The 115065-nt window shown below is 51.4% G+C and carries 112 protein-coding genes and 1 tRNA gene (1 of these 113 running past the window's edge); 81 read left to right on the forward strand and 32 right to left on the reverse strand.

What is annotated here, in order from left to right; genetic code table 11:
* The 5 genes from ccoG to NG653_RS08890 all read left to right on the forward strand — a co-directional run.
* On the forward strand, positions 1-487 hold the end of the coding sequence (gene ccoG, locus NG653_RS08870; protein ID WP_252741342.1) for a cytochrome c oxidase accessory protein CcoG. 929 nt of this gene lie to the left of the window's left edge; 487 of the gene's 1416 nt are visible here — the last part of the coding sequence; its start codon lies off the left edge, out of view; the stop codon is at positions 485-487.
* 6 nt (positions 488-493) lie between these two features.
* A complete protein-coding gene (locus NG653_RS08875; RefSeq protein WP_252741343.1) occupies positions 494-940 on the forward strand; it encodes a FixH family protein in 447 nt (148 codons plus the stop codon).
* A gap of 87 nt (positions 941-1027) precedes the next feature.
* The gene (locus NG653_RS08880) at positions 1028-1741 is read left to right on the forward strand and encodes a sulfite exporter TauE/SafE family protein (RefSeq protein ID WP_256470452.1); all 714 of its coding nucleotides are present in this window, start codon (positions 1028-1030) and stop codon (positions 1739-1741) included.
* Between the two features lie 41 nt (positions 1742-1782).
* Positions 1783-3258, forward strand: a complete 1476-nt coding sequence (locus NG653_RS08885; RefSeq protein WP_252741344.1) for a vanadium-dependent haloperoxidase — start codon at positions 1783-1785, stop codon at positions 3256-3258.
* A 49-nt stretch (positions 3259-3307) separates the two neighbouring features.
* The gene (locus tag NG653_RS08890; protein ID WP_252741345.1) at positions 3308-4573 is read left to right on the forward strand and encodes an acetyl-CoA hydrolase/transferase family protein; all 1266 of its coding nucleotides are present in this window, start codon (positions 3308-3310) and stop codon (positions 4571-4573) included.
* A gap of 85 nt (positions 4574-4658) precedes the next feature.
* Here NG653_RS08890 and NG653_RS08895 read toward each other — a convergent pair whose 3' ends face one another.
* From NG653_RS08895 to NG653_RS08905, 3 genes are all read right to left on the reverse strand, one after another.
* Entirely contained in the window at positions 4659-5480 is an 822-nt protein-coding gene (locus NG653_RS08895; RefSeq protein ID WP_252741346.1) for a universal stress protein, read from the reverse strand.
* A gap of 14 nt (positions 5481-5494) precedes the next feature.
* Complete coding sequence (hemN, locus tag NG653_RS08900) at positions 5495-6853, reverse strand: oxygen-independent coproporphyrinogen III oxidase (protein ID WP_252741347.1); 1359 nt, start codon at positions 6851-6853, stop codon at positions 5495-5497.
* Between the two features lie 112 nt (positions 6854-6965).
* Positions 6966-8324, reverse strand: a complete 1359-nt coding sequence (locus NG653_RS08905) for a Gfo/Idh/MocA family protein (RefSeq protein WP_252741348.1) — start codon at positions 8322-8324, stop codon at positions 6966-6968.
* Between the two features lie 107 nt (positions 8325-8431).
* Between NG653_RS08905 and NG653_RS08910 the strand changes: the two genes are divergently transcribed.
* Together NG653_RS08910 and NG653_RS08915 are read left to right on the forward strand one after the other, a co-directional pair.
* Positions 8432-9322 carry a nucleotidyltransferase family protein gene (locus tag NG653_RS08910; RefSeq protein ID WP_252741349.1) on the forward strand — a complete coding sequence of 297 codons (891 nt, stop codon included), beginning with the start codon at positions 8432-8434 and terminating at the stop codon, positions 9320-9322.
* Between the two features lie 12 nt (positions 9323-9334).
* Complete coding sequence (locus tag NG653_RS08915) at positions 9335-10390, forward strand: phosphotransferase enzyme family protein (protein ID WP_252741350.1); 1056 nt, start codon at positions 9335-9337, stop codon at positions 10388-10390.
* A 3-nt stretch (positions 10391-10393) separates the two neighbouring features.
* On the opposite strand, the gene NG653_RS08920 is transcribed toward NG653_RS08915, so the two are convergent.
* Positions 10394-11572, reverse strand: coding sequence for an acyl-CoA dehydrogenase family protein (locus NG653_RS08920; RefSeq protein WP_252741351.1), 1179 nt, complete (start codon positions 11570-11572; stop codon positions 10394-10396).
* A gap of 110 nt (positions 11573-11682) precedes the next feature.
* Positions 11683-12789 (reverse strand): aromatic ring-hydroxylating oxygenase subunit alpha, encoded by a 1107-nt coding sequence (locus tag NG653_RS08925; protein WP_252741352.1) that lies wholly within the window; start codon positions 12787-12789, stop codon positions 11683-11685.
* A 96-nt stretch (positions 12790-12885) separates the two neighbouring features.
* Here NG653_RS08925 and NG653_RS08930 point away from each other — a divergent pair, with 96 nt between their 5' ends.
* Together NG653_RS08930 and NG653_RS08935 are read left to right on the forward strand one after the other, a co-directional pair.
* Positions 12886-14166: an amino acid permease gene (locus tag NG653_RS08930; RefSeq protein WP_252741353.1), complete on the forward strand. Its 1281-nt coding sequence runs from the start codon at positions 12886-12888 to the stop codon at positions 14164-14166.
* Positions 14163-15062: a dimethylarginine dimethylaminohydrolase family protein gene (locus tag NG653_RS08935; protein ID WP_252741354.1), complete on the forward strand. Its 900-nt coding sequence runs from the start codon at positions 14163-14165 to the stop codon at positions 15060-15062. Before NG653_RS08930 ends, NG653_RS08935 begins: the two co-directional genes overlap by 4 nt.
* Here the strand turns inward: NG653_RS08935 and NG653_RS08940 are convergent.
* From NG653_RS08940 to NG653_RS08950, 3 genes are read right to left on the reverse strand one after another with little or no spacing between them, the layout of a single operon-like run.
* Positions 15052-15765: a tRNA1(Val) (adenine(37)-N6)-methyltransferase gene (locus NG653_RS08940; protein WP_252741503.1), complete on the reverse strand. Its 714-nt coding sequence runs from the start codon at positions 15763-15765 to the stop codon at positions 15052-15054. The two genes, NG653_RS08935 and NG653_RS08940, sit on opposite strands and share 11 nt — an antisense overlap.
* Before the next feature lie 33 nt (positions 15766-15798).
* Positions 15799-16329 (reverse strand): ribosome maturation factor RimM, encoded by a 531-nt coding sequence (gene rimM / locus NG653_RS08945; RefSeq protein ID WP_252741355.1) that lies wholly within the window; start codon positions 16327-16329, stop codon positions 15799-15801.
* A gap of 12 nt (positions 16330-16341) precedes the next feature.
* Complete coding sequence (locus NG653_RS08950; RefSeq protein WP_252741356.1) at positions 16342-16947, reverse strand: 30S ribosomal protein S16; 606 nt, start codon at positions 16945-16947, stop codon at positions 16342-16344.
* A 272-nt stretch (positions 16948-17219) separates the two neighbouring features.
* Here NG653_RS08950 and dnaE point away from each other — a divergent pair, with 272 nt between their 5' ends.
* The 40 genes from dnaE to NG653_RS09145 all read left to right on the forward strand — a co-directional run bounded on the left by dnaE (position 17220) and on the right by NG653_RS09145 (position 59348).
* A complete protein-coding gene (gene dnaE / locus NG653_RS08955) occupies positions 17220-21581 on the forward strand; it encodes a DNA polymerase III subunit alpha (RefSeq protein WP_252741357.1) in 4362 nt (1453 codons plus the stop codon).
* A 136-nt stretch (positions 21582-21717) separates the two neighbouring features.
* Entirely contained in the window at positions 21718-22035 is a 318-nt protein-coding gene (gene trxA / locus NG653_RS08960) for a thioredoxin (RefSeq protein WP_252741358.1), read from the forward strand.
* Between the two features lie 84 nt (positions 22036-22119).
* Entirely contained in the window at positions 22120-23049 is a 930-nt protein-coding gene (locus NG653_RS08965) for a DUF58 domain-containing protein (RefSeq protein ID WP_252741359.1), read from the forward strand.
* A gap of 133 nt (positions 23050-23182) precedes the next feature.
* Positions 23183-23256 (forward strand) — tRNA-Asp (locus tag NG653_RS08970).
* A gap of 250 nt (positions 23257-23506) precedes the next feature.
* Entirely contained in the window at positions 23507-24742 is a 1236-nt protein-coding gene (locus tag NG653_RS08975; protein ID WP_252741360.1) for a site-specific integrase, read from the forward strand.
* 633 nt (positions 24743-25375) lie between these two features.
* Positions 25376-25567, forward strand: coding sequence for an IS110 family transposase (locus tag NG653_RS08980; RefSeq protein WP_252741361.1), 192 nt, complete (start codon positions 25376-25378; stop codon positions 25565-25567).
* 3 nt (positions 25568-25570) lie between these two features.
* Complete coding sequence (locus tag NG653_RS08985; RefSeq protein ID WP_252741362.1) at positions 25571-25774, forward strand: hypothetical protein; 204 nt, start codon at positions 25571-25573, stop codon at positions 25772-25774.
* A 36-nt stretch (positions 25775-25810) separates the two neighbouring features.
* Positions 25811-25999, forward strand: a complete 189-nt coding sequence (locus NG653_RS14825; protein WP_370281128.1) for a transposase — start codon at positions 25811-25813, stop codon at positions 25997-25999.
* A gap of 415 nt (positions 26000-26414) precedes the next feature.
* The gene (locus tag NG653_RS08990; RefSeq protein WP_252741363.1) at positions 26415-26723 is read left to right on the forward strand and encodes a hypothetical protein; all 309 of its coding nucleotides are present in this window, start codon (positions 26415-26417) and stop codon (positions 26721-26723) included.
* A gap of 35 nt (positions 26724-26758) precedes the next feature.
* Complete coding sequence (locus tag NG653_RS08995) at positions 26759-27532, forward strand: GLPGLI family protein (RefSeq protein WP_252741364.1); 774 nt, start codon at positions 26759-26761, stop codon at positions 27530-27532.
* Complete coding sequence (locus tag NG653_RS09000; protein ID WP_252741365.1) at positions 27522-30161, forward strand: outer membrane beta-barrel protein; 2640 nt, start codon at positions 27522-27524, stop codon at positions 30159-30161. The genes NG653_RS08995 and NG653_RS09000 overlap by 11 nt, the downstream gene beginning before the upstream one ends.
* 967 nt (positions 30162-31128) lie before the next feature.
* Positions 31129-32511, forward strand: a complete 1383-nt coding sequence (locus NG653_RS09005; protein ID WP_252741366.1) for an RNA/DNA-binding domain-containing protein — start codon at positions 31129-31131, stop codon at positions 32509-32511.
* 194 nt (positions 32512-32705) lie between these two features.
* Complete coding sequence (locus tag NG653_RS09010) at positions 32706-32951, forward strand: hypothetical protein (RefSeq protein ID WP_252741367.1); 246 nt, start codon at positions 32706-32708, stop codon at positions 32949-32951.
* Positions 32952-33102: 151 nt separating this feature from the next.
* Entirely contained in the window at positions 33103-34788 is a 1686-nt protein-coding gene (locus NG653_RS09015; RefSeq protein WP_252741368.1) for an AAA family ATPase, read from the forward strand.
* A gap of 625 nt (positions 34789-35413) precedes the next feature.
* A complete protein-coding gene (locus tag NG653_RS09020; protein WP_252741369.1) occupies positions 35414-35743 on the forward strand; it encodes a nucleotide pyrophosphohydrolase in 330 nt (109 codons plus the stop codon).
* Positions 35740-37932: a DNA/RNA helicase domain-containing protein gene (locus NG653_RS09025; RefSeq protein WP_252741370.1), complete on the forward strand. Its 2193-nt coding sequence runs from the start codon at positions 35740-35742 to the stop codon at positions 37930-37932. Before NG653_RS09020 ends, NG653_RS09025 begins: the two co-directional genes overlap by 4 nt.
* 337 nt (positions 37933-38269) lie before the next feature.
* A complete protein-coding gene (locus NG653_RS09030) occupies positions 38270-39256 on the forward strand; it encodes an AraC family transcriptional regulator (RefSeq protein WP_252741371.1) in 987 nt (328 codons plus the stop codon).
* Positions 39257-39361: 105 nt separating this feature from the next.
* Positions 39362-39715: a hypothetical protein gene (locus tag NG653_RS09035; RefSeq protein WP_252741372.1), complete on the forward strand. Its 354-nt coding sequence runs from the start codon at positions 39362-39364 to the stop codon at positions 39713-39715.
* Between the two features lie 2 nt (positions 39716-39717).
* Positions 39718-40227 (forward strand): anthrone oxygenase family protein, encoded by a 510-nt coding sequence (locus NG653_RS09040; protein ID WP_252741373.1) that lies wholly within the window; start codon positions 39718-39720, stop codon positions 40225-40227.
* Positions 40228-40239: 12 nt separating this feature from the next.
* Positions 40240-40842 (forward strand): carboxymuconolactone decarboxylase family protein, encoded by a 603-nt coding sequence (locus NG653_RS09045; protein WP_225698104.1) that lies wholly within the window; start codon positions 40240-40242, stop codon positions 40840-40842.
* A gap of 28 nt (positions 40843-40870) precedes the next feature.
* Positions 40871-41713, forward strand: coding sequence for an NmrA family NAD(P)-binding protein (locus tag NG653_RS09050; RefSeq protein WP_252741374.1), 843 nt, complete (start codon positions 40871-40873; stop codon positions 41711-41713).
* Between the two features lie 270 nt (positions 41714-41983).
* Complete coding sequence (locus NG653_RS09055; RefSeq protein ID WP_252741375.1) at positions 41984-42760, forward strand: DUF2268 domain-containing putative Zn-dependent protease; 777 nt, start codon at positions 41984-41986, stop codon at positions 42758-42760.
* Between the two features lie 295 nt (positions 42761-43055).
* Entirely contained in the window at positions 43056-44033 is a 978-nt protein-coding gene (locus tag NG653_RS09060) for a TolB family protein (protein ID WP_252741376.1), read from the forward strand.
* Entirely contained in the window at positions 44030-45373 is a 1344-nt protein-coding gene (locus tag NG653_RS09065; protein ID WP_252741377.1) for a serine hydrolase domain-containing protein, read from the forward strand. The genes NG653_RS09060 and NG653_RS09065 overlap by 4 nt, the downstream gene beginning before the upstream one ends.
* A 215-nt stretch (positions 45374-45588) precedes the next feature.
* The gene (locus NG653_RS09070) at positions 45589-45927 is read left to right on the forward strand and encodes a GNAT family N-acetyltransferase (RefSeq protein WP_370281130.1); all 339 of its coding nucleotides are present in this window, start codon (positions 45589-45591) and stop codon (positions 45925-45927) included.
* 80 nt (positions 45928-46007) lie between these two features.
* Positions 46008-46949, forward strand: a complete 942-nt coding sequence (locus tag NG653_RS09075) for a TolB-like translocation protein (RefSeq protein ID WP_252741379.1) — start codon at positions 46008-46010, stop codon at positions 46947-46949.
* Between the two features lie 710 nt (positions 46950-47659).
* Complete coding sequence (locus NG653_RS09080; protein WP_252741380.1) at positions 47660-48049, forward strand: hypothetical protein; 390 nt, start codon at positions 47660-47662, stop codon at positions 48047-48049.
* A gap of 128 nt (positions 48050-48177) precedes the next feature.
* Positions 48178-48738 (forward strand): hypothetical protein, encoded by a 561-nt coding sequence (locus NG653_RS09085; protein ID WP_252741381.1) that lies wholly within the window; start codon positions 48178-48180, stop codon positions 48736-48738.
* A gap of 539 nt (positions 48739-49277) precedes the next feature.
* On the forward strand, positions 49278-50240 hold the full coding sequence (locus NG653_RS09090; protein WP_252741382.1) for an amidohydrolase family protein: 963 nt from the start codon (positions 49278-49280) through the stop codon (positions 50238-50240).
* Positions 50241-50392: 152 nt separating this feature from the next.
* Positions 50393-51145, forward strand: coding sequence for a DUF6090 family protein (locus tag NG653_RS09095; protein WP_252741383.1), 753 nt, complete (start codon positions 50393-50395; stop codon positions 51143-51145).
* A 221-nt stretch (positions 51146-51366) separates the two neighbouring features.
* Positions 51367-51648 carry a type II toxin-antitoxin system RelE/ParE family toxin gene (locus NG653_RS09100; protein WP_252741384.1) on the forward strand — a complete coding sequence of 94 codons (282 nt, stop codon included), beginning with the start codon at positions 51367-51369 and terminating at the stop codon, positions 51646-51648.
* Positions 51649-51659: 11 nt separating this feature from the next.
* Positions 51660-51962 (forward strand): HigA family addiction module antitoxin, encoded by a 303-nt coding sequence (locus NG653_RS09105; RefSeq protein ID WP_252741385.1) that lies wholly within the window; start codon positions 51660-51662, stop codon positions 51960-51962.
* 127 nt (positions 51963-52089) lie between these two features.
* The gene (locus NG653_RS09110; RefSeq protein ID WP_252741386.1) at positions 52090-52398 is read left to right on the forward strand and encodes a hypothetical protein; all 309 of its coding nucleotides are present in this window, start codon (positions 52090-52092) and stop codon (positions 52396-52398) included.
* Between the two features lie 437 nt (positions 52399-52835).
* Positions 52836-53549: a DUF6090 family protein gene (locus NG653_RS09115; RefSeq protein ID WP_252741387.1), complete on the forward strand. Its 714-nt coding sequence runs from the start codon at positions 52836-52838 to the stop codon at positions 53547-53549.
* Between the two features lie 204 nt (positions 53550-53753).
* On the forward strand, positions 53754-55847 hold the full coding sequence (locus NG653_RS09120) for an acylase (RefSeq protein ID WP_252741388.1): 2094 nt from the start codon (positions 53754-53756) through the stop codon (positions 55845-55847).
* A 354-nt stretch (positions 55848-56201) separates the two neighbouring features.
* The gene (locus tag NG653_RS09125; protein ID WP_252741389.1) at positions 56202-57215 is read left to right on the forward strand and encodes an amidohydrolase family protein; all 1014 of its coding nucleotides are present in this window, start codon (positions 56202-56204) and stop codon (positions 57213-57215) included.
* Between the two features lie 8 nt (positions 57216-57223).
* Positions 57224-57925, forward strand: coding sequence for a VIT1/CCC1 transporter family protein (locus NG653_RS09130; RefSeq protein WP_252741390.1), 702 nt, complete (start codon positions 57224-57226; stop codon positions 57923-57925).
* Positions 57926-58030: 105 nt separating this feature from the next.
* The gene (locus NG653_RS09135) at positions 58031-58270 is read left to right on the forward strand and encodes a putative signal transducing protein (RefSeq protein WP_252741391.1); all 240 of its coding nucleotides are present in this window, start codon (positions 58031-58033) and stop codon (positions 58268-58270) included.
* Between the two features lie 126 nt (positions 58271-58396).
* Entirely contained in the window at positions 58397-58813 is a 417-nt protein-coding gene (locus NG653_RS09140; protein WP_252741392.1) for a hypothetical protein, read from the forward strand.
* Positions 58814-58877: 64 nt separating this feature from the next.
* Entirely contained in the window at positions 58878-59348 is a 471-nt protein-coding gene (locus NG653_RS09145; RefSeq protein ID WP_252741393.1) for a hypothetical protein, read from the forward strand.
* A gap of 42 nt (positions 59349-59390) precedes the next feature.
* Here the strand turns inward: NG653_RS09145 and NG653_RS09150 are convergent, their stop codons facing one another.
* Positions 59391-59753 (reverse strand): hypothetical protein, encoded by a 363-nt coding sequence (locus tag NG653_RS09150; protein WP_252741394.1) that lies wholly within the window; start codon positions 59751-59753, stop codon positions 59391-59393.
* A gap of 82 nt (positions 59754-59835) precedes the next feature.
* Between NG653_RS09150 and NG653_RS09155 the strand changes: the two genes are divergently transcribed.
* From NG653_RS09155 to nadA, 5 genes are all read left to right on the forward strand, one after another.
* On the forward strand, positions 59836-60315 hold the full coding sequence (locus NG653_RS09155; protein ID WP_252741395.1) for a DUF6090 family protein: 480 nt from the start codon (positions 59836-59838) through the stop codon (positions 60313-60315).
* A gap of 470 nt (positions 60316-60785) precedes the next feature.
* A complete protein-coding gene (locus NG653_RS09160) occupies positions 60786-61925 on the forward strand; it encodes a hypothetical protein (protein WP_252741396.1) in 1140 nt (379 codons plus the stop codon).
* Positions 61926-62044: 119 nt separating this feature from the next.
* Complete coding sequence (locus NG653_RS09165; protein WP_252741397.1) at positions 62045-62896, forward strand: hypothetical protein; 852 nt, start codon at positions 62045-62047, stop codon at positions 62894-62896.
* A 266-nt stretch (positions 62897-63162) separates the two neighbouring features.
* The gene (locus NG653_RS09170; protein WP_252741398.1) at positions 63163-63537 is read left to right on the forward strand and encodes a group III truncated hemoglobin; all 375 of its coding nucleotides are present in this window, start codon (positions 63163-63165) and stop codon (positions 63535-63537) included.
* A 283-nt stretch (positions 63538-63820) separates the two neighbouring features.
* Positions 63821-64801, forward strand: a complete 981-nt coding sequence (nadA, locus tag NG653_RS09175; RefSeq protein ID WP_252741399.1) for a quinolinate synthase NadA — start codon at positions 63821-63823, stop codon at positions 64799-64801.
* 70 nt (positions 64802-64871) lie between these two features.
* Here nadA and NG653_RS09180 read toward each other — a convergent pair whose 3' ends face one another.
* Both NG653_RS09180 and NG653_RS09185 read right to left on the reverse strand, forming a co-directional pair.
* Positions 64872-67133, reverse strand: coding sequence for a TonB-dependent receptor domain-containing protein (locus NG653_RS09180; RefSeq protein ID WP_252741400.1), 2262 nt, complete (start codon positions 67131-67133; stop codon positions 64872-64874).
* 54 nt (positions 67134-67187) lie between these two features.
* The gene (locus NG653_RS09185; protein ID WP_252741401.1) at positions 67188-67595 is read right to left on the reverse strand and encodes a hypothetical protein; all 408 of its coding nucleotides are present in this window, start codon (positions 67593-67595) and stop codon (positions 67188-67190) included.
* 187 nt (positions 67596-67782) lie between these two features.
* Here NG653_RS09185 and NG653_RS09190 point away from each other — a divergent pair, with 187 nt between their 5' ends.
* Genes NG653_RS09190 through NG653_RS09225 form a run of 8 tightly spaced genes read left to right on the forward strand, consistent with a single transcriptional unit; the run spans position 67783 to position 74873 of the window.
* Positions 67783-68385: a TetR/AcrR family transcriptional regulator gene (locus tag NG653_RS09190; RefSeq protein WP_252741402.1), complete on the forward strand. Its 603-nt coding sequence runs from the start codon at positions 67783-67785 to the stop codon at positions 68383-68385.
* The gene (locus NG653_RS09195) at positions 68382-69686 is read left to right on the forward strand and encodes a TolC family protein (protein ID WP_252741403.1); all 1305 of its coding nucleotides are present in this window, start codon (positions 68382-68384) and stop codon (positions 69684-69686) included. The genes NG653_RS09190 and NG653_RS09195 overlap by 4 nt, the downstream gene beginning before the upstream one ends.
* 24 nt (positions 69687-69710) lie before the next feature.
* Positions 69711-70622: an HlyD family secretion protein gene (locus tag NG653_RS09200; RefSeq protein WP_252741404.1), complete on the forward strand. Its 912-nt coding sequence runs from the start codon at positions 69711-69713 to the stop codon at positions 70620-70622.
* Positions 70623-70625: 3 nt separating this feature from the next.
* Positions 70626-71015: a hypothetical protein gene (locus NG653_RS09205; RefSeq protein WP_252741405.1), complete on the forward strand. Its 390-nt coding sequence runs from the start codon at positions 70626-70628 to the stop codon at positions 71013-71015.
* The gene (locus NG653_RS09210) at positions 71012-71917 is read left to right on the forward strand and encodes an ABC transporter ATP-binding protein (RefSeq protein ID WP_252741406.1); all 906 of its coding nucleotides are present in this window, start codon (positions 71012-71014) and stop codon (positions 71915-71917) included. The genes NG653_RS09205 and NG653_RS09210 overlap by 4 nt, the downstream gene beginning before the upstream one ends.
* Positions 71914-72642, forward strand: a complete 729-nt coding sequence (locus NG653_RS09215) for an ABC transporter ATP-binding protein (protein WP_252741407.1) — start codon at positions 71914-71916, stop codon at positions 72640-72642. The genes NG653_RS09210 and NG653_RS09215 overlap by 4 nt, the downstream gene beginning before the upstream one ends.
* A gap of 13 nt (positions 72643-72655) precedes the next feature.
* On the forward strand, positions 72656-73762 hold the full coding sequence (locus NG653_RS09220) for an ABC transporter permease (RefSeq protein ID WP_252741408.1): 1107 nt from the start codon (positions 72656-72658) through the stop codon (positions 73760-73762).
* A gap of 1 nt (position 73763) precedes the next feature.
* The gene (locus NG653_RS09225) at positions 73764-74873 is read left to right on the forward strand and encodes an ABC transporter permease (protein WP_252741409.1); all 1110 of its coding nucleotides are present in this window, start codon (positions 73764-73766) and stop codon (positions 74871-74873) included.
* 129 nt (positions 74874-75002) lie between these two features.
* Here the strand turns inward: NG653_RS09225 and ric are convergent, their stop codons facing one another.
* A complete protein-coding gene (gene ric / locus NG653_RS09230) occupies positions 75003-75725 on the reverse strand; it encodes an iron-sulfur cluster repair di-iron protein (protein ID WP_252741410.1) in 723 nt (240 codons plus the stop codon).
* Between the two features lie 136 nt (positions 75726-75861).
* Here ric and NG653_RS09235 point away from each other — a divergent pair, with 136 nt between their 5' ends.
* From NG653_RS09235 to nrdD, 3 genes are all read left to right on the forward strand, one after another.
* On the forward strand, positions 75862-78204 hold the full coding sequence (locus tag NG653_RS09235) for a nitric-oxide reductase large subunit (RefSeq protein WP_252741411.1): 2343 nt from the start codon (positions 75862-75864) through the stop codon (positions 78202-78204).
* Between the two features lie 196 nt (positions 78205-78400).
* Positions 78401-78859, forward strand: coding sequence for an anaerobic ribonucleoside-triphosphate reductase activating protein (gene nrdG, locus NG653_RS09240; RefSeq protein WP_252741412.1), 459 nt, complete (start codon positions 78401-78403; stop codon positions 78857-78859).
* Positions 78856-80730, forward strand: a complete 1875-nt coding sequence (nrdD, locus tag NG653_RS09245; RefSeq protein ID WP_252741413.1) for an anaerobic ribonucleoside-triphosphate reductase — start codon at positions 78856-78858, stop codon at positions 80728-80730. Before nrdG ends, nrdD begins: the two co-directional genes overlap by 4 nt.
* Before the next feature lie 36 nt (positions 80731-80766).
* Here the strand turns inward: nrdD and NG653_RS09250 are convergent, their stop codons facing one another.
* Together NG653_RS09250 and NG653_RS09255 are read right to left on the reverse strand one after the other, a co-directional pair.
* On the reverse strand, positions 80767-81261 hold the full coding sequence (locus NG653_RS09250) for an RrF2 family transcriptional regulator (RefSeq protein WP_252741414.1): 495 nt from the start codon (positions 81259-81261) through the stop codon (positions 80767-80769).
* A 122-nt stretch (positions 81262-81383) separates the two neighbouring features.
* Positions 81384-81815, reverse strand: coding sequence for an RrF2 family transcriptional regulator (locus tag NG653_RS09255; protein WP_252741415.1), 432 nt, complete (start codon positions 81813-81815; stop codon positions 81384-81386).
* 124 nt (positions 81816-81939) lie between these two features.
* Between NG653_RS09255 and NG653_RS09260 the strand changes: the two genes are divergently transcribed.
* The 10 genes from NG653_RS09260 to NG653_RS09305 all read left to right on the forward strand — a co-directional run bounded on the left by NG653_RS09260 (position 81940) and on the right by NG653_RS09305 (position 90600).
* Complete coding sequence (locus NG653_RS09260; protein WP_252741416.1) at positions 81940-82452, forward strand: c-type cytochrome; 513 nt, start codon at positions 81940-81942, stop codon at positions 82450-82452.
* A 5-nt stretch (positions 82453-82457) separates the two neighbouring features.
* Positions 82458-83033, forward strand: a complete 576-nt coding sequence (locus tag NG653_RS09265) for a fasciclin domain-containing protein (protein WP_252741417.1) — start codon at positions 82458-82460, stop codon at positions 83031-83033.
* A 53-nt stretch (positions 83034-83086) separates the two neighbouring features.
* Complete coding sequence (gene nosZ / locus NG653_RS09270) at positions 83087-85048, forward strand: Sec-dependent nitrous-oxide reductase (protein WP_252741418.1); 1962 nt, start codon at positions 83087-83089, stop codon at positions 85046-85048.
* 106 nt (positions 85049-85154) lie between these two features.
* Positions 85155-85790 (forward strand): hypothetical protein, encoded by a 636-nt coding sequence (locus tag NG653_RS09275; RefSeq protein ID WP_252741419.1) that lies wholly within the window; start codon positions 85155-85157, stop codon positions 85788-85790.
* Positions 85791-85804: 14 nt separating this feature from the next.
* Positions 85805-86239 carry a nitrous oxide reductase accessory protein NosL gene (locus NG653_RS09280; protein ID WP_252741420.1) on the forward strand — a complete coding sequence of 145 codons (435 nt, stop codon included), beginning with the start codon at positions 85805-85807 and terminating at the stop codon, positions 86237-86239.
* 3 nt (positions 86240-86242) lie between these two features.
* Positions 86243-86536 (forward strand): cupin domain-containing protein, encoded by a 294-nt coding sequence (locus tag NG653_RS09285; RefSeq protein WP_252741421.1) that lies wholly within the window; start codon positions 86243-86245, stop codon positions 86534-86536.
* Between the two features lie 171 nt (positions 86537-86707).
* Positions 86708-87889, forward strand: coding sequence for a nitrous oxide reductase family maturation protein NosD (locus tag NG653_RS09290; RefSeq protein ID WP_252741504.1), 1182 nt, complete (start codon positions 86708-86710; stop codon positions 87887-87889).
* Entirely contained in the window at positions 87886-88596 is a 711-nt protein-coding gene (locus tag NG653_RS09295; protein WP_252741422.1) for an ABC transporter ATP-binding protein, read from the forward strand. Before NG653_RS09290 ends, NG653_RS09295 begins: the two co-directional genes overlap by 4 nt.
* Positions 88589-89371, forward strand: a complete 783-nt coding sequence (locus tag NG653_RS09300) for an ABC transporter permease (protein WP_252741423.1) — start codon at positions 88589-88591, stop codon at positions 89369-89371. The genes NG653_RS09295 and NG653_RS09300 overlap by 8 nt, the downstream gene beginning before the upstream one ends.
* Positions 89372-89376: 5 nt before the next feature.
* Entirely contained in the window at positions 89377-90600 is a 1224-nt protein-coding gene (locus NG653_RS09305; protein ID WP_252741424.1) for a hypothetical protein, read from the forward strand.
* A 123-nt stretch (positions 90601-90723) separates the two neighbouring features.
* On the opposite strand, the gene NG653_RS09310 is transcribed toward NG653_RS09305, so the two are convergent.
* The 3 genes from NG653_RS09310 to NG653_RS09320 form a co-directional block, all read right to left on the reverse strand.
* A complete protein-coding gene (locus tag NG653_RS09310) occupies positions 90724-92025 on the reverse strand; it encodes a M14 family metallopeptidase (protein ID WP_252741425.1) in 1302 nt (433 codons plus the stop codon).
* Between the two features lie 205 nt (positions 92026-92230).
* Entirely contained in the window at positions 92231-93256 is a 1026-nt protein-coding gene (locus tag NG653_RS09315) for a phosphotransferase (protein ID WP_252741426.1), read from the reverse strand.
* Positions 93253-93762 (reverse strand): P-loop nucleotide/nucleoside kinase family protein, encoded by a 510-nt coding sequence (locus tag NG653_RS09320; protein WP_252741427.1) that lies wholly within the window; start codon positions 93760-93762, stop codon positions 93253-93255. The genes NG653_RS09315 and NG653_RS09320 overlap by 4 nt, the downstream gene beginning before the upstream one ends.
* Positions 93763-93903: 141 nt before the next feature.
* On the opposite strand from NG653_RS09320, the gene NG653_RS09325 reads away from it, so the two are divergent.
* Positions 93904-95085 (forward strand): immunoglobulin domain-containing protein, encoded by a 1182-nt coding sequence (locus NG653_RS09325; RefSeq protein WP_252741428.1) that lies wholly within the window; start codon positions 93904-93906, stop codon positions 95083-95085.
* A gap of 85 nt (positions 95086-95170) precedes the next feature.
* On the opposite strand, the gene NG653_RS09330 is transcribed toward NG653_RS09325, so the two are convergent.
* Both NG653_RS09330 and NG653_RS09335 read right to left on the reverse strand, forming a co-directional pair.
* Entirely contained in the window at positions 95171-95497 is a 327-nt protein-coding gene (locus NG653_RS09330) for a DUF533 domain-containing protein (RefSeq protein WP_252741429.1), read from the reverse strand.
* A 201-nt stretch (positions 95498-95698) separates the two neighbouring features.
* Positions 95699-96076 carry a DoxX family protein gene (locus NG653_RS09335; RefSeq protein ID WP_252741430.1) on the reverse strand — a complete coding sequence of 126 codons (378 nt, stop codon included), beginning with the start codon at positions 96074-96076 and terminating at the stop codon, positions 95699-95701.
* Positions 96077-96171: 95 nt separating this feature from the next.
* Here NG653_RS09335 and NG653_RS09340 point away from each other — a divergent pair, with 95 nt between their 5' ends.
* Entirely contained in the window at positions 96172-96552 is a 381-nt protein-coding gene (locus NG653_RS09340; RefSeq protein ID WP_252741431.1) for a DUF2237 family protein, read from the forward strand.
* A gap of 11 nt (positions 96553-96563) precedes the next feature.
* Here NG653_RS09340 and upp read toward each other — a convergent pair whose 3' ends face one another.
* From upp to NG653_RS09355, 3 genes are all read right to left on the reverse strand, one after another.
* Positions 96564-97217: a uracil phosphoribosyltransferase gene (gene upp / locus NG653_RS09345; RefSeq protein ID WP_252741432.1), complete on the reverse strand. Its 654-nt coding sequence runs from the start codon at positions 97215-97217 to the stop codon at positions 96564-96566.
* A gap of 104 nt (positions 97218-97321) precedes the next feature.
* The gene (locus tag NG653_RS09350) at positions 97322-97651 is read right to left on the reverse strand and encodes a TerB family tellurite resistance protein (protein WP_252741433.1); all 330 of its coding nucleotides are present in this window, start codon (positions 97649-97651) and stop codon (positions 97322-97324) included.
* A 63-nt stretch (positions 97652-97714) separates the two neighbouring features.
* Complete coding sequence (locus NG653_RS09355; RefSeq protein ID WP_252741434.1) at positions 97715-98044, reverse strand: TerB family tellurite resistance protein; 330 nt, start codon at positions 98042-98044, stop codon at positions 97715-97717.
* A 202-nt stretch (positions 98045-98246) separates the two neighbouring features.
* On the opposite strand from NG653_RS09355, the gene galK reads away from it, so the two are divergent.
* Positions 98247-99371, forward strand: a complete 1125-nt coding sequence (gene galK, locus NG653_RS09360) for a galactokinase (protein ID WP_252741435.1) — start codon at positions 98247-98249, stop codon at positions 99369-99371.
* On the opposite strand, the gene NG653_RS09365 is transcribed toward galK, so the two are convergent.
* The 7 genes from NG653_RS09365 to NG653_RS09390 form a co-directional block, all read right to left on the reverse strand.
* Entirely contained in the window at positions 99296-102361 is a 3066-nt protein-coding gene (locus NG653_RS09365) for a DNA polymerase III subunit alpha (protein ID WP_252741436.1), read from the reverse strand. The two genes, galK and NG653_RS09365, sit on opposite strands and share 76 nt — an antisense overlap.
* 14 nt (positions 102362-102375) lie before the next feature.
* Positions 102376-103590, reverse strand: coding sequence for a DNA polymerase IV (gene dinB / locus NG653_RS09370; protein WP_252741505.1), 1215 nt, complete (start codon positions 103588-103590; stop codon positions 102376-102378).
* 249 nt (positions 103591-103839) lie between these two features.
* The gene (locus NG653_RS09375) at positions 103840-105414 is read right to left on the reverse strand and encodes a hypothetical protein (RefSeq protein WP_252741437.1); all 1575 of its coding nucleotides are present in this window, start codon (positions 105412-105414) and stop codon (positions 103840-103842) included.
* A 34-nt stretch (positions 105415-105448) separates the two neighbouring features.
* Positions 105449-106081 carry a class I SAM-dependent methyltransferase gene (locus NG653_RS09380; RefSeq protein WP_252741506.1) on the reverse strand — a complete coding sequence of 211 codons (633 nt, stop codon included), beginning with the start codon at positions 106079-106081 and terminating at the stop codon, positions 105449-105451.
* Positions 106081-106608, reverse strand: coding sequence for a YybH family protein (locus NG653_RS09385; protein WP_252741438.1), 528 nt, complete (start codon positions 106606-106608; stop codon positions 106081-106083). The genes NG653_RS09380 and NG653_RS09385 overlap by 1 nt, the downstream gene beginning before the upstream one ends.
* A 184-nt stretch (positions 106609-106792) precedes the next feature.
* Positions 106793-106915 (reverse strand): hypothetical protein, encoded by a 123-nt coding sequence (locus NG653_RS14760; protein WP_256470454.1) that lies wholly within the window; start codon positions 106913-106915, stop codon positions 106793-106795.
* A 30-nt stretch (positions 106916-106945) separates the two neighbouring features.
* Positions 106946-107116 (reverse strand): DUF6747 family protein, encoded by a 171-nt coding sequence (locus NG653_RS09390; RefSeq protein WP_252741439.1) that lies wholly within the window; start codon positions 107114-107116, stop codon positions 106946-106948.
* Between the two features lie 366 nt (positions 107117-107482).
* On the opposite strand from NG653_RS09390, the gene NG653_RS09395 reads away from it, so the two are divergent.
* From NG653_RS09395 to NG653_RS09405, 3 genes are read left to right on the forward strand one after another with little or no spacing between them, the layout of a single operon-like run.
* Entirely contained in the window at positions 107483-108094 is a 612-nt protein-coding gene (locus tag NG653_RS09395; protein WP_252741440.1) for a DUF4377 domain-containing protein, read from the forward strand.
* Positions 108094-108531, forward strand: coding sequence for a hypothetical protein (locus tag NG653_RS09400; protein ID WP_252741441.1), 438 nt, complete (start codon positions 108094-108096; stop codon positions 108529-108531). Before NG653_RS09395 ends, NG653_RS09400 begins: the two co-directional genes overlap by 1 nt.
* Positions 108532-108554: 23 nt before the next feature.
* Positions 108555-109382 (forward strand): copper resistance protein NlpE N-terminal domain-containing protein, encoded by an 828-nt coding sequence (locus NG653_RS09405; protein ID WP_252741442.1) that lies wholly within the window; start codon positions 108555-108557, stop codon positions 109380-109382.
* Positions 109383-109506: 124 nt separating this feature from the next.
* On the opposite strand, the gene NG653_RS09410 is transcribed toward NG653_RS09405, so the two are convergent.
* The 3 genes from NG653_RS09410 to NG653_RS09420 all read right to left on the reverse strand — a co-directional run bounded on the left by NG653_RS09410 (position 109507) and on the right by NG653_RS09420 (position 114997).
* Positions 109507-111303, reverse strand: coding sequence for a ribonucleoside-diphosphate reductase subunit alpha (locus NG653_RS09410; RefSeq protein ID WP_252741443.1), 1797 nt, complete (start codon positions 111301-111303; stop codon positions 109507-109509).
* Between the two features lie 3 nt (positions 111304-111306).
* Positions 111307-112581: a ribonucleotide-diphosphate reductase subunit beta gene (locus NG653_RS09415; RefSeq protein ID WP_252741444.1), complete on the reverse strand. Its 1275-nt coding sequence runs from the start codon at positions 112579-112581 to the stop codon at positions 111307-111309.
* A gap of 970 nt (positions 112582-113551) precedes the next feature.
* Positions 113552-114997, reverse strand: coding sequence for an NADP-dependent isocitrate dehydrogenase (locus NG653_RS09420; protein WP_252741445.1), 1446 nt, complete (start codon positions 114995-114997; stop codon positions 113552-113554).
* Between the last annotated feature and the right edge of the window lie 68 nt (positions 114998-115065).

Genomic DNA, 115065 nt, shown 5'->3' on the forward strand with positions numbered 1-115065 from the left:
CCTCCCCAAAGGGCTCATCCGCTATGCCAGCGAGGCAGAGATCGCCGAGAAGTCCAAATTCCGGTTTACCCCGCGCATGAAGGGGTATGCCGCCGTCTTGTTTATCCTGACGGGGGTGCTGGTGGGCATGTTGTTCCTCCGCAATGAAGTGGAGGCAACCATCCTGCGCCTTCCCGGACAGCTTTATGAGCGGAAAGACAATAATGTAATCAGCAATGTGTATACCTTTAAACTGATCAACAAGACCACCCGAACCATCCCCGACATCCATTTCAAGCTCCTATCGCACCCGGGGGAGATTACCTTTGTCAGGGGCGATGGTTTTGAGGTCCCGGCCCAGGAACTGAGCGAGGGAACCCTGTTTATCGAAATCAACAGCGCCGCCCTGAGCGGCGACAAAGACCAACTCAAAATCGGGGTATACAGCGGGGAGACCCTGATCGAAACCGCGAAGGCGCGTTTTCTTGCGCCCCGCCCCTATAACTAAATGACTATGAAATTCAACTGGGGAACCGGCATTGTCTTGTCCTTTATCGCTTTCATCCTGTTCATCGGCTACTTTGTGGTCCTCTCCACGCGCGACCCGGCCTCGAACCACGACCTGGTGACCGAGGACTATTATAAAAAAGAGCTCAGGTACCAGGATGACCTGGATGCCTCGGCCAACCTTGAAAATTCAGGCGGCTCCGTAACCCTTCAGGTCACCCGGGAAGGGATCTGGGTTCGTTTTCCCGAGGCTATGGACCCCGAAAAAATAAAAGGCACTGTGTCCCTGTACAGGCCCTCCAACAAAAAGTTGGATTTTGTCGCTCCCATACGACTGTCCAACGGGCAATTGCTCATACCCGATAGCCGCCTTTTGGAGGGCCGATGGGACCTACGGGCCGAGTGGGACTACGAAGGGAAGCCCTACCTCTATCGCGGCCGGGTGACCTACTGAGTCTTAAACACCTCCTCGCCCCTGCAACCCTGCAGGTTCAGCGGGGATTAACCGAAGCAGCCCCGGGCGGGGCGCAGAAAAAACGAAATGGAAATACTGGGAACTGCCATGGTTCTGGGGTTACTGGGAAGCCTGCACTGCATAGGGATGTGCGGCCCCATAGCCTTTATGCTCCCCCTGAAGCGCAACGACCCGTACCGGCAGTGGGGGCAACTGGGCATCTACCACATGGGGCGCCTGCTGGCCTATGGCATGATCGGCCTGGTTTTCGGCCTGATCGGAAAAGGCCTGTACCTTTTCGGGTTCCAGCAAAAACTGTCCATTGTGCTCGGGGTGGTGATGATCCTTACCGTACTGATCCCGGGGAAGGTCTTCCGCGGCTGGAAACCGGCGCAGCCGGTGTACCGCCTGCTGGGCCGGTTGCAGGGCGCCCTGGGGGCACAACTCAAAACCGGGAAGGGTGATGCGTTCCTGAGCATTGGCTTTTTGAATGGCCTGTTGCCCTGCGGGCTGGTCTATATGGCCCTGATCGGGGCCCTCGCCATGGCCTCCGCCCCCATGGGGGCGCTGTACATGATGGTTTTCGGGGCCGGGACTATCCCATTGATGAGCGGGGCGGCCCTGTTGGGGAAGATGTTCAAGGGGGCATGGGTACCCAGGGTCCGCCAGTGGATCCCTGCATTCGTGGTGGTCATCGGCCTGCTTTTTATCCTCAGGGGAATGGGGTTGGGCATCCCCTATGTTTCCCCAAAAGCACCCGAAGCAGGCCAGGTAAACACCAGCATGGAATGCCATCCCTAAAATTCGGTACTTTTGCCTGCAGATTAGAAACAACCTTTATCATGAAGCGTAAACCCTGGATTGTATCCTTCCTTTTTGTCCTGCTGCTTTCTTGCGGGGGGAAGGTTGAAGCACCCCAAGCAGCAGCGGAACCGCGGGGAACGGAAAACGCTGCCTACAAATGGGCGGAGATGGCCCTGGAGGCCACGGCCCTCGACACAGAACGGTTCAAGCCAAGACCCACGGTAACCTCGCGCTACCTCGGCCTTATTTTTACGGCCGTCTTCGATGCCTGGTCGCGATACGATGCCGAGGCCCTGCCGGTGTACCTCGAAGGGGTTGAACGCCGCCCGGCTTTGGAACACACCCTGTCCAACAAGGAAATAGCGATAAGCTATGCCGCTTACCGCACCCTCAATGAATATTACTTTTCCGATAAGGAGCTCTTTCGCGGCTTTATGCTGGGCCTGGGGCTCGACCCGGCCGACATGAGCCTGGACCCCAATACCCCTGTTGGCATTGGGAACCTGGCGGCCAGGGCGGTCATCGAAGCCCGGAAGAACGATGGGGCCAACCAGTACGGGGAAGAAGCCGGCTCCGGGGGGGAACCCTATTTCGACTATACCGGGTACGCGCCTGTGAACGACCCCGACACCAACGTGGATATCAACCGCTGGCAGCCCAAATACTTTTCCGACGGACAGGGAGGGGTTTATGCCCCGGGATGCCTGACCCCGTTCTGGCAAAAGGTTAAGCCAGTAACCCTCGATTCTGCGAGCCAGTTCCGCCCAGGGCCCCCACCGCTGGTAGGGTCCGAACAGCTGGAACGGGAAGTCAGGGAGGTGATCGAGATGCAGGCCAACCTGACTGACCACGACAAGGCTCTGGTGGAATTCATGCGCGACGGCCCGAAATCGGTGCAACAGGCCGGTCACTGGCTCAGGTTTGCCCAGGACGTTTCCCGAAGGGACGGGCACACCCTGGATGAAGATGTGAAAATGTACTTCCTGAACCAGATTACCGCCATGGATGCCTTTATCGCTTCCTGGGACTCCAAAATGTACTACGATTATGCCCGCCCCTATGCCCTGGTCCACGAATATTACCAGGACCAGGTCATAAAAGCCTGGGGCGGCCCCGGAAAGGGGATTACCGACCTGCCCGGGCAGCAATGGCGCCCGTACTCGCCCGAGACCTTCCTGTGCCCGCCCTTCCCGAGTTATACCTCGGGCCACAGCACGGTAAGCGGGGCATGTGCGGAAGCCCTCCGCCTCTTTACGGGGGATGACCATTTCGGGGAGGAAGTGCGGCTGGTCCCCGGGGTACTGACCGAAACCGACCCGGCCCATTACGGGGATACCGTTACCCTGAAATTCCCAACCTTTACGGAAACCGCAGAAATGGCGGGTATCTCAAGGGTAATGGGGGGCTACCACATCCAGGCCGACAACGTGGCCGGCCTGCAACTCGGACGGGATGTCGCCCACAAGGCATGGGAATTCTATAACCAGCACCTCGGAAAAGGGGGGCCAAAATAGCCCCTTTGGACGGCCCGCATCCGACTTTGAGCACCTTAAAACCAACGCAATGAACATCGTATCGCTGGAAACGGCGGCATCCTTTGTAAAATCCGGGGACCGGATTTTCGTCCAGGGGGCAGCAATGACCCCAAACGCCCTTGTCAACGCCATCTGTGAACGGTACGGCGAACTCCGTGACGTGGAGGTGGTCTCCATCCATACCGAAGGCCCCGTAAACTACGCCCTGTCGCCCTACAGCCAGGCGTTTAAAATTAACACCTGCTTTGTCGGGTCAAACGTCCGCAAGGCAGTGAATACCCAACAGGGCGACTACATCCCGATTTTCCTCAGCGAAATCCACCTGCTGTTCCGTAGGGGCCTGCTCCCCCTCGACGTGGCCGTGGTCCAGGTTTCGCCCCCCGACCGCCACGGGTTCTGTTCCCTGGGGGTCTCGGTAGATGTTACCCTCCCGGCGGTGCAAACGGCCAAAAAAGTGATCGCCCAGCTAAACCCGCATGTACCCAGGACCCACGGGGATGGCATCATCCACATCAGCCAGATCGACGCCCTTGTGGAAGTGGCTGCCCCCCTGCACCTCCATCCCCAGGGCGACATTACCGATACGGAAGCGGAAATCGGCCGAAACGTGGCCTCGCTGATCGAAGATGGGGCCACCCTGCAAATGGGGATCGGGAACATCCCCAATGCCGTGCTAAGCAACCTCTCCGGGCACCGCCGCCTGGGGGTACACACGGAAATGTTCTCCGACGGCTTGCTGCCGCTGATCCAAAAAGGGGTGATCACCGGGGAAGAAAAGGAAATCAAGACGGGGAAGATCGTGACCTGCTTTGCGGCCGGTTCCCAGGCCCTGTACGACTTTGTCGACGACAATCCCCTGGTGCATTTCAAAGAGGCCGCCTATACCAATGACACGGCCCTGATCCGCAGAAACCCTAAGGTAACCGCCATCAACAGCGCCATAGAGATCGACCTCACCGGGCAGGTCTGTGCCGACACCATTGGCACCCTGCAGTATTCCGGGGTAGGCGGCCAGATGGATTTTATCCGGGCGGCTTCCCTTTCAGAAGGGGGAAAGCCGATCATCGCCCTGACTTCCACCACGGCCAAGGGGGTTTCAAAAATCACCCCATTCCTGAAACACGGGGCAGGCGTAACGACCACCCGGGCCCACGTGCATTACGTCGCCACGGAATACGGCGTGGTCAACCTGTACGGCAAAAACCTGAAACAGCGCGCCCGGGCCCTGACCTCCATAGCCCATCCGGACCACCGGGAAGCCCTGGAGCAGGCCGCCAGGGAGCGGTTTGGCTGAACCTGCGGCGCTTGCCTAAAAAGGGAAAGGAGGGTGCCTTTGCAGGCATTCCCCCCTTTCCCAGACAGCAACTAAAAAAATAGGATCAGATTTTAAAGGTGATTACCGGGATCGTGGAATGGTTCGCGATGTCTTCGCCGATGCTACCCATGAAGAAGTGTGATATCCCCTTCCTTCCATGGGTCGGGATCCCAATCAGGTCGGCATTTATGCTTTCGCTGTAGTTCAGCACCCCGCGCTCCACACTGTAATCACTGAATTTTTTCACCTTCAGGTCCACGCTGGCCCTGTCGAGGAATTTGTCAATTTGCCCGTCCATATCGGCTTCGCTCAAAAAGTGGTCCCCGGGGGTATTGATGTACACCGGCTTTAATTCCGCCTTAAACATTTCCGCAAAAGATTTGGCCTTCAGGAAGGCCGGAAGGTTCTTTTCCTGGAAATCGCAGGCGAACACAAAGGTCCTGATCTGGAATTTGGGCCTCCGCTTCTTGACCACGATCACCGGGATGTCGGAATGGCGAACCACCCGCTCGGCATTCGAGCCGATAAAGATTTCCTGCAGCCCGTCGGTGCCGTGGGACCCCATCACAATCAGGTCTGCCCCGTGCTTGGCGGCCACTTCATTGACTTCGGAGAATACCTTGTAGTGCTTGATCACCGGGGTGACCGTAATGCCTTTCAGGTACTCCTTGTCGAGGAATTCCCCAAGCCGCTTTTCTGCTGCCTTAAGCAGGAAAACCGTCTGTTCCGGGTGGTACGCCTCGGAAGACGAAATCATGGCGTAGTTCAGTTCCAGCATGTGCAGGACAATGATCTCGGACGTATAGCGCTGGGCCAGGGAAGCCGCTACCTCAAGGGCATATTCGGATTGCTGGCTGAAATCAACGGGGACAATAATGGTTTTCATGGCTTTGGGTTTAATTATACGGTCATTGAAAATAACCTGGTTTCCGGGGCTTTATTGTGTAAACGCAGGTCAAACGCCATACAGATGTTGCGGATAAATGCCCGCCCTGGTTCTGTTACGAGCAAACGGTCGGGTTCCATGCGGACCAACCCGTCTGCCTCGGTTTCACGGAGCCGTTCCCGGATGTCGCTGAGGGGCCCTTCGGGCAGGCCCAGGTCCCACCGGGTTTCAAAGCGGCACATCAGGTCGAGGATATGCCTGCGGACCACCTCGTCTTCTTCGCTGAGCACGTGCCCGCGGTACACGGGGATGATGTCGGATTCCAACAGGTGCTCATATTCCTCGATATTCTTGACATTCTGGGCGAAGCCATACCAGCTGTCGCTGATGCTGGAAACCCCCAGCCCGATCATCAGGCGGGTCCTGGAAACGGTATACCCCATAAAATTCCGGTGGAGCCCCCCGCTTTGCAGCGCCCGGTACAGGCCGTCCGAAGGCAGGGCATAATGGTCCATGCCGATGTCTTTATAGCCCGATTCGACCAGCATGTTCCTGCCCATTTCGTATTGCTGCCGCTTTACTTCGGCCGTGGGGAGGTCCGATTCCCTGAAGCCCCGCTGGCCATTCCCCTTAAGCCAGGGGACGTGGGCATAGCTGTAGAAGGCAATCCGGTCGGGTTGGAGCCCCGCGGTCTTGCGCAGGGTTTCTTCCATGTGGGAAACCGTTTGCAGGGGCAGGCCGTAGATGATGTCGTGGCCCACGGAGGTATACCCTTCCTCCCTTGAAATCCGGGTGATTTCAGCGACCTGCTCGAAGGTCTGGATCCGGTTGATGGCCTTTTGGACCGATTCATTGTAATCCTGTACCCCGTAGGAAACCCTTCGAAACCCGGCTTCATACAACACCCTCAGGTGTTCCCGGGTGGTATTGCCCGGATGCCCTTCAAAGCTGAATTCCCAGTCTTCGGCCCGGTCGGCGTGGCTGAAAATCCCCCTGAGGAGGACCTGCAGGTTTTCCGGGGAAAAAAAGGTGGGGGTACCGCCCCCAAGGTGCAGCTCGCGGATCACGGGCCGGTGCCCGAAAAGCCTGCGATACAGTTCCCATTCCTTCAGCAGGGACCGGATATAGGGCATTTCCACATCGTGCCTTTTGGTGATGCGCTTATGGCAGCCGCAAAAGGTACACATGCTTTCGCAAAAGGGCAGGTGGATATAGAGGCTGATGCCGCTCGTGTCGTTGCTTTCCTGAAAACTCCGCGCCACGGTTTCCTTCCATTTTTCCCCTGAAAAGCCGTCCAGGTCCCAGTAGGGAACCGTGGGGTAGCTCGTATAGCGGGGGCCCGGCACGTTGTATTTTTGAACAAGGTCGCACATGGATTTCTCAGTTGCTGTTAGAAAACAAAGCTAGCCCTCCTGGGCCGGGCCACATATGACAAATGTCATTTTCGCCTGTTCCCGGCTGGTGGCAGGAAACGCCCGAAGGGGCTTAGTAGGTATCCCGGATCCAGTCCACGGGTTTTCGGTGCATCCATTTTCCCCGGGTAAAGTCCGGAAAAAACTGCGGGGCCCCATTTTCGGCAATGGAGCGCTCCGAAAGGGGCGTTACGGCGCTCCAGGCGGCCGCATCGTAGGCGTCTATAGGGGGCGCGATGCCCTGCCTGGCTGACTCCACGAAGGCGTGGAGTACAAAAAAGTCCATACCCCCATGGCCGGCCCCCAGGGCGTACTCCCCGTATTTCTTCCACAGCGGGTGGTCGTAGGTTTCCAGCCAGGGTTTGGCATCATCCCAGCGGTGGGGTTCGGATTTTCCCTCGATATACATGCGGTTGCCATCCACTTCCCACAGGCCGAAGGCCCCCTGCACGCGGAAGCCCAGGGAGTACGGGCGGGGAAGGTTGCAGTCGTGGGTGATCAGGATGGTTTGCCCCGCCGCTGTTTCCAGGGTGGAGGTGATCACATCCCCCTGCTGGAAGGTCAGGGCTGCATTCGGGTGGTCCGCCCCGCCCTGACGTACGATGTGGTTGTGCAGCCCAATAGCCTTGGTGGCGCTGGAAGTGAGGCTTACCAGGCGGTTTCCCCGGTTGATGTCGGCCATCACCGCCACCGGCCCCAGCCCGTGGGTGGGGTAGACATCGGCGTTTCGCTTCAGGGAATACTCCGTCCGCCAGCGGGCTTCGGAAATCGCCTTCTCCCCGAATTCCACCCCGCCTCCATAGGGTTGTTTCCCGTCGTTGAACTTCACTTCCCTCAAATCGTGCTGATAGCCGCACCGAAAGTGGACCAGCTCGCCGAAGACCCCCTGGCGCACCATGTGGAGCACCGCCAGGATGTCGCGGCGGTAGTTCACGTTTTCCAGCAGCATCAGGTGGGTCCCCGTGGCTTCGTGGGTATTGACCAGGTCCCAGCACTCTTCCAGGGTGGTGGCCGCAGAAACTTCAAGGCCCGTGTACTTCCCGGCCTTCATGGCGTCCACGGCCATGGGGGTATGCCATTGCCAGGGGGTGGAGATGATCACCGCATCCACGGTTTGCAGGGCCAGCAGGTCGCGGTAGGCGTGTTCGTGGGCCCCGAAGGCAGCGGCCTGCGGCCTGCCCGCCTTCCGGATCAGGCCCGCGCAGAGCTCCAGGCGCTGCGGGTCGGTATCGCAAAGGGCCGTCACCGCCACGTCGTCGCGCAACAACAGGTTGCCCAGGTGGTTGGTCCCCCTGAGGCCCACCCCGATAAGGCCCACCCGCAACACGGGGCCATCGGCCCGTCCGGGCCAGGCAAACTGGGAGGAGGGGAAAAGCCCCAGGGCGGTGGAGGCGAGGGCGGTTTTGTGGAGGAAGGATCTTCGGGTTCCCATAGCAGTTACGTTATCATTAATTTTGTCGCAGGAAGTTAGGAAATCTGCCGGTATTCTCCCGAATTCCCCTTCAATCCCGTAATTTAGGCCCTCAAAACCGCATCACCATGACCTTATTGCTTATGGCGGCCGGCAAGGGCAGCCGCTACGGAAAACTAAAACAATTCGACGACCTGGGGCCGGGCGGGGAGTTCCTGATGGAATTCAGCATGTACGATGCCATCGCCAACGGCTTCACCCATATCGTGGTCATCACCCAGAAAGACAATGTCGCTTACCTGAGGGACTACCTGAGCCAGCGGCTCCCCAAACATGTAAGCCTCGACGTGCTGGCCCAGGAACTGACCGACCTGCCTGCGGGGACCCAGTTCGCCGGCGAGCGCGCCAAGCCCTGGGGTACGGCCCATGCCGTGTGGACCGCCCGCAACGTGATCACCAACCCCTTTGCCGTCATCAATGCCGACGACTACTACGGCCAGGCCGCCTATGCCCGGGCCTCCGAATTCATACGGCGCACCGGGTCCCAGGACGCCTTTGGCCTGATTGCCTATACCCTCCGGGACACCCTCTCCCCCCACGGTTCCGTTTCCCGGGGGGTGTGCCAACAACGCGGCACCGACCTGGTATCGGTAGATGAGCGGTTGGAAATCGAAGCCCGGGACGGCGAAATCCGCGATGCCCACAGCGGCCTGTCCTTTGCCGGGGACGAGCAGGTGAGCATGAATTTCTGGGTCTGCCAGCCGGCGCTTTTCCCGAAAATCGAAGCCGACTTCCGCCACTTCCTCGCTACGGTGGAAGACCCTTCCAAAGGGGAAATCTACCTGCCCTTTGTGATCCAGGACATGCTGCGCACCGGCGGGGCCCGGGTGGAGGTAATCCCCTCCGAAAGCCAGTGGTTCGGGGTAACGTATGCGGCCGACAAGGAACAGGCGGTAGAGGCCCTGAAGGCCGAGACCGCCGCGGGGAACTACCCCTCCCCCCTCTGGGGCAACACCTGACCCCTGCGCCCGATGCCTGCCCACCGCGCCCGGGAGGTGCTTGCCCGTTTCGGGGTCGAAGGCGACCGCATGCACCTGGAACGGATCGCCCAGGGGTATATCAATGACACCTACCGGGTGCTGGAAGGCGAAACCCCGGTGTACCTGCTCCAAAGGGTCAACACCGACGTTTTCGGCTCCCCGGAGCAGGTGATGGAAAACATCCTGGCCCTGCTCCCCCACCTTCGGGGCCCCGGGTACGCCGGGCTGGAACTGGTTAAAACCCCCGAAGGGGATTACTGGGTGCGTGGGGAACAGGGCGATTTCTGGAGGGTGTTCACCTACCTGCCCGGGTCGATGGCCCACGCCCAAACCTCAAATCCGGAAACGGCCCGCGAAGCCGGGCGGATCCTAGGGCGCTTCCACCAGCTGGTCGCGGATATCCCGGCCACAGCCCTGAATACCCCCCTGCCCCGATTCCACGACCTGGCCTGGAGGATGGCCCAATTGGAACAAGCTGTGGGGGAGGGGCTTGCCGACCGGCTTGAAGCGACGGGCCCCCTCCTGACACTGGGCAGGGACCTGGCCTCGTTTTGCGGGCAAATCCCTTTCGGGCGTTTCCCCTGGCGGGTTTGCCACAACGATGCCAAACTCAGCAACATCCTGTTTGATTCGGAATCGGGCAAGGCCCTTTGCCTGATCGACCTCGATACCCTGATGCCCGGCCACCTGATCTGGGATTTCGGCGATGCGGCCCGAACAGTCGTCAGCCCCGCAGCCGAAGACGGGGCGCAAACTGGCCCCCCGGAAATAGACCTGGCCCTGTACAGCGCCTACCTCAGCGGGTGGAAGGAGAGCGGCTTTGCGTGGGAAGCGGAAGAGGGCCGGTGGCTGTCGCACGGGGCGGTACTGATGCCGACGTTGCACGGCATCCGCGCCCTGGCAGACTACCTGCTGGGCGACCGGTACTATACCCCGGCCTACCCCGGGCAGAACCTGGAGCGGGCCCGGAACCTGCTGGGGTTCGCACAGGCCGGCCTTGCAGCCCTGCCCGGGCTGCAGCAAACCTTTCGGGAAGTTTTCGGATAAGGCCTATTTAAAGGCGTTGAAACCCGTAATATCGGCCCCGGTAATGAGCAGGTGGATGTCGTGGGTGCCCTCGTAGGTCACCACCGACTCAAGGTTCATCATGTGCCGCATGATGGGGTATTCCCCCGTGATGCCCATGCCGCCGAGGACCTGCCGGGCCTCCCGGGCGATGTTCAGGGCCATTTCCACATTGTTCCTTTTGGCCATGGAAATCTGGGCCGTAGTGGCCCTGCCTTCGTTCTTGAGTTGCCCCAGGCGGAAAGCGAGCAACTGGGCCTTGGTGATCTCGGTCACCATTTCGGCCAGTTTCTTCTGCTGCAGCTGGGTGGCCCCGATGGGCTTGTCAAACTGGATGCGTTCTTTGGAATAGCGCAGGGCCGTATCGTAGCAGTCCATGGCCGCGCCAATCGCGCCCCAGGCAATGCCGTACCGGGCGGAATCGAGGCAGCCCAGGGGGGCGCCGAGCCCGCTCTTGCCGGGAAGGAGGTTTTCCTTGGGGACCTTCACATTGTCAAAAATCAATTCCCCGGTGGCCGATGCCCGCAGGGACCATTTGTTGTGGGTTTCCGGGGTGGAGAACCCTTCCATGCCACGTTCCACGATCAGGCCGTGGATGCGGCCCTCCTCGTTTTTCGCCCAAACGACGGCGATATCGGCAAAGGGGGCATTGGAAATCCAGAGCTTGGCCCCGTTGAGGAGGAAATGGTCGCCCTTGTCCCTGAAATTCGTTACCATGCCCGAGGGGTTCGAGCCGTGGTCGGGTTCGGTGAGGCCAAAGCACCCCATCAGTTCGCCGCTGGCCAGCTTTGGCAGGTATTTTTTGCGCTGGGCTTCATCCCCATAGGCGTAAATCGGGTACATGACCAGGGAAGACTGCACGGAGGCAGTGGAACGCACCCCGCTGTCGCCCCGCTCGATTTCCTGCATGATGAGGCCATAGCTGATCTGGTCCAGGCCTGCGCCCCCGTATTCGGCCGGGATGTAGGGGCCGAAAGCACCGATCTCCGCCAGGCCGCCGATGATCTGCCGGGGGAATTCCGCCCGTTGGGCATACCCTTCAATAATGGGCGACACGTCCCGTTTGACCCAACTGCGCGCGGCATCCCGCACCAGTTTGTGTTCTTCGGTCAGCAGTTCGTCCAAAAGGTAGTAATCGGGGGCTTCAAAAAGGTCTGGTTTCATCCTTCAGATTTTCCGCCAAAGGTAGGCAATGCAGCCCAACAAACCAACAGGATGGCCAGGGCCCCAGCTCCGTTCAGGGATCGGTATTTCACTGGGGGAAGTACCCGAATTTACGCTCCTTCGGCGGGTGGGCGGCCCAGGAAATCGGCCAGCAGGGAATGAAAGTGGTGCACCCCCTGTTCGCGGGTGGGGGAAAACCGCCCCGCCTGGTAAAACCGCGACCGGACCCCTTTGTGGACCCCTTCCACCACCTCCTCGTCTTCCAGTTCCACGCGGTCGAGGTTCGAGCCGGCGCCCTGGTCGAGTTTCGAGCGGTCCCAAACGTACGTTTTAAAATGGACCCGGGTCGCCTCCCCGTCGACGGGCTGCACCAGGTTCACTGAGATCCCCCAGGGGTACACGTTGAACATCATGTTGGGGAAGACCCAAAAGTAATAGGCGGCCACCTTTTTCCCGTAATCGGGATGGCCCTCGGGCAGGTCGAAAATGGCATCGCCCCCCGAGGCAAACCCGATCTGCAGGTTCAGGTAATCAAAACACAGGGTCTGGTAATCGCCGTACTCCAGCACGGCATTCAGGCCCGCATGGACAAAGGGGATGTGGAAGCCCTCGAGGTAATTGTCGCAGTACAGGGCCCAGTGGGCCTTTACCGGGTACTCCCGGCTGCGCCCGGGGTCTTCGACCAGTTGGTCGAGGGGCAGGAAGCCGACCCGCTGGTCCATGGTATCGATCACCTGCTGGAAATCGTACCCCGGGTTGAGGCCGGCAAACAGGAACGGCCCCCACTGCCGCAGGGGATAGGCATGCAGGTGGTCGCAGGGGCGGGGGAACCCCTCGGCTTCGGAGAATTCGGGCATATGTTCGAATGTGCCATCGAGCCGGAACCTCCGGCCATGGTACCCGCAGATCAATTTTTTGGCCGGCCCCTCCTTCCCCACCACCAGGTTGCCCCGGTGGGTGCAGACATTGCTCAGGCAATGCAGGGTCCCCGAGGCGTCGCGGGTCAGTACCATGGGCTCGTCCAAAAACCCCTCCAGGAGCAGAAACGGACGGGCCGAAGCCGGGGCCTGCAGGCTGTGGCCATCGCCTATCCATTGCCAGGTGCGGTAAAATACCTGGTCTTTGAGCGCTTCGAAAACCCCGGGGTCCCGGTAAAAGGACGCAGGGAGGGTTGCCGCTTTGCGGATGTCGGGGTCGATAAAATATTTTTTGGCCACACCTGTTTATTTGTACTTTTAAAGTTATGCAATTCTCTCCGAATTATACCACCGCAAATGCCCCCCGCTAACAGCAGCCAAAAACTTGGGATCTGGATGACCACCTCCCTGGTAATCGGGAACATGATCGGGGCCGGCATTTTCCTGATGCCCTCCACCCTGGCGAAATACGGGGGCATCAGCCTGGTAGGCTGGCTGGTTTCGGCCACCGGGGCCCTGCTGCTGGCCAGGGTTTTCAGCAAGCTCAGCGTTTTGGTCACCGACAGCAAGGGAGGGCCCTATGCCTTTGCCCGGGCCGGGTTCGGCGATTACATCGGGTTCCTGGTCGCCTGGGGGTACTGGATCTCGATCTGGGTTTCGGTAGCCGCCATGGGGGTGGCCTTCGTAAGCGCCCTGGGGGTCTTTTTCCCAATCCTGGGGACAAGCCCGCTGGCGGCCATCGCCCTGAGCCTGTCGGCCATCTGGCTGCTCACCTGGGTCAATTCCCGGGGGGTGCGTTCCTCCGGGAAAATGCAGCTGCTCACCACCCTGCTCAAGCTGGTGCCCATTTTGGTGGTCATCGGCGGGGGGCTGTTCTATTTCAAGTGGGCCAATTTCATCCCCTTCAATGCCAGCGGGGAATCGTCGTGGAAAGCCATCGCCATTACGGGGACCCTGACCCTTTTTGCCTTCCTGGGCCTGGAAAGCGCCACGGTGCCTTCCGACAAGGTGGAAAACCCTGAAAAAACCATCCCCCGGGCCACCCTCCTGGGGACCGCCCTGACCACCCTGGTGTACATCCTCAGCACGGTGGTGGTGATGGGCATGATCCCGCTCGACCGCCTTTCGGAATCCACGGCCCCCTTCGCCGACGCCATGCAGCTCATGGCGGGGGATTTAGGCGGGGGCCTGATCGCTGCAGGGGCAGCCATTGCCAGTTTCGGGGCCATGAACGGCTGGATCCTGATCCAAGGCCAGGTAGCCGAAGCCACAGCCAAAGACCGGCTCTTCCCGGGCATCTTCAGGAAAGAGAACGCCAAAGGGGTCCCGGTTTGGGGCCTGGTGATCGGCAGCGCCCTGAGTTCCGTGGTCGCCCTGATGAATTATACCGACGGGCTGGTGGAACAGTTCCGCTTTATGATCCTGCTCTCTACCTTCTGCACCCTTATCCCCTACCTCTTTGCCTCAGCCGCCTTTGTGTCCCTTTCCCTGCAACGGGTAGCCAGGGGCCATTCCCTGCTCCCGATTTTCCTGTTGGGAAGCCTGGCCTTCAGCTTCTCGCTCTGGGCCATTTTCGGGGCCGGCGAACAATCGGTATTCTGGGGGTTCATCATGCTGCTTTTGGGGACCCCCATCTATGTATTCATGAAATGGAAAAAAAGCCAGACCACCCCATGAAAGCGACAACCCTTACCTCCCACTCCGAATACCTGCCCCTGGAATCGGTCTTTATCCGGCCTGCGGCGCATGCCTTTACGGATGCCGGTGCCCTGGCTTCCCAGTGGAAGGCCCTGAACTTTTTGGCCCAACCCGACCTGGGGGAAGCCCTCAGGCAATATGAGCGTTTTGAGTCCCTGCTCGGCCAGCGGGTGCCGGAAGTGCATCGCATGCCCCTGCAGGAAGGGCTCTCCCTGGATGCCCTCTATTGCCGCGACGCCTCCATCGCCACGGACCACGGGATGGTGCTCTGCCGCATGGGCAAACCCGCCCGACAGGGGGAACCCGATGCCCACCGGGAAATTTATGAAGCCATGGGGCTGCCCATCCTGGGGCAGATCGAGGCCCCGGGGACCCTGGAAGGGGGCGATGTGGCCTGGCTGGACCGCGAAACCCTGGCCGTGGGCCACAGCTACCGCACCAATGCGGCGGGTATAGAACAATTAAAAGGGTTGTTGGCCCCCCTGGGCATTACCGTGGTGGTGGCCGACCTGCCCCATTTCCTGGGGCCCTCGGACGTGTTCCACCTGATGTCGATCCTAAGCCCCGTAGACCGGGACCTGGCGGTGGTATATTCCCCCCTGATGCCGATTTCGTTCCGCAATACCCTGCTGGAGCGAGGATTTTCCCTGGTGGAGGTCCCGGAAGGGGAATTCATGTCGCTGGGGAGCAACGTACTGGCCCTGGGCCCCAGGACCTGCCTGATGGCCTCGGGCAACCCGAAAACCGAAAAAGCGCTGAGGGATGCGGGGTGCGGGGTGCTGACCTATGAAGGCAGTGAAATCAGCCTGAAAGGGGGCGGGGGGCCCACCTGCCTCACCCGCCCGTGGAAACGCCGTGCGGCGCTCAACGGTTGAGGTAGAATTCCCGGGTCAGGTCGCGGTACGCCTCTGAAAACCGGTTGCGCCCCACCTCCAAAACGAGTTCGTCTTCCTGCACCTCCGATTCCCGGAAAGAAAAGCACAGCAGGCTCCTTTTGAGGGGGGAACCCGCAGTACCCCGCACCCGGGTGATGCGGTTGGGGAAAAGGCCGTGGGACGCGGCAAGCCTTATAAAGCCTGCCTCCTCCGCGTAGGGCAGGATCAGGCAAAACTGCCCGCGGGGCGACAACAGGGCCGCGGCCCCGGCCAGCAACACCCCAAAGGGCAACGCCTGTTGCTGGCGTGCCAGGTCCCTGGAGGGGTCCCCGCTGGGGACTTCCCCCGGGTAGAAGGGCGGGTTGGACACCACCAGGTCGTACCCCCCTTCCATTTCCGCCACAAATTCCTCCAGGCCCGCATGGTAACAAAACAGCCGGTCTGCCCAGGGGGAGGCCTCAAAATTGCCCACGCACTGCTCAAACGCCTCCGGGTCGATTTCCAGGGCGTCAATGGTTTCCGCTGCCGACCGCTGGGCCAGCATGAGGGCGATCAGCCCCGTCCCGGCCCCGATGTCGAGGATGGTACCGGGCATGGGCTCCAGGGGCGTCCAGGCCCCGAGCAACACCCCGTCGGTACCCACCTTCATGGCGGCCCGGTCCTGGGCGATGGTAAATTGCTTGAAACGAAAGGGGGAAGCCATGGCAATCGGGAAAAACGTTGGCAAAAGGGCCGGTTACTGCCCCAGGTAGAGGTCGATCAGGCCCTCGGGGGTGCGGATGTGGACGGTTTGCCCCTCCCGGTCTACCTTCACAATGAAATCGTCAGTGACGGGGATCAGCAGTTCCTTTCCGTCCTTTTCAGCCACAAAAAGGGCCTGGGGGCCCTGGTCGTTGACCGTCCGGATGACCCCGACCGGTCCGTGGACGGCATCCTGCAGGGAAAACCCGATGACTTCGTGGTAATAAAAGCGGTTCCCGGTGAGTTTCGGCAAAAGTTCGAGGGGGAGGTAGAGCTCGCAGCCCAGCAGGCGGGAGGCTTCGGGTTCCGTACTGACCTCCTCGAAACGGATGCGCAGCAGGTTCGACTTGTGCAGCCGGCTCTGCTGCATAAAAAAAGGAACCAGGTCGCTGCCGAGGGCCACGAGCACTGATTCCATATTTTCGTATTCCTGGGGGGAATCCGTGTCCAGCTTGGCCAGGACCTCCCCTTTATAGCCGTGGAGGGAGACGATCTTACCGAGGTAAAAGCAATCCTCCTTCCGCATGGCTGGTGTGTGTTACTGCTTTTCTGAATCTGCCTCTTCTGCAGCAGGGGCCTCCCCGGCTTCAGCAGCAGGAGCTTCTTCGGTGGCAGCAGCTTCGGCTTCCACTGCAGGGGTCTGCTCAGCGGCAGCTTCTTCGGCAACGGCTTCTTCGGCGACTTCCTCTGCAGTTTCAGCAGCAGCGGCCTGTGCCCGTTTTTCGTTGGCTTCCTTCTCAGCCTCCAGGGCTTTGGCCCGGGCCTCGGCTTTGGCCTTCTCCAACCCTTCTGACTTGGAAGAAATCTTTTGCTCCTTCTCGGCTACCCAGGCCTCGAACTTCGCTTCAGCCTGCTCTTCGGTAAGGGCCCCCTTGCGGACGCCGGCCTTCAGGTGGTGCTTCAGCAACACGCCCTTGTAGGACAAAATCCTGCGGGCGGTCTCGGAGGGCTGGGCGCCATTGTCGAGCCATTGTACGGACTGGTCCATATCGATTTCGATGGTGGCAGGGTTGGTGTTGGGGTTGTAGATCCCGAGTTTCTCCAGGAACCTTCCATCCCGCTTGGCCCGCGCGTCGGCGGCTACGATCCAGTAAAAGGGTTTGCCTTTTTTACCGTGTCTTTGAAGTCTAATTCTAACTGGCATATCACATTAATTTGTGGGGTACCCGACCCCGGTTATTAATCCATTACTACAGCTTCAGGTCGCTGTTCTGCCGCGGGACGAAGTCCCAAAGCGGGTGCAAATATACGCTTCTTTGCTGAATCTTCCCGGGCGGCAGGCGATTTTTTTAAGCCGCGGGCGGGGCCGGTGTTTTTTGCCGGTTTACGGGGTGGTTGATAACTCCTTAAAACAACCTTTTTTTAGACGGCGGTGTTTCTCTATTTTTATCGGTCCAAACTCCGACCCGCACCCTTATGTACCTGATTTTTGATACGGAAACCACGGGCCTGCCCAAGCGATGGGACGCCCCGGCCAGCAATACCGACAACTGGCCGCGGTGCGTGCAGATCGCCTGGCAGTTGCACGATGCCTCGGGAAGGCTTTTGGAGCAGTTCGATGCGCTGGTGCAACCCGCGGGGTTCGACATCCCGTACGACGCGGAACAGATCCACGGGATCTCCACCGCCCTGGCCCAAAAGGAAGGGAAGCCTCTGTCCGAAGTCCTTCAGGCCTTTAAAGCCGCCCTGGGGCGTACAAAATTCCTGGTCGGCCAAAACGTGGGGTTCGACCTCAACGTCATGGGGGCCGAATTTTACCGGCAGGGGGAAGAAAACCCGCTCGATGCCTTCCCCGTACTCGACACCTGTACGGAGGAAACGGCGGAACTCTGCCAGCTGCCCGGGGGACGCGGGGGGAAATACAAGCTGCCCACCCTTACCGAACTGCACCAGCACCTCTTCGGGGAACCCTTTGAGGAGGCCCACAACGCCAGCGCCGACGTGGAAGCGACCACCCGTTGCTTTCTGGAGCTGCTCAGGCGGCGGTCATTCCCGGCCCAGCAGCTCGGGGTGGGGCCGGGATACTTCGCGGAATTCGAGGCCTCAAACCCCGGCCCGATTGCCCTGCTGGGGCTCAAACACAAAAACCTCAAGAAGGCTTCCGAAGCCCTGGCCCGGAAAGCGGCCCAGGCAGAAAGCGGGCTGAGCCATGCCGAGATCCGCGAAAACGAAAAGGCCCTGGAAGATGCCGTTTTCGTGCACCTGCACAACCATTCGCAGTTTTCAGTCCTCCAATCGACCATCAAAATAAAGGACCTGGTTGCGGCAGCGGCCAAATACGACATGCCCGCCGTGGCCCTGACCGACCACGCCAACATGATGGGCGCCTTCCATTTCGTGCGGGAGGTGAACAGCTACAACAAAAGCCTGGCCGATGCGCCCGAAGGGGAGGGGAAACGGGAAATCGTGCCCATCCTGGGGTGCGAATTCTACGTCTGCGAAGACCGCCACAACAAAACGGTAAAAGACTACGGGTACCAGGTGGTGATGCTGGCCAAGAACAAGAACGGCTACCTGAACCTGGCCAAGATGTCGTCCATCGCCTACACCGAAGGGTTTTACTACGTGCCCAGGATCGACCGGGAGGTGGTCCGCAAATACGGGGACGACCTCATTGTCCTCACTGGGAACCTCTACGGGGAAGTGCCCTCCAAAATCCTGAACGTCGGGGAAAAGCAGGCCGAAGAAGCCCTGCTCTGGTGGAAGGAGCAATTCGGGGACGACCTCTATGTGGAGCTGTTGCGGCACGGGCAGGAAGACGAGGACCGTGCCAACCAGACCCTGGTGGCCCTGGCCAGGAAACACGGCGTTTCCCTTGTGGCCACCAACAACACCTACTACTGCGAAAAGGAGGAAGCCGAAGCCCACGACATCCTGCTTTGCGTGAAGGACGGGGAAAAGCGCTCGACCCCCATCGGGCGTGGCCGGGGCTACCGCTTCGGCCTGCCCAACCAGGAATACTATTTCAAGTCGCCCGAGCAGATGAAGGAATTGTTCCGCGACCTGCCCGAGAGTATCCTGTCCATCGGGGAAATCATTGCCAAAATCACCCCCTTTGACCTGGCCCGGGAGGTGTTGCTCCCGAAGTTCGAGATCCCCCCGGAGTTCAAGGTTGCGGAAGACGAGCAGGACGGCGGGAAGCGGGGCGAAAACGCCTACCTGCGCCACCTGGCCTACCAGGGGGCCGGCAAACGCTACGGGGAGCTCACGGAGGCCATCCGGGAACGGATGGATTTTGAGCTGGCCACCATCGAGAATTCCGGGTACCCCGGATACTTCCTCATCGTGGAGGATTTCATACGCGAGGCCCGGAACATGGGGGTTTCCGTGGGTCCTGGCAGGGGCTCCGCCGCCGGGTCGGTAGTGGCCTACTGCCTGGGGATTACCAATATCGACCCCCTGAAATACGATTTGCTTTTTGAGCGCTTTTTGAACCCCGACCGGGTTTCCATGCCCGATATCGATATCGACTTCGACGACGAGGGGCGCTCCCGGGTCATGGATTATGTGATCGGGAAATACGGGGCCAACCAGGTGGCCCAGATCGTCACCTACGGAACCATGGCGGCCAAATCGTCTATCCGCGATACGGCCCGGGTGCTGGACCTGCCACTGGGCGATGCCGACCGCCTGGCCAAGCTGATCCCCAACATGGCGAAATTCGGCAAGCTGTTCGACGTGCCCCGGGAGGAACTGAAAAAAAGGTTCCGGGCCGACGAATTCGAGAAAATACAGGAGTTGCTGGGGGTTTCCGAGGGCGATGACCTGGAGGCCCAGACGGTGAACATGGCCCGGGTGCTGGAGGGTTCCCTCCGCAATACCGGCATCCATGCCTGCGGGGTGATCATTACCCCGGATGATATCACCAACTTCGTGCCCGTGGCCACCGCGAAGGATTCCGACCTCTATGTCACCCAGTTTGACAACTCGGTGGTGGAAAGCGCCGGGCTGCTGAAGATGGACTTCCTGGGGCTGAAGACCCTGACCCTGATCAAGGACACGGTGAAAATCGTGAAGGCGCGGCTGGGGCTGACCCTGGTGCCCGACGACTTCCCCCTGGACGACGCCAAAACCTACGAACTCTTCCAAAGGGGCGAAACCATCGGCATCTTCCAGTACGAATCGCCGGGGATGCAGAAATACCTGAAGGAACTCAAGCCCACGGTGTTTGACGACCTGATCGCCATGAACGCCCTCTACCGCCCCGGGCCCATGGAATACATCCCGAGCTTTATCGCCCGCAAGCACGGGGAGGAGGAAATCACCTACGACCTCCCGGAAATGGAGGAATACCTGAAGGAAACCTACGGGATTACCGTCTACCAGGAGCAGGTAATGCTGCTTTCCCAGAAACTGGCCGGCTTTACCAAGGGCGAGGCCGATGTATTGCGCAAGGCCATGGGGAAAAAGATTTTCGCCCTGCTGGAAAAACTAAAGCCCAAGTTCCTCGACGGGGGCGAGCAGCGGGGCCACCCCAGGGAGGTCCTGGAAAAGGTCTGGAAAGACTGGGAAGCCTTTGCCTCCTATGCCTTCAACAAGAGCCACTCGACCTGCTACGCCTACATCGCCTACCAGACGGCCTACCTGAAGGCCCATTACCCGGCCGAGTACATGGCGGCGGTGCTCTCCAACAACATGAACGACATCAAGCAGGTGACCTTCTTCATGGAGGAGTGCCGACGGATGGGCCTCGACGTGCTGGGGCCCGACGTGAACGAGTCGTACTACAAATTCGCCGTGAACAAAGAAAACCAGGTGCGCTTCGGCATGGGGGCCATTAAAGGGGTGGGGCGTTCCGCGGTAGACACCATTGTGGAAAACCGCAAGGAAAACGGGCCCTACACCTCGGTCTTCGACCTGGCCAAAAGGGTGGAACTGCGGGCCGCCAACAAAAAGGCCTTTGAAAACCTGGCCCTGGCCGGGGGCTTCGATTCCCTGGGCGTTGCCCACCGGGCGCAGTACTTCCATGCCGGGCCCGACGGGGTGACCTTCCTGGAAAAGGTGCTCCGCTTCGGGGCCCGCTTCCAGGAAAGCGAGAATTCGGCCCAGGTGAGCCTCTTCGGGACGGCCAGCGAAGTGCAGATCGAAGAGCCGGAAATACCGCCCTGCGAGCCATGGGGCACCATGGAAACCCTCAAGCGGGAAAAGGAAGTGGTCGGGATCTATATTTCCGGGCACCCCCTGGACGACTTCAAGACCGAGATCCAGGCCTTCTGCAATGCGGAAATCGGCGCCTTCAACGATTTGGACGCCTACCTGAACCGCGAGCTGTCGGTGGCGGGGGTGATCACCGATGTGCAGCACCGCATGTCGCGCAACGGCAAGGGATGGGCCTCCTTTGTGCTGGAGGACTACTCCGACAGCTACGAGTTCCGGATCTTCGGGGAGGAATACCTGAAATTCCGCCACTTTTTAACCATCAATGCCTTCCTGTACCTGAAGGTCTTCGTCCGGGAGGGCTGGGTGAACCGCGACACCGGCAAAAAGGGGGAACCGCGGCTGCAATTCAACCAGTGCCTGCTGTTGCAGGACGTGATGGAGGCCTTTGCGCGGAAACTGACCATACAGCTCGACATCGACCAGTTGCACGAAGCCCGCATCCATGAATTAAAGGAAACCCTCAGGGCCTTTAAGGGAAGCCACCCCCTGAGTTTTGTGGTGTACGAAATGGAGGAAGCCATTAAGGTAAACCTCACCAGCCGCAAACAAAAGGTACAGATCAGCTCGGAACTGTTGCACCGCCTGAAAGACCAGGAAGTGCATTTTAAACTCAACTAACCCCGGGGGGCGAAAGCGGGGCAACCCCCGGCCCATAGGGGCCTTCGATCCATACATAGGCAAAATGAATGCGCCCCGTGTAAGGTTGCGGAAAATAAATTGACTACCTTTGCACTAATTTAAATTTTGAGGAAAAATGGCTTTAGAAATAACCGATGCCACTTTTGAAGAAGTGGTCCTGAAAAGCGATAAACCCGTAGTAGTGGACTTTTGGGCTGCCTGGTGCGGCCCCTGCCGGATGGTGGGCCCGATCATTGAGGAGCTGAGCCAGGAATACGAAGGCAAGGCCGTGGTGGGAAAGGTCGACGTAGACAAGCACCAGCAGTTTGCCGCCAAATTCGGCATCCGCAACATCCCGACCGTACTGGTCTTCAAGGGAGGTGAAATCGTGAACCGGCAGGTAGGGGTAAGCCCCAAAAAAGTGTATGCAGAGGCCATAGACGCCGCCCTGTAAGCCTGCGGAACCCTTAATACAGACCCGGCCCTGTGGCCGGGTTTTTTTGTGCCCTCCCGCCGGGGAGTTTCGTATCTTTAGCCTGTGGACCTGCAATCGGAACTGCATAAAGCCCCCCTGTTTGAAAACCTGCCCCTACTGGTAAAGCAGGTGGTGGAGGGCTATATCAGCGGCATCCACAAAAGCCCCTTCCACGGGTACTCGGCCGAGTTTGCCGAGCACAAGATCTACAACCCCGGGGAGAGCACCAAGCACATCGACTGGAAGCTGTTCGCCAGAACCGACAAGCTCTACACTAAGAAATACGAGGAGGAGACCAACCTGCGGTGCCACCTGATCGTGGATAATTCGGCCTCCATGTATTACCCCCCGGTCAAGCGCCTAGACCTGGACCACCTGAACAAAATCGGGTTTGCCGTGCTGGCGGCAGGGGCGCTGATGCAGCTGCTCAAAAAACAGCGCGATGCCGTGGGGCTCAGCGTTTTTTCGGATGCCTACCAGTATTACGCCCCGGAAAAGGGGAGCGAAAGGCATTACCAGATGCTGATGGGCGCCCTGGGGGAGGTCGCCCTTCAGCCCCCTGACCGCAAAGGCACTGCCCTGCACACCTACCTCCACCTGATTGCGGAAAAGCTGAAACGGCGCAGCCTGGTAGTGCTGTTCACCGACATGCTGCAAACCGAGGTGGACGATGAGCGGCTCTTTGAAGCCCTGCGCCACCTGAAATACAACAAGCACGAGGTGCTGCTGTTCCACCTGACCGACCGCAAAACGGAACTGGACTTCGCCTTCGAAAACACCCCCCGAAGGTTCACCGATGTGGAAACCGGGCAGCGCATAGACCTGTACCCGGAAAACGTGCGGGAGTCGTACCAGCAGGCCCTGCAGGAGTACCTGCACGCCCTGAGGCTGGTCTGCGGCCGCTACAACATCAAGTACCTGCAGGTAGACGTGGCCGAGCCCTTCGCCCGCGTCATGAACGCCTTTATGGTGGAGCGCCAGCGCTTTGCCTGAACCGCGCCACTTAAATTGGTTTTTTGTTTGCCGGATTGAAATAGTACCGTATATTTGCCCACACTTTTGAAGAAAAAGTGCTGACAATTTCCGTCAAAACCAACTGTTGTTGGTGCCTTCGGGCTGGAAAATTGGTCTGGTAGTTCAGTTGGTTAGAATACCTGCCTGTCACGCAGGGGGTCGCGGGTTCGAGTCCCGTCCAGACCGCTTGGAAATATTCCAAGTTGCATCAAAAGCCTGTAAATTAAATGTTTACAGGCTTTTTCATTTTATTTGGTTTCAAACAAACCCATTTAATCCCCTAAAAAAAGTGAGCAATTCGGTGAGCACTTTCACCCTTCAAAAATGCTCACCGCCATCGCTGTAACGCCCTGCTTTTTAATTTCTTGCAGCGATTCTTTAACATTTGTTCCCCCGGGATTTTGTACCTTTTAAGAGACCTAAAAATCCCTTTTCCATGTTTACCACCATAAACGTCCTTCTCTACCTAAAAAAAAGGAGCTCATCTACCGCCCTTGAAGTACCCATTTATGCCCGGATAACCCTCAACGGGAAGCGTGCCGAGTTCAGTACCGGTCGGCAAATCGACCCTAAAAAGTGGGATGCCAAAACAGGTCGCATGCGCGGAAAAACCCCAGATGTATTGGGCTTTAACCATTTTTTGGATTCCCTGAAAGCCAAGTGCCTTTCCATTTACGACACCCTGGTACGGGAGGGCGAACCGGCCGATCCTGACACTATTAAAAACATCTTAATGGGCAAAACCAAAAGGCATTATCTGATTTTGGAAATATTCCAAAATCACAATGCAGAAATGGAAAGCCTCTTGGGGAAGGACTATAACCCGGGAACCCTTCAGCGGTATAAAACAGCCTACAAACACGTGTCGGATTACATCCATTTCAGGTATCAGAAAAAGGACCTCCCGCTGAACAAACTGGATCACTCCTTTATAACGGGGTTTGAGTATTTTCTAAAATCTCAAAAGAACTGCGGGCATAATACCACAGTGAAGTACATAGTGAACCTGAAAAAGATCGTGCGCATTGCCTATGCGAACGAATGGATTGAGCGCGACCCCTTCTTCCACTGGAAGGCCAGCTGGAAGAACCGGGAGCGCCAGTACCTGACCGAAGAAGAATTGAACCGTTTACGGGAAAAGCAATTTTCGATTGAACGGTTACAAACCGTCAAAGAAATCTTCCTGTTTTGCTGTTATACCGGCCTGGCCTTTGCCGATGTGGAAAAGCTCACCCCCGACGACCTGGTGCGAGATGTAACCGGGCAAGTTTTAATCAAGACCCGAAGGAAGAAAACCAAAGTACTCAGCAGTATTCCCTTGCTGCCCATCCCTGAGGCCATTATTCGCAAATACCAAGACCATCCCAGGGTATTGGAAAAGGGCACCCTGCTGCCGGTCTTTACCAACCAGCGCACTAATTCGTATTTAAAGGAAATTGCGGCAGGATGCAACATCCCCAAAAACCTGACCACCCACCTGGCCCGGCATACATTTGCCACCACGGTAACCCTCTCTAATGGCGTGCCCATAGAATCCGTGAGCAAGATGCTGGGGCATACCTCCCTGAAAACGACCCAGATTTATGCGAAGGTTTTGGACAGTAAGCTACTTGATGACATGGCAAAACTGAAAAACGATAGCACTTTGTTGGAATACGCCAGCTCGATTTAGCCCCAAATTTCAAGCCCCAAAACTTATCGAACAAACCTGCTGGCGAGGTCCATTTTACCCTTCAGAAACCATTTTTGAGTAAAATCTGGATTGATTATCAGGGCGTTAGAGCGTTTTTGAGTCAAAAACAGGATTTTGAAACAAAGTCCAAACCTCGTAACTCATTAAATACAAGCGGATTATAAAAACGTAACCTGCGGCAGCAGGTTACCCTCTTGCTTATTCCCTTAGATTAGCATAAGAGGTCTAGATAGGGAATTTGGGGATGAACCCTTTCAGGTGAACGCTAATAACTGAATACCCAATAATTGTAGACTTCTACGGACCGATATCGTGACTAGCTCCGGCAAAGGTTTCAATGACTTATTTGCTTTCTACAAGTCGGATATCGGTTCATTTTACGAACAGGTATCAAATGGAAATTCAGACATTAAGGCCTGGTACAGGGATATGAAAGAACAAAATTTTCTCCATTTTTCGGTATCGACATCTTAAAAAAGACCTTCGATTTTGCGATCTTTCCTAAGCAGTCAATTTCATCCCACATATTTGAAAATTCCACCTAGAGTATTCGGGCTTATTATCGCCTGCTTGGCAATCGCAACTTCAATTTGGAAGACATCCTAAATCTACATGGGTTATACCGGGGTGTATGGAAAACTGCTGATCCCAAAACTCTCCAAGAAACAGTTTTTATTCTGCATTGAGATGGCATACCAGATTCAGCGAAGCATGGGACTTCAGCGCGGCAAAAGTGATTGGGTGGATGCGGTGCGCATCACAAATTATGAAGCCAAAAATGCGAAGGATTTAAAGCAATATTAGACTATGGTCCCGATCCTAGAAAAGGCCAAGGTCCTCATGAAGATCCGGGAGCAACTAGTTAACTCGCGCTCCAACCTAAATAAGTATCTTAACAAACTCATTGACTTTGATCCGGAGCTGGTCAAATTAGCCCGTCAGAATACCAAAGAGGTCAACAATAGTCTGGGGGAAGAAATCAAAAAGATCGAAGCGGATATACAGGCTTAGATTCTCTAAGACACGGAACTAATTCGATCTATTGCCCTGGTTACTTGCGTTACCGGGGTTGGTAAAATCACAGCGCTCTATCTGACTATTATTACCAACTTTTTCAAGCGCTATGATAATCCGAAACAATTGGCTTTCCATTGCGGCGTAGCTCGGTTTGAGTACACCTCCGGGACCAGCCCTCACAAACTGGCAAAAACCCATCACATGGCTAACAGAGTTTGAAAAAGCAACTCCACAGGTGTGCCCTATCAGCTATTAATCACGACCCGGAGCTGAAGGACTTCTATAATCGAAAAGCTGCTGAAAGAAAGGGGTTGATCATCCATTTGGATCAGGTCCAAGCCAAAATTCTACAATATTATAGACTGTTAAGTGATCATTACAAGCTAGTTAAGGCATATTCTAAAAAGTACGATTCGTCGGAAAAAACGAAAGACATTAAACTCGTCTTGATTTATTCATATAGGCTAAGTCTTCAACTAAAAGTGGTGCGGCTCATATCAACTTCATTTATAATGTAGTCTTTTTATTTTTTTTATGTAGGAATAATACTATTATTGTGTTGATTTCGTATACTTGTATTTAAGTAGATGTAAGAATGCTAATCATTATTAATCAACGCTTAAAATTTTAAATTATGAAGAAACAATTTTTACTTATGGTTATTGGCGTTATTTCATTAGGATTTATGTCCTTTACTAACGCAGACATTAGAGAGAACTCTACGTTTGAAAACAACAATTTTGAAATTGTTATATTAGAAGAAGAAGTTAGTGAGATTTATGATTGTGGAGTAGGATGTACAGCAACAGCTACTAATTCGGAAACAGGTGAATCCTATTCTTTTTATTCATATGTAATAGCCTCCAATTGTGCAACGGCTCAAAGTATTGCTTGTGGGCAAGCCTATGCGCAGGCACTAAATTTTGTTGCAAATCATAAATGATTAAGAATATTTATACTATCTGAAAATAATATAAAATGGTTAGCATTTTTTCTTACTTGAAAAGAAGATATTTAGTTTTATTTTTTCTGTTTTCTAGTGCATTATTTAGTCAGAATCAGTATCTGAAAATAGATTACATCGAAGAGTTTGGACTGAAAGAACTTCATTCTTCACGCCAATACAAAACTGAACTTTTTCTTAAAGATGATCAAGCTTCCTTGTACCGAGTAGACACAGAGACATCTACATCAGAGATTAATTCTGACAAGGAGGGAAATGGATCGGATTATTCTTATAAGCCATCTAACGCAAGATATTTATATTACTTTAATGATTTACGAAATTCTCTCATTACCTATAAGTGGTATATAGCTTTTAAAAAATTTTATATAACTGATTCTCCGACTTTTAATTGGAAATTGACCAGTGAATTTAAAGACATACTTGGATATAAGTGTCAGAAGGCAACGCTAGAGTTCAGAGGAAGAAGTTATGAAGCATTTTTTACCAATGAATTAGGAGTAAAAGGTGGACCGTGGAAGTTTCATAATTTACCAGGAGCTATTTTAGAGGTATATTCGGTGGATGATGAATTTAAAATTAAGGCTTACCAGATAAAGACTATAGAGGCCGAAGAGTTACTTATCAGCAATCCCTATTCAGGAGAAAAAACAATTACATGGGATGAGTATAAAACGCTCTACACTAAAAAATATCAGGAGACCAAGAGTATTGTTTACGATAATAATGTTACGAGTTCTATGCCAGTAATGAACCGTGAATTGCTCGTAGAAGAGAATGATCGATAAATTTTTATTGATTGCCTGTATACTTTTTTTATCACCACAGTTAATACGTTCTCAAAAACATTTAGAAGGAACTATTACCAATAAAGATGATGGTGTTGGAGTCGCTAATGTTAGTATTCTACTAAAAGATTTAAGTGACGATCTGATCATTGCGTATACCTTTTCAAAGGAAAACGGTCAATACTCGATTTCCTATGACAATATTGACAAAAATTTAGTACTACAAACCTCAGTCATAGGGTATAAGGATACCGTTATACCCCTCTCAAACCTTGTTTTTGACAAGCTAACTCGAATCCTGGATATAGCCCTGGAAGAGGAAATTACGCAATTGTTGGAAGTTGATGTAGTTGGAGAAGCCCCTCCAGTTGTCATCAAAAATGATACAACAGTATATAAAGTGTCTTCATTTCAGGATGGTTCCGAAAAAGTTGTTGAGGACATTCTTAAAAAACTTCCGGGAATAGAAGTGGATGAACAAGGAAGAATCAAATATAAGGACAAGGAGATCGAAGCTCTTTTAATCGAGGGAGATGATCTTTTTAGTAGTGACTATAGCAGAGGAACAAAAAACATCAATGTTGATGTTATAGATAAGATTGAAGCGATAGAAAACTTTTCAAAAAACAGATTATTAAAAGGTATAGAAGATTCTGAAAAAGTTGCCCTAAATCTAAAAATTAAGGAGGGCAAGGAGGATGTTTCTTATAATGCTAAAACAAATTTTGGGATTAAAAATCGCTTTGATACCGGAGGGAACGCCTTATTGGTCTCTAAGCGCATTAAAGCATTTTCTTTTCTGGAATATAATAATATCGGGAGAACTTCCAGTGAGTTGCCTTATTCAAATGAGATTAATGGGAATGAAGTTTCAAGAATCGATGAAATTATACCAGATTACAACTTTCAAACATCGTTAAGTGAAAGCCGAAGCAATATCAATAATTCTGTAACCACAGCAGGTAATGGAATTTTTAACCTATCGGATAAAACTACTCTTCGACTTGGGATTATTCACTATAATGACCGATTTAATCGAACCTTAATAGATAATACACGGTTTGAATTCAGTGATGAAGTATTCGATATCAACTCCACCAACACAATAGAAAGTAAACCTGTAGAAAACAAGGCAACCTTTTCAATATTTCATGATATTTCCAAGTCTTCGCGAATAGAATATAGCGGGGAACTTTTTTTTAATCATACAACAACACGTTCCGACATTTTAAACAACGAGAGTGATCAATTTGACAATCTCGTCACCAATATATTTTTGACGAATCACAACGTAAGATATACCAAGTCCTTTTCATCAGAGTCAGTACTGGATGTAAACACTCAATTCTTTTTTGGAGAATCCGCAAAAACGTATCAGATATTCCCAGGTTTTGACTTTAATGACAATTCAATTGATCCAACAATTACTTCTATTCAAACCGTTCAACCACTTAAAAGAAGTATATCTACTGAGGTCCGTTTTTTGGGTTTATCAAAGAAAACAAAGTACAATTTTGGGGTTGGGATTAATTATTCCAATGAAGACCTCAGCTCTGAGCTTTCAGATGATGATGTAAATGTCCTAGCAACCAATAGTTTAGATCACGATATCCTTAATCCTTACATTGATGGAAATTATAAAACAATTTTTGGAAATTGGATTTTTCGTAGCTCTTTGAGATTAACTTATTTTGATCTTACTCTGCAAAGAAGTGATCAAGAAATTTCATTAGATCGACTCTTTTTGCTTCCTACGGCTAGCCTTAGTTTTAAGCCTAATGATAAATCGAGATACTATCTAAATTTCGATTATGAGGTAACCAATCAGCGTATTTCCAACTTATTTGCAAACAACATCCTAACCCGATTTAGAGAAGTTAATTTAAATACGCCAAATCTTACCCCATACAAACAGAAACGTATTGAATTTGGATACGCCAATAATGATTTATTCAATAATTTTCGTTTAAATGTGAGAATCGGATATAATGATATTCGAGATAACTTTATAAGAAGCCAAACAATAGATCGGGATCTCTCCGTCACTAATTTTCTGATCGCAGATGGATTAGATAAAAGTTACAACTTGGCTATTAATCTAACCAAGTATATTCACTTTATCCGATCTACTATCGATTTCAACAACAACCTTAGGATTTCCTCATTTAGAAACTTGGTTAATGGGTCTGAACTTAGAAATAATGATTCTAATGTATATAGCGGTAACCTGGTAATTCGAAATTCATTTTTTAATAAAACCTTATTTTTGGCTAATGCTCTGGATATCCAAAATACAGTTTTTAGATCTCCAGATAACATAGAAAATCGTGTGGGATCGATAAAGTATTCTTTTGAAGGGAAACTAAGAATTAAAAAAAAATGGTCATTTTCGGTTAATTATGACTATTTGGACCTCAATGTCAGTGAACAAGGACCAAACTTCAATTTCTTAGATACCAACATTGATTATTCTTTTCCTAAAACGAATTTAAATCTAGGTTTAGGGCTCCAGAATATATTTAACGAAAGAAGGTTTGAGACCATCAGCAATTCGGATTTTTCCACATCTACTTTTTCGTTCGATATCCTCGAGCGTTATTTACTATTAAAACTTTCCTACAGATTTTAGCATCGCAATAGTAAATATAGAAAGTGTATGTTGTAAGCTTCCAAAACCAATTTGGTCTTGAATTTTGTAAAGGCTTCAATAGTTGGAATTTTTGTTAGAGTTATAATAGTTTCTATGTATTTACCAATGTTTTAGTTGAGTTCAGTATTGGTGGAGCGCGGAAGCTAAATTCAAGTTAATTCGATGCAATTAAAAGGTGATTAAACGGTGAGCTTTTGGGGTAGTAATATTTGTAATACAAATATTTAGAAAGTATTTCGAAGTCCAATCACGATGGCAACCAATTACTTGTCGTCTTTGAATCAGATTAAACGCTCATATGTTAAACTTTGTTAAAAGGTGAGCAATTCGGTGAGTATAAAAAATAGCCCTCTGAAAAGCTTCTGAATACGGAACTTTCAGGCCAAAATTCGAGTCCCGTCCAGACCGCTGAGAAGCAAAGCCCTTCGCACGCAAGTGCGGAGGGTTTTTTCATTTAGGAGCGTGCAAGCTTGCTTGCAAACGCGGATAAATGAAAAAACCCTCGCGAAGGCGAAGCCTTCGGAAGGGCTTTGCTTCTCTGCAGGGCCACCCTTTGGGCCGCTTTTCCGCCAAGTGGCGGAAAAGCAATCCCGTCACGAATCATTGCCGGTTCAACTTCGGAAAAACCAAAAAAAATCGCACAAAGGCGAAGCCTTCGGAAGGGCTTTGCTTCTCAGCAGGCCCACCCATTGGGCCGATTTCCGAGCAACGCGAGGAAATCAATCCCGTCATCAAAGTAGGCAGTTCGCAGTTGCAGTTGGCAGAAGGGCTTTGCTTCTCAGCAGGCCCACCACACTTGGGATGTTTTCCGACCGGAGGGAGGAAAAGAATCCTAATTAACCCCAGTGTAATCCATCGTCCATGGTTACGTTAATCCGTAAAAGATTTGACTGATAAGCGCTATATTTAAGAAGATAAAAGAAGTTGGCATTAATTTAAGGAACAGATGAAAGAACGTACATTATCAGAAAACGAAATCGCTGATATTGCTAATAGAGATGAAAGTCATTTTTATGACAATAAAGCATTTGAAATAAGTGGTGATAAAATTCAAAAAATTGCAGTTGCTTTTGCAAATTCAGATGGTGGAGAGTTTGTTATAGGAATTAAAGACAAAAAAGAAGAATTAAATCCAAGAAAACGATGGCAAGGAATTGATGATATTGAATCATTTAACTTCGTTTTTCAAAATCTAACTCAACTTTCCCCTTCTATTCCGCACAGCTACGAGTTCTTAAGGGACAATTCTGGAAAATATGCTCTGAGAATTATTATCGAAAAAAGTGAATCCGTTCATAAGACAGCTAACAATACTGTTTACGTCAGAAAATCGGCTCAATCCCTTCCTATAAAAGATCCAGCTCAAATTCAAGCATTGTCTTATGCAAAGGGAGAGTCTTCATATGAAGATACCATAGTCAATTCTGCTGTTGCTGAAGATATTTTTGAATCCCAAGAAATAGCCACTTTTCTTAAAGACTATTCACCACAATCTGACCCAATTGATTTCACAGTAAACCAAAATCTAGTTGATAGAAAATCATATGATCCACGGACTGCTGGAATTCTGTTGTTTAGTGATAATCCAATTCCATTATTACCTAAAAGATGCGGAATCAAAATAACGAGATATGAAACTTCAGAGGAAGTTCCCGAACGTGAGCATTTAAAGGACCAATATTCGGTCGAAGGATGTCTTAACGAACAGATCAAGAAAGCTTCCGCTATAATCACAGAAGTTATGGAATCTGTTCAGATAATGGGTGAAAAAGGTTTAGAAAAGGTAAAATACCCTCCAGAAACTATTTGGGAAATCTTGGTCAATGCAGTAATACATAGAGACTATTCTATTTCCGATGACATTCAAGTTTTAATATTTAATAATAGAATTGAAATTAAAAGTCCAGGCAAACTACCGGGCTATGTAACTATTGAAAATATTCTAGACGCTCGATTTTCGCGTAATTCAAAATTGGTTCGTGTCCTAAACAAGTATAAAAACCCAGCAAATAAAGATATGGGTGAAGGCTTAAACACTGCCTTCCAGAGAATGGAAGAGTTTCGTCTCAAACCCCCTAGAATTGTTGAAGACGGGAATTATATTAAGGTTATTATTGCCCACACTTCATTAGCAACACCTGAAGAAAGAATCATGGAATTCTTAGAAAAGAACGAAAAAATTAAGAATCGACAGGCAAGGGAAATCACAGGAGTGAAATCTGAAAACGTAATGAAGCGCCACTTTTATGACCTAAGAGATAAGGGACTCATTGAGCCAGTTATGAGTAAAACGGGAAGTAAGATTGTTGCTTGGAGGAAGAGAAACTAGTGCCAACAAAAACTATACGCAATGCCCTTCGGGACACTGCGCATAGCCAAACCGTTGATGCAAGATTTTTGTTATTAATGATGGCAATAGAGACATTGATAATACAAGAACATAGACAAAAGGAAGAAATAGAATTAATTGACTGACTTATTCACCAGATAAAGGTTTCAGAAATTCAAAATCCGAACCCTTTGATGTCAGCACTTAGGATTTTTAAAAAAGAATCGATCATGAATGCTGGAATTAGACTGGCCAGTAAGTTGAGCAATCAGTATTTGAACAAAACTCCAGAACAATTTTTTAGGTATTGTTATAGTCTAAGAAGTAAATTAATTCACGGTAGTATTCCTGGACCTAAGTTTAACAAAATAAGCACTGTCATTGGTGCTTTAGAGACTTTTACTGCTGATCTGATTTTATTGTTCCCTCTTAATGAATAATTTTTTCAGCATACAACAATGCCTATAATCCATCGCCTGACCTCGCCGGTGAATAATTGCTAACTTGTGGTTTAATAAACATGCCGCCAGTGGTAAGCGCTTCCATTCGACGTATCATAGTCAGAGCTGTCGTGTTTAAATCTAGTAAAGCATGATTGAAAAAATAAAACTTAAATCAGGGTCGTCACAAGGTCAACCTTATCTTGAATTCGAAATAACACCTATAACAATATTTGTTGGACCAAATAACTCCGGAAAAAGTCGTGTTTTAATCGAAATAGAAAATTTCAGCAGAAGAACTCACGGACAGGCAAATGACCTTGTACTTGATCAACTAACCTTCGCGCCATTTACTCAAGCAGAAATTGAGGAGGAGATTACTCGAATTGAAACTGTTCCTAATGTGGGTGAAAATGTTAGCCCTGGACATGTAATCCTTTCAAAAATTAATCCCCAAAATAATGGAGCAATTAGGCAACAAGTAAATAGACAAGGTCTAATTAACGAAGCTCAAAATCCAAATACGAGTCAAGGGCATTACCGATCCTTTCTGAACATGTACACCATGAGATTGGACGGAACAAATCGTCTAAACTTACTTACTGAACAGAATGCAGGAGACCTACAACAAACTCCTGCTAACCACCTAGCACACCTCTTCATTAATAATGAACTAAGAAAAGAAGTAAGACGAATTGTCTATGAGGCATTTGGTAAATACTATGTAGTTGACCCAACAAATATTGGTAAACTCCGTGTTCGACTTGCAGGAAGAGCTCCAGTCTCAGAAAGAGAAGAGAAAGGATGGGAAAACGAATCCATCAACTTTCACAAAGATGCAATTGAAATAATACACGCTAGTGATGGAGTAAAAGCATTTTCTGGAATCATAACGACAATTTTGGCGGGTGACCCAAAAATCACCTTAATTGATGAACCAGAGGCCTTTCTTCATCCATCTTTATCGAACAAACTAGGGAACGAGATAGGCAAATCTTTGAGTGCGACTAAAAAAAGGCTATTCGTTTCAACGCACAGTTCCCACTTTTTAATGGGTTGTATTCAGTCAGGTTCTCCATTAAATATCGTAAGACTTACCTATAAAAATAACTTAGCAACTTCTAGAATTCTTCCGAAGGACAAAATTCTAAACCTTATGAGAAATCCGCTTTTGAGGTCGACCGGGGTTCTCAACGGATTGTTTTATGAATGTGTAATTGTAACAGAGGCAGATTCAGATAGAGCTTTCTATAATGAAATCAATGAAAGACTTCTAGCCAAATCTGACGAAAGAGGTATAGTCAACTGCTTATTTATTAATGCCCAAAACAAACAAACAGTATGGGATATTGTCCACCCATTAAGAGAGTTAGGGATTCCAGCAGTTGGTATAATTGATATAGATGTATTGAAAGAAGGTGGGCAAGTATTTTCTAAACTTTTAAATGGGGCATTTATCCCTGAACCAAGTCATCAAGCGCTACAAAATCAAAGACAAACCATGAAAACAGCTTTTGAAACATCAGGTCAAGATATGAAAAGAGATGGCGGAGTTGAGATTCTTGATGAACCAAATAAAGAATCATGTAATAATCTTTTCAATCAATTAGAAGAATATGGAGTCTTTGTCATTCGAAATGGTGAGTTAGAATCTTGGCTAACCGATTTGGGAGCAACAGGCCATGGTTCAAAGTGGTTGATTGATGTTTTTGAAAAAATGGGAGCTAATCCAGAAGAGTTAAATTATTTGAAACCTTCAGTTGGTGATGTTTGGGATTTTATAGGAAAAGTTAAGACTTGGATTGAGGACCCTAACAAGAAAGGAATACCAAAATAAAAAGCAAAAAATCGGTTATATCAAATAAGGGTGGACTGCTTAAATATGAAGGTATAGTAACTAAATAACATTCGGTCTGGCAGACAAAGATTCGATTTTAAAATCGCGCACTTACCATAGACAGGGCTGTAATGAGTCATTTGAGAAAATTGAACAAAGGAATTATAGAACTATAATCTTTTAATCCTTATTGAAAACCTCTTTCCAAACAGGAAATTGGTTAAAAGGAAAGCTTTTGTAACTGTACCCCCCCAACCCCCAATATCGCATATCGCGATACGCGATAATTCATCACATAGATTTGCTTTAGAACACTTTACATCCTTTTAGCACAAATTCCGATACCGAAAAACATTCAAGGAATTAACTTCTGGCGGACAGGCTTAATAACCACGATCTAAAACGCCAACAGGCAAAACCCCCCAAACCTACCCCCTCATCCTTTCCCCAATACCCTCCTAAGACTCTATCGGCACCCCAAATTTTCCAATCGAAACAGAATTCCGCTGAACCCTTACAACGATATTCTCCGAAGGAATTCAGTATTTGTTATCTTAGGCCAACAAGAGGTTTGACGTGCAGGCGCACAAGGCAAATACAGTATGCATCATTCAAATTCTAAAAAATGAATGACCTTGAAGAAATCACAAAAGCCCTGATCCAGTTCAGGAATGAAAGGGACTGGGAACAGTTTCACAACCCCAAAGACCTCTCTTTGGCCATTAGCATTGAAGCAGGGGAACTACTGGAACAATTTCTTTGGAAAGATCCTGCGGAGGCCAATACCGAAAAGATCAAAGAGGAGCTTGCCGATGTATTTGCCTTCGCGTTTCTTTTGGCAGATAAATATGATATCAACATCAAGGAAATCATACTCGACAAGATTCGAAAAAATGCAGAAAAATACCCCATCGATAAAGCCAAAGGCACTGCCAAGAAGTACAATGAATTATGAGGGGTTTTTCCATAAAACAACACGACTTTAACCCGGGGCTTTTTGATGAATTAAAGACAGACCATTATGCCAAAGACCTCTGGCCAATCGTGTATATCCTGTCAGACAATACCATTAAGGAGGCTTATGTCGGGGAAACTACCGACACCTATGCCAGGATGAATTCCCACCTCAAAAGCAGTTCGAAGAAAAGGCTTACCTCTGTCCATCTAATCGGCAGCCCAAAATTTAATAAGTCCGCAACGTTGGATATTGAATCCAACCTCATCAAATATTTGTCCGGTGACGGGAATTTCAAATTATTGAATGGGAACCTTGGCCTGGCAAACCACAACTATTATCAAAAGCCCGATGTTTACTGGCACCTCTTCAAATCCATCTGGGATGAACTCCGCACAGAAGGTTTGGCAAGGCATTCGTTGGAGCATATCGACAATTCAGACCTGTTTAAATATTCTCCGTATAAGAGTTTGCGCTATGAGCAGGTCACCGCTTTGCAGGTGATGTTAAAAGGCATTTTGAATGAGCAGTGCAAGACAGTGCTTATGGAGGGCGGCGCAGGGACCGGCAAGACCATTCTGGCCATTTTCCTGTTCAAATTGCTTGCAACGGACAGCGAAGACTTCAATTATGGCGATTTCGGCGACCAGGAACTGGAGTTCCTGGAGCTTGTAGAACAGATCAAAATCAAATACCCCAAACTAAAAATGGGGTTTGTGGTGCCCATGTCTTCCTTCAGGGCGACCATGAAGCAAGTCTTCAAAAACATTAAAGGCCTAAAGGCCAGCATGGTGATAGGGCCCGCTGCGGTTAGTCGTGAAAAATTCGACATCCTCATCGTTGATGAAGCACATCGGCTGAGAAGGAGAAAGAGTATCGGTGCGTACATTGGCGCGTTCAATAAAGCAGCCATTCGCCTGGGGCTGGACCCGAATGAAGCCAATGAGCTTGAATGGGTCACCTTGCAGTCCGGAAAGACCATCCTTTTCTACGATGAGAATCAGTCCATCAAGCCCTCTGATGTCGATAAGGGGGAGTTTAAAAAATTAAAGGCCAATCCAAAAACCATCGTCGAAAAGCTCAGGTCGCAATTCAGGGTCCTGGGAGGGAATGATTATGTCGACTTCATTGATAAATTAATGCAATGTAAGCTGCCGGAAACTACAGGCACATTCAACTCAAAGGCATATGAATTCGTACTGTTCGATTCGGTGGGCCAACTGGTGTCCGAAATAAAACAACGCGATAAGGAGTGTGGGCTATCGCGCACTGTGGCCGGGTTTTCATGGGATTGGCTTTCGAATAAGGAAGGGCAGGAACATGTAAAGGACATCAAAATTGGTGATACGGAACTAAAGTGGAATGCGGTCACTGAGGACTGGATCAACTCAGCCAATGCCGTCAATGAGGTAGGCTGCATCCATACGACCCAGGGATATGATTTGAATTATGCCGGAATAATTTTCGGGCATGAGATTTCTTATGATAAAGAAAGTCACAGGATAGTCATCAAAAAAGAACACTACAAGGATTCGACGGGAAGACAAACGGATTCAGCCGAACAGTTAAAGGAATACATCGTAAACATCTACAAAACCATGATGCTAAGGGGCATCAAAGGAACCTATTTGTACGCTTGCGACCCCGATCTCAGGGATTACCTGGCTAATTACATCCCATTGCACAGGTCTGAGCCGGAAATCCCACAGGTCCAGTTTCTTCAATTAGAGGAAGTAATCCCCTATGAAAATGCCATCCCGGTTTACCACCTTGACGCAGCTGCAGGAGAATTTGGCGAAAACCAAAAGGTAAGCGAACTGGATTGGGTAAAACCCCCAAAATTCCTGCGGGTAACTCAGGACCATTTTGCTTGCAGGATTATCGGGGAATCGATGAACAAAGTAATCCCCAATGGTTCGTATGCCGTCTTTAAAAGGTATCAGGGAGGTGCCCGGGGCGGTCAGATAGTGCTAGTTGAATATACCGACTTGCAGGATTCTGAATTTGGCTCATGCTATACGGTTAAAGAATATCAAAGTAAGAAATCCGTAAGTGAAGATGGATGGGAGCATGAGTCCATAATTTTAAAACCCCTTTCCACGCATAGTGATTACCAGGACATTGTTATCAGGGAGGATCAAATAGCCCAATTCAGGGTTATTGGAACTTTTGAATGCGTATTAACCTAATTGCAAAGCGCAAGTAGGCAACTGTGCCTGTTTGCCGGACTTCCTTCCGACTACAGGCAGAAAAAGAATCCCCGCTTTATCTCTAAAGTACCAGTCAGCAGTCGCAGTGGGCAGTAATACTTCCTTGCACTTTCATAGTGCTTCTGACAGAATTAAATAACACTTTCCGCCGAAAACAGAACTGAAACCAACTGAGTATAGCTGAGTGATACCAGAACCTAACCGATTTGTTATCTTAGAGCTATAAGTGGAATAAAGTGCATAATGCACTTTAAACATAAGTTAGCGATAATGACAAAGTCAACTTCATTAGATATTTTGCATAGTAACTAAAAAGGTGAAATACATTTCAATCAATCTATATCGTAAAGTGATTAATCATGCTATCGCTGAAGGCATGACCAGAAATGATTTCATTGAACTTCCAACACCGATGTCTGATATTGACAACATTCAAGCTGTACCAGCTGATGAGTTTTTTAAACTCCATGAGATGATCGATGAAAGGCTGGGGCCTGGTTTCTCGGTTAGAGTAGGCCAACAAATGAAAATTGAAGATTATGGTGTTCTGGGGCTCTCATGGCGGACCTGTTCCTGGGCAGGTGAGATTTTCGATAGAAGTGAGCGTTATTTCAAATTACTCTCCAATACTTACGTTTTTAAAGTTGATAAAAAATCAAATATTTCAACTATTTACTTACTACGCGAGCCACATCGAAGAGGTTTAGAGCTTTCTAATGAAGCTACCCTTTCTGCTGCTGTGGTTGTATTAAGAGACATGACAGAAACGAATATTTCGCCCATTGAGGTTTCTTTTAAGCATAACCCTCCCAGCGATCTCAGCACTTATGAAGAAGCATTCCAATGCACAATACTGTTTAATCAACAGCATTACGCAATTACTTACAAGACTTCTGACCTGGAAACCCGTACAGCTAAAGCAGATGCAAGTATCAATCGTTTTCTCGTTGAGCGAGTCGAAGAAGAAACCAATAAACTTGAGGTTGCGGGTAATAAACTGGTTTTTGATGTAGAGAAGCTGATAACAGAAGCACTCCCTAGCGGCATCCCTAGCATTCATCACATTGCCGAACATATGGGCATGAGTAATCGTACGTTGACACGAAGATTAACTGCAGCTGGAGTCTCTTACCGCGATTTAATCAAAAAGATTCAGGAAAGCGTTGCTACAAATCTGCTGAAAAAATCATCGAGAAGTATAGCTGAAATTGCATTCGAAACTGGTTTTTCAGAGCAAAGTGCTTTTAACCGTGCATTCAAGCGATGGAAGGGCATTTCCCCTGTCGAATTTCGGAAAAACTAATTCACACCTCCATTTTGGCGTAAAGTATCAAAGCTTTGGCTCAAAATGTCAAGCATACCCCCTCCCTTACTTTCAATTTTGCACTCGTAATCAATTACGAATAAAATGAAAGCAAGACTCATTAAAACATCATGGCTTGGAGTAATAACAGCAGGGCTGATTGTGATTAGCGCTTTTAATACCCAAACAGATATCCATGAGAATCATGGCGAGCTACCTTATAAGGACGAAAAGCTAAAAAAAGAAGCATTTAAGATTCTGGATACGAAATGTAATGTCTGCCATCGCAAACAGAACCCTTTCATGGTCTTCAATGAAAAGAACATATCCAGAAGGGCAAAAAAAATCTATCAGATGGTCTTTGTCGAACGGAGAATGCCTAAAGGAAACGAGATCCAATTGACCAATGAAGAATTCATCAAGCTGAAAAAATGGCTGTTCACTGAAAACATACTATAAATATGGAAATTTCACTAAAAGCAATCGTCTTGTTGGGAGCAGTAATCCTTACTGGCCTTTCAGCAGGCTTGTTATTCGCCTGGTCGGTTTCGGTAATTCCCGGAACTAAGCTAATAGGGAATCAACCCTACCTAGAAACTATGCAGTCTATCAACAGGGCAATTCTCAACCCAGCATTCTTTACTGTATTCTTTGGTAGTGTGATTTTGCTAAGCATTGCCAGTATTTATGAGTTTCATTCTAACAAAGTCGTGTTCGGACTTATGCTCTCCTCTGCTATAACCTATATGGCAGGAACGATACTAGTGACAGGGCTTGGCAATGTACCCCTCAATGATCAATTAGATGTTCTCAAAATTGCAGAAATGAACGACTCACAGATAGCGCAATTCAGACAGTTCTACGAAACCAACTGGAACAAGCTTCATCTAATTCGGACAGTATTTGCAGTAGTCTCATTCCTTCTGTCGGTAGTAGCGCTCTTTGTTCATGTAGAAGAATCTAATCCTTAAATCACAAATCAAATGGCCTTTTTTAGTTATCTCAACGAAAACTCCGATATAACAGATATCACCTTCAATGATCGTCCAAGGCTCGGCCCTATGGATAAAGCGTCACAGGAAATCATGAGAGGTAAATCCTCTTTTACCGAAGCAGAGCGCGAAATAATGGCTGCTTATGTTTCAGGGCTCAATGCTTGTGCATTTTGCCATGGCTCTCATAAAGCCGTAGCTGAGCAATTCGGTATCAGTCCTCAGGTAATAGAACAGCTGATTGAAGATGTCGATTCAGCACCTATTAACGAATCCCTAAAGCCGGTCTTTCATTACCTGAAAAAATTAACCCTGACCGCAAGCAAACTCACCAAAGCCGATGTGGAAAAAGTAATAGCAGCAGGCTGGTCAGAAGATGCGTTGCATGAAGCCATTCTAGTCGGCTGTCTATTCAATTTTTACAACCGATTGCTAGACGGACACGGTATCAAAGGCAACCACGCAATTTACCAATTTGGAGGGCAGCACCTCGCAAAGAATGGCTATGGTGTCCCTTGGTTCATAGGACTTATTAAGAACACCATCAAAAAAAGCAAACTCAAAAAGCTGCATGAATTAGAGAAGCAGCTTTGAGCAAAGATTTAAACTCAAAATAATAAAAATGAAAGACAATATCTTAGTAATCGGAGGAACCGGTAAGACTGGTCACCGAGTAGTAAAAGGCCTCTCTGAATTAGGCCACCATGTAACCGTAGGGTCAAGGAAAGGCACTCCTGCATTTGATTGGGAAGACTACTCCACTTTTGCGCCTGCCCTTAAAGGAATGGATCGCGCCTACATCGTTTATTATCCTGATCTCGCAGTTCCTGGCGCCAAAGAAGCCATCACAGCATTAACCGAGGCAGCTTTGAAAGAAGGTGTAGAAAAAGTTGTGCTGCTATCTGGAAAGGGAGAAACGGTAGCAGAAGCCTGTGAAGAAATCGTGGCGAATTCGGGGCTTAACTATACTCTGGTAAGGGCATCATGGTTTAACCAGAATTTTAGCGAAGGAGCTTTTCTTGATTTCGTCTTGGCGGGACAAGTAGCGCTACCTATGCCAGAGGCAGAGATTCCTTTTGTAGATGCAGACGATATCGCTGAAGTAGTGACGAAGGTGCTGGTAGACGATTCCTACAATGGTGAAACCATCACCGTGACCGGCCCCAAAAAACTAACCTTTGGCCAGATAGTAAAAATAATGGAGCAAGCCATTGGAAGAAACATCCAATACATCCCTATCTCTATCGAAGAGTTCAAAGCAGGAATGAAAGCTGCAGGCCTTCCGGATTCTTATGTATGGCTCTTTGGCTACCTATTTAAAGAGGTGCTTGGAAACCCTGACAATCAGGCAGTGTCTAATGATGTCGAAAGAGTGCTAGGCCGCAGAGCCACTTCTTTTGAAGAATATGTTCAAAAGACCGTAGATACCGGTGTTTGGAATCAAGCCGTATCAGAAAGCATCTAACATCAACTACACACGGACATAGTCATAGCTAATTGGGGTAATAAATCGATGGAATGTATTAAAGAAACAGGCCGACTCTATAGAGACGCAATGATCTTAATCGTTGGCCTGATCTTTTTAGGGTCTTCCAGAATGTCGATCGAAAAGTAGAGTATTTAGTCATTTCAACTACTCAATTATCCGATTATCAAGAGTTGAGTGCTAGCGGTGAATTACTTAAAATGTACAATTTTAATTCGAACTAAAAACTACACGCATAAACTCAATATCATGAATCTAAGGCACTTAATGAACACATTCACGGCTATAACATCAATTATTCTTTCATTTTTAGTTATTGGAATAGATGTTCAATTAAACCCAAATAGCTCAGAAAAATTACCCGAGGTTAAAACGGTTCTTTTTACATATACCTCAGATACAACACTAACACTAGAAGAGAAAAGTGTGATAGAAAAAGCACTAACTCAACATACAAATCAGGTGAGTATGGTATTAACAAAGCTTCCAGATACCATTATGTATAAAGTTAATATAGTAGATCACAATCTGGATATAGTCAAAGGTGTCTCGGGGATGACTTTAAGGCATAAGATGAACGCGTTAATTCAAGTTGATCTTTCAAGTCAATATCCTGGAGGGGTAGTTAAAGCAGGGCAAGATGGTTTAAAGAGCTTGCTATGGCACGAATTACATCATGTTCAACGAGGCTGGTCTATTGAGCAAAATGAATTTGAACAGGGTATAGATATCGCAGCAATAAATGAAGGATTGGCGGTAGTTTTTGCTGAAGAATATACAGGAGAGTCAGAAGTGGTGAACTCTAAAGCCGATGTTACCGATGCTTGGGTAGATGAAATCCTACAACTGCCAAAAGAAGCCGATTATATGACATGGGTATCGGGAATACACCCTGATGGTAGAAGCTACATTGGCTATAGAACAGGCAATTATATAATCAGAAAAGCAATGGAGAAATCAAGCAAAAGTATATTGGCCTTGAGTGAGTTAAGTCCGACTGAGATTTTTGAATTGGCTGGTTATTAACATGAATAAAATAATTCACAAAAAAATAACTCCACCTAAAATCATAGTCACCAATGCTCTGCTATCACCAAGCTCCTTGGCTAATTCAGTGTAGCACTTATAGTGCTCAGCAGTTAGTTGAAACAGGAATTGAATCTAAATGATGTTTGCCAAGTAAATGAATATCAAACCATTCAATATTGTGGAACCTTGCTGGGGATGCTGTTTTATCTGGGTTTAAAACCATTCCGCATAAAAGTACACAACCTCAAATAGGTTCTTATAGCAGCCTAATATACTTGATTTTTGAAATAAAATGAGATCTACAAACCTGCTTAAAAATACGAGCCTGTTTACTCGAACCACTATATTCTTAGCAGTCGGATTGATTGTTATTTGGTGTTCCAATCATATTACAAAAAAGTCGAGATTGATTTCGCTTAGTCAGTCACCTGCCTATGATGAGGCAGTAGTTTTTGGTGAAGGAAAAATCTCAACAGATGCCTTTGAGTTTGCGATCACTTTCACACCGGCAATGGACGAAGTATTTTGGACCAGGAGGCAGCCTGACTCGAACAATGAGATTATGACGATGCAACTGGTGGAAGGTCATTGGACAGATCCGGAACCTGTGTTTTTTAAGGCTAAATCTGGATGGGACTTTGAGCCACAAATCAACCCTCAGGGAACGCGACTCTTTTTTGGAAGTACCCGACCTCTGCCAGATTCCTCTACATCTAATGGACTGCACCAATGGTATAGTGTGAGAAGTCTAAACGGATGGAGTAATCCGGTTCCATTAGAAAGCCCATTCATTGATAAGTCAGTAATTATGTACTTAACTTCTTCAGAAAAGGGAAATCTCTTCTTCACTACCGGAGAAAAAGGCGACAAACCTGAAGACTGGGTAATCTATCAGTCTATCAATCAAGAAGGAAAGTATCAGCCAATTGAAAGAATGGGAAGTGCCATCAACTTTGAGGGCAAATATATAGCCCATTCTTATATAGCACCTGATGAAAGCTACCTCATCTACGATGCAAAACGTGACTCAGGTCAAGGTGGCAGTGACTTATACATCAGTTTCAACCGAAAGGGTCACTGGACGAAAGCATTGAATATGGGACCTCAAGTAAATACCCCTCTAACTGAAATGTGCCCGAGTGTTTCTCCCGATCAGAAGTACCTGTTTTTCCATAGAGGTGATGAAAACAAGGGAAATATTTATTGGATAGAATTCCAGCCTATAAAAGCACAATTAGAGTTTCAAAGTAAAAACAATTCAAAAAAATGAATAACAAAATATTAATTCTGGTAACACTTGCTCTGGTGTTTTCTTGTAAAGAAAACGACAAGCCACAGAAAACAGAAACGCAATCAAGAAATAACTACGCGGTTGAAATAGACAGTTTTTTGACGAATCTTGCAAAGGATAAAGTATTCATGGGAAGTGTGTCTCTCTCAGAGAATGGTGAAGTTGTATATTCCAATGCGATAGGTTACAGCGACCTTGAAAGTGAGATAAAAGCGAATAAAAACACAAAATACAGAATTGCCTCTATTACAAAAGTCTTTACTGCTGTCCTTGTCTTTAAAGCAATTGAAGATGGCAAAATTCAACTTGATCAAACAATTGATAGTTTCTTTCCGACATTATTAGATGGAGACAAAATCACTATAGCTCACTTATTGCACCATCAAAGTGGAATTATGAGCTATACCAAAGACCAGTATTTTTGGGATAATCGCACTCAAAATCAATCTTCAAAAGATTTAATGAATGTGATTATCAGTCTTGATAGAAATTTTGAGCCAGGTGAAAATACCGAGTACAGTAACTCCAATTACTTTTTACTTGCACAACTGCTTGAGCTCGTTTATGACGATCGCTACGAAAACTTATTAGAAAAAAACATCATCAAACCGCTTGGGCTTCAAGATACCTATGTGGGTAAAACCACTCATTCAGATCATAACGAAAGCTTCTCATACACTTCAGAAAATGGAGAATGGAAATTATTCCCTGAAACTCATTTATCCATCGCTAAGGGTAGTGGCTCACTACTTTCAACTCCATCAGATCTAAACATCTTTTTTAGAGGCTTGATGAAGGGTCAATTAATTTCTTCAGCATCGATAGAGAAAATGACCACTATTATTCGCAATCATGGCATGGGTATTTTCAGATATAATATTCATGATCAGTCTGGGTATGGGCATGGTGGAAATATCGATGGTTTTACAGCCAATAGCATTTACTTTATGGATCTTGATGTAGCCTTAACTATAAGCTCAAATGCATCATCCATGCCTATTGAGGAAGTATATTCTGAAATCTTGAAAGCCTATTTGGGAAAACAGGAAGTCACCATTTCTGAAGAAGAAGTTGCACAGTTTGTAGGAGTTTATATTTCTGAAAATGACCCTGAAGATCAATGTGTTTTCATTCAAGACAACAATGTTTTAGTCAATTTCATAAAAAATGAATTCAAAGCACCATTAGTTTATAGGGGCAATAATAGGTTTGTTTTAGAACAACTTTATGCAGAATCAATCTCGTTTACTTTTTCGGATGATGGAAACCAATTGATTTTTGAGCAAGGCGATTATAGGGGTGTCTACAAAAAAGAATAACCACCTAAAATACGGCACATGCACTATGCTCTTTGGGCTACGGGATTTATCCACATCGAAATAGTATTATTTATAAAACTGACTTCAATAATAGAGCTCAAATGATGATCAGAAAAGCAAAAGAGATTGATGTACCACTAATTATAGCAATGCTAGCTGATGACAAGCTCGGAAGCATCCGGGAAGATTACTAGCTACCACTACCCTCTTCCTACATTGAGGCTTTCCATAAGATTGATAGGGATTCCAATCAGAAACTCATAGTGGTTGAGAACGAGCAGGGTGAGATCATTGGTGCCATGCAGCTTTCATTCATACAGTATCTGACTTATCAGGGCGGAATTCGAGCCCAGATGGAGGCAGTACGTATCCATAAAAATTATAGAGGAACTGGGCTGGGTACTAAGATCTTGAAATGGGCTATTTTCAGAGCCAAAGAAAATGGTGTCCATGTGCTACAGCTAACAACAGACAAAAAGCGACCTGATGCCATACGTTTTTATGAATCTCTTGGATTTAAGGCCACACACGAAGGAATGAAAATGCATTTATAGAGCATGTGAATGGTATGCTCAAATTAACAATACTTACTTTTTAACCTGTAGTAATCCCTCAGAACCAACATAAACACCAAATGAATAAAAAACATTTCCTATTGCTCGTAATTGGACTTCATTTAATGTTGCTTGGCTGTACGCAAACTAATTCTAATCAATCGTATTTAGATCAAGCACCTCCTACATCTACTCCCAAAGTATTTGCATCATCAATTGTTAACACCGACAGTATTGAAATAAATACAGTGTTTAACACTTCTTTTACAGAAGTATTTTTCACAAGAATCATCAATAAGAAATTTGTTATCCATCATTCTGAGTTCATTGATGGTCATTGGAGTTCACCAAAACCTTTACAAATGTTTGCTGATCACGAGAAAGAGTCAGTTGCCATTGATCCTTCCATCAGCCAAGATGGAAATACAATGTATTTTCTGGGGATAAGTCCAGAGGACCGGTTGAAAAAATCTAAACCTGATATTTATAAAAGTCAAAAAGTTGATGGGAAATGGCAATTAGCTACTAAGGTTGGACAGCCTATATCAACTCCGGAATATGCAGAATCATACCCTGTTGTGGTTTCAGACGGTAGTTTATACTTTACATCTGATAGACCTGGTGGTTTAGGAGGAAGAGATATTTATCGTGCGCAATACTTAGGAAATGGAAAGTTTGATACACCAGTAAATATTGGCGCAGAAGTAAATTCTGAAAAAGGAGAAAGAGGTACTTATGTTTCACCAGATGAAAGTTTCCTTATCACTGCTAATACCTATACTGATGAAAGGGGCTTTGCAGTTTCATTCAAAAAAAATGGCAAGTGGCAGAGACCTACTGTTTTTGACCTTGGTGAAACTATAGATGAAAACTGGGTTTATTATTGTCCTTATATGTCACCCGACAATAAATATTTTTTCTTTTCCAAAAGATATAGCTATCCATCAAATAGCGGATGGACAGGTGTTATGAAAGGCAAAGTATACTGGGTCAATTCTACTGAGATTTTTAAAAAAATGTAATTAAAGTTTGAATCAAAAGAAAAAAATAAAGAGTGCGCCTTAATGAAAAGATGGGAATAACAGCTAGTTATGAGGGTATGAAGCAATATCTATGATCAGGCGTTAATAATAAAAAATGAGTTACAAGCATATTTTGAAGCCAAAATTAGCTATTCGATTTCTACTTTCGATCTTAATTCCTCTTACCCTATTTCACATAAGTGTACTCCTAAAGATCATACCACAAGACATAATATGGGGAGGAAGATTAGGTAGTGATAGTGAAATGTATATGCTTGAGTGCATTTCGATAATAGTCTCCATTTATTTGACAGTAGTTCTAATGATAAAAGGATCATTTATACGACCGCTTCTTACTTCAAAAGTTGTAAACTTCTCTCTTTGGGCATTTCTGGTGCTGTTTATCCTAAATACGGTTGGAAATGTGCTAGCAAAATCAGCTACAGAGCAACTGTTTGCACTGCTGACGATGGTAATGTCAGTTTTGCTATGGACTGTTTTGAAAAAACAGCATACCTAAAAGAGTTCATAAGTAGGGGTATAATTAATCGCTAACAATAGCTATACTTAAGCCGGGGTTTAGTGCTAACTTTATATTTAGAGAACATTAACAAACATATTGGTAACCGGAAAGTGAAGTGCCATGAAATCCCGCACTACGCATAGCCGAGACCGTTGTGGTTAATATAATTTACCGCTTTTTATTAGTCATGAAATATCAATCACTAATCTTTTTATTGTTGTTCATTTCGTGTAAGTCACCAAGAGGTCTTACCTCAGATATCTCAGTAAAAACATATCAAGCTAGAAATAAATATGGTTTTCCATCTTTAGTCGTAAAGTGTTATGATTTCGACTTTAGAAACAAAAGAAGTGCAATACCTGCTTATGTAATTGTAAACGATATCGTTTTTGAACCAAAAGTGGAAAATGATAGCATTAAAGAAACAGTAATTAGACCGACTAGTAATTCAAAGCTAGATATCAAAATAAGCTTTATTGGCAAAAAAACTATAGTCATAAACAACTTTAAAATATTGCCTAAAGATTCTGTGGTACTTGATGTATTCATGAAAGATTCAGATGAAGTGCTCTATTAATTCAATACTAACCACAACAACGCGCATACCCCATTCGGGTCTATCACACACCCCGAAGAAATTTCCTAAATTGATCTGAAATAAACCGCTGGAAACACCCGGTATCCAGGGCGGTAGCAGCAAAAGCCATGAAGATCTCGTTACTGCTTTTCATTCTTTTTCCTGTTTTCGCACCTGGCCAGATGGTATCAGAGGATAACGTTTATGGGCTTATATCACAGATATTTGAAGAGAAAGAAGAAGATTATAAGCTGGATTTAGATTTGATTCCCTACAACAACAGGCACTTTAAAGCCGGTGATCTGCTCAATCTTGATTTTCTTAAACAAAATATTCTGACCAGGAGCTTTAGCGCTGACACCACAATATTTAATCGGGTTGACCTCGGTTTTATGGAAAGTCAGGTTGAGGAGTCCAGAAACCGAAAAAGACTGAATGAAAAGCACCTTTCAATTGACAGGAAATATTTGCTTATACATGATAACAGGTCTGAACAACCGCAACGTTTTCCCGAGTTTCAAACATACAAGATTTCCTGGCCACTATTTTCAAAGGATAAAAAGGCAGCATTGATGTATGTTGAAAATTTCTGTGGCATTGAATGCGGCGGGGGACAAATAAATATTTATGCCCTAATGGAAGATAGCAGCTGGAAATGGATTGGGGCAATCCTGATATGGGTAAGCTGATTTAATCCATGGAAAGCAATTCCGATCCTAACAATGAATTATAGTAACGGCTGGCCTTATGGCGCAGCAAAGTTCGAGGCTGCTTATTACGTATTCAGCGGTTGAAAGGAACCAGAGAGTTCTTCGACTCATTAAAGATGAATTAGATGATTAACGAAAGGCTGACAAAAAACTGAGCTACCTATTCCGCCCTCTTCCCCACCTTTAACTTTTTCCTCTAAATTCACTTCTAATCAATCCCGCCCCCCGCGCAAAGCCTTCCCCCCACCCCCGATATTTTCCAACCAGAGGAAAAAAAAGAATCCCGGCTTTATCTTTAAACTACCAGTCAGCAGTCGCAGTGGGCGGTAATACTCCCTGGCACTTTCAAAGTGCTTCTGACAGATTTAAATAACACTTTCCGCCGAAAACAGAACCGAAACCAACTGAGGATAGCAGAGTGATACCAGAACCTAACTGATTTGTTATCTTAGAGCTATAAGTGGAATAAAGTGCATAATGCACTATACACATCCGTTGTGAGCAATAAAACCAACCATATGAAAACTAGAATCATAACACTATTTATTTTAATGTTTATTATCTATAGTTGTAAAAATGAAGACCAACAATTAAAGACTGGTAATGAAAAAGTAAATGAGCTTTACAAAGGACCAATCATTGATATGCACATTCACGCCTACAATGAGGAAATTGGTGGAATGATGTTCGGAATGAATCATCCTAATCCATTAAAAAATGAGACTTACAAAGGAGTTCAGACCCCTGAAGAACAAAGAGTAGAATCCTTTAAGAAATTTGAAAAGAATAATATAGTTCTCGCTTTAACTTCAGATGGACAACTATGGTTTGAGGAGGCACCTGACAAAATTCTTATTAGTGGTAGAAATATGCCTTTGGACAGTTTAAGGAATATGGCTGAAAATGGAACTCTTTCTGCGATAGGTGAACTGAACCCGTTTTATGGCGGAATAACAGCGGATGATGAAAGTCAGAAACCGTTTTTTGATTTGGCGGAGGAACTAAATCTTCCTGTGGGATTCCATATTATGCCTGGTGGACCACCTGGAGGAATTTATCATATGGGTATGGATAGAGTCAGAGTGAGAAATGCAAATCCGATACAATTGGAAGAAATACTTGTGAGTCATCCTAAACTAAAAGTATTTGTAATGCATGGTGGCTGGCCTTATTTAGAGGATATGAAAGCTATGTTATATGCTCATCCACAATTGTATCTGGACATTGCTGCAATAGATTGGATATTACCAACAAAAGAACTTCACAATTTCCTCAAAGGATTAATTGATTCTGGATTTGGCAATAGAATAATGTTTGGAACTGACCAAATGGTTTGGCCAGAGACAATTGACATTGCTGTGGATGCAGTAAATTCTGCTGAGTTTCTGACAATAGAGCAAAAGGAAGATATTTTCTTCAATAATGCTGCAGAGTTTTTGAATTTATCGGAAGAAAGAATAAAGGAATTAAAATCTAAATAATTACTGCTCACAACAACGCGTATAGTGCATGCCCTTCGGGACACCCACCATACCCAAACCGTTGTGCTTCATTCCCGATCCCGATAGCTATCGGGATCGGGATCAACCACTAACCAATGATAAAATATTTTAGAAAAATCCGATACGACCTTATGGAGAAAAGCAAAACAGGGAAGTACTTAAAATATGCCATTGGTGAAATTATTCTAGTGATGATAGGTATTCTCCTTGCCCTACAAGTAAATAATTGGAACGAACGAAGAAAGGACCGAATAAGAGAACAGGTTATCCTCAAACAACTACAGGAAGATTACCAGGCCAATCTTATCCAACTGGAAGAAAAAATGACCACCCGGGACAGGATAATTTATTCGGCAATGCAACTATTAAAGGCTTTTGACCAACCCGCTGGAGTTATTCGTGACAGTCTTGTTAAAGAACTTGCGAATGCTTTCCATGACCCAACTTACGACCCAATAGAGAATGACTTAACAAGTTCAGGTAATTTAATTCTAATTCGAAACCACAAATTAAAACGCTTACTATCCAATTGGTCGTCAGATGTTGTAGGGGTCCGCGAAATTGAAACGACCTGGAGTAATTCTGTAAATGGTGAATTTGATTTAATTCTGTCAGAACTAGGCTTGGGCAGAGATGTCTCTAATAGTTTTATGAACGATTCTCAACATCTTTGGCTATTAGATCATAACCAGGAGTCCTATAAGATTGAAGTTGGAACCTCAAAGCTGGGTGCTCCCTTGAATGAAATATTAAGCAGTAGGAAGCTGGAAGGTATAGTTGGGAGCGCTATTACTTTGAATAAAGCTGCAAATCTCCAATCTGAGGCCTTACGTCTGAGAATCCTGGAAATTTTAGACTTGATTAAATCCGAATTAAAAAAATAACGAAAGCACAATAATGGCTATACGTAATGGCGCCGTTCTCGCTTACTTCTGAATCCCGGTAGGTATCGGGAGGCGGACTTTCAGTATCGTATGTACTTGCAAAGTTAAGCGCTAACCCACGCAACTACTCATACCCAGGACCGTTAGCCAACATTTCCCGTAATCCTTCTCAGCTTTAAAATATTTACCTACCTTTGACGTTGGTAACGTAACGCGTAATTATGATCGTTTCTTTTGGCTCGAAACAAACCGAACAAATTTGGAATGGTTTCCGAGTCAAAAAAATGCCCATTGCCATACAGAACCTTGGAAGAAGGAAATTAAGGATGTTGAATAATTCACGGGATATTGCAGATTTGCGAATTCCACCTTCAAACCGACTTGAAAAACTTAGCGGAACCCTTAAGGCCTTTTACAGTATTAGAATAAACAATCAATGGCGAATTATTTTCAAATGGCATAAAGGAAACGCAAGTGAAGTGGAAATTGTTGATTATCATTAAAAATGACCGATATGGAAAAGTTAGCAAACGTACATCCTGGTGAAATTCTACAATTCGAATTTCTGGAGCCTCTGGAAATATCTGCATACCGGCTTTCAAAAGACCTGAAGATCCCCCAAACAAGGATTTCGGAGATAATTAAAGGGAATCGCCGAATCACAGCAGATACTGCGCTGCGCCTGAGCAAATATTTTGGGAATTCTGCAAAGTTCTGGCTTGGACTTCAAGATGATTATGACATCGAAGAGGAAAGGGCCGAGAAAAAGGATGAATTTGACCAAATTCAAAAGTTTGAGAATAAAAACGTTGCCTGACAACGCTGATGGCCAATCGCCATATTCAGCCTGGTATTATTTGCTATTTTAGACACTAACAAAGCAACCCGGATGGTTCTGGCTTGAAGGCGTCTAACCGCGGCCAATGACGTTATAAACTATTACTATGGAGCAATCTTATATCGCAAAATCGTACAAGAATTCACTTGTGACTTTAGTTCTGCTCGTTATTGGATTTTTACTTTACCTTTTATTTCAGGACCCTTCAGGGCCCGGGGCAATAACTATTGTTGTGGGAATCACAATGCTAATCGCAATGGTCACAGCTGTCCGTGGAATGATTCAACTTTATAAGGGTAGGAAAGAAGCGAAGAATGCAAAATTTATGATTGCCCTCCTCGGTAATGGTTTGGGCATATTATATTTAATCTCAACTATTATAATGGCAATGCGTATTATTCCTAAAATCCTTTAAACAGTTTATAATATCGGGCATGCCCCATTCCGCCCTCTTCCCCACCTTTCACTTTTTCCTCTTAATTCACTTCTAATAATCCCGTCCCCCGCGCAAGGCAATCCCCCCACCCCGGATATTTTCCGACCAGAGGAATGAAAAGAATCCCGGCTTTATCTTTAAAGTACCAGTCAGCAGTCGCAGTGGGCGGTAATACTTCCTTGCACTTTCAAAGTGCTTCTGACAGATTTAAATAACACTTTCCGCCGAAAACAGAACCGAAACCAACTGAGGATAGCAGAGTGATACCGGAACCTAACCGATTTGTTATCTTAGAGCTATAAGTGGAATAAAGTGCATAATGCACTTTAAACATAAGTTGCGCTTCATTCCCGATAGCTATCGGGACCAACCACCACCCCATGCTAAAATTCTTTAGAAAAATACGATTCGACCTTATGGAAACGGGAAAAACAGGCAGGTACCTAACCTACGCCATAGGTGAAATTGTACTGGTGGTGATTGGAATTCTGATTGCGCTTCAAATTAACAACTGGAATGAAATCAGAAAGGACAAAAAAAAGGAAGCGGTTTTTCTGGAACAAATACACGTTGAATTTACAGAGAACAAAGCACAGTTTTTGCGGATAAAAGGGTTTCATGAAAAATCGCTAAGCAGTTGCATCTGGATGATTTCCCATCAACCCTTTAAAACGGTTGCGCTTGACTCCCTTCGGCATCATTCACTTTGGTCCAGGGTATCTTACACCTATGATCCTTCTCAAAGCAGCCTGAAATCATTAATAAGCACAGGAGCTATCGACCTTATTCAGGATGTAGCGCTTAGAGAAGTTTTAATTGGCTGGCAGGATCTGGTTGATGATTATCTGGAAGAGGAAAAAGAAATGCGGGAGTTTACGGTAAATTATGTGGTCCCCTTCAGTATACAACATTTTAAACTGTACCATGAGGAAGAACGGTTTGATGCCGTTTTAAATTTTGACCAAAAGCAATTGGACCAATACCTCAACCTTATTGCCAGAAAGAAGCGGATACTGGAAGAAATTTTGGGCGGCTTCTCCGATAAAATGAATGGGGAATCGCAGAGTGAACTTGAAAAAGTAATGACGGCAATGGATGTAATTCTTGAGCGTACGCGAAATCCAAATTAAATGCAGTATAAGAAACTGTAACCCACCCCCGGGATGTGCTCCAACCGCAGGAAGGAAAGATAACCCCAATCAAACGATCAAATTCCGGGGAACGCCCCCGGAGGGGCCCCGCTGCAACCCCCTAATTTCGGGGAATGTTCCCGTCAGAAACTAAATTTCACTACATTTAAAGACCCCGTCCGGGACCCTGAAAAACCAACCCTTATGAAAACCATCCTTTTCGCAGCCCTTGCCATCCTGAGCCTTATGGCCTCCTCCTGTTCCCGCAGCGGGGACACCCCGTCCCAAATTGCCTGGGATACCTGGGGGGTGCCGCATATTTCGGCCAACTCCGAAGAAGAACTGTTCTTTGCCCAGGGATGGGCACAAATGCACAACCACGCCAACCTGATCCTGGACCTCTATGGGAGTGCCCGGGGAAAGGGCGCGGAATACTGGGGGGCCGAAAAACTGGGGAACGACCTGCTCATCCATACCATGGGCTTCAGCGCGCTGGCCGACCAGTGGGAAACCAAACAGGACCCGCAGACCCGCACGATCTTCCAAAGTTTTGTGGATGGGATGAACGCCTATGCCGAAGCGCATCCCGATCAAATCGATGCGAAGAACAAAGCGGTTTTGCCCCTGACCACCAAAGACCTGAACATGCACGGCATGTACATCGTCTTTACCCTGTTTATCGGCGGGGAAGACCTCGGCCGTATCCAGCAATGGCCCGATATGGGGTCGAACACCTATGCTGTGGGGCCCTCGCGTTCGGCCTCGGGGAATGCCATGCTGGTACAGAACCCCCATTTGCCCTGGTGGCGCGAATTCCTCTTCTTCGAATCGCAGCTGAACCTGAAGGATAAACGGATGTATGGGGCCACCCTGGTGGGGTTCCCGGGGATTGCCATCGGGTTTAACAACCACCTGGGTTGGAGCCATACCGACAATACCATCGACAATGCCGATACCTATGAGCTGGAGGTGAAAGACGGGGGGTATTTGCTCGACGGGGAACGAAGGGAATTTGAGGTTCGGACGGCTACCCTGGGCATCCGTGGCGATGATGGGCAGGTGGCAGACACCACCCTGACCCTGCGCAGTACGGTCCACGGCCCGGTGGTCAGCGGCACCGACGACAAAGTGCTGGCCTTGCGGCTGGTCGGGCTCGACCGGCCCGATATGTTCCTGCAATGGTGGCGGATGATCAACAGCGAAACCTTCGAAGAATTCGAGTCGGCCCTGAAAATGGCGCAAATCCCCTTTTGGAACGTCATGTACGCCGACCGGGAAAAGAACATCTTTTACCTGTTCAACGGCCTGGTCCCGAAACGCAGCACCGGCGATTGGGACTATTGGGACCGCATTATCCCGGGCGGCCGTGCTTCGGATATCTGGACGGAAGTACACCCGTATGCCGACCTGCCCAAACTAAGGAACCCTGCCACAGGGTGGTTGCAGAATTCAAACGACCCGCCTTGGACCAGTACCCTTCCCACGGCCCTGGACCCGAAGGATTTCCCCCCGTACATGGCGCCCCAAACCATGGGCTTCAGGCCCCAGCGGTCGGCCCGGATGCTCTCCGAAGATGCCTCGGTTACCTACGATGAGCTGATCGATTATAAGCTTTCCACCCGTTCAGAATTCGCCGACCGCATCCTGGACGACCTGTTTGCGGCCGTGGAACAATCCGGGTCCGAAAAGGCGCTCGCCGCCAAGGCCGTCCTTGAACAATGGGACCGGGAAGCCGACGCAGACAGCAAAGGCATGGTCTTGTTTTACACCTGGGCCCGCAAGTTTGGGGTGAGGCGCGAGGCGAATTACAGCACTGCCTGGAATTTTGAATCGCCCGACACCACCCCGGACGGCCTGGCAGATCCGGCGCGGGCGGTGACCTTGCTGGAGGAAGCGGCTGAAGAGTTGGAGAAGCGTTTCGGCCGGATGGATGTCCCCTGGGGTGAGTATTACCGCATCTCCTACAATGGAAAAGATTTGCCCGCAAACGGCGGCGACGGTTCCGTAGGGATCGTAAGGGTGGCCTGGCCCGGAAGGGCCGACGACACCCATATGTATGTCGGCGGGGGCGATTCCTGGGTCGGGGTCATCGAATTCGCCGATAGCGTCAGGGCCAAAGTACTGTTGAGCTATGGGAACGCCACGGAAAAAGGTTCCCCCCACAACGGCGACCAGTTGGAGTTGTTTTCGCGCAAGGAACTCCGCGACGCCTGGTTTACCGAGGCACAACTCAAAGGGCATCTTGAAAAAACCGAAATCAGGTCCGCCAGCGGCTTTTCAGACAACCCGCTAAAATAAACCGCCTCGGGCCCGGGACCGTGCCGACCAGATGAGCAACGGCCTGTATCGCGCCGCGTGTTGCCTTTGGCGATTGCGCCAGGGGTTAACGCGTGCAAAGGCATGCCTTGAAGTTTTCCTCGCCTTAGATGTTTACGTTGCCCGTCGGCAATGGCGGTGGGCAACCATCCTTACCTTTACAGGTAAAGCCCTCCTGACAAAAACCGAGCTGCCCTTTCCACTGAAAACAAAACCAGAAGCAACTGAGAAAAACAGATTGATTCCAGAACCTAATCGATTTGCTATCTTAGGGTTATAAGTGGAATAAAGTGCATTATGCTCTGCACGGACGTTATGCTCAATTTTTCATGAATTATGAGGAAATCGTTAAAAATTATCGGAAAACTATTGGTGGCATTGGCTGTATTAGGAATCACAGGATATTTCTTGTTTATCTATGAAAAGCCAGTAGACCAACAGGCAATGGATAAATTTTTAATGGGACAACCGGTGATTGATGTGCACATTCATGTGTCTAAAGGATTTGATAGCAATGACGTATATGGAAGCGATCTAAAGTCTGGCCCAAAACTGGATCATGCAAAATTGAATTGGTTTAAAAATGCCTTTGACAAGCATAATATTGTAATAGGACTTTCCGGCGGGCCTGTACAACATGTTATGAATTGGATGAAGGAAGACAATAGATTTTGGGGAGGCGTCTCATTTCCCTATAATGAACTAAATGAGGCTGACGAACCATTTGTGAATGAATTCCTCACCTACGAAGAGTTATTTGTTCTTTACGATTCGATTGGTTTTCGAAGTATGGGCGAAAGCATGTATATGTATTATGGCATCCATCCACATGATGAACGCCTGGATGCTTATTGGAAGATTGCACAAGAGTTTAAAATCCCCATTGGCATACACGCAGATGGACCTCCGCCACCGTGGATGAGGGATAAAAAAACGTCTCATCTCATAAACAAAGAATATAGTAATCCTGAATTACTTAGGCCAATTCTGGCAAAATACCCAGATCTTAAACTCATTTTATTTCATTTTTGTGGCATATACAGTGATGAGGCAATCCAGCTCATGAAAGATTACCCGAATGTCTATTGTGATATTTCCGCAGTTAGCTACTTTATGCCCAAAATATTCTGGGAGGGCGCTGTGAAAAAGCTTTTCAAAGAGGGTTTGGGAGATAGGCTTCTATTTGGCTCTGATTATATGACATTTATAAGAGGACATATAGAGGCAATATATTCAATTGACTGGTTGACCGAGAAAGATAAACGTGATATTCTTTATAATAATGCTGCTGAATTTCTTGAATTAACAACAGAAGAAATAAATCAACACCATCAATCTGTTAAAAACTAAACACAGCTATGAATAAAAAATTAACCCTTGACAACTATCTGGACAGCCACTACATCCATCGGAGCAATTGGTTAAGGGCTGCGGTTTTGGGGGCAAATGATGGCATTATTTCTATATCCAGTCTGGCTATTGGGGTTGCGGCTGCAAGTTTAACAAGAGAACCTGTTCTTCTGGCAACGGTCGCAGGACTCGTGGCAGGAGCATTGTCTATGGCTGCAGGGGAATATGTGTCGGTTAGTTCGCAAACCGATACTGAAAAAGCAGATATCGAAAGGGAGAAAAAAGAACTGGCAGAAATGCCCGAAGAAGAGCTAAACATATTGGCTCAAATCTATGAGAAAAGGGGGCTAAAAAGTGAAACTGCCATGCAGGTGGCCAAAGAACTGACCCGGGCGGATGCATTGGGGACGCACATTCGGGATGAATTGGGAATCAATGAAATCAGTAAGGCCAACCCCATCCAGGCAGCGCTGGCGTCAGGGGCTGCATTTACGGTTGGAGGCGTACTACCGCTTTTCGTGGTCCTTTTTACTCCCATAAATGGAATGGAGTATTGGCTATACGGGTTTACCACCATTTTCCTGATCATTTTAGGAGCAACGGCTGCAAAAACCGGGGGTTCAAATGTGTTGAAAGGCATCCTCAGGATTACGGTATGGGGGACAATTGCAATGGGGCTTTCTGCCTTTGCGGGTTATCTCTTTGGGTAAATGTTTAATGGTTACCCCTGAAACCATGATTCTGGGGGCAGGGCCATTGGACGTTTTATTGTTAAAATCCGCTCTGCCATTACATCAGACCGTTACCTTTAAAACATGAATGACCTCATCACCCTGAAATCGTACATGTCTCCACATGAACTCCTCGTGGACCGAAGCAAGCTGGAGTCCTTCGGAATCGAGTGTTTCACCAGGGACGAAATGACTGCGCAGGTGCTGAACTTTTATTCCCACCTAAAGGGCGGCATCCAATTACAAGTGAAAAAAGGCGACTTGCAAAAAGCCCGGGAAATCCTTGCAGATCAGGTGGATGGGGAGACCGAGGAAAAAAGTTAGAACCACATGATTTCGCAGCTCTGTTGGTCATAGGTTATCCTTCACCATTCCTTAACCCCCGAAAATGGCAAATCGATTACCTTGCCCCTTAAAAGGGCTGATGCCTGCCCCCTTAAAAATGCGACTATGAAAAAGGTAAACCTGATGCTCCTGGCCTTTTTGCTTATGGCATTCCAATGCGACGAAGACGCCGATTTCATTGAAGACCCCCTATTCGAAAGCGGGCTGATGGGCCGGTGGGAACTGGCCGATGAAACAATCAACGGAATCTCCGATTTACTGCCCAAATGTTGCCGATTTTTTGAATTCAGCCCCGACGGCAACCCGGAAGATTTGGAGGGCCTGGTTTCCTATACGGATGAAACCGGGGTTTTCGAGGGCGTATTTACCCTCGACCCCGAAAACCAAACCATAGCGCTCCGGCGCGAAAACCGGACGCCGGTCACCTATTCCTATTCGCTCAGTTCCGCTGGGGATTATTTGGAATTTTCGTTTAGCGAAGGGGACGCGGAGTTCCTGCAGGGTTGGCAACGAACGGAGTAAACCATCGATACCCCGGAGGGGGTAATTCCCGGCGCGCACCCGGTAATCCCAAAAAATAACGTCTATGAAAACAATGCCCTTGCTGATTTTGAGCGTCTTCTTTGTGAACCTGATCTGCGCCCAGGAGCAGGCCCTGAAAATTACAAACCGTACCTCTGGAAAGGAAATCCTGCTAAAGGAACACAAAAGGATAAAAATCAAGACCGTGGACGGGCAAAAGATTTCAGGTCGTTTTTCCGTAGAAAACAACCAGGTCATTACCATCAATGACGCGCAAGTTGCATTAACGGATATTGCCGAAATTAAACGCAACCCTTTGTTAATCTCTGTATTTACCAGCAGTTTCTTAATCTATGCCGGGGCAATAACCGCCGGAATGGCAGCCATTATTGCGGCAACGATCGATACGACGGCTATTTGGTTTGTTATTCCCGCGGCCGGATTGGTATATGCCGGTATTAAATCTCCAAATTTCTTCAGGAAATTCACCCCTGGGGGTGGGTGGACCTTTGCAATTATTACAACTTCTCCCTAAGAAAGAGAAGCTAGGGCAAGACCAGCCTACCACGGGTTGCCCTTAAATTAATCCCGCCCCCAAAGCCAGGGAGATCAGCACGAGCAGCACCGCGACGAGGCGCTGCAGGAACTGCAACGTGATCTTCTTCAGGAGTTTATTGCCCGGGTAGGCCCCGGCCATTGCGGATAAGGTGGCGGAGGTAACCAGGGGCAGGTTTTCCCCGAGCCCCGCCTGTCCAAACCGGGAAGCGTAAACGGACAGCCGCGTAAAATCGATAATGCAGGCAATGGCCAGGTCGAGCGGAAAGAACAGCACAAACACAGGGGTAAGCAGGGTGCTCAGCCCGAAACCGGAGAAGAAGGTGAGCAGGGCAGCAACAAAAGCGACCAATGAGATGAGGGCATGGGAACCATCAGACACCATCCAAAGGGAAAAGATGGAAATGCCATTTTTTAGAACCCTAACCTCCTTTTTCGTACTTTGAGGAGGTATCCAACCCCAACCCATGCTCCGCATCTTCCGCCAAATGCGTCAAAAACTGCTCCCTGAAAACCGATTCAGCAAATACCTCTTATATGCGCTAGGGGAGATTGCCCTGGTAGTCATCGGAATCCTGATCGCCCTGCAGGTCAATGACTGGAACGAATCCCGCCTTTCGAGAGCGGAAATGGCAAAAGTATATGTTTCCATCCTTGATGACCTGGAGAATGACTATGGGAGATTAGCTCAGATTCTGCCCGATTTTGAATGGAAAATCAGCGTGATTCATGGAATTATCACGGAACCTCCTACCCCCGGGCAATGGGTTGCCAATGATTCCCTCTTTAATTCCTTCAGTTCCTTCGCCGATTTCGAAATTGGCAAAGAGCGCTTTGAACTGCTTAAAACCAAAGTGGCTGTTGATGAACAAAGCAGGGTTCTGAACAATCGGATTACCGATTTTTACAAAAAACACTCCACCGACATTGGGGTGCGAACCTATTAGGCAAATATGAGCTATCACCGGAATGTTGCCTACTGGGAAGAACACGAACCGTGGCTCAGTTTGGCATTGGTCGACAGGGACTTTTCGAAACTGGGTCAACATGCCGAGAACAATCCCATTTTCAGAAATAAACTCAGCTGGTACAGGATCATGTTGTCACGGCTTAAGGCAGCCTTACTGGCCTATCAAACCGAATCTGGGGTTTTGGCCGATGAGATCCGTGCCTATCTCAGGACAGCTGAGCCTGGAACGTAAATGCCCCGTGTTTTGTGAAGCCCATCGGCCTTCGGTTCCTTTGCAAACGCTTTCTTCTCTAATCCCTGCTCATTTCACCCGGCCCAGGGGGCTCACTAAATCCGGACAAGCGCTTTTCATTGAAACAGATAGTGGATTACCCATAGTACAAATGCGGTGATACCCGGGTTTCGCGGAAGTGTTATCTTAGGGCATTCAGCGGAATACCCTACACAATGCACGTTACACTGCTATTGGCACCCCTTGGGCTGCGCCAAAAAAGTCAATTCATCGCGCTTCTTTTTTTCAGCATGAGTGCTTTCGGACAAACGGTGACCTACAACCACCTTGTGGATTCCACCCATGCGGAAACGAAAGCGGTGATGGCGCTTTTTGAAAACTACCTGGCTTCAAATCCCCAAAACAAGGGGAAGAACCCCTTTTGGAATTCGGAAGAACAGGAGAAGCACCAGCATTATGACTTCTTGGAAAGCGAATTCCAGCCCTCACTCTATATGGGGTTTCCCGTACATGTGCTGAGCATAAAATTCAAAAACGGGGTTTGCCGGATTAAAGCGCAATTTTCCTATTGCAGGGAAGATGGAAGCCCGTACGTTTTAGCCATCGCAAACTATGTTGCCAAAAAGGAAAACGGAACCTATAAGCTGTACAATTCCCTGACCGAAAACAAGCAAAGTTGGGAGTGTACCACGGTTGGCCTGGTGGATTTTTATTATCCGGCATACCACCGGTTCGACTATGAAAAGGCCCAAAAGCTGAACGGGTTTATACGGCAAACCTGCAAGGACTTTGGGGTGCAACCCAAACCCTTTGAATATTACCTCGCTGACGAATATGACGAAATTCAGGAACTAAAGGGATTGGATTATTATATCGGCATGGGCGGGGAAGCAAGGCCCGGTGGCAAAGCAACGGACGACAAGGTGTATTGCGGCGGTTTGGGGGAATATTATGCCCACGAAGTCTTCCACGTTCAAATAGACGAACACTTCCCAAACAAACACTTCTGGGTTTCCGAAGGCCTTGCGACCCTGCTGGGCGGAAGCCGTGGGAAAACCCTGGATTGGCACCTGAAACGCACAAACCGCTATTTGCAGGAACACCCCGAAACAGACCTGAACCACATGCTCAGGCTAACAAACCTGGATCACGAAACGTCCTACCACTATGTCCTGGGCGGGCTGATCGCCCGTAAAATACTGGACAAAGGGGGTTGGAGCTCTCTCAGGGAATTTATGTCCGCCGGAAAATCGGATGAAGCGTATTACCAGGCGATTGAGAAGCACCTTGGGGTAAAGCAATCGGAGCTCAACGCCTATATTCGGGAGCAACTACAACTCGAATCGAAAAAATAAATGTTGGCAAAAATGGGTATTGGCCCAGAGCGGGTTTGAAAAGTCATTCCTGCGCATATCCATCTCCTCCACAGGACGACATGACACAATCAAAACGGGGAGAAAACCGTTTATCAGGTATGAAAAGACTTCAATACCTGCTTTTTATCCTTCCCTTTATACTGGTTTTAGGATGTAATAAGGATGAAGACAGTCTGGCCGGACCGCCGACGGCAAAATTCCTTTTCGAGGATGGGTTCGAAACCCAAAACAATGCTATGGACGAACTTTTTCCTTCAGATAACACCAGGTGGTCAACCCTTCAACACACCGACCCTGCCAATGCCACCAATGAAATATCGGTAACAAACACCGAATTTTCGGAAGGGGAAGATGCCCTGCGAATTGTGGCATTCCCATCGGACAGCCAATTGTCAAAAATGGATATTGAGAAGAATGGCCTGTCGATACAATCCGGCGACAGGGTGGCCATCAGGGCCGATTTCTTAATCCGCGGCAGGGAACCCCTGACCAACCTGCTGCTCATTGATTTGGAGTGCTGTTCGTGCTGGGATCCGAATGTAGGGGACAACTATGGCTCTGAAAACCAATGCCCCGGGGTCCGGTTAATGATTTCGGGGGAAAAAGACTATCTTACTATCGAAAGGGGTAAAATTTCGGGTACTACCCTGCAACAAACCGATTTGGTTTTTCCCAGAAACCAATGGGTGACGGTTGAATGGGAAATGACCTTATCCGACAACGAAACCGGACAGAACAGGTTAACGATCGATGGGGTGGAGGTTATCGATGAAAATGCCATGAATATGCCCAACCCACAAGTTTTCAGGGACGTTTTTGCCATAGAAGGCATTGACTTCAACCTGCAGCAACCAACCACATACGAACGGGTACAAGTCGGGGCAACAGCAAATCCCACGGCAGGCAGGGTGGAAATGTTCGTCGATAATTTCACCATTAAAGTCTGGTAACCAAAATCGCCGGCATGGGATACCGACCTGGGTAGACTGGTCGCCCGGAAAATACCGGACAAACGGGGTTGGAGCTAACCCGGGGAATTTATGTCCGCTGGAAAATCGGAAGAAGTGTATTATCAGTTGATTGAGAAGCACTTTGCAATAAGCCAGGCCCACACCTTAGTGAAATGCCGTTTTTTGCCATTCGAAAGGGTAACGTACAAGTTACAGGCTGCTATTAAACAAAACGGGGGCGTTATCCTAACCATTAAAAACTACGCATGAAATCAGATATAGAAACCCGAAAGGATATCGAATTCCTGGTTAATTCCTTTTACGACAAGGTCCGCCGAAACCCGGTTTTGAATTATATCTTCGAGGACGTGGTTAAAGTCCACTGGGAATCGCACCTGCCGAGGATGTACGATTTTTGGGGCAGCATTTTGCTGGGGGAACACAGCTTTTCCGGCAACCCTATGCAAAAGCACGTGGCCCTGAGCAAACGCACCCCCCTTACCGAAAAGGAGTTTGAAGAATGGCTGAGGGTATTCAGGGAAACCGTGGATGCCCTATTTGAAGGACGCAAAGCTGAAGAAGCCAAAACACGGGCAGAAATCATCGCACGCCTGATGTTGCATAAAATCCAGTCTGCCTAAACCCTGCCTTTTCACTTGCCGTTTTACCATTGCCCTGAGGCATGTGGCCCGAACGCCCTTTAACGGGCACCCGGGGAGCTGAATGCCCTGGGATGGGTCGCCAGCCCCAGACCCTGTATGGAAGTCATTTTCATAATAATATATTTTTTGATAATTTTATCGTTTATAACGAAAGTCATTTTTATTTGTCCGGCAACCCCAGATCTTCGCGGCCCAAAGACGTATCAACAACGGTTCAGGATCAGTATTGCGGCCGCCTGAATCAACCCTGAAGAAAAACGCTATGACCCTACCCCTGTTTGCGCCATTCAGCACCATAAAGGACAACCCTTCAAACCAGGACCTTGCCGCAGAAATCAAGGATTTAAAAAAGACCAAAAATGCTGTCCTCCTGGCCCATTATTACCAACGTCCGGAGATCCAGGACGCAGCGGATTTTGTCGGAGACAGCCTGGCGCTTTCCCAACAAGCCGCGAAGGCGGAGGCAGATATCATCGTGTTTGCCGGGGTGCACTTTATGGCAGAAACGGCCAAAATCCTGAACCCGCGGAGTAAAGTCCTGCTGCCGGACCTGCAGGCCGGTTGTTCCCTGGCCCAATCCTGTCCCCCGGAGGCCTTCGGTGCATTCCTGGAATCGCATCCGGGGCATACCGTGGTGAGCTACATCAATTGTTCTGCTGAGGTGAAAGCGATGAGCGATTATGTGTGTACCTCCTCCAATGCACTTAAAATCATCCAAAGTATCCCTTCGGAAAAGCCGATAATTTTTGCGCCCGACAAAAATCTGGGGCGGTACCTGATTCGAAAAACGGGAAGGAAGATGCTGCTTTGGGACGGAAGTTGCACCGTACACGAGGCGTTCAGTATCGACAAATTGCTGGAACTGCTGAAAGCCCATCCGGATGCCCGGGTACTGGCCCACCCGGAATCAGAGGAACACATCCTGACCATTGCACATTACGTGGGCTCTACTGCCGGCATGATCGCCCGGGTAAGGGCTCAGCCCCGGCAAAAATACCTCGTGGCCACCGAAGCGGGCATTCTCCACGAAATGCAGAAAAAAGTACCTAGTGCGAGCCTGATCCCGGTGCCTACCGCAGAAGACAATTCCTGTGCCTGCAGCGAATGTGCCTTTATGAAGGTCAATACGCTGGAAAAAATCCGAAACTGCCTTCGGGACGAAACCCCTGAAATCCTCGTTCCGGAAGTGCTCGCGGCAAAAGCAATGCGATCCCTGGAACGGATGCTGGAGTTGTCGGTGTGAAAAAAAACCGGCAACCCCGCTTGGGGAATTGCCGGTTTGCTATGCACATTGACTTCGTTTTCGCTACTCCCTACAGGGTAAAATTCACAGACGCAAAGATATTCTGCCCCGGGGCAAAAATCGGGAGGATACCGCCGCTGACCGGGCGGTTCAGGTGTTCGTAGTAATTTTCATCGAACAGGTTGTTTACCCCCAGGGTAAAGCGGGCCTTCTCAGATACCTGATAGGAGGCCCGGATATCGAGCAGGGAAAAAGACGGGGTTTCGGTTTCCCCGAATTCCGTGGAGACCCTCCCCTGCCGCAGCACGTGCCGGAAGACGAGTTCCGGGGTAAGCCGCCCTTTTACAAAGCTTCCCGCCAGGGTATACCGCAAATCCATGGGGGCGATTTCCGGCAGGGGTTCATCCCGCTCCAGGTCCTGGGCATAGGTGTAGGCTACCCCCACCTGCTGTTGGAGCTCCGGGAGGAGGCGCTGGGTCCAGGTGAGTTCAAAACCGGTTTTAAAGGCATTGTCGATATTCACAAACCGGCGCACGCCCGGGCTCATCGGCAACCTTGGGGTAAGGTCCGGGTCGATGACGGAGGAGATAAATTCATCGAGGTATCCCATAAAGACATCCACCCCGAGTTCGGTGTTCTTGCGTTTCCAGGCGTAGGTGAGGTCCAGCTGGTAGTTTACCTCGGCATCCAGGTTAGGGTTGCCAAGCAGCTCATAGGGATCCTGGCCGATGGGGAAATAATTGATAAACCGTTCTGCCAGGCCTGCGCTGCGTTGGGCCCTGGCCAGCCAGATCCCAACGGTGGACCCGCCCCCAAAGGTGCGGGTGGCCCCCAGGCTCAGGCTGGGGTTGAGCTGGGTTTGACTGCCATCCCCGTATTCGGCAAGGAACTCGGGGGCCGGGTCGCTGATGCCCGAAACATTCAGTTCCACCCGGGTGGAAACCACATAACGCCAGGCCTTTGCTGCCAGCTGGTATTCCGCGAACAGGCTGCCTTTGGAGATATACCCGTCTTGCCAGGCGTTGTCCCGGGCCACCGTCCCCTGGTTGGGGCCCATTAAAAATTCCCGCACCCGGGTGCCCTCGGCCCCTTCGCCCCGGAAATCGGCCCCGGCGTACAGCGTATTGTTGTTAAAATTCCAGACCCCTTCGGTCCGGCCCCCGTAATTATAGGTTGTGGCCTCGGTTTCGGCATTCAGCATCCGCGGGTCGAGGGGTTTGAGGCGGTTGTCCATCAGGTGGTTCACAAAGGAAGCAAACACCGTGGTGTTCCACGACGTCAGGTGTTCCCGGTTAAATACCTTGTCGTACCGGGCATTCATAAGCCAGGTGTCGTCTTCGCGCAGGTCCATGGTCAGGGCCGGGAAATCGGCGTCCCGGGCCACGTTATAAATGACCGACAGGCGCAACTGGTCGTCTTCGGAGAATTTGAACCCGAAATTTCCGCCAAAGCTGCCCCGGTTGAAATCGGCCTGTACCTGGGTTCCATCCCCCGAGGTGTAGTCATTCCCCTGCGACCAGGAACCAAAGAAGGAGAGGTCGTGGTTTTCCCCGCTGAAGCCGAGCTGGCCCTCGTTGCGAAAGACCGAACCGTTGGCTTCGATCCCGTTGGACATGCGGCCATACACATCGGGGTCTTCGGAGAACCGGAGCCGGGAAGGCACAAAATTCAGGGTCGCTCCAAACCCTGTGCCATATCGCAGCGCGTGGGGGCCCTTGAGGATTTCAATCCGCTCCACCATATTGGGCGCCATCTGGCTGGTGGGCGGATCCATCCGGTTGGGGCAGGCGGCCGTGGCCCCCTGGGCCCCGCCCAGGACCACATTGAGCTGGTCGTATTTAAAGCCACGGAAGACCGGGTCGAAGCCGTAGTTCCCCCCTTTGCGGATGCCGCTGATGGCCGGTTCCTGCATCAGGATGGAGGTCGCGTCGTGCGCCAGGCGCTCCCGGTAATCGAGTTCCATTTCGGTCTCCGGCCGTTTTTCGGGCCTCAGGGCAATTACGGTCACCGGGTACAGGTCCACGTGGATTTCGGAGCGATAGAGCACTTTTTCTGCGATCAGGGCGAGTACCTCAGGGCTGTCCAGCACCCATTGCCCGTAATTCAGGTGCGACAAAACCAGGGACGTCCCCTCCTGGTAGGTGAGGTAGATCACCCCCCCGGAATCGGACACCCCTTGCAGGGCCCCGTATTTAAACGTAGCGTCGGTAATAGGGGCCCCGGTTTCGCGGTCCAGGAGCCTGATGGCGGATTCTTGTTGGGCCTGGGCAGGCACACCCCCGAGAAACAGGAGCACACACGCTACCCACACCCTCCTTAACAGAAGGTTCATAGGTTTGTTTTTGAGAAATTGAAACTTGGGAAATCAGAGGGCCGGGGGATTTCTTTACCCGATCGCTAGGGGCCCGGGGGTGCGGTACTGCCCTTCCGGGGGCTGTACCACCTCAAAAACAAAAAGGAAGGTATGTAACTGGGATTCGCCCCAAAACAGCCTGGAAGGATCCGACCCGGACTCCTGCCCGGGAAAGGAATACCCGGGGATTTCCACGGCGATGATCGGGCTGTGGTCGGTTTTGGCCAACGGGGATTCAAAGGGGTTTTCGGGATCCTGTGCCTGTTCGCGGGCCAGCATTTTGGAGAGGTAGCACTTCCCGTTGCACTGCATTTCGGGCACCTCCCGGTTTTCGCACAAGACCGTGGCGATATACTCGTAATTCATCACGTACTCCGCCAGCGGCCAAAGGGGCCTGAGGGTCATCCAGAGGGCTAAGATGGCGAGGGCGAAGTTTTTCACAAGCCAAAATTAGGAAGGTCGGCGTCGGGTGGATATGACAATTATCATATAAAGATGTTTTTGTCTTTTAAAAAGAGGGGGCTTCGCCAGGCACCGGCATGGCCTGCATGAAAATTCAAAACCTTTTTCCTCCGGGTGAAAATAAAAACATTATCTTTGTTAACCATTTGGTTAATCTATTTGGTTAATGAAGGACAAAGACACCGAAAAACGCATCTTGCAGGCGGCTATTTCCGTTTTCCAAAAAAAGGGCATGGCAGGGGCGCGCATGCAGGAAATCGCCGATGAGGCCAACATCAATAAGGCGATGTTGCATTATTACTTTCGCAGCAAACAGCAATTGTTCGAAGCGGTCTTCATGGGTGCCTTTGCGAAGCTGGCCCCCCAACTGAACCTCATCTTTGCCTCGGAGGAACCCCTTTTTGAAAAGATTGAGGCATTCGTGTCGGGCTATATCGATTTCATCATTGAAAACCCCTTTTTACCTAGTTTCATCATTCAGGAATTGAATAACAACCCCGAATTCGTCAACACGTTCCTCTCGCACCAGGGCAGGCCCAATCCTGTGCCGTTCCTGAAACAAATTGAAGGGGAGATCAGTGCGGGAACCATCAAAAGGATCCATCCGAAACACTTGTTGATCGACCTGCTGTCGCTCTGTGCCTTTCCCTTTGTTGCAAAATCCATGCTCACGGTGCTGTTGGAGCTTCCCGACGGCGAATTTGACAGGCTTATGGAGGAACGAAAAACTATGATCTCCCAATTGATAATCGAAAACATCAAAGTATGAGGGCCTTACGAAAACCAATACGATCCTTCCGGAGTATCGCCGGAGCCGGGTTCCTGCTGATGCTCCCCATCCCGCTGGCGGCCCAATCTTCCCTGACCCTGGACCAATGTTTTGAACAGGTCGCCGTGCAATATCCGCTCGCTGGGAATACGACCCTTTACGAAGATCAATTGGCGCTCGATCTCGAGGCGCTCGATAAAGACCGGCTGCCAAAACTGGACCTCAACGCCCAGGCCACGTATCAGTCTGAGGTGACCCGGGTGCCCCTGGCCATTCCCAATGTTTCCATCGAGCCCCCAAACAAGGACCAGTACCGCGCTTCCCTCGAGGTGAACCAGTTGCTATATGACGGCGGACGTATCAGTGCATCGAAAAAACTAAGCGCAGCGGCCACCCGGGTGAACCAGCAAGAGGTCGCGGTAACCCTGTATACGCTTAAAACCCAGGTGACAGAACTCTACCTGTCTGCCTTGCTGTTACAGGAAAGGAAAAAATTGTTGGAGTCCAAGCAAACGCAACTCGAATCCCAACTGGAAGAGGTCAGGGCCGGGGTGCGCTTCGGCGCCTTGCTTCCGGCTTCTGCAGATGCCCTCGAAGTGGAACTCCTGAAGGTCCAGCAGCAGTTTTCGGATCTGGATTTTTCCCGTACAGGCGTATTGGACCGGCTTTCGCTCCTGATCGGCACGGCCTTGCCCGAAGACGTGGCGCTCCAGCGTCCGGAGGTCTTTTTTACGCCCGCTCAGGAATTGAGCCGGCCCGAACTGGCCCTGTTCGAGCTGCAAAAGGATAAAATCGACCGCTCCACGGAAGTGCTCACGAAGTCGAATTTGCCCAAAATAAACGCGTTTGCACAGGGAGGTTACGGAAACCCCGGCCTGAATATGCTCGACAATTCCTTCAACACCTTCTTTATCACCGGGCTGCGGGTACAATGGAACCTGTTTGACTGGAACAAAACCCAAAAAGAAGAACAATCGCAGCAGCTGAATAAGGAATTCATCGAAGCAGAAAAAGAAACCTTTGACCTGCAAACCCGGATGGTACTGGCCGATCTTCAGTCGGAAATCGACAAACTTCGACAAGCCCTCATCCTGGATGGGGAAATCATCGCGCTGCAGGAGAAAATCGTGCACAGCGCGGCGTCCCAATTGAAGAATGGCGTCATAACTTCCTCGGCGTATATCGTGGAATTCACCAACCTGTACGAAGCCAGGAACCACCAAACCTTGCGCCAGTTGCAGTTGTTGCAGAAACAGATCCACTACCAGCTCGCTGAGGGATCCTATTCAAAATCGTTCTAAAGCTATCCTATTATTTTAAATCCCATGAAAAACACAGGCATCGTTCTACTACTCTTCTCCCTGGCCGCTTCCCTTTCCTGTTCCAGCAATGCAGACAGGGCCGATGGGTACGGGAATTTTGAGGCTACCGAGATTACAGTTTCGGCGGAAGCCCACGGAAAAATACTGTTTTTTAACGCGGAGGAAGGCCAGGTGCTGGGCGCGAATGACGTGGTGGGGGTAATCGACACCCTTCAATTGTCGCTCCGGCGCGACCAGCTGGAAGCGATCAAAAACACGGTGAGTTCCAAATCGCGCAACGTACTCTCCCAGCGGGAAGTGCTCCTGGAAAAGTTAAAGGTGGCCCAAAACGATCAACAGCGGATTACCAACCTGATCCGCGAAAACGCCGCCACTGGGAAACAACTGGACGACATCAATGGCCAGCTCGAGGTATTAAAACAGCAGATTCGAAGTGTGGAGACCCAGAATGCCCCGATTATAAACGAGGTCAAGGGCATCGAGGCGCAAATACGCCAGCTGGACGACCAGATCGACAAAAGCGTCATCAGAAACCCCATAGCGGGAACCGTGCTTGCCAAATTTACCGAACCCCATGAAATTACGGCCTTTGGCAAGCCGTTGTACAAAATTGCCGACCTGAGTACCATGGAACTCCGCATCTATATCAGTGAAACCCAGCTGGCTTCCATCGCAGTCGGGCAACAGGTTTCCGTGAAAATTGACGATGGGGAAGGGCAAAAAAGCTTTCCGGGTCTTATTTCATGGATTTCCGATACGGCCGAGTTCACCCCAAAGATCATCCAGACCCGGGATGAACGCGTGAATCTGGTTTACGCGGTTAAGGTCAGGGTCGTCAACGACGGGAGCCTGAAAATCGGAATGCCGGGGGAGATGTGGATCCGGGACGCCCGGGCGGGCACTAATTCCAAATAAGCCATGAAAACTGCTAAAATCATCGCAACCCTCCTGGCCGGGGGACTGGGCATCCTGGCCATCCTGGCCGGCTCAACGGTCCTGTTGGGCCTGCGGGAAGTGGATTATCCCGTGATCAGGGCCCTGGTCGCGTACAACGTTATTGCCGGGGTGCTTTCCCTGGTGACCGCCGTGCTGATCTGGAAGCGCCCGGGGTTGGCCCGGGGCCTCGCCGGCCTGATCCTCGCCCTACATGCCGCGGTACTGGGTGCTCTGTATTTTTTCAACGACACCGCCGCGGACGAAAGCATCGGGGCCATGATTTTCCGGGTGGCGGCCTGGTCCCTGATTTTGGTGTTGCTGCTCCAGGGGCCCTCCGGGAAACAGGCAGGGAAACGAATTGAGAAACCATGAGCATTCAGGTACACGAAATTTACAAATCCTATGGCCAGGTGAATGCCCTGGACAACATTTCTTTCGAGGTCAAGTCGGGAGAGCTGTTCGGGCTGATTGGCCCGGATGGGGCGGGAAAGACCACCTTGTTTCGAATCCTGACCACATTGTTACTGCCCGACAGGGGAAATGCCCGGGTGGCCGGGTACGATGTGGTACGCGACCTTAATGCAATCAGGCGCCATGTCGGCTACATGCCGGGGAGGTTTTCCCTCTACCAGGACCTTACCGTGGAAGAAAACCTGGAGTTCTTTGCGACCATTTTTGGGACCACTATCGCCGAAAATTACGACTTGATAAAAGACATCTATGTGCAAATTGAACCCTTCAAGGACCGCAGGGCAGGCAAGTTATCGGGGGGGATGAAACAGAAACTGGCCCTTTCCTGCGCCCTGATCCACCGGCCGAAAGTGTTGTTCCTGGATGAGCCCACCACCGGGGTAGACCCGGTTTCACGCAAGGAATTCTGGGAAATGCTGAAACGGCTGCAGGAAAAGGACATAACTATACTGGTATCTACCCCATATATGGATGAGGCGGCCCTGTGTGACCAGATCGCACTGATGCAGGATGGGAAAATCCTGGAAATCGATACCCCGGAAGCGATCGTCAGGCATTATCCCAAACCCATTTACAAAGTAGGGGCACACGACATGTACCTGCTCATCGAAACCCTGAAAGCCTATCCCCACAGGCATAGTGTTTATCCGTTCGGGGAATACGTGCACTACACCGATACCCGCATGGATTTTGACTCCGGGGAATTACAAACCTTCCTGGAAGCCCATAACCTTTCCGAAATCCACATCGAGGAAACAGCACCCACTATTGAGGACACCTTTATGGAACTGGCAAAACCATGAAAAACGAAAACGCCATAACAGTTTCGGAACTGACGAAAACCTTTGGGACGTTCACTGCGGTAAACGCGATCAGCTTTGAGGTGAAAAAAGGGGAGATTTTTGGTTTTTTGGGGGCCAACGGAGCCGGGAAGACTACCGCCATGAAAATGCTCATCGGCATCCTGAAACCCAGTTCCGGGCAGGCTACGGTTGCGGGTTTCGATGTCCACACCGAGTCGGAAGCGATAAAGCGAAACATAGGCTATATGAGCCAGAAGTTCGCCCTGTACGACGACCTGACGGTCAGGGAAAACATTACCTTCTTTGGGGGCATCTACGGATTGTCCCGAAAACGGATACAGGAAAAATCCAAACAGTTGATCGAAGACCTGGGCCTGGGCGCCGTGGGAAAATCGCTGGTGGGCTCCCTGCCTTTGGGATGGAAGCAAAAACTGGCGTTTTCCGTGGCCATGCTCCACGATCCGCAAATCGTGTTTTTGGATGAACCCACGGGAGGGGTGGACCCCATCACCCGGAGGCAGTTCTGGGAAATGATCTACAAAGCTGCGCATGCCGGTACCACCCTGTTCGTGACTACCCATTATATGGATGAAGCCGAGTATTGCAACCGGGTCTCCATCATGGTAAACGGGAAAATTGAAGCCCTTGACACCCCGAAAAACCTGAAACAACACTTTGAGGCCGCCACCATGAATGACGTGTTCTTGAAACTGGCCAGGGGATAATGTATTCACGCCTATGAAACGTTTTACCGGTTTCGTTCTAAAGGAATTCCGCCATATCTTCAGGGACAGGCGCTCCCTGTTTATCCTCTTCGGGATGCCGGTGGCCCAGATCATGCTGTTTGGCTTTGCCATCACCAATGAAATCAACAATGTGGACCTGGCCATTCTGGACCGTTCCAAAGATGATACCACCAAAGAGATCATTAATAAAATAGCTGCTTCGGAATACTTCAGTATCGAGCAATTCCTCGATAGCGAGTCTGAAATTGCCCCGGTTTTCCGGAAAGGAAAGGTGAAGGCTGTCCTGTATTTTGAACCGGATTTTGGTAAAAAACTGATTCAACCCGGACGGGCCAAAATACAGGTGGTCACAGATGCCACGGATCCCAACGTGGCCAGTACGGTCAGCAACTACATCGCCTCCATCCTGCAATCCTACCAACAGGAAACCCGTCGGGTGGTAGAGCCCGAATACCAGGTCGTATCCGAGGTCAGGATGTTGTATAACCCGGAATTGAAAAGCGTTTACATGTTTGTCCCGGGGGTAATGACCGTGATCCTGATGCTCGTCTCGGCGATGATGACCAGTATTTCCATCACCCGGGAAAAAGAACAGGGCACCATGGAAATCCTGTTGGTTTCCCCCTTAAAACCCTTGCAGGTCATCCTTGGGAAGGTTTTTCCGTATGTCTTTTTGTCCATCACCAACGCGGTGGTCATTGTGGTCCTCAGCATTTTTGTGTTTGGTGTGCCGGTAAACGGAAGCCTGTTCCTGTTAGCGCTGGAGAGCATTTTATTCATCGTCACATCCCTGGCCCTCGGGATCCTGATTTCGACCATTTCGGCCACCCAGCAAACGGCCATGATGGTCTCGCTGATGGGCCTGATGTTGCCCGTTATCCTGTTGTCCGGTTTTATTTTTCCCATTTCAAGCATGCCCCTTCCCCTGCAGCTGATCAGCCATATCGTCCCCGCCAAATGGTTCATCGTAATCGTGAAAGGCATCATGCTCAAGGGGGTCGGGTTCGCCTATTTGTGGAAAGAAACCCTGATCCTGGCCGGAATGACCTTGTTTTTTATCGGGTTAAGCGCGAAGAAATATAAAATACGACTGGAATAACATGAGGGTTATCTTCTATATCATCTCCAAGGAGTTCAGGCAAATCTTCAGAAACAAAGGGATGCTCCCCATCATTTTTGTGCTGCCACTGCTGCAATTGGTCATCCTGTCCAATGCCGCCACTTACGAAATAAAAAATATTGCCTTTGGTTATGTCGACCACGACAGGACGACCGCCTCCCGGGGGTTGGTGGAACGCTTCAGCGCATCCCCTTATTTTGAGGTTTTATTCGCCTTCCCCAACGCAGCCCAGGGGAACACCGCCATGTTACAGGGAGAAGTGGATGTGCTACTGGAAATACCCGACGGTTTTGAAAAGGAGCTGACTATGCGCAGACAAGGCTCCCTTGGGGTGGGCATCAATGCGATCGACGGGGCCGCAGCCGGGGTGGAAAGCGTGTACATCAACCAAATCGTGCAAGCCTATAATAAGGACCTGGCGGTGGAGGTAAGGGTTCCGCCAGGCACTGCCCGCATCGAGAACATCCCCTTATTTTGGTATAACCAGACGTTAAACTACAAAACCTTCATGGTCCCGGGGATTTTAGTACTCCTGGTAACCATGATTACGCTTTTCCTTTCGGGCATGAATATCGTCCGTGAAAAGGAAATCGGCACCCTGGAACAAATCAACGTTACCCCAATCAGGAAAATCCATTTTATCATTGGAAAACTCCTTCCCTTCTGGATCATTGGCATGGGGCTGCTGACCATAGGGCTGATTCTGGCCCGGCTGATCTTCAACGTACCCATGCTGGGGAGTTTGCTTTTGTTGTATGGCTACACCTCCATTTACCTCCTGGTCATCCTTGGAATGGGCCTGTTCATTTCCAACTTTACCGATACCCAGCAGCAAGCCATGTTTATAGCCTGGTTTTTTGTGGTGATCTTTATCCTGATGAGCGGCCTGTTTACCCCGATAGAAAGTATGCCGGAGTGGGCCCGGGTGCTTACCGAGCTGAACCCGGTGAAATACTTTGTTGAAATCATGAGGATGGTCATGTTAAAGGGGTCTGATTTTTCAGATGTCCTCCTCCCCATGCTCAAAACCTTTCTCTATGCAGTACTGATGAATGTTATGGCGGTATGGAGCTACAGAAAAACAACCTAGTTTTTCCATGGACCCAGTACAGTCCGACTGACCGGAATGCCTTAAATATCGGATATAATGAAACACCCCCGTCGGTCGGGCCCGCAAACCGGCCCTTCCAAAAGGGGTGTTCCTGGCAACGTCGTTTGGTCAGGAGAGCGTCTCCTCCAGTTCCACCGCCCCCGGAAAGAGGATATTGTTCTCCAGGTGGATGTGTTGGTGCAGGTCTCCTTCAAATTCAGCCAACATGGAAAAAGTGACCCTGTAGGTGGTACATCCGTCTTCTGGAGGGGTATACCCGTTACTCAACGCACGGATTTCTTCAAAGCGGGTCCCTTCGGTTTCATGCTCCTCCATCATCACCCGAATGGGGTTGCCGACCGTTCCGAATGGTGCCGCGGGCGGGGGTGTCCCCTCCTTTGAGGCCTTAACCATTTTCCGGATGATCGGGAACAATAGCAACTCCTCCTTTTTCATGTGCATGGTAAGTTCGCCCGCAGAGGCGTTAAAGGCCCCGGTAATTTCAAACAATTCGGGGTGTCTCTGGCCATGGACGTTGCAGAGTTTTTCTAAAAAAGCCTTCAGCACAGGGATCTTCTCTTCCACATACCGGTGGTGTTTCTTTTCGATATGGTCTGCCAGTACATCGAGCGACCAGGACTTGAAATCCGGGATGCCTTCAGCCTGCCCGGCCACCACCCTTTCGAGCTCGGACAGGATCTGGTCCGTATCCAGGGCCTTCCTGGAGGCGACTTCGGAGAGGCTGTGATGGCCTTTGCAACAAAAATCAATGTTGTGTTGTTTAAAAACCTGGGCCGTTCGGAAGTCTTCAGTGACAATCTGGCCAATGGGTTTATCGAGTAGGTGTTTCATGATTTTGAATTTATAGGTCAAAAGTAATAAAATATTATTTGATCTATTAATCCTTTGTTAAGTAAAAATGTATTTATTTTGACCCCAACCCCGGGTTTATACCGGGTAACCTGCTGAGGCCTTAACCTTTACCCCTATGAATCCATCCGTTGAGAACCCAACCGGAATCAAAAAGAGCATCGATTATTTCATGAACCCCAAAAATTGGTGGGGACCCCTGGTGTTTATCCTGGTCATCAGCCTTGCCGGCGTGGGGATGATCGGCTTCCAGACCTATAACGACGCCCCGCCCATGGCCGGGTTTAAAACCGATGAGGGCACCGTGCTTATCGACCAGGCCGCTATTGAACGCGGCCAGGTAGTCTTCCATAAGTACGCCCTTATGGAGTACGGTTCCTTTTTCGGGGACGGGGCCCAGCGCGGGCCCGATTTCACGGCCGAAGCCCTCCACCAGGTAACCCGCTCGATGAACGCATTTTACCGGGAGGCAGAAGAGCGCCGGCTGGGAAGGCCCCTTACCGACCCGGAGCAGCAAATCATCGCCGAACAGGTCCGGCAGGAACTGAAGGAAAATACGGTGGATGCAACGGACAATCTAGTGGTTTTAAGCCCTGCCTATGTGACCGCCCTTGAGGCGCTAAAAAATTACTACCTCGACTTCTTTATCGAAAAACCCTCCCGCAAAGGCTCGTCCCTGAGGAATTACCTCACTAATGAATCCGAAATCCGGGACCTGGCGAGCTTCTTCTTCTGGGGCAGCTGGGTTTGCGTCACGGAAAGGCCGGGAGAACCCTTCAGTTATACCCACAACTGGCCCTATGACCCCCAGGCCGGTAATACCCCGACTTCCCCGGTGATCCTCTGGAGCGTTTTCGGCCTGCTGGCCTTTGTGTTGGCCTGTGGGGTGGTCCTGTACTTTATCGGGCAATATAACCAGCTCTCCAACAAATTCTTTAAACCAGCACAACGGGAATTGCTCACCCTGTCGCGGGTGGGCCGGTTCCAGCCCACCCCCACCCAAAGGGCCTCCTATAAATTTTTCGTGGTGGCCATAGTGCTGTTCCTGGTCCAGGTACTCTCGGGCTTTGTCACCATCAATGAATTCATCGATTATGCGGCCTACCTGGGCCTGGACCTGGCGGCCTGGTTCCCGGTTACCCTCTCCCGGAGCTGGCACCTGATGCTTTCGCTCTACTGGATTTCGACCTGCTGGATTGCCTCTTCCATCTTTGTCCTGCCGATCCTGTCCAAAACCGAAGTGCCTGGCCAGCTGGCCCTGGTCAACCTGCTCTTCGTCCTGTTGTTTGTCCTGGTGGCAGGGTCCCTGGCCGGGATGATCCTGGGACCGCTCGGCTACCTCGGGGAATGGTGGTATTTACTCGGACACCAGGGCTGGGAATTCGTGGACTTCGGCAAGGCCTTCCAGGGCCTGCTCATGGTAATTTTTATCTTGTGGGGCATCGTGGTCTACCGGGGGGTCCGGCCGGGCCTGGAGCGCGGGAAACACTGGCAACTCCCCAACTGGATGCTGTATTCGGTCATTGGCATCCCACTGCTGTTCCTGTCAGGCTTTGTGGCCCGTCCGGAAACCAACTTTGTGATCGCCGACTTCTGGCGGTGGATGGTGGTGCATATGTGGGTGGAAGCCTTCTTCGAAGTCTTTATCACGGTTATCGTCAGTTACCTGATGGTCTTCATGGGGTTGGTGAGCCGCAATGCGGCCATCCGGGTCATCTACATCGCCACCCTGCTATTCCTGGGGACCGGGCTGCTCGGCATCTCCCACAATTTTTACTGGAATGCGAAACCGGTAGCTACCATGGCCCTGGGCAGTGTATTTTCCACCTTACAATTCGTACCCCTGATCTTACTGACAGTGGAGGCCTGGAGATTCAAGAATATGCCCAAAATCGCCCTCAACGGGATCCGCCCCAGCGAATTGGGCGATTTCGGGTTTCCTGAGGTCTTTTCCTTCCTCATCGCCGTGAATTTCTGGAACTTTTTCGGGGCCGGCGTGCTGGGGATTATCATCAACCTCCCCATCATGAACTATTACGAACACGGCACCTACCTGACCGTGAACCACGCCCATGCGGCCCTGATGGGCGTCTATGGAAACATTTCCCTGGCCGCCCTCCTGTTTGCCACCCGGCTGCTGCTCCGGCCGGAGCGGTGGAACCGAAAAGTGGTCAAACTCTCATTCTGGGGCATCAACGGGGGCCTGATGCTCATGGTGCTGCTCGACCTGCTCCCGGCAGGGGCATTGCAGTTTCAATCGGTGGTGGAACACGGCCTTTGGTTCGCCCGCTCCGAAGATTTTATACTGGCAGGGGATTTTGCCGTCCTGACCTGGCTGCGGGCAATTGGCGCCACCCTCTTTTTACTGGGGGGAGTATTGCCCCTGGTCTATTTTGTCGTCTCCAGGGTGACCTCCCTGAAAAAACCGGTCTCCGTACTGGTCACCGAACCGGGACAGTAGGGCACAACTCCGGCGGACCATGAACCCTTGCCTGCCCCTGCGGATGCTTATTCGCAGGGGCTGGTCCTTTCAGGGGCTCCCGGCAAGCCGTTTCCAAGATATTGTTGATAACTTTTTTGATAACTCCCCCAAAGGTAGTTTACAGGTCCCGGGCAGCATCCATTAATTTTATACATGAGTATTTGATCATTTATTTATGTATTGTTACGATTTTCATGTGGTCCTCCAGGAGGTGCCGGGGGAGGTGAGCCTTTGTTTTACCATCTCCGGGTGTCCCCTTCGCTGCGAAGGATGCCATTCACCCTTTCTTTGGAAGGAAGGAAGCGGGAGGCTGCTGACCTTCGCAACCTACAAAGACATCCTGTACCGGTACCGGGGCTTTGCCACCTGCGTCCTGTTCATGGGTGGGGAATGGCATCCGAACACCCTTGCCGACTTCCTGAAATACGCGCAGGAAACCGGATATGCAACCTGCCTGTACACCGGCCTCAACGCCGTCCCCGAATCCCTGGCCCGGTACCTGACCTGGATCAAGACCGGGCCCTGGGACGCGAGCCGGGGCGGGTTGGGGTCCCCCGACACCAATCAGCGCTTTACCGAAGTGGCCACCCAAAAGAACCTGAACCATTTATTCCATAAAAAAACACGCTTATGATCCGCCTTACTGAAGAACAACTTTCCCAAAAAATTGCGTTTATCTCCCATTACCTGAATTCCCAAAATGCCGCCGACGGCTCCAAACTCGATGCCAATGCCAATGTGACCTCCAAGAACATCGCCACGATGGAGGCCGAGCTGAACAAAGACATCAACATCCAGGTAAACCGGGCCCTGGTAAGCCAAAAAATCGCTTCCCTGTTTGGGGAGTCCCTTTCGCAAGAATACCTCCGGCAAATTGAGTCCCACGAAATCTACGTGCACGATGAAACTTCCCTGAAGCCCTATTGCGTGTCTATCAGCATGTACCCCTTCCTGCTCGACGGCCTGACCAAAGTCGGGGGGGAAAGCCGGGCCCCAAAGCACCTGGAGAGTTTCTGCGGCGAGTTCGTCAACCTGGTCTTTGCGGTGAGTTCCCAATTTGCCGGGGCCCTGGCCACGGTGGAATTCCTCATGTATTTTGACCATTTCGCCCGGCTCGACTACGGTCCCGATTACCTCCGCACCCATACCAAAACCGTGGAAAACCACCTGCAGCACGTGGTCTATGCCATCAACCAGCCCGCCGCAGCCCGCGGTTACCAGTCGGTCTTCTGGAATATCTCGCTCTACGACCAGCCCTATTTCGAAAACATGTTCGGGGAGTTTGTCTTTCCCGACATGACCCGGCCCCTCTGGGACAGCGTCAGGGCCCTGCAACAATTCTTCCTGGCCTGGTTCAACGCAGAGCGCAAGAAAGCGGTCCTTACTTTTCCGGTGGTCACGGCCGCCATGCTCATCAAAGACGGAAAGCCTGTAGACGTCGCGTTTACGGAGCTGTGTGCCCGCGAACTTAGCGAGGGGAATTCCTTCTTCATCTATCAATCCGAAAATGCGGATAGCCTGGCTTCCTGCTGCCGCCTGCGCAACGAGATCAGCGACAACACCTTCAGTTATTCCCTGGGGGCCGGGGGGGTAGCCACGGGATCGATCAACGTAATTACCCTGAACATGAACCGCCTGGTCCAGAAAGGGGCCGACATCGTGGAAGAAGTACGCAAGGTGCATCAGTACCAGGTGGCCTACCGCGAACTCATCGCGGAATACGACCGGGCAGGGATGTTGCCCGTCTACCAGGCCGGATTCATTTCCCTGGATAAACAATTCCTTACCGTTGGCGTAAATGGCATGGTGGAAGCGGCCGAGAGCCTGGGCATCCCGGTGGGCAACAACCCCGCCTACAAACAATTCATCACCACCCACCTGGAAGCCATTTACAAGGAAAACCGGGCCGCCCGGGAACGGTACGGCTATATGTTCAACACGGAATTCGTACCGGCCGAAAACCTGGGGGTCAAAAATGCCAAATGGGATCGGGCCGACGGGCTGTTTGTGCCCAGGGATTGCTACAATTCCTACTTCTACGCCGTGGAGGATGAATCGATCAATATACTCGACAAAATCATGTTGCACGGGAAAGAACTCATCGAGCACCTCGACGGCGGCTCCGCCCTGCACCTGAATCTGGAAGAGGCCCCGGACCAGGAGGGCTTTGTAAAACTGATCCACGCCGCGGCACGGGCGGGGTGCAATTATTTTTGTTTCAACATCCGCATCACCATCTGCAATTCGTGCACCCACATCGACAAGCGAACCCTTTATGAGTGCATGGATTGCGGCTCTGAAGACGTCGACCATGCCACCCGGGTCATCGGCTACCTGAAGCGGGTTTCGGCCTTCAGTTCAGGCCGGCAAAAAGAACACCTCCTGCGGCATTACCACCTGCAGCAGCGCCCTCGCATGGGAAGCGAGCGGGCGGTCACCCTGGAAGCAGCGCGGCTAAAGCAGGGGGCCATCCCCGGCACAACGCGTGTGACCACCCATCCCTGACGGAAGGTTGTAAGAAAACATAATTTCCAGGGATGATCAGGGTAGGGACTGGTGTCCGGATTCGCCAGTCCCTGATGCCCGGGGCATGAGGTCCAGTCCTTTGAGGGAGATCAGGGTACCTTTCTCAGCGATTTCGCCGGCCAGCATGTCTATGGATTTAAACCTGAAATCAGCCAGGATTTTTTTCTTGAACGGCCCTACTGCATAATGCACCGGGCAGGGATTTTGGTCGTCGCATTTATCCAACCCCAAAAAGCAGGCATCGAATTTTGACGGGCCGTCGATGCACAGCACGATATCCCAAACGGTCCGCTGCCTGTTTTCCCCGGTAAGGAAATACCCGCCCCCTGGACCCTTGATGGAAGAAACCAGTTCATTGGTAGTCAGGGTCCTGAAAAGCTGGGCCAGGAAAGGTTTGGGGATCCCCAGGGTTTCCCCGATTTCCTTAACTCCGATCTTCCGGTCTTTCCGGCTGTGGAGGGCCAGGTAAAGCATGGCCCTGATGGCATATTTGCAGGCGCTGGAGAGCATTGGCGCTTTTGGAGCCCAAGGTAATAAAAAGATCGCTTTCTCAGGTTTTGGAATGCAATAAAGGTACTATTTGTTACGGGCGGGGGTACGGCATACCGCAGGGGTTCGTTTTATTTGCAGGGTCAGAGGGGAAAATATGCATCCCCCTCTTGAAGGTCGGCAATAAGCTCGCTAACCCGGGTTTCTTCCAGTACCCGGTTGAATTCCGTTTTGCCTTTGCCCACCTTGTCGTGCAGGGCACAGGGGTGTTCCGCATTGCACTGGCTTATCCCCAAAACACAGGAATCCACATATTGTCCGCCATCGAGCACCCGTACAATGTCCATGAGCGTGTGGTCCCCATTGTCCCTGGTCAGGTAGAAGCCCCCATTCCTTCCCTTAGCAGAGGAAATGATATTATGCCGGGACAACTCCTGTAAGATTTTCGCCAGGTAGGATTCGGATACCTGGATCTTCTCATACAAATCCCGAGTAAGAATCTTGTGAGATTCGCTGGAATGCAACCCCAGATAGATGACGGCCTTGATAGCGTATTTCGCGGTTTTTGAGATCACTGGACCTGGTTTACCTGTTTGGATTCTGTGCGAAGATTAAAAGATGTTTTTATCCTATTTATGATTTATATCATGTTTTTCCCTTCGTGCCCCTGTTACTTTTGCCTTATTAAACTTTATAAAAATGAGAAAATCGCTTATCAGTATGACATTGCTCGCCGGGTTGATGGCCTTGAGCTGTGGTGAAAAAAAAGAGGAGAAGGAAGCTGACGGGTTCAAAATAGAACGCAAAAGCGCCCCTGCCGAAACGAAGGCTGCAGCTCCCGCACCCAGTGGCTCCAAAGCCTCTGAACGGATTGATTTGACCAATAAGGGCGTAGGGCCCATCACCTCGGTGACCCTCGACCCGGAAGTCAATCCCGAACTTGCCGCCCAGGGGGAGGCCGTCTACAACCAGATGTGCCTGGCCTGCCACCGGATCGGCAAGAAATTCATCGGGCCGGCCCCGAACGGTATCCTCGAACGGAGGACTCCCGAATGGGTCATGAACATGATCCTGGTCCCCGAGAAAATGGTGAAGGAAGACCCCCTGGCCAAAGATTTGCTGGTGGAATTCAACGGCTCACCCATGGCCAACCAGGGCCTGACGGAAGACCAGGCCCGCGCCGTCCTCGAGTATTTCAGAACCCTAAAATAACCTCTATGAAAACAATCAACCCAAAAACCCTCTGGTCCGTACTCTGCGCCGGCCTGCTTTTCGCAGCCTGCAAATCGGACCCCAAAACATCCCCTGAAAGCACCTCCGGGTCCGCCGGGGTGCCCGTAAGCAAGGAACAGGGGCAGGCCTTTGTCGAAGATGACGAATCCACGCCCAACATCCTGAACATCGCCGTTAAATCGGCGGACCATTCTACCCTGGTGGCCGCCGTGCAGGCAGCCGACCTGGAAAATGCCCTGGTGAACGCAGGCCCGCTGATGGTTTTCGCCCCCACGAATGCCGCCTTTGAGGCCCTTCCGGCCGGGACGGTAGAAGACCTCCTGAAACCGGAAAACAAGGATGCCCTGGCCAACATCCTGAAGTACCACGTGACCCCCGGGAACTACGACAAGGAATTCCTGAAGAAGTTCAAAAAACTCGGGCAGGCCAACAACCAGGACGTGCCGGTGGAAGTCGTGGACGGGGAAGTCTTTATAGGGGGTGCCAAAATCATCGCCAGCGTCCCTGCGAGCAACGGCATCATCCACGTGGTGGACAAAGTCATCCTGCCACCCCAATAAACAGAACCTTCATAAACCCTTTAAATACCTAATAACACATAACACCCAGACCCATGAAAAGATTCCAATTAACCATAGCCACCGCCCTTTCCGGATTCGCCTTGCTGCTGACCGGGTGCAACCAGGGCGGGGGTACTGCCTCCAACGGGGCGCTGGCATCCAGCGCAGCTGAAAAAGTCTACGTGGCCCCGGGGGAGCAGGATGAATTTTACGCCTTCCTCTCCGGCGGATACAGCGGCAACCTCACGGTATACGGTTTGCCTTCTGGCCGGATGTTCAAGGAAATCCCGGTTTTCTCCCAGTTCCCGACCTCAGGGTACGGCTATTCGGAAGAAACCGTGCCGATGCTGAACACCTCCCACGGCTTTGTGCCCTGGGATGACGCACACCACCCCGACATCTCCCAAACTAACGGGGAACTGGACGGACGATGGATTTTTATCAACGGGAACAACACCCCGCGGATCGCCCGTATCAGTTTGAGCACCTTCGAAACCGAGGAAATCATTGAAGTCCCCAATAGTGCGGGGAACCACAGTTCCTCCTTCATCACCGAAAACACGGAGTATGTGGTGGCCGGGACGCGGTTTTCCGTACCCGTACCCCAGCGCGATATGCCGATTAATGAGTATAAAGGGAACTTCAAGGGGGCCCTTACCTTTATCAGCGTGGCGCCTGAGCACGGGCACATGGACATCAAATTCCAGCTGCTGATGCCCGGGTTCAACTACGACCTGTCGCACCCCGGCCGCGGGAAATCACACGGCTGGTTTTTCTTCACCACCTACAACACCGAAGAAGCCAACAGCCTGATGGAAGTGAATTCCTCCCAGAACGACAAGGACTTCATCGCCGCTGTCAACTGGAAAAAAATCGAGGAATACGTCAACAACGGCGGGGGTACCAAAATGCCGGCGAACTATGCCCATAACCTGTACGACGAAGGCACGCACATGGCCACCTCCACCATGAAAAAAGAAGTACTGACGGTAGACCCGACCAAGGTGCCCGGGGCGGTCTTCTTCCTTCCCACCCCGAAATCACCCCATGGGTGCGATGTGGACCCCTCAGGGGAGTACATCATCGGGAATGGGAAACTCTCTGCCGACCTGACGGTACACTCCTTTGATAAAATGATTGCCGCCATTGAAGGGCAGAAGTTTGATGGGGAAGCCTACGGCATCCCGATCCTGAAATTCGAAGACGTTTTAGCCGGCACTGTCCAAAGCAGCGGCCTCGGCCCGCTCCACACCGAATTCGACGGGCAGGGGAACGCCTATACCACCTTCTTCATTTCCTCCGAAGTGGTGAAATGGAAATTGGGCACCTGGGAAGTGGTCGACCGCAAACCCACCTTTTACTCTGTGGGCCACCTGATGATCCCCGGCGGAAATTCCCGAAAACCCTTCGGGAAATACGTGGTCGCCATGAACAAGATCACCAAGGACCGTTACCTGCCCACCGGGCCGGAAATGGAACACTCCGCCCAGCTTTACGACATTTCCGGGGAGAAAATGGAGCTGCTCTACGACTTCCCGACCCACGGGGAGCCCCACTATGCCGCCGGTTGCCCGGCCAGCCTGTTGACTGCCAATTCAAAAAAGTTCTATAAACTGGCCGAAAACAACCACCCTTATGTGACCAAATCAGTGGCCGACGCCCGGGTGGAACGCAAAGGCAATGAAGTGCATATCTACATGGCCACCATCCGCAGCCACTTTACCCCTGACAATATCGAAGGGGTGAAAGTGGGCGACAAGGTGTTTTTCCACGTGACCAACCACGAGCAGGATTTCGATGTGCCCCACGGCTTTGCACAGTTGGGCGCCAATACCTCCGAGATCCTGATCATGCCGGGGCAGACCAAGACGATTGTCTGGGAGCCCAAGCAGGTGGGGGTATGGCCCTTCTACTGCACCGATTTCTGTTCTGCCCTGCACCAGGAAATGCAAGGGTACGTCAGGGTATCGCCGGCCAACTCCAACATAGAATTGTCCTGGTCGTTGGGTGAATAAACGGGTTGTCTGCGTTGCCTTGATGACCCCGGAAGCGGGCTGTGTGCAAACCTGCCCGCTTCCTTTTTCTTCAGCAACCCCGGATAAAACCCAAAGATTCAAAGCCATGAAAAAAGCCAGTGTACTCATGATTCTCGGACCGCTCCTGCTGCTGGGGTTATACGTCTTCCCCCTTTGGAACATCATGCTGGGGGCCCCCCAGTACCCGGACCCCCTGGGGATGAACATTCACATCGACGGGATCCGGGGCGTCGGGGAATTCGATATCCAGAACATCGACGGCCTGAACCATTATATCGGGATGCGCACCCTGCCCAAAGACGACGAAATGTGGGAATTCAGTACGTTTCCGCTGATTATCGGGGCTATGGTGGCCCTCGGGGTCCTGATCGGCCTGCTGGGCTACTTTGGAAAAGTCAACTACAAATGGTTCCTGGGATGGTTTATCCTGATGTCGGTCCTTGGCGTGCTGGGCATGTACGACTTCAATGCCTGGATGGTCGATTACGGCACCAACCTGGACCCCAATGCCATTATGAAACTCACCCACCCCGACGGCACCCCCATGACGTATAAACCCCCTTTGCTGGGCCATGTGAAAATGCTGAACTTCGACGTCACCTCGCTCCCGGCCACCGGGGCCTGGATGATGTTTGCCGGCATGACCCTGACCCTTGTCGCGGCCTGGCTGGGCTGGAAAACCACCCGGCCCGGAGCTGCGCCAGAGGCCGTGGTTGCGTAAATAAACACAATGTTATGAAACTCAAATCCCTGTTTGCGTTCATGGTCCTTTCCCTGTGGATGGGCTGTGAGATTGCCCCCAAACCTATCGCCTACGGCTCTGATGGCTGCCACTTCTGCCGGATGACCATCGTCGACCGGCAGCACGCGGCCCAAATCGTCACCGATAAGGGGAAGGCCTTTTCCTTCGACGCCATCGAATGCATGGTGAACTCCCTGAAGGAAATCGACCCCGGTACCGTAGCGCTCTTTTTGGTAAGTGACTACCCCCAACCCGGGGCGCTCATCGATGCTACGCAGGCGACCTACCTGATCAGTGAGGGGATCCCGAGCCCCATGGGCGCCAACTTGTCGGCCTTTGGAGAGGTGGAAGCGGCGATACAGGCCCGGAAAAAACACCGGGGTACCCTGTATTCCTGGCCGGAATTGATAACCCATTTTAATAAATAAGCCATGTACACAATCGGCAATACAGTTAAATCGCAACCTTTCGACGGGCTTCAAATCCGGAAACCCTTCAGGGGCGAAGGGGTTGAAGTGTTGAGCATCACCCTGGAGGCCGGAGCGGTTTTCCCGGACCACACCTCCCCAACCGATGCGTTCCTGCTGGTTCTGGAAGGAGCCATAGATTTTTATATAGACGGGAATTGTGTTCCCCTGGAGGAACTGGATGAGTTCTCCTTTCCCAAACGCACCCTGCACCGGGTGGAGGCCCGCAAGCCTTCCCGGTTTTTGATTATCCGTTGATATGTTCCTGAAATCCATTGTACTGCTGCATTGCCTTTTGGTCACCCATTTTTCCATTCTTTTTGTACTATTGGGCTTCAGCGCCCGAAGCGGTGGAATCTTATGAGCAAACCTTTTCCATACCGGGGATTCGTTTTGGCCTTGTTCTTCCTTGTGGGGGGGCATCTGGTTATGGCGCGAACGATCCCCGTTTGCGGGGATTGCGATATAAAAAGCATACAGGAAGGCGTCCGGCAGGCGGAAGCCTTTGATACCCTGCTGATCAAAAAAGGGGTCTACAGGGAATTCAACATCCTTATAGACAAGCCCCTGACCCTGATTGGGCAAGACTTCCCGGTAGTAGACGGGGAGGACCGGGGGGAAATCTTCCGGGTGGAATCGGACCATGTGCGCATCCGGGGATTGGCGATTATCAACGTCGGGGTGAGCTACACCACCGACTATGCCGCCCTGCGGGTGGTCAAAAGCAGCCACTTCCACATCGAAGGGAACCGGTTCGAAAACCTGTTCTTCGGGATCTACCTCGAAAAGTCGAACCATGGGGTGGTCCGCGACAACCAGATTATGGGCGATGCCGTGGATGAGTACAATTCGGGCAATGGCATTCAGCTTTGGTATTCGCATAACATCGAGGTCCTGAACAACCGGGTAGAGGGGGTACGGGACGGGATCTACCTCGAATTTTCCGATACGGTGCACATCCGGGGTAATGAAAGCCGGAACAACCTGCGTTACGGGTTGCACTTTATGTTTTCGAATGACGACACCTACTCCAACAACCTTTTCGAAAATAACGGGGCCGGGGTGGCGGTGATGTTTTCCAAACGCATCCGGATGACCGGGAACCGCTTCCGGAAAAACTGGGGCACGGCATCCTATGGTATGTTGCTTAAGGAAATCAACGATGCGGAAATCAGCGGTAACTGGTTTGAAGAAAATACGGTTGGGATCAACATAGAGGGCTCTAACCGCATTACCTACCGCGCGAACCATTTCATCAATAACGGCTGGGCCGTGAAAGTGCTCGGGGCCTGTTATGAAAATTCCTTCGTCGGGAACAATTTCCTGTATAATTCCTTTGACCTCTCGTACAACAGCAAGTTGAACGACAATGAATTCAAGGGGAACTACTGGAGCAGTTATTCGGGGTATGACCTGGACCGGGACGGGGTCGGGGACATCCCCCACCGGCCGGTGAAGCTCTTTTCCTATATCGTTAACCGCACCCCGGAAACCCTTATCCTGCTGAGGAGCCTCTTTATGGACCTCATCGATTTCTCGGAGCGGGTCTCCCCGGTGTTCACCCCGGACAATCTGGTGGATACCCATCCAAAAATGCAAAAAATCCAATGATACAGATACAGGACCTGCAAAAACGCTTCGGCAAAAACGAAGTCCTCAAAGGAATAGACCTTGAAATCCCCGCGGGCGGCATCTATGCGGTACTGGGGCCCAACGGATCGGGAAAAACCACCCTGATCAAAAGTGTCCTGGGCCTGGTGATCCCCGATAAGGGAAGCATTTCACTATCCGGGGAGCGGATCAGGAACCGGTGGCGCTACCGGGAAGCACTCAACTACCTGCCCCAGATTGCCAATTTCCCGGGGAACATCCGGGTCCGGGAGCTCATCGGCATGATTAAGGACCTGCGCCAGAAGCGTAGCGAGGAGGCCGCCCTTATTGAACTGTTCCGGCTGCAGCCCTTCCTCGACAAAAAGCTGTCCAACCTCTCCGGGGGGACCAAACAAAAGGTAAACCTGGTGCTTACCTTTATGTTCGACAGCCCCCTGCTGATCCTGGATGAACCGACCTCCGGCCTGGATCCGGCATCCCTCCTGTCCCTGAAAAAACTTATCCGCAAAGAGCGCGAAAACGGGAAGACCCTGTTGGTGACCACCCACATCCTGCAATTTGTGGAAGAAATCGCCGACCAGGTCATCTACCTGCTGGAAGGGAAAATATATTACCAGGGCACCCTCTCCGGGCTCCTCGAAAAAACCGGGCAAACCGATCTGGAACATGCCATTGCGGCCATAACAAGCGAAAAACAAGATGCTTAAAATCCTCAAATACAGCTTTTACGACCTGATGCGCAGCCGCTGGAGCTATGTATACTTTTTGTTCTACCTGCTCCTGGGCCTGGTATTGCTATTCCTGAACCAGGACCTCTCCAAGGCGGTGATAACGCTTATGAACATCATCATCATCCTGGTGCCGCTAATCGCCACCATTTTCGGGGTGATGTATTTCTACAACTCAAGGGAGTTTACGGAACTCCTGCTGGCACAGCCGCTCAAGCGTTCTTCCATTTTTCTGGGGCAATTCTTCGGGGTAGCCGGATCGCTGACCCTCAGCCTGGTGCTGGGCCTGGGCCTCCCCTTTATCATGTATGGCCTGGTAAAAAGCGATGTGATCCTTAACTTTTCACTCCTGATCCTTACCGGGGCCTTTTTGACCTTTATCTTCACCGGGCTGGCCTTTAACATTGCCCTTTCCAACGAGAACCGCATCAAGGGCTTTGGCTACGCCGTTTTGCTCTGGCTTTTTATGGCCGTAATTTACGACGGGCTGTTTTTGCTGTCGCTGATCGTTTTTGAGGAATACCCGCTCGACTCCTTTTCCCTGGCTGCCACGGTGCTGAACCCCATAGACCTCTCGCGCATCCTGATCTTGCTCAAACTCGATATCTCCGCCCTGTTGGGCTATACCGGGGCCGTTTTTAAGAAGTTCCTGGGCACCCAACTGGGGTTCTTGATTTCCGGGGGAGTGTTGCTGTTGTGGACCCTGCTCCCCATCTGGAGGCTGACTGCAAAGGCGCGTAAAAAAGATTTTTAACCGGCATGGGGCTGGGGCGACACGGGTTCGACCATCCGAAAAACCAGGCGAGCCTCGCCGTGGGTTTCCTTCTCCTGTCGGTCGTGCTGGGGCTGGTCCTGCGGGGGTTTACGCTGTTTCCGGTTTCCTTTACCTATAAATACCTGGTCCACACCCACTCCCACATCGCCCTGCTGGGGTGGGCCTACCTGGGCCTGACCACGGTGCTCTATGCCCTTTATCAACCCACGGAATCCGGGGTCCGAAAGTACCGGATCCTCTTCTGGTTTACCCAAACCACCCTGCTGGGCATGTTACTGACCTTCCCCTGGCATGGGTACGCGCTTGGGTCCATCCTCTTCTCCACGCTCTTCCTGTTCGCCTCCTACGGGTTTTTCTGGTTTTTTCTCAGGTACCTGAAACCAGGAAAAACCCATGCGCAAAGCCATCGCACCTTTAAAGCTGCCCTTGGCTATATGGTGCTGTCCAGTGCCGGACCCTGGGCCCTGGGGGCCATCATGGGGACCCTTGGACCCACTTCCAACTGGTATCGGATGGCCATTTACTTCTACCTGCACTTCCAGTACAATGCCTGGATGCTGCTGGCGCTCCTAGGGGTGCTGCTGTATTTCCTGGAGGAACAGGGCTGGCCACTTCCCAAAAGGATATATCGGGTTGCCCTGGGCCTGATCCACGCAGGGATTTTTCTGAGCCTGCTGTTGTCGGCCTTATGGACGGACCCCCCACGCGTCCTGAACGTCCTTGGCGGGGTTGGGGCCCTTGCTTCCCTGGTGGGCCTGGGCGTGTTGGGGTACTGGGTTTGGGAGAAGCGCCGGCAACTATTTGAGCCCTCCGTCCAAAAATTCGTGGCAGCAGCGATCGCCGGGGCCCTGGGCTTTAAACTCCTCCTGCAGACCCTTACTGCCCTGCCTTATTTTGCTACTTTGGCCGCAACCCACCTCGATTTCACCATAGGGTACCTGCACTGGACGTTTTTGGGGGTAATCAGCCCCGGAATTGGTATGGCAATGGGCTACCAGAGCCTGCTGAAATTCCGAAAACCTGCTATATGGCTTTATGGGGTGGGCTTCCTGGGCTCCGAAGCCCTGATTTTTTACCGCGGGGCGGCGGCATGGCTGCGGCTGCCCGTACCGGAGGGGCATCCGTATGCGCTTTGGGGCACCAGCGCCCTGATGGCCCTGGCCCTGCTGCTGGTGCTGGTCCATCCCCCTAAGACAACACGACCCTAAAGGCCGGCCCGGGAACCACCTGAGGGGAAGCGCAAAAAAGGATCACGGGTCAGGAAGATCCCCAAAATAAACACCCGGGGGGGTGTTATCCTAAAGCGCGGAACAACGCCAAAACCGGGGCCACTACTCTGCCATCAACAGCCGCATCAATTCTTCCGCGGCCACCTGCCCTTTGAGTTTTAAGAAATCCCGCGGGGTATCGTCGCCCAGCTCAAACACTATGGCCGGCATGTTATGGTTTACGAAGAAATAGGTGCGGGAAACCATGGTGGGCTCCAGTTCAACGGACGCACTGATGTTGGTTTTTTTCTGGGGCAACCGCGCGCTGATGGCGTGGATCCAGTCATATACGATTTTCCCTTTGGGCCCGGCCACCACCGTATCCAGGGGGTAATAGATGTCGTCCCAGGTGGAATGGAAATCCACCCCAAAGACAAAGTCGTAGTCGGCATCTTTTGTCCTGAGAAAATCGCGGACGCTGCGGGTTTCCGGCTGGTTGAAATTTTGCCAGTCGCGGTTCAGGTCAATCCCCCCCATATTGTGCCGCCAGTGCCCGTTGTCGACCCCGTCGGGGTTCATGAGCGGCACTACGAAAAGCGTGTGCTCCTTCCTGAATTCCCGGGCCTGGTCCGAATCGCCTGCCAGGGTTTCGATGAATGATTTCATGGCCAGGAACCCTGTAACCTCTGGCGGATGCTGCCGGGCGATCACCATCAGCGCTTTTTTGGCATCTCCGTTTTCCTTTACTTCCATTAGGTGGATGGGCCTGTTTTCTTTCGTACGGCCAATCGGGTAATTGGTGACGAAGGGCTTTTGGCTCAGGGAATCCACCCACGATTTCACCCGTGTGGACGGATAGAGCTCCTGGGCGGCCACAATGGTCGGCGTTTCACTAACCTGAAGGGTGATTTCGGCAAATTCCGGGGCCGCTTTGATCCCAAATTCGCCCTCCCCCGGATTAATGACTTTAAACTGAAGGCTGTCCAGGGGTTTGAACGCCACCCCGTCGGTGCTGATTTTGGGGTAATACCGGCTGCGGGAGTTCTGATAGCTCAGCCGTATGGTGATTTCCCCGGGCGCGGTAGTCCATACTTTAAAGGCGTACCACGGACTGACGTTGATGGGCGTGTTTTCCGCGGTAATCCAGACGGTGTAATGGTCGTCGCCGTCATACGCCACCCCGTTGAGGCGTCCGCCGTCAAAATCATTGGTAAAAAAAGTGGTGCTGTCGTTAAAGGCCCAAATCCCCTTCCACTGCCTCTGCACGGGACGGTCCACGGTGGGGACCACAGCGTTTCGGCCCTGCCCCTGGTATCCGGAGGGTGCGGTTTCGCGGGCTTCCGCAGCCGCCTTCTCCGCGTTTTTGCACGACCCCAGCACGATGGCCACCAGGGCCATCGCCATTCCCAAATACCGTTTTCCCATGGTGTATTGTGTTTTTGCCAACAAGCCCCTAAAATAAGAACAATGGGCGGACCCTGAAACTAAAACCTTGTGAGGCGGGAATAAAGAACACTTTCCAGGGGTCGGGAGCGTAAAAAAGCCGTATGCCTGTTTTTTGCAGGGGGGGTGGATATCTTGAACCCGGGTGGGAGGGTGGGGGTCCTGGCCCCGGGAACGGCCGCCTCCTTTAAACAAACCCTTTCCCTTCCTCAAAATACCCCCTGAACAACCGCAGGTACTCAGACACCATTTTCAACTCCACCTGGCGGGAAGCACCGGAAACCAACCCTTTCTGAAGTTGCAGGGCATGCACCTTAAGCCGCACATTCGCCCGGTATAGCTTGTAAAACAGGAACAATTGCCGGTCCGTTGCATCCCTGATGCACCGGGTCCTTTCCTGATACCGTTCCATAAAGGCATCGGCAAGGTCGGCCCTTCCAAAGCGCTCCAGGTCCATGCATAAAAAGCCCACCTCGCTGAGCACATCCAGGGTCCGAAACGCCTCGTTGAATTCGATACAATCAAAAATCACCGGGGGGTTAAGCAGGAAAATATTGCGGCTGTGCAGGTCGCCATGCCCCTCCACCACAAAGCCCGCGGCCTTGCGCTCTTCGATCCGCCCGGAGATCCCTTTCAGAAACGTCCGCACCCATGCGTTAATCTCCGTGACCAAATGGCCCGTTTCCTTCCCGAACCGGTGCCCCAGCCATTCACTCACCGTTGAAATATCTTCAAATTCCGCATACAATTCCTCCCAGGTCTCGGCTTCCCGCACCTTCCTGGCCCGGCTGTGAAAATCGGCCAGGATATCGGCCAGATCCCTTACTTCTGCCTGCCCTACCCCTCCTGCCTCCAACAGTACATCCATTTGCCTCCCCTCATCCATGCGCTTCATCCATACGGCATAATCCACCAGGGTCCCTTCCCCTTCCCCGATCCGGATCGTTCCCTCCTGCTCCTTTAGGGGCAGGACCCCCCGGTACATCCCCGGAGCCAGGCGGCGGTTCAGGATCACTTCCAGGCCGCAATAGTGCTCCCTTTTCTCCAGGGTAGAAAAATCGAGGAAACTGAACCGGAGCGGCTTTTTTATTTTGTACACATCCCGGTCGGCCAAAAGGACCCAGGATATGTGCGTCTCCACCAACCGGATTGTTTGTGTCGGATAGGGAACGGCCTTTTCCCTGACCATCCGGGTGATCTGCTCCTGGTTCATTGATTCAGGTATTTGAGGCTTTTGGCGAGCATTTCTTCCATGCCATCCCGGTCGGAATATACCCGGAGGAATGGCTCCGTGAGCGGCTCGAAGGCTGTTTTCACCTTTTGGTACACCCCAAAATCGGCCTCGCTATACGGGCGGGGGGTCGACATGCGGTCCCTTACGGTTTCTTCCCCGGCACAGACTTCGATCCATTTTGCAAGTACCCCATACTCGTGTGCAAGTGCCTGGAAAGGCTCCCGCACGGCTTTCAGGTAAAAGGTGCCGTCCAGCACCATCCCCCTGCCCTGCTGCAGGGCTGCCCGGGTCTTTTCCAGTAATTGGCTGTATATAAAGGCTTTGTCGCTTGTCTCATACTGCCGGCGCTTCCCCAGTTCGCTGCGGATCCGGTCCGTATTGAGGTGTTCGAGCCCTAGCCGGGCCGATAAGGCCGTGGCAAAAGTGGTCTTGCCCGTGCCGGGCAGGCCAAAAACCAGGATCAACTTGGGGGTGGCAGAAGGCATACAAGGGGCTAATGACACCTGAAGCTATGAAATTTTGAGGAAAGCCAAACTGGCAAACCACAAAAACCAGCGCCTTCACAACACGCTTTAGGATCATACCACCGCACTGATGTAGTTTTAGAAAAAAATCTGGTTATCCGGATGCGATTAAAACCCCCCATTCCCCTAAAGATTTCCCTGAAGGGTTTTTTCACCGTTGTGCTCTTCGCGTTAACGGCCACATTCCTCCATGGCCAGCAGGCCGGGGATTACCGGTCCGCAGGTACAGGGAACTGGACCAATGCCGGGGTTTGGGAAGTCTTCAACGGAACGGCCTGGGTGGCCGCAACCACCTATCCGGGGCAACTCCCGGGAACCAATGACGTCCTGATCCGGGGGGGGAATACCATCCGCCTGGGCAGCACCATCCCCAGCGGCATCCAGGCCCTTCGGGTAGGCGATGGCGTCGGGGGTACCGATACGCTGGAGGTGAACAACAATGCATTTTTGAACACCCCCCTGATCGACCTGCAAACCGGGGGTTTTGCCATCTGGACCAGCAATGTCACCCTCACCCTGCCCGAAGGGTCGGCCTTTGTGGTTTCCGGGGGTACCCTCGACGACGGGAACCCCTGTAGCGCAGCAAAAAGGCTGGTCATCGGGTCCCGGATTTATTCTACCTGCAACGGCGGGGCCGGGGCAGATTACAGCTTTCAGGAATTGAATGATTTGGGCGGCTCCCTGGCCGTAAGCCCGACTTCCAACAGCCCGGTCTGTGAAGGCACAAACCTTACCCTCTTTGCCAATCCCTCCGGGGCCGGTTCCGCTGGAGCCACCTTTAACTGGACGGGGACCGGACCGGGGGGATACACCTTTTCCTCTGCCCTTGAAAACCCTGTTCTTGCCGGCCTGGCTGCCGGAAACTATACTTTTTCCATTACCATTACCGACGGTTCCGGGTTTACCTCTTCCAGCAGCACGGCTGCCGAAGTCCTTGCCGGGGTGGTAATTTCCGCCCAGCCCACAGACCAGGCAGCCGCGCCCGGGGCTTCGGTTACCTTTGAGGTTACCGGCAGCGGGGTGGGGGCCTACCAATGGGAAATAAGTGTCGATGGGGGCCTGAATTTCTCTCCATTGACCGATGGCGCCAAATACAACGGCAGCCAAACCGCCCAACTGCAGGTCAACAACCTGCAGACTTCGGAGCATGGAAGCCTGTTCCGGGTATCCCTGGAACCGGCCACCCCGGGTTGTCCGACACTGCTCTCGCAGCCCGCTTTACTCGAGGTCTCCCCTGCAACCGTACTCTCCAACCGCAGGATCACCTTCCGCGTAACACAGTAACCATTTTGACGGTTGATGCAGAACAAGCAATCCCCTGGAGGCAAACCTCCAGGGGTAAGTATGACGTGCCTCCCTGCAGAGGGCTTTAAATTTCAGGCTCGATCCCGGCGGCGGAGAACACCCGGTAGATAAACCGGATTTCCTTTTCATCTACCTGTCCATCGGCATTGGCCGCTTCGGTCATCAGGCGGACCAGGGCCTGTTGTTTGTCCGGCGGCATGGCCCGCAGTACGGCCAGGGCTTCAGGGGCTTCGGTGTCCCGGGCTTCATAGACCAACTCCAGGTCGAAGTCCAGCGACTGCGCGAGTTGTTCCATATAACTCAACTCCCCCGGCCGGAGTTCCTCATCGAGCTGTATCACCTCGTCAATGGCCTTGATAACGGCCAACTTTTCGATCAGGTTGAATTTCATAGGTGTGGTTTGCATGGTTCGTTCCTCATCCCATACCCCAGGGTCATGCCCGGGGAATGGGTTCCTGTCCTAAAAATAGGAATTGTACGCCAGATTGCGGGACCCTGAAGCCTGTAAACCACAGAAAAATTCAGGGGCCATGAAAACGCGGGCCGGAAGCCCGACGATCGATTGACCCGGGCGGTTTTAACAGCCCCCGGATTAAAGGCTCCCGGTGGACTGGAGCCAAATAAATACGGACAGGAAGAAAAACAGCAAGGCCGGCATGGATTTCATCAGGGGGTCCCCGACGCGCAGGTGCATCCAGATGGCCCCGGCCATCAGGAAACCCATGGCCGCCGCCGAAGGAATAGCCACAAAAGGGATCCAAATGGAAACCAGCAGCCCGATGGCCGCCAGCACTTTCAGCGCCCCCACCATATACAGCATGGCCTCCGAAAGGCCATAGGCTTCAAATTCCTCCCGCATATTGCGCGCCTGCCCGCCCCTGTAGGGTGTGGGCCGGGAAAAGCGGAGGAACCATACATTGGCAATGGTGAGGAAGATGATGATTTTGGCAGCTAATACAAGATATCCCAAGTGATCTGTTTTCCCGGAATATACAAAAAACCCTGTGCAGGGCGGGACGTTCCTGTGAAAAATCGACCTGCTCCCTTACCTTTATGAAAAAAACGATGGCTGACGCCCGAAATGTCCTTGGCGGACCCCTGCTTCCCTGTTGCTTTGAACCCCTGACCGGATTCTACCGCGACGGGTTTTGCCGCACCGGCCCTTCGGATACGGGAACCCACGTGGTTTGTGCTGTCATGACCGGCGAATTCTTAACCTTCACCCGCTCCAGGGGGAATGACCTGACCACCCCCCTCCCTTATTTCGGCTTTCCGGGCCTGCAGCCCGGAGACCGATGGTGCCTTTGCGCTTCCCGCTGGAAAGAAGCCTTCCAGGCGGGTGCGGCCCCGCCCGTAATCCTGGAGGCGACCCATGAGAAGGTACTCGACCTGTTGCCTTTTGAGTGGTTGCTGGAGCATAAATACACGGAGGAAGAGACCCCCTGACCGCCCGGGGCTTACAACTTGACCCCAAAGGCGAGGTCGCCGGCATCCCCAAGGCCGGGGATGATATACCCTTTGGCACTCAGGGTGTCGTCAATGGCAGCGATCCAGAGATGGGTCGATTCCGGAAACACCTTTTGCACGTGGGCCACCCCCTTCCTTGACCCGATCACGGAAAGGATGTGGATCCGGGCAGGCTCCCCATGGGCCCGCAGGGCGCCCAGCACGTTTTCCAGGGTGGTCCCGGTGGCCAGCATCGGATCCGTCAAAATCAGGGTTTTTCCTTCCAGGGAAGGGGCAGCAAAGTATTTGACCACCACTTCGAAGGCATCGCCGCCCCCGGGATGGTGCCGGTAGGCAGAGATAAACGCGTTTTCGGCCCGGTCGAAGTAATTCAGCAGCCCCTGGTGCAGGGGCAGGCCGGCCCTGAGCACGGAACAAAGCACAAGGGGGGTTACAGGTACCGGCATGGTGGTGGTCCCCAGGGGGGTCCGGATGGTGCGGGTTTCATATTCCAGGGTCTGGCTGAGCTCATAGCACAGGATTTCGCCCACCCGCTCAATGTTCCTCCTGAACCGCATGGGGTCTGCCTGGATGTCGACATCCCGGAGCTCTGCAATAAATTGGTTCAGGATAGTGTTGCGCTCCCCCAGGTAATGAACATGCATAATTCCGAATTTAGTTCAGGTCGCCCGCGACAGGCAAAGCCCATGCTCGGGACAAATCCCAAAAAGTCCTTCAATAGGGAGGACCCACAGGGCCTGTACAGGGTTCAGGGATGGTCCATATCGATCCCGATCCGGTTGAAGATCCGGTAGATGGCCCTTAGTTCATCTTCGCCTACCCGGCCATCTGCATTGGCGGCTTCATTCAGCATAATGGCCAGGGCATTTTTCTTCTCCTGCCCCATGGAAGAAAGGATGGCGAGCGCTTCCTCCAGTTCCACCTCCCGGGATTCCCGGTACAGTGCCGCGTCGAACTTCACCACCTTGGATAACTGGGAAACAAAAACAGCCTCCCCTTCGTAAATCTGGTCATCGGCCCGGATGACCTGATCAATAGCCTTGAGAATGCCCAGTTTTTCTGCTAAATTGAATTCCACCTTTTCGGATTTAGAGGTTCGACCCCTTTGACGGGGTTCTGGCAGCAGCCTTCCAAAGGCCGCCTATAATTTGTCAAAATCCACGCCGGCTTCGTGGAAAATCCGGTAAATGGTCCTCAATTCACCCTCCTGTACCTTCCCATCGGCATTGGCCGCCTGGTTCAGGAAGGTGGCGAGGGTATCTTTCTTTTTTGGGGACATGGCTTTAAGGATCGCCATGGCTTCCTGAAATTCGATGGCACGGGCCTGGTCGAAGAGGGCCCTGTCAAACGAAATCGCCCTGGAAAGCTGGGCAATGAACAGGGATTCTTCGTCATATACGCGATCATCTACGCGGATTACCTCGTCGATCGCCTTAAGGATTCCTAATTTTTCTGCCAGGTTAAATTCCATTGCTACAGGGGCAACTCCTTTTTTTTAAGGCCCTTGGCGCCGGCGTTATTACTGCCCCGGCTTCCTTCGGAATTACCCACCCTATATTACTTAAAAAAAATAAGGCAAACAAGGTTCGGCCCGCGTAATTCGCGAAGAACTCAAAAGACGCCTGCGCGGTGCCAGCCCGGTTTTTGTACCTTGTCCCCGGAACGTATTTGCCATGGAAACCGATAATGCAGCCGCCGTGCATGTAGCCGCGCCGGGCCGGATTAACCTGATCGGGGAACACACCGACTATAACGACGGGTTCGTGCTCCCGGCGGCCACCGGGTTGCACATGCAGTTCCGCCTTCAGGCAAACGGTTCCCCTGGGCAGTGCCGGTGCTTCAGCGAAACCCTTCAGGAAGGGGTTTCGGTGGACCTTGGGGACCTGCAGGCCCGAAAGGGAAGCTGGGCCAATTATGCGATCGGGGTACTCCATGGCCTGTCTGGACGCACCGGGGGGCTAAAAGGCTTTGATGCCCGGTTTTCGTCCACCCTGCCCGCCGGGGCGGGCTTGAGTTCCTCCGCAGCGCTGGAGTGCGGCCTGGCCTTTGGCCTGAACGCCCTTTTTGGGTTGGGGCTGGAACCCGCCGAACTCATTGCGCTCTGCCAGGAGGCCGAACACGAGTTTGCCGGTACCCGCTGCGGGATCATGGACCAGTTCGCGGCCACCATGGGTAAAAAGAACCATTTCATCCTGCTCGACTGCCGTTCCCTGGAACACCGCTACATCCCTTCCCGGCTGGGGGCTTACCGGCTTTTGCTGGTCAACAGCCGGGTCACCCATTCCCTGGCCGGCAGCGCGTACAACCAGCGACGCAGGGAATGCGAAGAAGGGGTAAGGTGGCTGCAGGGTCGTTTTTCGGGGATCCGCTCCCTGAGGGATGCCGGCATGGAGCAGGTGGAAAGCTTTAAGGGGGAAATGCCAGAGCGCCTGTGGAACCGGTGCCGGTATGTGGTCGAAGAAAACCTCCGGGTACTGGAGGCTGCAGACGCCCTTTTGGCGTCAGACCCGGAAAAACTGGGGGGGCTCCTCTCGGCCTCCCACGAAGGATTGCGGCACCTGTACGAGGTGAGCTGCCCGGAATTGGATTTCCTGGCCGATACCGCCCTTTCGCTCCCGGGGGTGCTGGGGGCCCGGATGATGGGGGGTGGTTTTGGGGGCTGCACCCTGAACCTGGTGCATGAAGACGCCCTGGAAGCGGTAGGGGAAGAGTTGAAAAAGGCTTACAAAAAGGGCTTTGGCAGGGATGCAGACCCTTTTGAGGTCACCCCCGGCGACGGGGTACGGCTGCTCCCCTGACCCGCCTGCAAAAGCCGGGTACCCGTTTTCACCTCCGCATAACGAGGGTCGGGCACATAGTCCTGTTTTTCCATCTTCACCACCTCAAGGCTCAAAAACCCGAACTCACTCACCACCTTTCCATACATGCGGTAGATGCCCCTGCCCCTGAAAGGATACCGGGCCGCCACCGGGGGGAAATGGACCGTGTCAAAAACCTTCCCGTCCTGGTCGGTAAAAGTCGCAAAATGCATGCGCTGCCCCTTATGGGTCCTGGTATTCTTGGCCGTTACCAGATAGCCGTACAGGTCTATATGCCTTCCCAGGAAAGCAGGAAGGTCGCTGCTGCCATGGCGGTTGGCAGGGGCCCGGGCCAAAAGCTCAAAAGGGCTGTAAAGGCAGAACCCGAGCAGTTCCAGTTGGGTAAAGGCCTCCTCCAGGCGGGTTCCCTGCAAATGGGGGATGGCGTACCGGGTGTGCTGGGGGGGAAAGAGCCGGGGGTGTTCGGTTACTTTTCCCCCCGACAGCAGCAGGTGGGCCTGCCAGAGCAACTGGTGCTTTTCGCCCCCCGTGCTGCGGAAAGCATCGATCCGGACCAGGATGCTGAGTTGCTCCAGGGCAATGGGCACCCGGTCGAGGAAATCCTCCAGGCTGGCAAAGGGGCCCCCGGCTTCGCGTTGCCGCACAATGCGCTGCACCACCCGCGCTTCCAGGTCTTTCAGGTACATCAGCCCGAGGTAGATTTCCTTCCCTTCGATATGGTTCCCGGCCCGGGAATGGTTGATACAGGGCGCATGGATGGTCGCCCCCAGCATCCGCGCCTCGTGGAGGTAATGTTCGGGGCGGTAAAACCCGCCCCCGTTGTTCAGCACCGCCACCATGTACTCCAGGGGGTGGTACGCCTTCAAAAACAGGCTCTGGTAGCTCTCCACGGCATAGGAGGCAGAGTGCCCCTTGGCAAAAGCATACCCCGCAAAGCTGGCCACCTGGTCCCAGATCTCGCGGACCAGGGAATCGGGATACCCCTTCTTGCTGCAGTTGGCCATAAAGGCGGCCCTGACCCGCTCGAATTCATCCCTGGAGCGGAATTTTCCGCTCATCCCCCGCCTGAGGACATCGGCTTCCCCCAGGGTCAGGCCTGCAAAATAGTGGGCGACCTTGATCACGTCTTCCTGGTAGACCATCACCCCATACGTGTCGGGCATAATCTCGCGCAAAACCGGGTGGGCCTGTTTGGCCCGCTCAGGGTCGCGGTGGCGCAGGATGTACTCGCGCATCATCCCGCTTTTGGCCACCCCGGGCCGGATGATGGAACTGGCCGCCACCAGCCCCAGGTAATTATCCACTTCCAGTTTGCACAGCAGCATCCGCATGGCGGGGGATTCCACATAAAAACAACCCATGCACTGGGCCGACCGGACCAGGGCGTTCACCCCGGGGTCTGCCTTGATGCGGGGGATATCGTGGATGTCGAGCCGGCCAAAAGCCACGGGCTGGTTTTCGCGGATGATTTCCAGGGCCTCCTCGATCTTGGCCAGGCCCCGCTGGCCCAGGATGTCGAATTTATACAGCCCCACGTCCTCGGCGATCACCATGTCGAACTGGGTGGTGGGAAACCCCTTGGGGGGCAGGTGGGTAGCCGAAAAATAATGGATGGGCTTCTCGCTGATCAAAATGCCCCCGGCGTGCACGCTCAGGTAATTGGGCATGTCCCTGATCAGTTCCCCGTAACGCACCACCAGGCGGGCCACGTCGTCGAGGCGGGAAGCGGGGTACCTCCCCTCGCACAACTGGTCGATCTCCTCCCCGGGCAGGCCGAAAACCTTTCCCAGTTCCCGGATGATGCCCCGCTGTTTGAAGGTAACATATGTGCCCAGCAGGGCCACGTGCTCAAAGCGTTCGAAGATATACCGGGTAATGGCTTCCCGGTCCTTCCAGGAAAAATCGATGTCGAAATCGGGGGGGTTGGCCCGGTACAGGTTGATGAACCGCTCAAAGTACAGGTCCAGCTCTATCGGGTCCACATCGGTGATGCGCAGCAGGTAAGCCACAAGGCTGTTTGCCCCGCTACCCCTTCCCACGTAGAAAAACCCCCTTCGCCGGGCCTCGCTTACAATATCCCAGTTGATCAGGAAATACGAGACAAACCCCTTTTGTTTGATCAGGTCCAATTCCTTCGCGAGGCGGTCGTACACCCGGGGCCCGGGCTCCCCGTACCGGTACGGCATGCCCTCGCGGCAGAGGCGGTCGAGCAACCGCTCATCCGCTTCCCGGCTCCCGGTATAGGTCTGCAGGTTCTGGGGGCGGCGGTCTTCGGAAAAATCGAAATGGATTTGGCAGTCGTGCATGAGCCGCTCCGTGTTTTCGAGGATAAAGGAAAATTCGGAAAAGGCGGCTGCCAGGTTTTCAAGGGGGTACATCTGGTCTTCCGGACTGGCCTGCTCCGACTGCGGGAGCTTGCTCAACAGGGTGTTGTTGTCTATGGCCCTCAGCAGGCGGTGCGCATTGAAATCCCTCTTGTTGCGAAAGGTTACCGGTTGTAGCACCACCAGCCGGTCGCGCAGTTCAACCAGGCGGCTGAAGGGGAGCCGGCGCAAATCGCGCACGGAAACCCCGATAAATTCGTGGGGGGCAAACTGCGCCATTTCTTCCAGCAATACCTTTTCAAAGGGATAGATGACATAGGCATGGGAAAACGCCGGGGCCCGCACGGGCAGGGGCAATTTCCCGTGCAAATGGTGGGAAAGGAAATGGTTCAGCTCAAAATACCCCTCGTTGTTGCGGGCAATCCCCACAAAACAGGGGTCTATCCCGTTCCGGAAGTCGATGCCCAACAGGGGGCGGATATCAAATTCCCGGGCCCTGCGCACAAAATTCAGCCCGGCAGACGTGGTGTTGATGTCGGTCAGCGCCAGGCGGGTCACCCCGTTTTCCCGGGCGAGCTCGAGCAATTCCACCTCGGAAAACGTCCCGTAGCGGAGGCTGTAGTAGGTGTGGCAGTTCAAATACACAGATTTGGAATTTCTTATTGTTTCCGGTGCGCAAGCACCACAGGGGGCCGCCCGTCAAAAGGGTTGTGCATCCGGCCGATGGTCCGGGCCCCCATGCCGGCAGCCCGGATCACGCTCTTGTCGCCATACCGCTCCCGCATACGGTCCATGGCCGCATACAGGCTCAGGATCTCCTCCCGGTCTTCAAAAAGGTCGATCTGGTAACTGCCGGGGACCAGGTGGCTGAATTGCACCCCTATGAGGCGCACCAGGAGCCGCCTGTCGTATAGCCTCTCGAAGAGGCCCAGCACCTGCGGGATCAGTTTATGGTCTGCACTCGTGTAGGGGATGCGCGCCTGTTTCGAACAGGTGTTGAAGTCGGAATACCGGAGCTTCACCGAAACACAGGCCGTAAGCTTTCCCCCCCGCCTCAGCTGGAAGGCCAGGTTTTCCGTCATGGCGACCAAAATCCCGCGCAGCCGGCGCACATCAATGGTGTCGCGATCGAACGTGCGTTCGGTGGAAATCGATTTGCGTTCGCAAAACGGGACCACCGGCCGGTTGTCGATGCCGTTGGCGCGCTTCCAGATCGTGGTGCCGTTGGCCCCGAGTACCCGTTGCACCACCTCCAGGGGCATCTCCTGCAATGTCCTGATCTGCTTCAGGCCCAGGTTCCGCAACACCTGGTAGGTGCTGTCGCCCACCATGGGGATCTTCCTGATGGAAAGGGGCGCCAGGAACGGTTTTTCGTATCCGGAATCTACCCGGAGCTGGTTATTCGGTTTGGCTTCCCCCGTGGCGACCTTGGAAACCACCTTGTTCACCGAAAGGCCGAAAGAAATGGGCAACCCAGTCTCCCTGATGATCCGTTGGCGTAGCTCCGTGGCGTAGCGGTAACAGCCAAAAAAACGGTCCATGCCGGAGAGGTCGGCATAAAATTCATCGATACTGGCCTTCTCAAAAAGGGGGACCCCTTCCCTGATGATCTCCGTCACCTCATCGGAGTGCCGGCTGTAGGTACCGGCATTGCCGCGGATCACCACGGCCTGCGGACAGAGTTCCCTGGCCATGCGCATGGGCATGCCCGAATGGATCCCATAGCCACGGGTCTCGTAGCTGCAGGCGGCCACTACCCCCCGGTCGCTGAGCCCCCCCACCAGGATGGGCTTGTTGAGCAACCGGCTGTCGAGCTTTCGTTCCACCGAAACGAAAAAAGTATCCAGGTCCAGATGGAGAATCGTCTTTTGCATCTCGCGTTCCATAAAAAAGGAGGGAAGCTAATTTATGGATTATTTCCTTTTTTTTGGATTATTTCCATTTTTAGCTGTGTTAAATTTTGCGGTGGGCCGCAGCTAAAGGAACGGGCGGGGGAATGGATGTTTGGCAGGGGGAGCGGGAATCGGGTATGCTGCAGGGAGGTTGCCGGGCGGGGGGTTAATTTTGTGGGTGGGTGGAAGGGGGCTTTTCCATCTTTCCGGAAAAGAAGCGTCCCTCGTGGCTTACCGCCGCACCTGCTCCAACGCAGGCACATTGCGGACGACCTCCCCCCTGCCATCAAAAAGCAGGAACCGGTACTCCCCTTCCGGAAGCGCAACGGAAAACGCTTCCCCGGGCAGGAGGAGGGCAGAAAACTCCGGGATATCCCCCAGGTAACCGTAATCGGACAGCCAGCCATCGGTATTGTACAGGGCCAGTTGAAGGGGTTGCCCGCTTGTATTGGAATACCTGAAATCGCCCGGGGGATACCCCCATCCGAGGTTGTTCACCACGTGCAGGTCCACCCGCTGCCACCGGCTGCGCTCAAGGGAATCGGAGGGGACCAGCACGAGTTCGGATCCCATTTCATGGCGGTAATGCGCCAGGTCGGTCTGGGATATGGTGAGCGGGTCGATCCCATACAGGGTTGCAAAATGTTGGGCCATCCGGGATTGCGAATCGCCTGCCCGCTCATAAATATGTTCCAGGCCGGCCAGGACCACTACCCGGGCATCCGGGTCCTTTCCAAGGGTCTTCCGGTAGAGGTTCCGGGCCTGCAGCAGTTCACGGTCCCCTTCCCAGGCATCATAGGAGACAAATTCAAAACCCAGGGCCTGCGCGGTGCGGAGCAGCCGGTAAAAATGCTGTTCCCGGGTATAAAACCCGCTCCTCAGGTCCGGGACGGCCCCGGCATTCAGGAGTGAATCCCCCAACAGGGCTTCCAGGGCCAGGTATTGAAATCCCTGCTTTTTAAGGCCCGGCAACAGTTCCGTGACCAGGATCCGGTGCCACGGCATGAAGTGATTTTCGTTGAACATGACCACCTGTTGGCCTCCTGTGCGCGACAACAACGCCCCGATCACTTCTTCCCTGCCGGCCAGCCCCCGCTCATGGAGGGCCCGGGTTTCTTCCGGGCGCCGGGGATACCGGGCTTCCCGCTCCCCCAGCACTTTTCGGTGCAAGGCGTTCTCGCCCAGCATGCACAGATAAGTCAGTTCCATCTGTTGCCGGAAATCCTTTTCCAGGTCATCTTTGACAGGGTAGGCTGCGATTTCGGTATACGCCTGCAGGAATTTGGCAGATTCCGAATACCGCAAGACCAGGTCGGCAATGGGGTTTAGTTCCTCCGGGTACCCTTTCCCCACCTGGAGGCTCCGCGTTATCTGCCGGAAATCACTCTCCGGAAAGGGATCCGCACCCAGTCCCCTGCCTGCAAACATAACCCGCCTGCCCCTCAAAACCGTATCCCAAACCCGCGGATAGCCGGAAAGGTCGAGTTTTCGCCTTTTCGGGTTCACCAGCAGGTAGTACTCATAGATGGGCGGCACATCGGTTTTTCCGTAGGCCAGCACACCGTTGAGCCCCTGGCCGGAAAGCAGCGCTTCCAGGGTGTCGCGGCGGGTGGTGTAGTTGACATCCGCAAGGGTGGTGTGATACACCTTTACCTCCCGGTTCACAAAGTGCTTCCGGAAACCCCGTATATATTCGTTCGATTCAAACCCGGGGTGGACCGTACGGGTGGCGCAGGAGGTGGCAAAGAGGCCCAGAAGGCACAGGGCCGGAAGGGAAAACCGGATGTTCACCAGGGGTTTCAACACGAAGCGTCTGTCAGGTTTATGCAACAATACGAATTCAGCCGCGATGGACAAAGACCCCGAAGGTATACTCCTGTACCCCGCCCGATGGCGTTTTATGTACCGTGTTAAAGCCCCGAAGCAATTCAAAACCGGGGCTTGCCGTATCCTGGAGGGCTGAGATGGAATACCGTTGTACAGGCAGGCCGCTGCAGGTGGAAGGGCCGTTCTCCGAAAAGGTCCCTACGATGAAATAGCCCCCCGGGCGGATACCCCTGCGGGCCCGGTCGAGGTATGCCCTGGCCTGGGCCGGATCGGTCAAAAAATGGAAGGCGGCACGGTCGTGCCAGAGGGCATAGGGGCGTTGGGGTTCAAAGTCGAGGATGTCGGAGGCCACCCAGTGGATCCTTTCCGCCTGGCTTCCCAGGCGCGCCTGCGCCCGTTTCAGGGAGGTCCCTGAAATATCGAGCACCGTAATATCGGTGAACCCCTTCCTGAGCAAGTGGTCCGCAAGGTAGCTGTCGCCTCCCCCGACATCGATCAGGGGGGCGCTTTGTGAAAGTCCCAATTGGGAAATCAATTCGAGGGAAATAGCAGGAACCGGCTGGTACCAGCCCACAGTTTCCAGGGGTTTTTCGCGATAAACCCCATCCCAATGCTGCTTTCGGGAGGTTTCCCCTGCCGGCACCATCACTCTTGCGGCGCTACAGGAGGCTCCTGTGGGGCCACTACCACATAATCGTACTGGATCTGCCAGCCTTCCGGGAATTTTTTCCAGAACACCAGGTAATCGCCCACCAGTTGCATGGAAGGGATGGGGCTTTCTGCCTTGGCGGTGAAGGTCTGGACCCCGCGACCCCGCTCCACCGCAAAATCGCCTAAATACTGGAAATCGAGCACTTCCAGTTCCAGGTTCCAATCGCCAAGTGCCGCGGCATCCTTCTGTGCCTGCACCCATGCTTCCCTCCCTTTGATCGGGGGTTGCCCGGAAATCATCTGTACCACATCCGGGGCAAAGTAGGCCCCGGCTTCCTCATATTTCCCCTCCCGTACCAGGATGTTGATCAGTTTATTGGCCTCTTCTATGGCCGCCAGGGCATCTTTATATTCCCTTTCGGCGCGCACGGCCATTTCTTCTTCAGACATTTTGCCATCCCCGCAAGCTCCGGCCATAACCAATGCCAGGGCCCAGAGGACCAGGTGTATCCTTTTTTTCATGGTTCTTGCGTAATGGGTTGATTTCTATGCAACTCCCTTTTTGGGTATCACCCATGAAGATAAGGATTTAGGATGAAACCTGATAAATCAGAGAAGGATTTTCAGGATTGCGGAGGCCTGCCAAACCCCCGGGAATTCGCGCAGTGCCCTCGCGGCAGCCTGTAAGGGAGGGACCCCTTACCCCCTACCGGAGCCCATAGTACAGCATCAGCCCCACCCCAACCAGGTAACACAGCATAGCCAGCAGGACCACTACTTCAATGCGGTCGAGGTACTTTACCATAAAGCGTCCGAGTCTGTCAAACATCCGGCCATGGGCTTTGGCTTCCGTTTCCGTTTAATCAAAAGGAAACCCGGTGGCCACCCGGTAGACGAAAGCGTACAGTACTACCATAAACATGGCAAAACTGAACCAGCTGAAAATCTTGAAATACCGCTTTACCAGGAAGTGGCCGAGGTTGCGGAAGCCATTGTAGTAGATTTCTTTAATGAGTAAAAGTGTATTCATAGTACTTGCGATTTGGTTATGGTCCAAAAGTAAGGGGGCACCTGGAATGGCGCCGGGGAAATCGACTAACAACCCGCCTGGGCAGGCGAATGGCGCGGAAGGTGCATTTCATCGATAAGGGCCTATATTTCAAGGAACCTGCTATTTCATCATTCCCCGGATAAGGTGGTTTTTCCTATCGACGAACGGCACAGGCCCCTGAATTCCGTTTGATGGGAAGGCGCTTTTCACTCCGTTCGTGCACGCCCGACTTTTGGAATTTTGTATTTTTCTTCCATGAAAGGAATCCTTCAAAGAACCGCGGCGTACTGGCTGCCTACGGCACTTCTCCTACTGGCTTCCTGCAACGCAACACGGCAACAGCCTATGGATTCGAAAACCTATGAGGTCAACAGCTTCAGGGTCCCCTGTACCGGGGTGGGGCCTATGGAGTGCCTGCAGGTGCGCAAAGAGGGTTCTGACCGCTGGGAATTCTTCTATTCGGAAATCGAGGGGTTCGACTACCAGCCCGGATACCGGTACCGGATCCGCGTGAAGGAAGAACCCCTGGACCCGGAAACAGTACCCGCAGATGCCAGCTCGATCAGATATACCCTGGTTTCAGTACTTGAAAAAACCGTGGATCAACGGCTCCGGCTGAATGATCTCTGGATGCTTCACGCCACAGAGGGCCGCGAAGTGCTTGAAGCTGACCTGACCGCATCACGGCAACGGCCGTACATTGAATTCCATCTCCGGGAAAACCGCTTCATGGGGAATGACGGATGCAATACCTTTCGGGGTTCCCTTATATCCGTTGGCGAAAGGGAACTTAAACTGGGCCCGGCCATGGGCACGAAAATGAGTTGTGGCGACATGACCCTTCCCAACACGTTTCTGGGCTTGCTTTCCCGGGTCGATGCCTATCGGGTTGATTCGGGAATCCTCACCCTGCTCCAAGGGGACACCGCTTTATTAACGTTCAAAAAAACCGATTGATGAAAGTTTTATTTGCCCTGGGGTTTGGCATCCTGCTGCTTGGCGGGTGTAAAGACGCCCAAAAAACCGGGGAAATGCCGGCCGCAGAGTCCCCGAAACTGCGCGAACTTACTGTAATGGAGGGATACCCGGAAGGGTTTGCCGGCTGTTCCTGTACCTATTCCAGGAACCGGGAGGAATACCGGCAGCAGCGTTTTGTTTGCCTGGAAACGTTCGGTATGGTGGACAGCGCCAAAAATTTCAAAATGATTTCCCTCGATGGCACGCCGATCCGCTGGTATTCGGGAGAAACCCCCGAAGGGTTCACCGTGGAGGTGCTTCAGGATTCCGAAAAACAAACCGACCTGGAAGTGCGTGAAATCGAGGGCCGGCTGGTCATTCGTTTCAGCGATGGGCAGGAGGCCTCCACCCCGGTTTACGGGGTCTGTGGATGTTAAGCATAAATCAAATCCATTTTTCCATGAAACCATTTAAGAGTACTCTGAAAGCCACAGCAGCAGCAATACTGGTTGCAGCCCTTGGCTGTAAGCCCAAAGGCGGGGATGCAGAAAATCAGGCAACGGAAAGTGTCGGGGAACCGGCCATGTCGGCTGCCCCCGCCCCCGATGCCCACAACAGCCAGAATTCCCTCGACTGGAACGGCACCTATAAAGGGGTGGTGCCCTGTGCCGATTGCGAAGGGATTGAGACCGTCATTACCCTCACCAGGGACGGGGAATTCCAGCGCAGGATGACCTACCTGGGCAGGGAGGAAACCGGGCGGACCGATGCCGGCACCTTTACCTGGGATGAAACCGGCTCAAAGGTCACCCTGACCCCGGAAGCAGGGGAACCCCAAAGCTACCAGGTGGGGGAAAACGTCCTGTTCCACCTAGACCGGGACGGCAACCGGATTACCGGGGACCTGGCCGATCAGTATATCCTTGTTAAAAACCGGGCCGACCCGGGGTTGGAAAACAAAAAATGGATCCTGGTGGAACTGATGGGACAGGAAATCACCGCCGGGGAGGGAAGGCGCACGGCCTCCCTGATTTTTGACAGCGAAACCGGCAGGTTTTCGGGCAACAATAGCTGCAATGTAATCAACGGCGGGTATGAGCTCAGGGAGGGCCTGCGCATTACTTTTGGGAAAATGGCCTCCACCCTCATGGCCTGTCCCGATATGGAAACGGCAGACCGGTTCAATGAAGTCCTGGAAACTGTCGACAATTACACCATTGCAGATGGGGTGTTAAGCCTGAACAAGGCCCGGATGGCGCCCCTGGCGCGGTTCCGCCTGGAAGAATGACCCTTTCAGGCCACCCCGGTCGCTTCAAGGGGTAGCGCATGGCCCCCCGTACGGAAAATCCAAAGGCAACAAAAAACCGGGCCCTTTCAGGCCCGGTTCATTTTTTACCGCCCGGCTTCCTTTCCTAGGCTTCGCAGCTGACGCAATCCTTCTTTTGCCGGAATTTCTGGGCGGCATTCATGCTATGCTGATAGTACAGCGATTTCAGCCCCAGTTTCCAGGCCGTCACATGGATCTTGTTGATTTCCTTTACAGGCATTTCCGGGTGCACCAGGATGTTGACCGACTGGCCCTGGTCCACATGGTTCTGCCGGTTGGCCGCCTGGTAGATGATTGCCAGCTGGTCGATTTCCGAATAGGTCCGGAAGACTTCCCTTTCATGGTCCGACAGGAACTCGAGGTGCTGTACCGACCCGTCCTGGTCGCGGATGCTCCTCCAGACCTCCGGGGTGTTTTGCCCTTTCTCCTCCAACAGGAGCTCCAGGAAGGGGTTCTTGATGGTGGTCTTGATCTTGGCGATGTCTTTTACATACACATTGGACCAGATCGGCTCTATACCCTGGGAGACCTGGCCCAGGATGAAGGCGGATGAAGTCGTGGGGGCAATGGCGTTCAGGGTGGCGTTGCGCCGGCCGTAGCCTTTGAGCACCGCAGGCTCCCCGAAGCGTTCGGCCAACTCGCCGGAAGCTTTGTAGGACCGCTCCTTGATGGCCCTGAAGATTTCGCTGTTCAGATCGTATGCCTCCTGGCTGTCGAAGGGGAGCATCCGCGATTGCAGGAGGGAATGCCACCCCAGGACCCCGAGGCCCAGGGCCCGGTTCTCCCGGGCGAAGTTATAGGCCCGCTCCATGAACAGGAAGGTCTGCCGGTCTTCGCGGTTGTCTGAATCCCTGAAGCCTTCCAGCTTTTCGATGAATTCGCTCAGTACGGCATCCAGGAAATAGACCATGGTTTCCACGGCATCCGTATCCTTCCATTGCTCGTAATACAACAGGTTTATGGAGGAGAGCACGCAAACGAAAGACCACTGGTCGCTTGAGGGGAGCATGATTTCCGTACAGAGGTTGCTGGCATGGATCTGCAGGCCTTTTTCCCGGTACACCTCCGGGGCCCCGTTGTTCGCGTGGTCCCTGAAGAAAATGTAGGGGTAACCCATCTCGCCGCGGCGCTGGAGCACCTTGGCCCAGATCGCCCGTTTGTCCTGGTCGCCGTCAATCATCTCCTGCATCCACTGGTCGGTGACCGTTACCCCGTGGGTGAGCTGCTGGATGCTGTTGCCCTCCGTGCCGATTTCCAGGAATTCATGGATGTCGGGGTGTTCCACGGGGAGGTAAGGCGAAAAACGGCCCCTGCGGACCGACCCCTGGCTCACCACGTCGACCATTTTGTCAAAAAGCTGCATGATATGCACCGCCCCTGAAGCATATCCATTATTCTTAACCGGGGCGCCCCGGTGGCGGATCTTCCCGAAATAGCCGGAGGTTCCCCCGCCCAGTTTCGACATCATTCCCACTTCAGACTGGGTAAACAGGATGTTGCCCATATCGTCGTCGATATGCGAGCCAAAACAGCTGATGGGCAGGCCCCTGCGCCTGCCAAAATTGGACCACACCGGGGAGGCCAGGGAAAAGTACCCCGCTCCCATGTACTTGTAAAATTTATCTGCATACCCCGGGATCTGGAGGATTTCCTCTGCCCTTTCGGCAATTTCCCGGATCCGTTGCTCGGCGCTTGCACCTTCGGGCAAATACCCCGAGGCGAGGAATTTGCGGCTGTGGTCGGTCAGCCAGTGGAAGGCCGGTTCCGGTTCCCCGGCCCGGGCCCCCTGTAAGGTGCCCTTGCGGGCGTTAATGAGGTGCTCCACTTCGGGGGATTGGGTTTCCTTTACGGCTTCGCTGCTGGTTTTCGTGTTCTCGTGCATGGTTTAGAATAAGTCTTCGCTGGTTATACTTTGTGTTCTTTTGCTGTAGTTGATGGACCGCTTCACGAAAAAGTCTCCGTGTTTGGTCCCGATAATCTCGTCGTCGAACCATTCGGTCTCCGCGAGGAGGGCCGGGTCCACTTCGAAGACCTTCTCGATACCGATGCTCTCGAGCGACCGGTTGAAGCGGTTTTTGATGAATTCATTTATCACCGGTTTGGGCAAAAAGTCGAGTTCGCCCATTTCAAAGATCCAGTCGATCACCTGGCTCTCTGCCTCGAAGGCCGCCCTGCAGACCTCCTGTATCCGTTGTTGGTAGTGCCCGTCGAACCAGGCCGGGTTTTCCTGCTGGATGATTCTGATCACGTCGATCCCGAAATCGCCGTGGATCTGCTCTTCCTTGGAAGTGGCCTCCACTGCATTGGAAATCCCCTTCAACAGGTTCTTGTGCTTGTTGAACGCCATGATGATCAGGAACTGTGAAAAGAGCGATACATGCTCGATAAAGAGGGAAAACAGGAGGATGGATTCGGCATAATCCCTGGGGTGCTCGCTCTTGGCGTTTTTCAGGGCGGTCTCCAGGTACTGCACCCTTTTCATGATCACCGGGTTTTTCTTCAGGTTCCGGAATTCGTGGTTGAGCCCTAAAATTTCCAGCAGGTGCGAGTACGCATCGTGGTGGCGCACTTCGCTTTCGGCAAAGGTGGCCCCCACTGCCCCGATCTCGGGCTTGGGCATGCGGTGGTAGATGTCGCCCCAAAAGGTTTTAACGGCAACTTCGATCTGCGAAATGGCCAGCATGGTGTTCTTGATGGCGTTGCGCTCGGGTTCGGTAAGCCGGGTGCGGAAGTCCTGGATATCACTGGTGAAATTGAATTCGGTGTGGATCCAGTAGGAATGCCTGATGGCATCCACATACTCGTTCAGCTGGGGATATTCATACGGTTTCAGCTCAATCCGTTTTTCGAAAATATCGGTTTCCCTTTTCCGGGCCTGTTCGTTCCGATACAGGATGTAAGCCTTGGCTACATTGTGGAAGGTACTGCCCATGAGGGTGTCCTCGACGATATCCTGCACCTGTTCCACCGTAGGGGTGTATTGGGGGTCGAGTTCCTTCCGGCCCAGCAGGGTCTCGTACACCCGCATCGAGATGACCTCGGCATCTTTGCGGGATCCGTTTCCGACCGACTGCATGGCCTTCTCCACGGCATCGGTTATTTTTTCCAACACAAAAGGGGAGGTGCTGTAATCGCGTTTGATAATTTGGGAAATCTCCATCGCTAAAAATATTTAAGGCATTATTAATCAATTATTTACGTCCTTTTTTGTTGGAAAAACAAGACGAAAGGGAGGGCCAGCCTCCCTGGGGAATGGAACATGGGAATCCTCAAAAAATGGGGTGGGAAACAAATTCCAGGGTAAAGGTCAAATTTTGTTTCGTAGAAATCCAGCGTAATGGCAAGAGCTTTTCCACAGGGTTATTAACGATTCCATAACCCTGAGGTGTATTTTGTTTACAAAGGAGGCAAACAAGCCTGAAAACCAGCAGGTCGCTTCCCCGGGCAACGGTTGATAAAATCCCGGTTGGCCAATCAGGAGCAAAAAGGAGGGGGGCCAGGTTCTGCCATGGGGATACTTTATTGCAACCGCCCCGGGCACACCCGCGCTGAAACCCTAGGTGAAAAAACGGGGTGCGATCGTTAAAAACACACCCCTGTTGTTCTCCCAAGAGGATGCAAAAAGGGAGGCTTATTGAACAACCAATAAATATAATTTATGTTTTAGATGTAAAAGATAAATAAAAATATATGCCCTAACCAGCCTAATTTAGTCATGACTTAAAGGAATCCGCCATGGCTATAAACAATTTAAAACCAGCAGGTAACTTCCATAGGGGCACCCCAAAAAAAACCAAGCTGGCGGCTGCCTGTATTTTGGGGGAAACAGATGCCCCACTCGACGCAATCGCGATCAGAAAAGTTGTTGAGGCCACCGTCGGTATCTTTTATCCGGTTTCAGTACACCTGGCAAAAGACCGGACAATCAGGATCGAAATCGCTTCGGAAGATGAGGTTTTGGAACAAAACGGCCTTATGCAACTGTCGATATTCAATGTACTGCAGGCGCTTTGCCTGGAATTCCGGATTCGGATCCTGAAGGTGGAGCATGAATTCCTGCCTGATTATGCATAAAAAAGATGACCTCCGTGTGGAGGCCATCTCTTCTAAAGCGATTTGACTCTGGCGGATTATTGGCCCTGGCCCAGGGAAAACCCTAATTTACCATCGAAACGGTATAAATTTTCGGTCTTGATGATATCAAAACCGGCCGACTCCAGGGAGGCCATAAGGTCGATCACATCCCTGGATGCCGTGACCTGGTCCATTTTTTTGGAAGAAAACCGGCACCTCCAGTGGTCGGTGCAAAAGGTCTCCTCCATTCCTTCGGGGTACACCTTCACCCCGCGGTTGGTGATCAACTGGAGACTGAGCGGCCCTGCACTGTGTTTGGAAAGCTCCCCGCCCAGTTTTTCGGCATTCCGGCCTGCCTCGTCCCAGTCCAGGAAAATATCCACCCCAACCAGTTCCTTTTTTTCAGGCTTACCAGGAGTGTATTCGGAGAGTTTGGGCTGGCTTGCCGAGGCATAGCTGACCACGGGCAGGGTCGTGGGTTTTTGCCCAAGCCTTTCGATCACGGCATCTGCAAAGCCCTCGGTGCCCACTTTCTGCTTGCTGCTGGCCTCATCGTAAAGGTCATAGGTATGGATCCCGTCCTCAAGTGTTTTCAACCAGGCGTTGTGGACCTTTTCAGCCACTTTGGGTTGACCGATGTATACCATCATTTGAATGGCCCCCAGCAACAACCCGGACGGGTTGGCCAGGTCCTGGCCGGCCCTGCGGGGCGCTGAGCCGTGGATGGCCTCAAACATGGCGTATCCGGTTCCGATATTTGCGGAACCCCCGAGCCCTACAGACCCGGTAATCTGGGCTGCCACGTCGGAGAGGATGTCCCCGTAGAGGTTGGGCATGACCACCACGTCAAAATTCTCGGGCGTATCGGCAAGCTTTGCGGCGCCGATATCCACAATCCAGTGCTCCGACTCGATTTCCGGGTACTCCTTCGAAATCTCGTCGAAGGTATGGTGAAACAACCCGTCGGTCAGTTTCATGATGTTGTCCTTGGTAAAACAGGTCACCTTCTTCCTTCCGTAGGTTTTTGCATACTCAAAAGCAAACCGGATGATCTTTTCGGTTCCGGGCTTGGTAATCAGTTTCAGGCACTGGGTCACCTCCTGGGTCTGGCGGTGCTCAATACCGGCATACAGGTCTTCTTCGTTTTCACGGATAATGACCACATCCATCACCGGATGCTTGGTGGTGACAAACGGATGGTAGGAGATGCAAGGGCGCACGTTTGCATATAGCCCCAGCGTTTTGCGTATGGTCACGTTCAGGCTTTTGTAACCCCCGCCCTGTGGCGTGGTGATGGGCGCCTTCAGAAAAACCCGGGTGCGCTGGAGCGATTCCCATGCGCCCGGCTCAATGCCGGCCGTATGACCGCGGGTATAAACTTTCTCGCCGATTTCAATCTCCTCGGTCTCTATTTCAGCTCCCGCCGCAAACAAAATCCTAAGGGTGGCGTCCATGATTTCAGGGCCAATGCCATCGCCTTTTGCAACCGTAATTTTCTTCATGTTTCTGTGTTTAATCCAATTTGAACGAGTCAAAAAGTGAAAGATACTTATTAATTTAGAAATGGTCC

Origin of the sequence: Robiginitalea marina (assembly GCF_024006985.1) — a bacterium.
GTDB lineage: Bacteria > Bacteroidota > Bacteroidia > Flavobacteriales > Flavobacteriaceae > Robiginitalea > Robiginitalea marina.

What these genes read in the sequence shown, in the direction of transcription:
- NG653_RS08875 (WP_252741343.1), top strand. Translation starts at nt 494, where the DNA reads ATGAAATTCAACTGGGGAACCGGCATTGTCTTGTCCTTTATCGCTTTC.
- NG653_RS09200 (WP_252741404.1), top strand. Translation starts at nt 69,711, where the DNA reads ATGAAAAACACAGGCATCGTTCTACTACTCTTCTCCCTGGCCGCTTCC.
- NG653_RS09390 (WP_252741439.1), bottom strand. Translation starts at nt 107,116, where the DNA reads ATGAATACACTTTTACTCATTAAAGAAATCTACTACAATGGCTTCCGC.
- NG653_RS09075 (WP_252741379.1), top strand. Translation starts at nt 46,008, where the DNA reads ATGAATAAAAAACATTTCCTATTGCTCGTAATTGGACTTCATTTAATG.
- NG653_RS09280 (WP_252741420.1), top strand. Translation starts at nt 85,805, where the DNA reads ATGAAACTCAAATCCCTGTTTGCGTTCATGGTCCTTTCCCTGTGGATG.
- rimM (WP_252741355.1), bottom strand. Translation starts at nt 16,329, where the DNA reads ATGCGGAAGGAGGATTGCTTTTACCTCGGTAAGATCGTCTCCCTCCAC.
- NG653_RS09225 (WP_252741409.1), top strand. Translation starts at nt 73,764, where the DNA reads ATGAGGGTTATCTTCTATATCATCTCCAAGGAGTTCAGGCAAATCTTC.
- NG653_RS09130 (WP_252741390.1), top strand. Translation starts at nt 57,224, where the DNA reads ATGAATAAAAAATTAACCCTTGACAACTATCTGGACAGCCACTACATC.
- NG653_RS09235 (WP_252741411.1), top strand. Translation starts at nt 75,862, where the DNA reads ATGAATCCATCCGTTGAGAACCCAACCGGAATCAAAAAGAGCATCGAT.
- NG653_RS09155 (WP_252741395.1), top strand. Translation starts at nt 59,836, where the DNA reads ATGCTCCGCATCTTCCGCCAAATGCGTCAAAAACTGCTCCCTGAAAAC.
- galK (WP_252741435.1), top strand. Translation starts at nt 98,247, where the DNA reads ATGGAAACCGATAATGCAGCCGCCGTGCATGTAGCCGCGCCGGGCCGG.
- NG653_RS08975 (WP_252741360.1), top strand. Translation starts at nt 23,507, where the DNA reads ATGTTTACCACCATAAACGTCCTTCTCTACCTAAAAAAAAGGAGCTCA.
- NG653_RS08940 (WP_252741503.1), bottom strand. Translation starts at nt 15,765, where the DNA reads ATGGCTTCCCCCTTTCGTTTCAAGCAATTTACCATCGCCCAGGACCGG.
- NG653_RS09310 (WP_252741425.1), bottom strand. Translation starts at nt 92,025, where the DNA reads ATGGGAAAACGGTATTTGGGAATGGCGATGGCCCTGGTGGCCATCGTG.
- NG653_RS08910 (WP_252741349.1), top strand. Translation starts at nt 8,432, where the DNA reads ATGACCTTATTGCTTATGGCGGCCGGCAAGGGCAGCCGCTACGGAAAA.
- NG653_RS09315 (WP_252741426.1), bottom strand. Translation starts at nt 93,256, where the DNA reads ATGAACCAGGAGCAGATCACCCGGATGGTCAGGGAAAAGGCCGTTCCC.
- NG653_RS09145 (WP_252741393.1), top strand. Translation starts at nt 58,878, where the DNA reads ATGAAAACAATGCCCTTGCTGATTTTGAGCGTCTTCTTTGTGAACCTG.
- NG653_RS14760 (WP_256470454.1), bottom strand. Translation starts at nt 106,915, where the DNA reads ATGTTTGACAGACTCGGACGCTTTATGGTAAAGTACCTCGACCGCATT.
- NG653_RS09320 (WP_252741427.1), bottom strand. Translation starts at nt 93,762, where the DNA reads ATGCCTTCTGCCACCCCCAAGTTGATCCTGGTTTTTGGCCTGCCCGGC.
- NG653_RS09205 (WP_252741405.1), top strand. Translation starts at nt 70,626, where the DNA reads ATGAAAACTGCTAAAATCATCGCAACCCTCCTGGCCGGGGGACTGGGC.
- NG653_RS08930 (WP_252741353.1), top strand. Translation starts at nt 12,886, where the DNA reads ATGACCACCTCCCTGGTAATCGGGAACATGATCGGGGCCGGCATTTTC.
- NG653_RS09195 (WP_252741403.1), top strand. Translation starts at nt 68,382, where the DNA reads ATGAGGGCCTTACGAAAACCAATACGATCCTTCCGGAGTATCGCCGGA.
- NG653_RS09000 (WP_252741365.1), top strand. Translation starts at nt 27,522, where the DNA reads ATGATCGATAAATTTTTATTGATTGCCTGTATACTTTTTTTATCACCA.
- NG653_RS09170 (WP_252741398.1), top strand. Translation starts at nt 63,163, where the DNA reads ATGAAATCAGATATAGAAACCCGAAAGGATATCGAATTCCTGGTTAAT.
- upp (WP_252741432.1), bottom strand. Translation starts at nt 97,217, where the DNA reads ATGCATGTTCATTACCTGGGGGAGCGCAACACTATCCTGAACCAATTT.
- NG653_RS09180 (WP_252741400.1), bottom strand. Translation starts at nt 67,133, where the DNA reads ATGAACCTTCTGTTAAGGAGGGTGTGGGTAGCGTGTGTGCTCCTGTTT.
- NG653_RS09090 (WP_252741382.1), top strand. Translation starts at nt 49,278, where the DNA reads ATGAAAACTAGAATCATAACACTATTTATTTTAATGTTTATTATCTAT.
- NG653_RS08915 (WP_252741350.1), top strand. Translation starts at nt 9,335, where the DNA reads ATGCCTGCCCACCGCGCCCGGGAGGTGCTTGCCCGTTTCGGGGTCGAA.
- NG653_RS09420 (WP_252741445.1), bottom strand. Translation starts at nt 114,997, where the DNA reads ATGAAGAAAATTACGGTTGCAAAAGGCGATGGCATTGGCCCTGAAATC.
- NG653_RS09125 (WP_252741389.1), top strand. Translation starts at nt 56,202, where the DNA reads ATGAGGAAATCGTTAAAAATTATCGGAAAACTATTGGTGGCATTGGCT.
- NG653_RS08920 (WP_252741351.1), bottom strand. Translation starts at nt 11,572, where the DNA reads ATGAAACCAGACCTTTTTGAAGCCCCCGATTACTACCTTTTGGACGAA.
- ric (WP_252741410.1), bottom strand. Translation starts at nt 75,725, where the DNA reads ATGAAACACCTACTCGATAAACCCATTGGCCAGATTGTCACTGAAGAC.
- NG653_RS08890 (WP_252741345.1), top strand. Translation starts at nt 3,308, where the DNA reads ATGAACATCGTATCGCTGGAAACGGCGGCATCCTTTGTAAAATCCGGG.
- NG653_RS09020 (WP_252741369.1), top strand. Translation starts at nt 35,414, where the DNA reads ATGAATGACCTTGAAGAAATCACAAAAGCCCTGATCCAGTTCAGGAAT.
- NG653_RS09215 (WP_252741407.1), top strand. Translation starts at nt 71,914, where the DNA reads ATGAAAAACGAAAACGCCATAACAGTTTCGGAACTGACGAAAACCTTT.
- NG653_RS09415 (WP_252741444.1), bottom strand. Translation starts at nt 112,581, where the DNA reads ATGGAGATTTCCCAAATTATCAAACGCGATTACAGCACCTCCCCTTTT.
- NG653_RS09260 (WP_252741416.1), top strand. Translation starts at nt 81,940, where the DNA reads ATGAGAAAATCGCTTATCAGTATGACATTGCTCGCCGGGTTGATGGCC.
- NG653_RS09055 (WP_252741375.1), top strand. Translation starts at nt 41,984, where the DNA reads ATGAATCTAAGGCACTTAATGAACACATTCACGGCTATAACATCAATT.
- NG653_RS09140 (WP_252741392.1), top strand. Translation starts at nt 58,397, where the DNA reads ATGAAAAAGGTAAACCTGATGCTCCTGGCCTTTTTGCTTATGGCATTC.
- NG653_RS09265 (WP_252741417.1), top strand. Translation starts at nt 82,458, where the DNA reads ATGAAAACAATCAACCCAAAAACCCTCTGGTCCGTACTCTGCGCCGGC.
- NG653_RS09135 (WP_252741391.1), top strand. Translation starts at nt 58,031, where the DNA reads ATGAATGACCTCATCACCCTGAAATCGTACATGTCTCCACATGAACTC.
- NG653_RS09410 (WP_252741443.1), bottom strand. Translation starts at nt 111,303, where the DNA reads ATGCACGAGAACACGAAAACCAGCAGCGAAGCCGTAAAGGAAACCCAA.
- NG653_RS09025 (WP_252741370.1), top strand. Translation starts at nt 35,740, where the DNA reads ATGAGGGGTTTTTCCATAAAACAACACGACTTTAACCCGGGGCTTTTT.
- nrdG (WP_252741412.1), top strand. Translation starts at nt 78,401, where the DNA reads ATGTATTGTTACGATTTTCATGTGGTCCTCCAGGAGGTGCCGGGGGAG.
- dinB (WP_252741505.1), bottom strand. Translation starts at nt 103,590, where the DNA reads ATGCAAAAGACGATTCTCCATCTGGACCTGGATACTTTTTTCGTTTCG.
- NG653_RS09060 (WP_252741376.1), top strand. Translation starts at nt 43,056, where the DNA reads ATGAGATCTACAAACCTGCTTAAAAATACGAGCCTGTTTACTCGAACC.
- NG653_RS09355 (WP_252741434.1), bottom strand. Translation starts at nt 98,044, where the DNA reads ATGGAATTTAACCTGGCAGAAAAATTAGGAATCCTTAAGGCGATCGAC.
- NG653_RS09100 (WP_252741384.1), top strand. Translation starts at nt 51,367, where the DNA reads ATGATCGTTTCTTTTGGCTCGAAACAAACCGAACAAATTTGGAATGGT.
- nrdD (WP_252741413.1), top strand. Translation starts at nt 78,856, where the DNA reads ATGATCCGCCTTACTGAAGAACAACTTTCCCAAAAAATTGCGTTTATC.
- NG653_RS09220 (WP_252741408.1), top strand. Translation starts at nt 72,656, where the DNA reads ATGAAACGTTTTACCGGTTTCGTTCTAAAGGAATTCCGCCATATCTTC.
- NG653_RS08885 (WP_252741344.1), top strand. Translation starts at nt 1,783, where the DNA reads ATGAAGCGTAAACCCTGGATTGTATCCTTCCTTTTTGTCCTGCTGCTT.
- NG653_RS09290 (WP_252741504.1), top strand. Translation starts at nt 86,708, where the DNA reads ATGGCGCGAACGATCCCCGTTTGCGGGGATTGCGATATAAAAAGCATA.
- NG653_RS08980 (WP_252741361.1), top strand. Translation starts at nt 25,376, where the DNA reads ATGGGTTATACCGGGGTGTATGGAAAACTGCTGATCCCAAAACTCTCC.
- NG653_RS09330 (WP_252741429.1), bottom strand. Translation starts at nt 95,497, where the DNA reads ATGAAATTCAACCTGATCGAAAAGTTGGCCGTTATCAAGGCCATTGAC.
- NG653_RS09160 (WP_252741396.1), top strand. Translation starts at nt 60,786, where the DNA reads ATGCACGTTACACTGCTATTGGCACCCCTTGGGCTGCGCCAAAAAAGT.
- nosZ (WP_252741418.1), top strand. Translation starts at nt 83,087, where the DNA reads ATGAAAAGATTCCAATTAACCATAGCCACCGCCCTTTCCGGATTCGCC.
- NG653_RS09080 (WP_252741380.1), top strand. Translation starts at nt 47,660, where the DNA reads ATGAAATATCAATCACTAATCTTTTTATTGTTGTTCATTTCGTGTAAG.
- NG653_RS09400 (WP_252741441.1), top strand. Translation starts at nt 108,094, where the DNA reads ATGAAAGTTTTATTTGCCCTGGGGTTTGGCATCCTGCTGCTTGGCGGG.
- NG653_RS09275 (WP_252741419.1), top strand. Translation starts at nt 85,155, where the DNA reads ATGAAAAAAGCCAGTGTACTCATGATTCTCGGACCGCTCCTGCTGCTG.
- NG653_RS09325 (WP_252741428.1), top strand. Translation starts at nt 93,904, where the DNA reads ATGCGATTAAAACCCCCCATTCCCCTAAAGATTTCCCTGAAGGGTTTT.
- NG653_RS09065 (WP_252741377.1), top strand. Translation starts at nt 44,030, where the DNA reads ATGAATAACAAAATATTAATTCTGGTAACACTTGCTCTGGTGTTTTCT.
- NG653_RS09085 (WP_252741381.1), top strand. Translation starts at nt 48,178, where the DNA reads ATGAAGATCTCGTTACTGCTTTTCATTCTTTTTCCTGTTTTCGCACCT.
- NG653_RS09110 (WP_252741386.1), top strand. Translation starts at nt 52,090, where the DNA reads ATGGAGCAATCTTATATCGCAAAATCGTACAAGAATTCACTTGTGACT.
- trxA (WP_252741358.1), top strand. Translation starts at nt 21,718, where the DNA reads ATGGCTTTAGAAATAACCGATGCCACTTTTGAAGAAGTGGTCCTGAAA.
- NG653_RS09395 (WP_252741440.1), top strand. Translation starts at nt 107,483, where the DNA reads ATGGATTCGAAAACCTATGAGGTCAACAGCTTCAGGGTCCCCTGTACC.
- NG653_RS09040 (WP_252741373.1), top strand. Translation starts at nt 39,718, where the DNA reads ATGGAAATTTCACTAAAAGCAATCGTCTTGTTGGGAGCAGTAATCCTT.
- NG653_RS09340 (WP_252741431.1), top strand. Translation starts at nt 96,172, where the DNA reads ATGGCTGACGCCCGAAATGTCCTTGGCGGACCCCTGCTTCCCTGTTGC.
- NG653_RS08990 (WP_252741363.1), top strand. Translation starts at nt 26,415, where the DNA reads ATGAAGAAACAATTTTTACTTATGGTTATTGGCGTTATTTCATTAGGA.
- NG653_RS08950 (WP_252741356.1), bottom strand. Translation starts at nt 16,947, where the DNA reads ATGCCAGTTAGAATTAGACTTCAAAGACACGGTAAAAAAGGCAAACCC.
- NG653_RS09120 (WP_252741388.1), top strand. Translation starts at nt 53,754, where the DNA reads ATGAAAACCATCCTTTTCGCAGCCCTTGCCATCCTGAGCCTTATGGCC.
- NG653_RS09305 (WP_252741424.1), top strand. Translation starts at nt 89,377, where the DNA reads ATGGGGCTGGGGCGACACGGGTTCGACCATCCGAAAAACCAGGCGAGC.
- NG653_RS09015 (WP_252741368.1), top strand. Translation starts at nt 33,103, where the DNA reads ATGATTGAAAAAATAAAACTTAAATCAGGGTCGTCACAAGGTCAACCT.
- nadA (WP_252741399.1), top strand. Translation starts at nt 63,821, where the DNA reads ATGACCCTACCCCTGTTTGCGCCATTCAGCACCATAAAGGACAACCCT.
- NG653_RS09005 (WP_252741366.1), top strand. Translation starts at nt 31,129, where the DNA reads ATGAAAGAACGTACATTATCAGAAAACGAAATCGCTGATATTGCTAAT.
- NG653_RS08935 (WP_252741354.1), top strand. Translation starts at nt 14,163, where the DNA reads ATGAAAGCGACAACCCTTACCTCCCACTCCGAATACCTGCCCCTGGAA.
- NG653_RS09105 (WP_252741385.1), top strand. Translation starts at nt 51,660, where the DNA reads ATGGAAAAGTTAGCAAACGTACATCCTGGTGAAATTCTACAATTCGAA.
- NG653_RS08995 (WP_252741364.1), top strand. Translation starts at nt 26,759, where the DNA reads ATGGTTAGCATTTTTTCTTACTTGAAAAGAAGATATTTAGTTTTATTT.
- NG653_RS09045 (WP_225698104.1), top strand. Translation starts at nt 40,240, where the DNA reads ATGGCCTTTTTTAGTTATCTCAACGAAAACTCCGATATAACAGATATC.
- NG653_RS09115 (WP_252741387.1), top strand. Translation starts at nt 52,836, where the DNA reads ATGGAAACGGGAAAAACAGGCAGGTACCTAACCTACGCCATAGGTGAA.
- dnaE (WP_252741357.1), top strand. Translation starts at nt 17,220, where the DNA reads ATGTACCTGATTTTTGATACGGAAACCACGGGCCTGCCCAAGCGATGG.
- hemN (WP_252741347.1), bottom strand. Translation starts at nt 6,853, where the DNA reads ATGTGCGACCTTGTTCAAAAATACAACGTGCCGGGCCCCCGCTATACG.
- NG653_RS09150 (WP_252741394.1), bottom strand. Translation starts at nt 59,753, where the DNA reads ATGGTGTCTGATGGTTCCCATGCCCTCATCTCATTGGTCGCTTTTGTT.
- NG653_RS09285 (WP_252741421.1), top strand. Translation starts at nt 86,243, where the DNA reads ATGTACACAATCGGCAATACAGTTAAATCGCAACCTTTCGACGGGCTT.
- NG653_RS09380 (WP_252741506.1), bottom strand. Translation starts at nt 106,081, where the DNA reads ATGGTGCCGGCAGGGGAAACCTCCCGAAAGCAGCATTGGGATGGGGTT.
- NG653_RS08880 (WP_256470452.1), top strand. Translation starts at nt 1,028, where the DNA reads ATGGAAATACTGGGAACTGCCATGGTTCTGGGGTTACTGGGAAGCCTG.
- NG653_RS09300 (WP_252741423.1), top strand. Translation starts at nt 88,589, where the DNA reads ATGCTTAAAATCCTCAAATACAGCTTTTACGACCTGATGCGCAGCCGC.
- NG653_RS09385 (WP_252741438.1), bottom strand. Translation starts at nt 106,608, where the DNA reads ATGAAAAAAAGGATACACCTGGTCCTCTGGGCCCTGGCATTGGTTATG.
- NG653_RS09405 (WP_252741442.1), top strand. Translation starts at nt 108,555, where the DNA reads ATGAAACCATTTAAGAGTACTCTGAAAGCCACAGCAGCAGCAATACTG.
- NG653_RS09190 (WP_252741402.1), top strand. Translation starts at nt 67,783, where the DNA reads ATGAAGGACAAAGACACCGAAAAACGCATCTTGCAGGCGGCTATTTCC.
- NG653_RS09050 (WP_252741374.1), top strand. Translation starts at nt 40,871, where the DNA reads ATGAAAGACAATATCTTAGTAATCGGAGGAACCGGTAAGACTGGTCAC.
- NG653_RS09165 (WP_252741397.1), top strand. Translation starts at nt 62,045, where the DNA reads ATGAAAAGACTTCAATACCTGCTTTTTATCCTTCCCTTTATACTGGTT.
- NG653_RS09095 (WP_252741383.1), top strand. Translation starts at nt 50,393, where the DNA reads ATGGAGAAAAGCAAAACAGGGAAGTACTTAAAATATGCCATTGGTGAA.
- NG653_RS08985 (WP_252741362.1), top strand. Translation starts at nt 25,571, where the DNA reads ATGGTCCCGATCCTAGAAAAGGCCAAGGTCCTCATGAAGATCCGGGAG.
- NG653_RS08895 (WP_252741346.1), bottom strand. Translation starts at nt 5,480, where the DNA reads ATGAAAACCATTATTGTCCCCGTTGATTTCAGCCAGCAATCCGAATAT.
- NG653_RS09295 (WP_252741422.1), top strand. Translation starts at nt 87,886, where the DNA reads ATGATACAGATACAGGACCTGCAAAAACGCTTCGGCAAAAACGAAGTC.
- NG653_RS08905 (WP_252741348.1), bottom strand. Translation starts at nt 8,324, where the DNA reads ATGGGAACCCGAAGATCCTTCCTCCACAAAACCGCCCTCGCCTCCACC.
- NG653_RS09210 (WP_252741406.1), top strand. Translation starts at nt 71,012, where the DNA reads ATGAGCATTCAGGTACACGAAATTTACAAATCCTATGGCCAGGTGAAT.
- NG653_RS09250 (WP_252741414.1), bottom strand. Translation starts at nt 81,261, where the DNA reads ATGCTCTCCAGCGCCTGCAAATATGCCATCAGGGCCATGCTTTACCTG.
- NG653_RS09035 (WP_252741372.1), top strand. Translation starts at nt 39,362, where the DNA reads ATGAAAGCAAGACTCATTAAAACATCATGGCTTGGAGTAATAACAGCA.
- NG653_RS09010 (WP_252741367.1), top strand. Translation starts at nt 32,706, where the DNA reads ATGTCAGCACTTAGGATTTTTAAAAAAGAATCGATCATGAATGCTGGA.